General features: G+C 71.2%; 103 protein-coding genes, 1 tRNA gene, 1 pseudogene and 1 riboswitch. Of the genes and pseudogenes, 40 read left to right on the top strand and 65 right to left on the bottom strand.

Features of this window, described 5'->3' with window-relative positions:
* Nucleotides 1–60 precede the first annotated feature (60 nt).
* Both N4G70_RS22865 and N4G70_RS22860 read left to right on the top strand, forming a co-directional pair.
* Nucleotides 61–1,842, top strand: coding sequence for a S9 family peptidase (locus N4G70_RS22865; protein ID WP_399036552.1), 1,782 nt, complete (start codon nt 61–63; stop codon nt 1,840–1,842).
* Between the two features lie 398 nt (nt 1,843–2,240).
* Nucleotides 2,241–3,110, top strand: coding sequence for an SURF1 family protein (locus tag N4G70_RS22860; protein WP_261714557.1), 870 nt, complete (start codon nt 2,241–2,243; stop codon nt 3,108–3,110).
* Between the two features lie 37 nt (nt 3,111–3,147).
* Here the strand turns inward: N4G70_RS22860 and N4G70_RS22855 are convergent, their stop codons facing one another.
* From N4G70_RS22855 to N4G70_RS22825, 7 genes are all read right to left on the bottom strand, one after another.
* On the bottom strand, nt 3,148–4,374 hold the full coding sequence (locus N4G70_RS22855) for a hypothetical protein (protein ID WP_261714556.1): 1,227 nt from the start codon (nt 4,372–4,374) through the stop codon (nt 3,148–3,150).
* On the bottom strand, nt 4,371–4,997 hold the full coding sequence (locus tag N4G70_RS22850; protein ID WP_261714668.1) for a SigE family RNA polymerase sigma factor: 627 nt from the start codon (nt 4,995–4,997) through the stop codon (nt 4,371–4,373). The genes N4G70_RS22855 and N4G70_RS22850 overlap by 4 nt, the downstream gene beginning before the upstream one ends.
* A 313-nt stretch (nt 4,998–5,310) precedes the next feature.
* Nucleotides 5,311–6,369, bottom strand: coding sequence for an aspartate-semialdehyde dehydrogenase (locus N4G70_RS22845; RefSeq protein WP_261714555.1), 1,059 nt, complete (start codon nt 6,367–6,369; stop codon nt 5,311–5,313).
* Entirely contained in the window at nt 6,366–7,646 is a 1,281-nt protein-coding gene (locus N4G70_RS22840) for an aspartate kinase (RefSeq protein ID WP_261714554.1), read from the bottom strand. The genes N4G70_RS22845 and N4G70_RS22840 overlap by 4 nt, the downstream gene beginning before the upstream one ends.
* Before the next feature lie 220 nt (nt 7,647–7,866).
* Complete coding sequence (locus N4G70_RS22835) at nt 7,867–8,526, bottom strand: DUF5063 domain-containing protein (protein WP_261714553.1); 660 nt, start codon at nt 8,524–8,526, stop codon at nt 7,867–7,869.
* 47 nt (nt 8,527–8,573) lie between these two features.
* Nucleotides 8,574–9,173 (bottom strand): recombination mediator RecR, encoded by a 600-nt coding sequence (recR, locus tag N4G70_RS22830; protein ID WP_261714552.1) that lies wholly within the window; start codon nt 9,171–9,173, stop codon nt 8,574–8,576.
* 115 nt (nt 9,174–9,288) lie between these two features.
* Nucleotides 9,289–9,624 (bottom strand): YbaB/EbfC family nucleoid-associated protein, encoded by a 336-nt coding sequence (locus tag N4G70_RS22825; protein ID WP_261714551.1) that lies wholly within the window; start codon nt 9,622–9,624, stop codon nt 9,289–9,291.
* Between the two features lie 384 nt (nt 9,625–10,008).
* On the opposite strand from N4G70_RS22825, the gene N4G70_RS22820 reads away from it, so the two are divergent.
* On the top strand, nt 10,009–10,749 hold the full coding sequence (locus N4G70_RS22820) for an SLATT domain-containing protein (protein WP_261714550.1): 741 nt from the start codon (nt 10,009–10,011) through the stop codon (nt 10,747–10,749).
* A gap of 24 nt (nt 10,750–10,773) precedes the next feature.
* Here N4G70_RS22820 and N4G70_RS22815 read toward each other — a convergent pair whose 3' ends face one another.
* The 4 genes from N4G70_RS22815 to N4G70_RS22800 all read right to left on the bottom strand — a co-directional run bounded on the left by N4G70_RS22815 (nt 10,774) and on the right by N4G70_RS22800 (nt 16,203).
* Nucleotides 10,774–11,424 (bottom strand): hypothetical protein, encoded by a 651-nt coding sequence (locus N4G70_RS22815; protein WP_120722656.1) that lies wholly within the window; start codon nt 11,422–11,424, stop codon nt 10,774–10,776.
* A 201-nt stretch (nt 11,425–11,625) separates the two neighbouring features.
* Nucleotides 11,626–14,052: a dolichyl-phosphate beta-glucosyltransferase gene (locus tag N4G70_RS22810; protein ID WP_261714549.1), complete on the bottom strand. Its 2,427-nt coding sequence runs from the start codon at nt 14,050–14,052 to the stop codon at nt 11,626–11,628.
* A complete protein-coding gene (locus tag N4G70_RS22805; RefSeq protein ID WP_120722655.1) occupies nt 14,049–14,720 on the bottom strand; it encodes a GntR family transcriptional regulator in 672 nt (223 codons plus the stop codon). Before N4G70_RS22805 ends, N4G70_RS22810 begins: the two co-directional genes overlap by 4 nt.
* A 121-nt stretch (nt 14,721–14,841) precedes the next feature.
* On the bottom strand, nt 14,842–16,203 hold the full coding sequence (locus tag N4G70_RS22800; RefSeq protein WP_261714548.1) for an aspartate aminotransferase family protein: 1,362 nt from the start codon (nt 16,201–16,203) through the stop codon (nt 14,842–14,844).
* Between the two features lie 697 nt (nt 16,204–16,900).
* Between N4G70_RS22800 and N4G70_RS22795 the strand changes: the two genes are divergently transcribed.
* The gene (locus N4G70_RS22795; protein WP_261714667.1) at nt 16,901–18,496 is read left to right on the top strand and encodes a serine/threonine-protein kinase; all 1,596 of its coding nucleotides are present in this window, start codon (nt 16,901–16,903) and stop codon (nt 18,494–18,496) included.
* Between the two features lie 193 nt (nt 18,497–18,689).
* On the opposite strand, the gene N4G70_RS22790 is transcribed toward N4G70_RS22795, so the two are convergent.
* Nucleotides 18,690–18,875, bottom strand: a complete 186-nt coding sequence (locus N4G70_RS22790) for a DUF1059 domain-containing protein (RefSeq protein ID WP_261714547.1) — start codon at nt 18,873–18,875, stop codon at nt 18,690–18,692.
* Between the two features lie 167 nt (nt 18,876–19,042).
* Between N4G70_RS22790 and N4G70_RS22785 the strand changes: the two genes are divergently transcribed.
* Nucleotides 19,043–20,209: a serine hydrolase gene (locus tag N4G70_RS22785; protein ID WP_261714546.1), complete on the top strand. Its 1,167-nt coding sequence runs from the start codon at nt 19,043–19,045 to the stop codon at nt 20,207–20,209.
* 114 nt (nt 20,210–20,323) lie between these two features.
* Here N4G70_RS22785 and N4G70_RS22780 read toward each other — a convergent pair whose 3' ends face one another.
* From N4G70_RS22780 to N4G70_RS22765, 4 genes are all read right to left on the bottom strand, one after another.
* The gene (locus N4G70_RS22780) at nt 20,324–21,601 is read right to left on the bottom strand and encodes an LPXTG cell wall anchor domain-containing protein (RefSeq protein WP_261714545.1); all 1,278 of its coding nucleotides are present in this window, start codon (nt 21,599–21,601) and stop codon (nt 20,324–20,326) included.
* A 248-nt stretch (nt 21,602–21,849) separates the two neighbouring features.
* Nucleotides 21,850–22,248, bottom strand: coding sequence for a VOC family protein (locus N4G70_RS22775; RefSeq protein WP_261714544.1), 399 nt, complete (start codon nt 22,246–22,248; stop codon nt 21,850–21,852).
* Nucleotides 22,245–22,763 carry a cupin domain-containing protein gene (locus N4G70_RS22770; RefSeq protein ID WP_261714543.1) on the bottom strand — a complete coding sequence of 173 codons (519 nt, stop codon included), beginning with the start codon at nt 22,761–22,763 and terminating at the stop codon, nt 22,245–22,247. Before N4G70_RS22770 ends, N4G70_RS22775 begins: the two co-directional genes overlap by 4 nt.
* A gap of 73 nt (nt 22,764–22,836) precedes the next feature.
* Complete coding sequence (locus tag N4G70_RS22765; RefSeq protein ID WP_399036470.1) at nt 22,837–23,169, bottom strand: hypothetical protein; 333 nt, start codon at nt 23,167–23,169, stop codon at nt 22,837–22,839.
* Nucleotides 23,170–23,396: 227 nt separating this feature from the next.
* Here N4G70_RS22765 and N4G70_RS22760 point away from each other — a divergent pair, with 227 nt between their 5' ends.
* Together N4G70_RS22760 and N4G70_RS22755 are read left to right on the top strand one after the other, a co-directional pair.
* Nucleotides 23,397–24,233: a helix-turn-helix transcriptional regulator gene (locus N4G70_RS22760; RefSeq protein ID WP_261714666.1), complete on the top strand. Its 837-nt coding sequence runs from the start codon at nt 23,397–23,399 to the stop codon at nt 24,231–24,233.
* Entirely contained in the window at nt 24,230–24,538 is a 309-nt protein-coding gene (locus N4G70_RS22755; protein WP_261714541.1) for a DUF397 domain-containing protein, read from the top strand. The genes N4G70_RS22760 and N4G70_RS22755 overlap by 4 nt, the downstream gene beginning before the upstream one ends.
* On the opposite strand, the gene N4G70_RS22750 is transcribed toward N4G70_RS22755, so the two are convergent.
* On the bottom strand, nt 24,510–25,757 hold the full coding sequence (locus tag N4G70_RS22750; RefSeq protein ID WP_261714540.1) for an MFS transporter: 1,248 nt from the start codon (nt 25,755–25,757) through the stop codon (nt 24,510–24,512). The two genes, N4G70_RS22755 and N4G70_RS22750, sit on opposite strands and share 29 nt — an antisense overlap.
* Before the next feature lie 140 nt (nt 25,758–25,897).
* On the opposite strand from N4G70_RS22750, the gene N4G70_RS22745 reads away from it, so the two are divergent.
* Nucleotides 25,898–26,833, top strand: a complete 936-nt coding sequence (locus N4G70_RS22745) for a LysR family transcriptional regulator (RefSeq protein WP_261714539.1) — start codon at nt 25,898–25,900, stop codon at nt 26,831–26,833.
* Nucleotides 26,834–26,939: 106 nt separating this feature from the next.
* Here N4G70_RS22745 and N4G70_RS22740 read toward each other — a convergent pair whose 3' ends face one another.
* Nucleotides 26,940–28,223, bottom strand: a complete 1,284-nt coding sequence (locus tag N4G70_RS22740; protein ID WP_261714538.1) for an adenylosuccinate synthase — start codon at nt 28,221–28,223, stop codon at nt 26,940–26,942.
* Between the two features lie 176 nt (nt 28,224–28,399).
* Here N4G70_RS22740 and N4G70_RS22735 point away from each other — a divergent pair, with 176 nt between their 5' ends.
* Nucleotides 28,400–29,239 (top strand): diacylglycerol kinase, encoded by an 840-nt coding sequence (locus tag N4G70_RS22735; RefSeq protein ID WP_261714537.1) that lies wholly within the window; start codon nt 28,400–28,402, stop codon nt 29,237–29,239.
* Between the two features lie 480 nt (nt 29,240–29,719).
* Here the strand turns inward: N4G70_RS22735 and N4G70_RS22730 are convergent, their stop codons facing one another.
* The 4 genes from N4G70_RS22730 to N4G70_RS22715 all read right to left on the bottom strand — a co-directional run bounded on the left by N4G70_RS22730 (nt 29,720) and on the right by N4G70_RS22715 (nt 34,291).
* Complete coding sequence (locus N4G70_RS22730; RefSeq protein WP_261714536.1) at nt 29,720–30,946, bottom strand: cytochrome P450; 1,227 nt, start codon at nt 30,944–30,946, stop codon at nt 29,720–29,722.
* 602 nt (nt 30,947–31,548) lie between these two features.
* Entirely contained in the window at nt 31,549–32,214 is a 666-nt protein-coding gene (locus tag N4G70_RS22725) for a response regulator transcription factor (RefSeq protein ID WP_261714535.1), read from the bottom strand.
* Nucleotides 32,211–33,515, bottom strand: coding sequence for a sensor histidine kinase (locus N4G70_RS22720; protein ID WP_261714665.1), 1,305 nt, complete (start codon nt 33,513–33,515; stop codon nt 32,211–32,213). The genes N4G70_RS22725 and N4G70_RS22720 overlap by 4 nt, the downstream gene beginning before the upstream one ends.
* 215 nt (nt 33,516–33,730) lie before the next feature.
* Nucleotides 33,731–34,291 (bottom strand): FBP domain-containing protein, encoded by a 561-nt coding sequence (locus N4G70_RS22715; RefSeq protein ID WP_261714534.1) that lies wholly within the window; start codon nt 34,289–34,291, stop codon nt 33,731–33,733.
* Between the two features lie 162 nt (nt 34,292–34,453).
* Between N4G70_RS22715 and N4G70_RS22710 the strand changes: the two genes are divergently transcribed.
* Entirely contained in the window at nt 34,454–35,023 is a 570-nt protein-coding gene (locus N4G70_RS22710) for a TetR/AcrR family transcriptional regulator (RefSeq protein WP_261714533.1), read from the top strand.
* A gap of 219 nt (nt 35,024–35,242) precedes the next feature.
* On the opposite strand, the gene N4G70_RS22705 is transcribed toward N4G70_RS22710, so the two are convergent.
* From N4G70_RS22705 to N4G70_RS22645, 13 genes are all read right to left on the bottom strand, one after another.
* On the bottom strand, nt 35,243–36,133 hold the full coding sequence (locus N4G70_RS22705) for an alpha/beta hydrolase (protein ID WP_261714532.1): 891 nt from the start codon (nt 36,131–36,133) through the stop codon (nt 35,243–35,245).
* Nucleotides 36,134–36,352: 219 nt separating this feature from the next.
* Entirely contained in the window at nt 36,353–37,543 is a 1,191-nt protein-coding gene (gene kynU / locus N4G70_RS22700; RefSeq protein WP_261714531.1) for a kynureninase, read from the bottom strand.
* Entirely contained in the window at nt 37,536–38,396 is an 861-nt protein-coding gene (locus N4G70_RS22695; RefSeq protein WP_399036461.1) for a tryptophan 2,3-dioxygenase family protein, read from the bottom strand. Before N4G70_RS22695 ends, kynU begins: the two co-directional genes overlap by 8 nt.
* Nucleotides 38,397–38,498: 102 nt before the next feature.
* The gene (locus N4G70_RS22690; RefSeq protein ID WP_261714530.1) at nt 38,499–39,302 is read right to left on the bottom strand and encodes a DUF3152 domain-containing protein; all 804 of its coding nucleotides are present in this window, start codon (nt 39,300–39,302) and stop codon (nt 38,499–38,501) included.
* Nucleotides 39,303–39,690: 388 nt separating this feature from the next.
* Nucleotides 39,691–40,104, bottom strand: coding sequence for a DUF3151 domain-containing protein (locus N4G70_RS22685; protein WP_261714529.1), 414 nt, complete (start codon nt 40,102–40,104; stop codon nt 39,691–39,693).
* 496 nt (nt 40,105–40,600) lie between these two features.
* On the bottom strand, nt 40,601–42,058 hold the full coding sequence (locus tag N4G70_RS22680) for an MFS transporter (RefSeq protein WP_261714663.1): 1,458 nt from the start codon (nt 42,056–42,058) through the stop codon (nt 40,601–40,603).
* A 310-nt stretch (nt 42,059–42,368) separates the two neighbouring features.
* On the bottom strand, nt 42,369–43,517 hold the full coding sequence (locus N4G70_RS22675; RefSeq protein ID WP_261714528.1) for a MalY/PatB family protein: 1,149 nt from the start codon (nt 43,515–43,517) through the stop codon (nt 42,369–42,371).
* Between the two features lie 115 nt (nt 43,518–43,632).
* Entirely contained in the window at nt 43,633–44,655 is a 1,023-nt protein-coding gene (fbaA, locus tag N4G70_RS22670; RefSeq protein WP_261714527.1) for a class II fructose-bisphosphate aldolase, read from the bottom strand.
* A 286-nt stretch (nt 44,656–44,941) separates the two neighbouring features.
* Nucleotides 44,942–45,490: an orotate phosphoribosyltransferase gene (pyrE, locus tag N4G70_RS22665; RefSeq protein WP_261714526.1), complete on the bottom strand. Its 549-nt coding sequence runs from the start codon at nt 45,488–45,490 to the stop codon at nt 44,942–44,944.
* Nucleotides 45,491–45,517: 27 nt separating this feature from the next.
* Nucleotides 45,518–46,306 (bottom strand): aldose 1-epimerase, encoded by a 789-nt coding sequence (locus N4G70_RS22660; RefSeq protein WP_261714525.1) that lies wholly within the window; start codon nt 46,304–46,306, stop codon nt 45,518–45,520.
* An 81-nt stretch (nt 46,307–46,387) separates the two neighbouring features.
* Nucleotides 46,388–47,317 (bottom strand): SRPBCC domain-containing protein, encoded by a 930-nt coding sequence (locus N4G70_RS22655; RefSeq protein WP_261714524.1) that lies wholly within the window; start codon nt 47,315–47,317, stop codon nt 46,388–46,390.
* Nucleotides 47,318–47,416: 99 nt separating this feature from the next.
* On the bottom strand, nt 47,417–49,042 hold the full coding sequence (locus N4G70_RS22650; RefSeq protein WP_261714523.1) for a polyamine aminopropyltransferase: 1,626 nt from the start codon (nt 49,040–49,042) through the stop codon (nt 47,417–47,419).
* An 84-nt stretch (nt 49,043–49,126) separates the two neighbouring features.
* Nucleotides 49,127–49,651, bottom strand: a complete 525-nt coding sequence (locus N4G70_RS22645; protein WP_261714522.1) for a DUF2617 family protein — start codon at nt 49,649–49,651, stop codon at nt 49,127–49,129.
* A gap of 849 nt (nt 49,652–50,500) precedes the next feature.
* On the opposite strand from N4G70_RS22645, the gene N4G70_RS22640 reads away from it, so the two are divergent.
* Both N4G70_RS22640 and N4G70_RS22635 read left to right on the top strand, forming a co-directional pair.
* The gene (locus tag N4G70_RS22640; protein WP_261714521.1) at nt 50,501–51,715 is read left to right on the top strand and encodes a pyridoxal phosphate-dependent aminotransferase; all 1,215 of its coding nucleotides are present in this window, start codon (nt 50,501–50,503) and stop codon (nt 51,713–51,715) included.
* 243 nt (nt 51,716–51,958) lie between these two features.
* Nucleotides 51,959–53,068 (top strand): hypothetical protein, encoded by a 1,110-nt coding sequence (locus tag N4G70_RS22635; protein ID WP_261714520.1) that lies wholly within the window; start codon nt 51,959–51,961, stop codon nt 53,066–53,068.
* A 13-nt stretch (nt 53,069–53,081) separates the two neighbouring features.
* Here N4G70_RS22635 and N4G70_RS22630 read toward each other — a convergent pair whose 3' ends face one another.
* Both N4G70_RS22630 and clpB read right to left on the bottom strand, forming a co-directional pair.
* The gene (locus tag N4G70_RS22630; RefSeq protein ID WP_261714519.1) at nt 53,082–53,627 is read right to left on the bottom strand and encodes a YbjN domain-containing protein; all 546 of its coding nucleotides are present in this window, start codon (nt 53,625–53,627) and stop codon (nt 53,082–53,084) included.
* Nucleotides 53,628–53,748: 121 nt separating this feature from the next.
* Nucleotides 53,749–56,349, bottom strand: coding sequence for an ATP-dependent chaperone ClpB (clpB, locus tag N4G70_RS22625; protein ID WP_261714518.1), 2,601 nt, complete (start codon nt 56,347–56,349; stop codon nt 53,749–53,751).
* Nucleotides 56,350–56,478: 129 nt separating this feature from the next.
* Between clpB and N4G70_RS22620 the strand changes: the two genes are divergently transcribed.
* Complete coding sequence (locus N4G70_RS22620) at nt 56,479–56,892, top strand: pyridoxamine 5'-phosphate oxidase family protein (protein WP_261714517.1); 414 nt, start codon at nt 56,479–56,481, stop codon at nt 56,890–56,892.
* A 112-nt stretch (nt 56,893–57,004) separates the two neighbouring features.
* On the opposite strand, the gene N4G70_RS22615 is transcribed toward N4G70_RS22620, so the two are convergent.
* Nucleotides 57,005–57,337 carry a (2Fe-2S)-binding protein gene (locus tag N4G70_RS22615; RefSeq protein ID WP_120722622.1) on the bottom strand — a complete coding sequence of 111 codons (333 nt, stop codon included), beginning with the start codon at nt 57,335–57,337 and terminating at the stop codon, nt 57,005–57,007.
* 340 nt (nt 57,338–57,677) lie between these two features.
* On the opposite strand from N4G70_RS22615, the gene N4G70_RS22610 reads away from it, so the two are divergent.
* On the top strand, nt 57,678–58,655 hold the full coding sequence (locus tag N4G70_RS22610) for a helix-turn-helix transcriptional regulator (protein ID WP_261714516.1): 978 nt from the start codon (nt 57,678–57,680) through the stop codon (nt 58,653–58,655).
* A 263-nt stretch (nt 58,656–58,918) separates the two neighbouring features.
* Here N4G70_RS22610 and N4G70_RS22605 read toward each other — a convergent pair whose 3' ends face one another.
* The 8 genes from N4G70_RS22605 to N4G70_RS22570 all read right to left on the bottom strand — a co-directional run bounded on the left by N4G70_RS22605 (nt 58,919) and on the right by N4G70_RS22570 (nt 67,106).
* A complete protein-coding gene (locus N4G70_RS22605; RefSeq protein WP_261714515.1) occupies nt 58,919–59,893 on the bottom strand; it encodes a LuxR C-terminal-related transcriptional regulator in 975 nt (324 codons plus the stop codon).
* 157 nt (nt 59,894–60,050) lie between these two features.
* Nucleotides 60,051–60,518 carry a heat shock protein transcriptional repressor HspR gene (locus tag N4G70_RS22600; protein ID WP_261714514.1) on the bottom strand — a complete coding sequence of 156 codons (468 nt, stop codon included), beginning with the start codon at nt 60,516–60,518 and terminating at the stop codon, nt 60,051–60,053.
* Nucleotide 60,519: 1 nt separating this feature from the next.
* A complete protein-coding gene (gene dnaJ / locus N4G70_RS22595; protein WP_261714513.1) occupies nt 60,520–61,704 on the bottom strand; it encodes a molecular chaperone DnaJ in 1,185 nt (394 codons plus the stop codon).
* Nucleotides 61,705–61,749: 45 nt separating this feature from the next.
* Nucleotides 61,750–62,388: a nucleotide exchange factor GrpE gene (gene grpE, locus N4G70_RS22590; protein WP_261714512.1), complete on the bottom strand. Its 639-nt coding sequence runs from the start codon at nt 62,386–62,388 to the stop codon at nt 61,750–61,752.
* Nucleotides 62,388–64,238, bottom strand: a complete 1,851-nt coding sequence (dnaK, locus tag N4G70_RS22585) for a molecular chaperone DnaK (RefSeq protein WP_261714511.1) — start codon at nt 64,236–64,238, stop codon at nt 62,388–62,390. The genes grpE and dnaK overlap by 1 nt, the downstream gene beginning before the upstream one ends.
* Nucleotides 64,239–64,386: 148 nt before the next feature.
* Nucleotides 64,387–65,160: an FkbM family methyltransferase gene (locus tag N4G70_RS22580; RefSeq protein WP_261714510.1), complete on the bottom strand. Its 774-nt coding sequence runs from the start codon at nt 65,158–65,160 to the stop codon at nt 64,387–64,389.
* 38 nt (nt 65,161–65,198) lie between these two features.
* A complete protein-coding gene (locus tag N4G70_RS22575; protein ID WP_261714509.1) occupies nt 65,199–66,236 on the bottom strand; it encodes an MraY family glycosyltransferase in 1,038 nt (345 codons plus the stop codon).
* 12 nt (nt 66,237–66,248) lie between these two features.
* Nucleotides 66,249–67,106, bottom strand: coding sequence for an NAD(P)-dependent oxidoreductase (locus N4G70_RS22570; RefSeq protein ID WP_261714508.1), 858 nt, complete (start codon nt 67,104–67,106; stop codon nt 66,249–66,251).
* A 250-nt stretch (nt 67,107–67,356) separates the two neighbouring features.
* On the opposite strand from N4G70_RS22570, the gene N4G70_RS22565 reads away from it, so the two are divergent.
* Together N4G70_RS22565 and N4G70_RS22560 are read left to right on the top strand one after the other, a co-directional pair.
* Complete coding sequence (locus N4G70_RS22565; RefSeq protein WP_261714507.1) at nt 67,357–69,624, top strand: (Fe-S)-binding protein; 2,268 nt, start codon at nt 67,357–67,359, stop codon at nt 69,622–69,624.
* 632 nt (nt 69,625–70,256) lie between these two features.
* The gene (locus N4G70_RS22560; RefSeq protein WP_261714506.1) at nt 70,257–71,210 is read left to right on the top strand and encodes a Yip1 family protein; all 954 of its coding nucleotides are present in this window, start codon (nt 70,257–70,259) and stop codon (nt 71,208–71,210) included.
* Nucleotides 71,211–71,288: 78 nt separating this feature from the next.
* Here the strand turns inward: N4G70_RS22560 and N4G70_RS22555 are convergent, their stop codons facing one another.
* From N4G70_RS22555 to N4G70_RS22545, 3 genes are all read right to left on the bottom strand, one after another.
* The gene (locus N4G70_RS22555; RefSeq protein ID WP_174248590.1) at nt 71,289–71,795 is read right to left on the bottom strand and encodes a phosphoribosyltransferase; all 507 of its coding nucleotides are present in this window, start codon (nt 71,793–71,795) and stop codon (nt 71,289–71,291) included.
* A 2-nt stretch (nt 71,796–71,797) separates the two neighbouring features.
* Entirely contained in the window at nt 71,798–72,373 is a 576-nt protein-coding gene (dcd, locus tag N4G70_RS22550; RefSeq protein WP_120722610.1) for a dCTP deaminase, read from the bottom strand.
* A gap of 132 nt (nt 72,374–72,505) precedes the next feature.
* Entirely contained in the window at nt 72,506–72,691 is a 186-nt protein-coding gene (locus tag N4G70_RS22545; protein WP_261714676.1) for a hypothetical protein, read from the bottom strand.
* A gap of 230 nt (nt 72,692–72,921) precedes the next feature.
* Here N4G70_RS22545 and N4G70_RS22540 point away from each other — a divergent pair.
* Nucleotides 72,922–72,995, top strand: a tRNA-Gly gene (locus N4G70_RS22540).
* A gap of 306 nt (nt 72,996–73,301) precedes the next feature.
* Here the strand turns inward: N4G70_RS22540 and N4G70_RS22535 are convergent.
* The 3 genes from N4G70_RS22535 to N4G70_RS22525 form a co-directional block, all read right to left on the bottom strand.
* On the bottom strand, nt 73,302–74,528 hold the full coding sequence (locus N4G70_RS22535; protein WP_261714505.1) for a site-specific integrase: 1,227 nt from the start codon (nt 74,526–74,528) through the stop codon (nt 73,302–73,304).
* Nucleotides 74,528–74,740 carry a helix-turn-helix domain-containing protein gene (locus tag N4G70_RS22530; protein ID WP_261714504.1) on the bottom strand — a complete coding sequence of 71 codons (213 nt, stop codon included), beginning with the start codon at nt 74,738–74,740 and terminating at the stop codon, nt 74,528–74,530. Before N4G70_RS22530 ends, N4G70_RS22535 begins: the two co-directional genes overlap by 1 nt.
* 207 nt (nt 74,741–74,947) lie before the next feature.
* Entirely contained in the window at nt 74,948–75,199 is a 252-nt protein-coding gene (locus tag N4G70_RS22525; protein ID WP_261714503.1) for a helix-turn-helix domain-containing protein, read from the bottom strand.
* Between the two features lie 656 nt (nt 75,200–75,855).
* Between N4G70_RS22525 and N4G70_RS22520 the strand changes: the two genes are divergently transcribed.
* The 6 genes from N4G70_RS22520 to N4G70_RS22495 all read left to right on the top strand — a co-directional run bounded on the left by N4G70_RS22520 (nt 75,856) and on the right by N4G70_RS22495 (nt 81,378).
* Nucleotides 75,856–76,776 (top strand): hypothetical protein, encoded by a 921-nt coding sequence (locus N4G70_RS22520; protein ID WP_261714502.1) that lies wholly within the window; start codon nt 75,856–75,858, stop codon nt 76,774–76,776.
* A gap of 44 nt (nt 76,777–76,820) precedes the next feature.
* A complete protein-coding gene (locus tag N4G70_RS22515; RefSeq protein ID WP_261714662.1) occupies nt 76,821–77,489 on the top strand; it encodes an ATP-binding protein in 669 nt (222 codons plus the stop codon).
* Between the two features lie 110 nt (nt 77,490–77,599).
* Nucleotides 77,600–77,836, top strand: a complete 237-nt coding sequence (locus N4G70_RS22510) for a hypothetical protein (RefSeq protein WP_261714501.1) — start codon at nt 77,600–77,602, stop codon at nt 77,834–77,836.
* On the top strand, nt 77,833–78,750 hold the full coding sequence (locus N4G70_RS22505; protein WP_261714500.1) for a DUF2637 domain-containing protein: 918 nt from the start codon (nt 77,833–77,835) through the stop codon (nt 78,748–78,750). Before N4G70_RS22510 ends, N4G70_RS22505 begins: the two co-directional genes overlap by 4 nt.
* Before the next feature lie 493 nt (nt 78,751–79,243).
* Nucleotides 79,244–79,657 carry a mobilization protein gene (locus N4G70_RS22500; protein ID WP_261714499.1) on the top strand — a complete coding sequence of 138 codons (414 nt, stop codon included), beginning with the start codon at nt 79,244–79,246 and terminating at the stop codon, nt 79,655–79,657.
* Complete coding sequence (locus N4G70_RS22495) at nt 79,654–81,378, top strand: relaxase/mobilization nuclease domain-containing protein (protein WP_261714498.1); 1,725 nt, start codon at nt 79,654–79,656, stop codon at nt 81,376–81,378. Before N4G70_RS22500 ends, N4G70_RS22495 begins: the two co-directional genes overlap by 4 nt.
* A 118-nt stretch (nt 81,379–81,496) precedes the next feature.
* On the opposite strand, the gene N4G70_RS22490 is transcribed toward N4G70_RS22495, so the two are convergent.
* From N4G70_RS22490 to N4G70_RS22475, 4 genes are all read right to left on the bottom strand, one after another.
* On the bottom strand, nt 81,497–82,720 hold the full coding sequence (locus N4G70_RS22490; RefSeq protein WP_261714497.1) for a beta-ketoacyl synthase: 1,224 nt from the start codon (nt 82,718–82,720) through the stop codon (nt 81,497–81,499).
* Between the two features lie 433 nt (nt 82,721–83,153).
* Nucleotides 83,154–83,411 (bottom strand): acyl carrier protein, encoded by a 258-nt coding sequence (locus N4G70_RS22485; RefSeq protein WP_261714496.1) that lies wholly within the window; start codon nt 83,409–83,411, stop codon nt 83,154–83,156.
* A gap of 123 nt (nt 83,412–83,534) precedes the next feature.
* Nucleotides 83,535–83,828: an acyl carrier protein gene (locus N4G70_RS22480; RefSeq protein ID WP_261714495.1), complete on the bottom strand. Its 294-nt coding sequence runs from the start codon at nt 83,826–83,828 to the stop codon at nt 83,535–83,537.
* Nucleotides 83,825–85,534: a fatty acyl-AMP ligase gene (locus tag N4G70_RS22475; RefSeq protein ID WP_261714494.1), complete on the bottom strand. Its 1,710-nt coding sequence runs from the start codon at nt 85,532–85,534 to the stop codon at nt 83,825–83,827. Before N4G70_RS22475 ends, N4G70_RS22480 begins: the two co-directional genes overlap by 4 nt.
* A gap of 680 nt (nt 85,535–86,214) precedes the next feature.
* Here N4G70_RS22475 and N4G70_RS22470 point away from each other — a divergent pair.
* Together N4G70_RS22470 and N4G70_RS22465 are read left to right on the top strand one after the other, a co-directional pair.
* A complete protein-coding gene (locus tag N4G70_RS22470; RefSeq protein ID WP_261714493.1) occupies nt 86,215–87,333 on the top strand; it encodes a wax ester/triacylglycerol synthase family O-acyltransferase in 1,119 nt (372 codons plus the stop codon).
* Between the two features lie 65 nt (nt 87,334–87,398).
* Nucleotides 87,399–88,382, top strand: coding sequence for an SDR family oxidoreductase (locus N4G70_RS22465; RefSeq protein WP_261714492.1), 984 nt, complete (start codon nt 87,399–87,401; stop codon nt 88,380–88,382).
* Nucleotides 88,383–88,461: 79 nt separating this feature from the next.
* Here the strand turns inward: N4G70_RS22465 and N4G70_RS22460 are convergent, their stop codons facing one another.
* Complete coding sequence (locus N4G70_RS22460) at nt 88,462–89,736, bottom strand: NAD(P)/FAD-dependent oxidoreductase (protein ID WP_261714491.1); 1,275 nt, start codon at nt 89,734–89,736, stop codon at nt 88,462–88,464.
* A gap of 148 nt (nt 89,737–89,884) precedes the next feature.
* Here N4G70_RS22460 and N4G70_RS22455 point away from each other — a divergent pair, with 148 nt between their 5' ends.
* Both N4G70_RS22455 and N4G70_RS22450 read left to right on the top strand, forming a co-directional pair.
* The gene (locus N4G70_RS22455; protein ID WP_261714490.1) at nt 89,885–90,553 is read left to right on the top strand and encodes an HtaA domain-containing protein; all 669 of its coding nucleotides are present in this window, start codon (nt 89,885–89,887) and stop codon (nt 90,551–90,553) included.
* A gap of 119 nt (nt 90,554–90,672) precedes the next feature.
* A complete protein-coding gene (locus N4G70_RS22450; protein WP_261714489.1) occupies nt 90,673–91,170 on the top strand; it encodes a nitroreductase family deazaflavin-dependent oxidoreductase in 498 nt (165 codons plus the stop codon).
* Nucleotides 91,171–91,653: 483 nt separating this feature from the next.
* Here N4G70_RS22450 and N4G70_RS22445 read toward each other — a convergent pair whose 3' ends face one another.
* On the bottom strand, nt 91,654–92,028 hold the full coding sequence (locus tag N4G70_RS22445) for an SDR family oxidoreductase (protein WP_261714661.1): 375 nt from the start codon (nt 92,026–92,028) through the stop codon (nt 91,654–91,656).
* A 125-nt stretch (nt 92,029–92,153) separates the two neighbouring features.
* Between N4G70_RS22445 and N4G70_RS22440 the strand changes: the two genes are divergently transcribed.
* Entirely contained in the window at nt 92,154–93,011 is an 858-nt protein-coding gene (locus N4G70_RS22440; RefSeq protein ID WP_261714488.1) for a hypothetical protein, read from the top strand.
* Here N4G70_RS22440 and N4G70_RS22435 read toward each other — a convergent pair.
* From N4G70_RS22435 to N4G70_RS22420, 4 genes are all read right to left on the bottom strand, one after another.
* The gene (locus tag N4G70_RS22435; protein WP_261714487.1) at nt 92,999–93,769 is read right to left on the bottom strand and encodes an aldo/keto reductase; all 771 of its coding nucleotides are present in this window, start codon (nt 93,767–93,769) and stop codon (nt 92,999–93,001) included. The two genes, N4G70_RS22440 and N4G70_RS22435, sit on opposite strands and share 13 nt — an antisense overlap.
* Nucleotides 93,770–93,789: 20 nt before the next feature.
* Entirely contained in the window at nt 93,790–94,986 is a 1,197-nt protein-coding gene (locus N4G70_RS22430; RefSeq protein WP_261714486.1) for a cupin domain-containing protein, read from the bottom strand.
* Between the two features lie 82 nt (nt 94,987–95,068).
* A complete protein-coding gene (locus tag N4G70_RS22425; RefSeq protein ID WP_261714485.1) occupies nt 95,069–95,239 on the bottom strand; it encodes a hypothetical protein in 171 nt (56 codons plus the stop codon).
* 522 nt (nt 95,240–95,761) lie between these two features.
* The gene (locus N4G70_RS22420; protein WP_261714484.1) at nt 95,762–96,253 is read right to left on the bottom strand and encodes an ATP-binding protein; all 492 of its coding nucleotides are present in this window, start codon (nt 96,251–96,253) and stop codon (nt 95,762–95,764) included.
* A 253-nt stretch (nt 96,254–96,506) separates the two neighbouring features.
* Here N4G70_RS22420 and N4G70_RS22415 point away from each other — a divergent pair, with 253 nt between their 5' ends.
* The 4 genes and pseudogenes from N4G70_RS22415 to N4G70_RS22405 all read left to right on the top strand — a co-directional run bounded on the left by N4G70_RS22415 (nt 96,507) and on the right by N4G70_RS22405 (nt 100,700).
* Nucleotides 96,507–97,850, top strand: coding sequence for a M48 family metallopeptidase (locus tag N4G70_RS22415; protein ID WP_261714483.1), 1,344 nt, complete (start codon nt 96,507–96,509; stop codon nt 97,848–97,850).
* Between the two features lie 73 nt (nt 97,851–97,923).
* On the top strand, nt 97,924–99,147 hold the full coding sequence (locus N4G70_RS22410; protein ID WP_261714482.1) for a serine hydrolase: 1,224 nt from the start codon (nt 97,924–97,926) through the stop codon (nt 99,145–99,147).
* A 635-nt stretch (nt 99,148–99,782) separates the two neighbouring features.
* Nucleotides 99,783–100,049, top strand: a pseudogene (locus tag N4G70_RS37175) (endonuclease domain-containing protein); the annotation flags it as partial.
* A gap of 72 nt (nt 100,050–100,121) precedes the next feature.
* The gene (locus N4G70_RS22405) at nt 100,122–100,700 is read left to right on the top strand and encodes a hypothetical protein (RefSeq protein ID WP_261714481.1); all 579 of its coding nucleotides are present in this window, start codon (nt 100,122–100,124) and stop codon (nt 100,698–100,700) included.
* A gap of 568 nt (nt 100,701–101,268) precedes the next feature.
* On the opposite strand, the gene N4G70_RS22400 is transcribed toward N4G70_RS22405, so the two are convergent.
* Nucleotides 101,269–103,122 carry a toll/interleukin-1 receptor domain-containing protein gene (locus tag N4G70_RS22400; RefSeq protein ID WP_261714480.1) on the bottom strand — a complete coding sequence of 618 codons (1,854 nt, stop codon included), beginning with the start codon at nt 103,120–103,122 and terminating at the stop codon, nt 101,269–101,271.
* Between the two features lie 38 nt (nt 103,123–103,160).
* On the opposite strand from N4G70_RS22400, the gene N4G70_RS22395 reads away from it, so the two are divergent.
* Together N4G70_RS22395 and N4G70_RS22390 are read left to right on the top strand one after the other, a co-directional pair.
* Nucleotides 103,161–104,033: a hypothetical protein gene (locus tag N4G70_RS22395; protein ID WP_261714479.1), complete on the top strand. Its 873-nt coding sequence runs from the start codon at nt 103,161–103,163 to the stop codon at nt 104,031–104,033.
* Between the two features lie 125 nt (nt 104,034–104,158).
* Complete coding sequence (locus N4G70_RS22390; protein ID WP_261714478.1) at nt 104,159–104,575, top strand: molybdopterin-binding protein; 417 nt, start codon at nt 104,159–104,161, stop codon at nt 104,573–104,575.
* A 203-nt stretch (nt 104,576–104,778) separates the two neighbouring features.
* On the opposite strand, the gene N4G70_RS22385 is transcribed toward N4G70_RS22390, so the two are convergent.
* A complete protein-coding gene (locus N4G70_RS22385; RefSeq protein WP_261714477.1) occupies nt 104,779–105,348 on the bottom strand; it encodes a histidine phosphatase family protein in 570 nt (189 codons plus the stop codon).
* A gap of 131 nt (nt 105,349–105,479) precedes the next feature.
* Nucleotides 105,480–105,572: riboswitch (cobalamin riboswitch) on the top strand.
* A 61-nt stretch (nt 105,573–105,633) separates the two neighbouring features.
* On the opposite strand from N4G70_RS22385, the gene N4G70_RS22380 reads away from it, so the two are divergent.
* The 4 genes from N4G70_RS22380 (at nt 105,634) to N4G70_RS22365 (ending at nt 108,644) form a co-directional block, all read left to right on the top strand.
* On the top strand, nt 105,634–105,855 hold the full coding sequence (locus N4G70_RS22380) for a CbtB-domain containing protein (protein ID WP_261714476.1): 222 nt from the start codon (nt 105,634–105,636) through the stop codon (nt 105,853–105,855).
* Between the two features lie 16 nt (nt 105,856–105,871).
* Nucleotides 105,872–106,591 (top strand): CbtA family protein, encoded by a 720-nt coding sequence (locus N4G70_RS22375; protein ID WP_261714475.1) that lies wholly within the window; start codon nt 105,872–105,874, stop codon nt 106,589–106,591.
* A gap of 290 nt (nt 106,592–106,881) precedes the next feature.
* The gene (locus N4G70_RS22370) at nt 106,882–107,853 is read left to right on the top strand and encodes an ABC transporter ATP-binding protein (RefSeq protein WP_261714474.1); all 972 of its coding nucleotides are present in this window, start codon (nt 106,882–106,884) and stop codon (nt 107,851–107,853) included.
* Entirely contained in the window at nt 107,850–108,644 is a 795-nt protein-coding gene (locus N4G70_RS22365) for an ABC transporter permease (protein ID WP_261714473.1), read from the top strand. Before N4G70_RS22370 ends, N4G70_RS22365 begins: the two co-directional genes overlap by 4 nt.
* On the opposite strand, the gene N4G70_RS22360 is transcribed toward N4G70_RS22365, so the two are convergent.
* Nucleotides 108,622–111,783, bottom strand: a complete 3,162-nt coding sequence (locus N4G70_RS22360; protein ID WP_261714472.1) for a BTAD domain-containing putative transcriptional regulator — start codon at nt 111,781–111,783, stop codon at nt 108,622–108,624. The genes N4G70_RS22365 and N4G70_RS22360 overlap by 23 nt on opposite strands.
* Before the next feature lie 352 nt (nt 111,784–112,135).
* Here N4G70_RS22360 and N4G70_RS22355 point away from each other — a divergent pair, with 352 nt between their 5' ends.
* Both N4G70_RS22355 and N4G70_RS22350 read left to right on the top strand, forming a co-directional pair.
* Nucleotides 112,136–112,339 (top strand): cold-shock protein, encoded by a 204-nt coding sequence (locus tag N4G70_RS22355; protein ID WP_120722582.1) that lies wholly within the window; start codon nt 112,136–112,138, stop codon nt 112,337–112,339.
* A 358-nt stretch (nt 112,340–112,697) separates the two neighbouring features.
* On the top strand, nt 112,698–113,435 hold a 738-nt coding region (locus N4G70_RS22350), incomplete at its 3' end, for a DEAD/DEAH box helicase (protein ID WP_261714471.1).

The following is a 113,435-nucleotide window of genomic DNA, read 5'->3' as shown; positions in this document are numbered from 1 at the left end:
GGGCCGAGTTGTCCACAGGCTGAGGGGGAGGCGAACGGATCGTCGGCGGTTCGGCGCATGATGGGGGGCATGAACGAGATGCCGGATTGGGAGAAGCGGTTCAGGGCGCCGAGGGTGGGGCTGCCCGACTGGGCGGAGGACGCGCCGGACCGCTCGCTGTTCGTGTCGAACGCGACGGGCACGTACGAGCTGTACGCATGGGACCGGGCGACCGGCGAGCAGCGCCGGGCCACCGACCGCCCCAACGGCACCACGGACGGGGTGCTGACCCCCGACGGCGCGTGGATCTGGTGGTTCGACGACACCGACGGCGACGAGTTCGGCGTGTGGCGGCGCCAGCCGTTCACGGGCGGCGACGACGAGCCGGCCGTGCCCGGGCTCGCCCCGTCCTACCCGGCCGGCCTGGCGCTCGGCCGGGACGGCACGGCGGTGGTCGGCCGCTCCACCGACGAGGACGGCTCGACGATCCATGTCGTACGCCCCGGCGCGGACCCCGTGGAGATCTACCGCCACCGCGAGTCGGCGGGGGTGGGCGACCTCTCGCACGACGGAACGCTGATCGCGCTGGAGCACACCGAACACGGCGACGCGATGCACTCGGCGCTGCGCGTGGTGCGCCCGGACGGCTCGGCGGTCGCCGAACTCGACGACACCAAGGGCGGCACGGAGGAACTCGGCCTCGAAGTGCTCGGGTTCGCGCCGCTGGCGGGCGACACCCGGCTGCTCGTCGCCCACCAGCGGCGCGGCCGCTGGGAGCCGATGATCTGGGACGTGGCCTCCGGCGAGGAGAGCGACCTCGCGCTCGACCTGCCGGGCGACGTCTCCGCCGAGTGGTACCCGGACGGCTCGGGGCTGCTCGTCGTGCACAGCTTCGAGGCCCGCAGCGGCCTGTTCCGCTTCGACCTCGCGACGCGCTCCCTGATCGAGATCGAGACCCCGGCCGGTTCGGTGTCGGGGGCGACGGCCCGGCCCGACGGCACGGTGGAGTACCTGTGGTCGTCGGCGGCCAGCCCCTCCGAGGTGCGCTCCACCACCGGCGAGGTCGTGCTCGATCCCCCCGGCTTCAAGGCGCCCGGATCCGTGCCGGTGACGGACGCGTGGGTGGAGGGACCCGGCGGGCGCATCCACGCGCTGGTGCAGCGGCCCGCGGGTGAGGGCCCCTTCCCCACCCTCTTCGAGATCCACGGCGGCCCCACCTGGCACGACAGCGACGCGTTCGCCTCCGGGCCCGCGGCCTGGATCGACCACGGCTATGCGGTGGTACGGGTCAACTACCGCGGCTCCACCGGGTACGGGCGGGCGTGGACCGACGCGCTCAAGCACCGGGTCGGGCTCATCGAGCTGGAGGACATCGCGGCGGTCCGCGACTGGGCGGTCTCCTCGGGCCTGGCCGACCCCGAGCGCCTGGTCCTCGCGGGCGGCTCCTGGGGCGGCTATCTCACCCTGCTCGGCCTCGGCACCCAGCCCGACGCGTGGGCGCTGGGGCTCGCGGCGGTGCCGGTCGCGGACTACGTCACGGCGTACCACGACGAGATGGAGGCGCTGAAGGCGATGGACCGCACGTTGCTGGGCGGCACGCCGGAGGAGGTTCCCGACCGGTTCCGCGCCTCGTCGCCGCTGACGTACGTCGACGCGGTCAAGGCGCCGGTGTACATCTCGGCCGGGGTCAACGATCCGCGCTGCCCGATCCGGCAGGTGGAGAACTATGTGGACCGGCTGGTCGCGCGGGGGGCGGCGCACGAGGTGTACCGGTACGACGCGGGGCACGGCTCCCTCGTGGTCGAGGAGCGCATCAAGCAGGTACGGCTCGAACTCGACTTCGCCAGGCGGCACTTGGGGTAGGGGAGGGGTGTTTTCCCACCCGCCCGCCCGTGCAGCGGGTTGGTTGGTTCCGGCCCTCCTGGGGCTCCGCCCCAGACCCCGTTCGCGCCTGAACGGCGCTCGTCCTCAATCGCCGGACGGGCTGAGGTGTCCCGTACGGACCAGCACCGAGTAGTTAGGGGCGCGAGGAACTGCGCGAAAAGCGACCACGGCCCGCACACGACCGAGGGTTTCAGGGGCGCGAGGAACTGCGCGAAAAGCGACCACGGCCCGCAGGCGCGAGAGGGGTAAGGGGCGCGGGGAACTGCGCGAGACGGGGGCTCGGGCCCTGGGGGCCGAGGGGGCCGGGGGCTCGGCCCCCGGGGGGATGCGGGGACCCCCCAGCCCAGACCCCCGGTGGGATTCCGTACCGTGGGGGTGTGTACCGGTTCCTGCTCACACCCCGCTGGTGGGCAATCCACGCCTTCGTCCTGCTCGCCATCCCCGTCTGCGTCTTCATGGGCTCCTGGCAGCTCGGCCGCTTCGAGGACCGCGTGCAGTCCCACGACGCCGCAGCGAAGGCACCCGACCCCGCCACCCTCAAGGCCGAGCCCCTCGCCTCGCTGCTCCCCGTGGACCAGCGCACCTCCGGCCGCCCCGCCGTCGCGCACGGCCGGTACGCCGAGCAGTTCCTGGTGCCCGACCGCGAGGTCGACGGAACGTCGGGCAGCTATGTCCTGACCCTGCTGCGCACCGACGGCGGAAAGGCGCTGCCCGTCGTGCGGGGCTGGATCCCCCGGGGCGCCCACGCCCCGGCCGCGCCGAGTGGCGAGGTCGAGGTGACCGGCGTGCTCCAGGCGTCCGAGACCGCGGGCTCCGCCGGGGTGCACGCCCAGGGCGGACTCCCCCGGGGCCAGGTCGGCGTGATCAGCGCGGCCGCCCTCGTCAACCTCGTGCCGTACCCGGTGTACGACGCCTGGGTGACGCTGCCGAGGGCCGACACCGGCATGACCGCGGTGCCGGCCAGCGCCCCGCAGAACAGCGGGCTCGATCTGAAGGCGTTCCAGAACCTCGGCTACACCGGTGAGTGGTTCGTGTTCGCGGGGTTCGTGGTGTTCATGTGGTTCCGCCTGGTCCGGCGCGAGGCCGAGGCCCTGGAGGACGCCGAACTCGGCCTCGCCCCGGAAGCCTCCGAGACGCCGGAAGGGACCGCGATGCCGGAAGGGACCGCGATGCCGGAAGGGACCGCGATGCCGGAAGGCACCACGGCGCCGGAAGGCTCCGAGCCCGCGCCCATCGCGCAGAAATAGACGCCCCGGAATAGACGCCCCCGGCCGGGCCCGGCCCCTACGGCGTCGCCGAGGCCGTCGCCCCCGCGTCCAGGACGCCCGTCTTGTAGATCGTCCCGGCGCACGCGTTGGGGATCTTCGCCTCCGCCGATGGCGCGCCGGGCTCGGCGACGTGGGTCACCGCGATCGTGCCGTCCGCCGTGGCGGCGGGGGTGCCGCTGTTCGGGGCGAGTTGGGAGGTCTGGGTGGTGCCACCACCCGTCGTGGGGGCGACGATCCCGCTGCTGCTGGAGCCGCCGCTGGACGGTGTCGGGTCGGGCGACGGGGTCGCCTTGGGGCAGGTGTCGGACGGCACCCACGCGAAGCGCACCTCGTAGGCCGCGGCCGGCTGGAGGACCAGGGCCGTGGCGTCCTGCGAGGGGTCGGGGAGGCCGGGGGCCGGGTCGCCCGCCGCGTGCTCGACGACGGTGATCTTCGCCGGGTCGGCGGCGCCCTGCGCCCGCACGTTGAACTTGCCGACCCCGCCGATCGCGCACTGCTTGTCGGAGGCGTTGACGATGCGGAACGCGCCGTAGACCTTGCCGGTGGAGTCGGGCTTGCCGACCTTCGCCGACTTCACGCTCAGCTCGGCCGCCTCGCACACCGGGGAGTTCGCCTTCACGGGGCCGCTGCCCGCGCCGGTCGCGCCACCGGCGGTGCCGCCGCTCGCGCCCTTGGTGAGCGTCGGTCTGGGCTCCTTGGCGCCGGGCGTGCCGGGCGCGCTGCCCACGCTGGAGGGCCGGCCGCCCGCGTCCGCGCCCTCGACCGTGTCGGAGGCGGTGCCGGGCGTGCCGTGGGTCCGCTCGCCGTGTCCGGCGACGGCGGGCAGGTCGTCCGCGCTGTTCGCGGTGTTGGCGACGTGCAGGAACGCGGGCACGGCGGTGGCCACCAGGAGGGCGGCCGCGATCGAGCCGACGACGGCCTGCCGTTTGCGGGCCCGGCGCAGGGGCACCGCGGCCCGCAGGTGTTCGAGCGCCCCCTCCGAGGGCCTCAGCTCCTCGACCGTGCCGTGCAGCAGCCTGCGCAGGGCCTGTTCGTCGGCCGCGTCGGGGCTGCCCGGGGCGGGCGGAAAGCCGAAGGGAGGGGTGCCGGTGCTGTTCTTTTCCGGCGTCTTGTCCACGAATCCGTATCCAGTCAGGTCGTTCAGGTCGTTCCTGGGCCGCTGGTCCGACCCGCTCTTGCCGTGTTCCCCGCGCTCCCCGTACTCCCTGTGACGCCTTTCGCCGTTCCTGTCGGGCCCCTTCATGCCGTCGCCTCCATGGCGATGCGCAGGGCGGCTATGCCGCGCGAGCCGTACGCCTTGACCGAGCCCAGGGATATGCCGAGCGTCTCGGCGACCTGGGCCTCGGTCATGTCCGCGAAGTACCGCAGCACCAGCACCTCGCGCTGGCGGCGCTGGAGTCCGCGCATCGCCTTGATGAGGGCGTCGCGCTCCAGCTGGTCGTACGCGCCCTCCTCGGCGCTCGCCATGTCGGGCATCGGCTTGGAGAGCAGCTTGAGCCCGAGGATGCGGCGGCGCAGCGCGGAGCGGGAGAGGTTCACCACCGTCTGGCGGAGGTAGGCGAGGGTCTTCTCCGGCTCGCGCACCCGGCTGCGCGCCGAGTGGACCCGGATGAACGCCTCCTGCACGACGTCCTCGCAGGAGGCGGTGTCGTCGAGGAGCAGCGCCGCGAGGCCGAGCAGCGAGCGGTAGTGCGCGCGGTAGGTCTCGGTGAGGTGATCAACAGTGGTGCCGGCCGCCATGACCTCGTCAGCGCTCTCGCGCGAGGTCGCCTGCTCGGGTGGGCGGACCGTACGGGTGGCGGGCATGGGCGCGATCACCGGCATGCCACCGGGTGCGCCGGGGCGCCGACGCGGGCGGACCGCCATGCCACCGCGCACCGGTACCGCTCTGAACTCGAGTACCTCTGCCACGCCTGTTGGACACGTTCCTCCCCGTCAGGGTTGTACGCGTACGACACTGTTTTTGGCGGTGCACCACATGCCCTCATCCGTACCCGATCTTCCCCAATGCCCCGATTTTTACGGCACCTTGAGGGGCGACCGCATAGACGCTCCATGCCGGACCGCGGTTGCGGAGACACGGAAATGAATCGTGTAACAAGGCGTCGGCGCAGTACAAGTGGTACAGACCAGCGACTTGCTCACAGAGCGTTCACGGATCCTACAAACGGGGTAGGGGTCAGCGCCCATCGAATTCGCGGGCCGCCAACTCGGCGATGTGGGCCGCGTTCAGGGCCGTGCCCTTGCGGAGGTTGTCGCCGCAGACGAAAAGTTCCAGTACGCGTGGATCGTCCGGCGAACTGCGCACCCGCCCGACCCAGGTGGGGTCGGTGCCCACCACGTCCGCGGGGGTCGGGAACTCGCCGGCGGCCGGGTTGTCGAAGAGCACCACGCCCGGCGCGGTCGCCAGGATCTCGTGGGCCCGCGCCACCTCCACCTCGTTCTCGAAGCGGGCGTGCACGGAGGCCGAGTGCGTGGTCACCACGGGGACGCGCACACAGGTCGCGGACACCGGAAGCCGCGGCAGGCCGAGCACCTTGCGCAGCTCGTCGCGGATGCCGAGCTCCTGCGAGGACCAGCCGTCCTCGGCGAGTTCGCCGGTCCAGGGCACCACGTTCAGGGCCAGGGGCGCGGGGAAGGGGCCGGTCCCGTCGCCGACGGCCCGGCGCACATCGCCCGGGCTCGTGCCCAGCTGGGAGCCGGCCACCAGCGAGATCTGCCGGCGCAGCGCCTCGACTCCGGGCTGCCCCTCACCGCTCGCGGCCTGGTAGGTGGAGACGACCAGCTCGCTCAGGCAGAACTCGGCGTGCAGCGCGCCGACCGCCACGCTCATGGCGAGGGTGGTGGCGTGCGGGCTCGCGACGATGCCGCGCGGACGCATCCGTACCGCATGGGGATTGAGCTCGGGGACCACGAGCGGCACGTCGGGGTCCATCCGGAAGGCGGCCGAACTGTCCACCACCACCGCACCCTTGGCGGCCGCGACCGGCGCCCACTGGGCGGCGACGTCGGCGGGCACGAGGAAGACGACGACGTCGGCCCCTTCCAGGGCCTCCTCGCCGAGCGCGAGCACCTCGCACTCCTCGCCCCGCACGAGCAGCTTGCGTCCGGCCGAGCGCGCGGACGCGGCGAGGCGGACCTCGCCCCACACATCCGCGTGCTGGGACAGGATCTGGAGCATCACCGCACCGGCGCCCCCGGTCGCTCCGACGACCGTGAGCGCCGGTCTGCGGGTCATCGCCCGGTGCCCCCGTAGACGACGGCCTCGTCGCTGTCGGAGTCGAGGCCGAAGGCGGAGTGCACGGCGCGCACGGCGTTGTTGACGTCGTCGGCGCGGGTGACCACCGAGATGCGGATCTCGGAGGTCGAGATGAGCTCGATGTTGACACCCGCGTCGGAGAGCGCCTCGAAGAAGCCCGCCGTGACGCCCGGGTTGGTCTTCATGCCGGCGCCGACCAGGGAGATCTTGGCGATCTGGTCGTCGTAGCGCAGCGACTCGAAGCCGATGGCCGGCTTGGACCGCTCCAGGGCGTCGATGGCCTTGCGGCCCTCGGCCTTGGGCAGCGTGAACGAGATGTCGGTCAGGCCCGTGGACGCGGCGGAGACGTTCTGCACCACCATGTCGATGTTGATCTCGGCGTCCGCGATGGTACGGAAGATCGCCGCGGCCTCGCCCGGCTTGTCCGGCACTCCGACGACCGTGACCTTCGCCTCGGAGACGTCGTGGGCGACTCCGGAGATGATGGCGTGCTCCACCTGCTGACCCTCCGACTGGGAACGTGGTTCGTTGCTGACCCAGGTGCCCTGAAGTCCGCTGAAGGACGACCGCACGTGGATCGGGATGTTGTAACGGCGGGCGTACTCGACGCACCGGTGCAGGAGCACCTTGGAGCCGGACGCGGCCAGCTCCAGCATGTCCTCGAAGGAGATCCACTCGATCTTCTTCGCCTTCTTCACGACCCGGGGGTCCGCGGTGAAGACGCCGTCGACGTCGGTGTAGATCTCGCAGACCTCGGCGTCGAGGGCGGCCGCGAGGGCGACGGCCGTAGTGTCCGAACCACCGCGCCCCAGCGTGGTGATGTTCTTCCCCTCCTGGCTGACGCCCTGGAACCCGGCGACGATGGCGATGTTGCCCTCGTCGATCGAGGTCCGGATGCGGCCCGGGGTGACGTCGATGATCCGCGCCTTGTTGTGGACCGAGTCGGTGATGACACCGGCCTGGCTGCCCGTGAACGACTGGGCCTGGTGGCCCAGGCTTTTGATCGCCATGGCGAGCAGCGCCATGGAGATGCGCTCTCCGGCGGTCAGCAGCATGTCGAATTCCCGCCCGGCAGGCATGGGTGACACCTGCTCCGCGAGCTCGATCAACTCATCCGTCGTGTCGCCCATCGCGGAAACCACGACGACCACCTGGTGGCCGTTCTTCTTGGCTTCCACGATCCGCTTGGCGACGCGCTTGATGCCTTCGGCATCGGCAACGGAGGAGCCTCCGTACTTCTGCACGACAAGGCCCACGTGCGCTCCTAGCTCAGTTCTTGCTGGGTCGGCTCAGTTTAACGAGCGGGCCGGAATCGCCCCGGCCGTATCACCTCGTGAGATGTCCCGCTCACTGGATGATCACCGGGCGTCCTCCGGACCGCTCGCGAGGTCCGCCTGCCCGAGCCGCCCGGCCGTACGCGGTTTGTGGGCGGGGTCACAGGCCCGCCCAGAGCGGCGGGCCTCCTGGGGAACGGGGCTATTTGAGGTCGTGCAGACCCAGCGGGCCCGCCAGCTCCTCGGCCATCACGCGGCCCGCCTCCTCCTCCAGGGCGCCCTCCGCCAGGTCCTCGTCGGTGTCGAGGCCGTCGAGCTCCGGAAGCGGCTGGTCGAGACGGACGTGGGCGACGAGCGACTGGAGGGCGCGCAGCGCGGCGGAAGCCGTCGAGCCCCAGTTGGAGAAGTAGGAGAACTGCCACCACCACAGCGCCTCGGAGATGCGGCCGGCCCGGTAGTGGGCCAGGCCGTGGCGCAGGTCGGTGACGACGTCGGCGAGGTCGTCGGAGATCCGGCACGGCACCGGCGCCTTGCGCGGCTCGTACGGGTCGAAGACCTCGGAGTACACGTCGATCGGTTCGAGCAGCCGGGCGAAGCGCTCGCGCAGCTCGTCGACATCGGCCTCGGGACCGAGGTCCGGCTCGTAGGGCTCGTCGGGGACGATGTCCTCGTGCGCGCCGAGCCGCCCGCCGGCGAGCAGCAGCTGGGAGACCTCGAGGAGCAGGAACGGCACGGCGCTGTCGGGCTCGTCACCCTTGGCCACTTCCGTGACCGCGACGATGAAGGACTCGACCTGGTCGGCGATCTGGACCGCGAAGGAGTCCGGGTCCTGGGTGGTCGCGTGCAGCGTTGCGTCAGACATCGAGTCGACCTTCCTCGTAGCCCTGCCGGGCGTACTCCTGCTGGGCGTCATACATCGAGCAGCCGCCTTCCTTCGAAGGCGCGGCCCAGGGTGACCTCGTCGGCGTACTCCAGGTCGCCGCCCACCGGCAGGCCGCTGGCGAGGCGGGTGACCCGGAGCCCCATGGGCTTGATCATGCGGGCCAGGTAGGTCGCCGTGGCCTCGCCCTCCAGGTTCGGGTCGGTGGCCAGGATCAGCTCGGTGACCGTGCCGTCCGCGAGGCGCGCGAGCAGCTCGCGGATGCGCAGGTCGTCCGGGCCGACGCCCTCGATCGGGCTGATGGCCCCGCCGAGCACGTGGTAGCGGCCGCGGAACTCGCGGGTCCGCTCGATGGCCACCACGTCCTTGGGCTCCTCCACCACACAGATGACGGTGAGGTCGCGGCGCTGGTCGCGGCAGATGTTGCACCGCTCCTCCTGCGCCACGTTGCCGCACACCGCGCAGAAGCGGACCTTGTCCTTGACTTCGAGGAGCGCGTGCGCGAGGCGGCGCACGTCGGTCGGCTCGGCCTGGAGGATGTGGAAGGCGATCCGCTGCGCGCTCTTGGGACCGACGCCGGGCAGCCTGCCCAGTTCGTCGATGAGGTCCTGAACCACGCCTTCGTACAACGGATAAGCCTCTCGTGGGTTGCTCTGACGCCTACGGTAGTTGGTGCGCGTCCGCCTCAGTAGGGCGGGCGCACGTATACGTGCGCGAGGGCGGTCGCGGGCCGGGGGCCCGGCCCTAGAACGGCAGGCCGGGCATGCCGCCCAGGCCCTGCGCCAGCGGGCCGAGCTTCTGCTGCTGGAGCTGCTGGGCGTTCTCGTTGGCCGCCTGCACGGCCGCCACGATCAGGTCCGCGAGGGTCTCGGTGTCCTCCGGGTCGACCGCCTTGGGGTCGATGGCGAGGGCGCGCAGCTCCCCCGACCCGGTCACGGTCGCCTTGACCAGGCCGCCGCCGGCCTGGCCCTCGACCTCGGTCGCCGCGAGCTCCTCCTGGGCCACGGCGAGGTCCTGCTGCATCTTCTGGGCCTGCTGAAGAAGCTGCTGCATGTTGGGCTGGCCACCACCAGGGATCACGGTGCACTCCGGGTCTCGTCAGGACGGGTTCGCCACGGCGGCTCGGTTTCGCCGCCGCTGTCGGCACTCCGAGCCTACGTGGTCGAGGGGCCCCCTGCTCCGCAACTCTTTCGAGTGACGCGGTGCGTGTCCGTATACCTGATCACGGGCCACTTCCGGGCGCGGATGCCGGGTTCTCGCCCCCTGAGCCCTCCATTCGGCGGTAGGAATGGCGGTCGGCCGCCTCAGGACGCGTCCCTCCGCACCCGCTCAGCGCGGGCGCCGGCGGGCGGGAGGCCATTTACTACGTCCGTACGCGTCCACCGCGGCCGCGTACACGCCCCGTGCCCGTACGTCACTCGATGGCACAGAGGGGCACAGCAGAGTTGCGGAGGGAGCGGCCGGGTGAGCCAGCCGGACATGCAGCCCGAGGGGCCCCCGGGCCAGGCCCGGCGGGACGAGGGCGCGCAGACGGGCGATCTGACCGGGAGGCCGTTCCCGCTCGGCGACTGGGGCGAGCCCGCCGCGCGCCTCGACGAGCTGTACCGCTGGGTCGAGACGGGCGCACTGCGCACCGCCGAGTGGTACCTGGCCGACCGGCTGTGGAAGCGGCGCGGCGCGCGCGTGCTGCGCTGCGGCACGGCGAGCGGCGCGATCGCGGGGGCCGTGCTGCCGCTGCTCGATCTGACCGAGGCGCTGAAGGGGGCCGCGGGCTGGGGCTATCTGTCTCTGCTGCTGGCCGCCGCGTGCATGGCGTGCGACCGCTACTTCGGGCTCACGTCGGGCTGGATAAGGGACGTGGCCACCGCGCAGGCCGTGCAGCGCCGACTCCAGGGGCTCCAGTTCGACTGGGCCTCGGAGAGCGTGCGCGAGGTGCTCGGGCCGACCGACGGCACCGCCGGGGAGGCCGCCGAGCGCTGTCTTTCGGTGCTGCGCCGGTTCACCGAGGACGTCACGGACCTGGTCCGCTCGGAGACCGCGGACTGGATGGTGGAGTTCCGCTCGGGGCCGGCCCCGCTGGTGATGCAGACCCTCAGCGCGGCGGCCCCGCGCACGGACGCGGCCCCCGGCCCCGGCCGCTTCCCGCTGCCTCCGGCCACCCGGCCGAACATGCCGCGCCAGCGGCCGCCGGAGGGCCCGCGCTGAGCGGGAGCCCGCGGGCCGCGCCCCTCAGCTGAAGATGATCATCGAGCCCTGGGCGAGGCTGCGCGTGGCCGCCGCGTGCAGCCCCAGCCACACATGCCGCTCGCGCGCGAACGGGCTCTCGTCGTACGGGATGGGACCGGCCGGCTCCTCCAGCGAGGTGGGCCGGGCCGGCGGGGCGGGCGCCGTCGGCGGGTTGGCCGGATCTATACCGATCGCGGGCCCCACGAACTGCAACTCCCTCAGCAGTCCCTGCGCGGAACCGAGCGGCCCGCCGCCCGCGAGCAGTTCCTCGTTGGAGAGCGGCATCGCGAAGTCGACCGGGACATAGGCGCCCGCGTGGTCGTAGTGCCAGACCAGGTGGGACTGCTGGGCCGTCGACTCGAACATTTCGAGGAGCTGCTCGTAGTCGCCGCCGAGTTCGTCGACGGGCGTCACCGCGAGGCCGCACAACTGGAGGAGGTAGGCGCGGCGCAGGAAGTGCAGCGCGTCGTAGTCGAACCCGGCGACCGGGGCCACATCGCCGGAGAGGCCCGGCATGTACGCGAAGACCGGTACGGGCGGGAGCCCGGCGTCGCCGAGCGCCTTGTCGTACGAGGCGATCTCCTCCGCGAACGGGTTGTCGGGGCTGTGGCACAGCACGTCGACGAGGGGGACCAGCCACAGGTCACAGGCCAAGACGGGCTCGCTCTCAACTCGTTCGTGCGATGGTCGGGACAGCGTAATGCGCCGGGCACGCCGCGCGAAGAGCGCCCGTCAACTCCCGGTGCGCGGTGACCGATTCCGCCCGCGCCCCGGTCGGGAGGGTTTACCCACGAGGCCGTCCGTTACTCGGACCCGGCGGCGGACGGGACCGGCCCGCGCGCGGGGCGCGAGCGCTCAGCGCACGTCCGAGACGTCCCAGATCCAGACCCCGCCGACCTTGGTGCCCGCGCGGCCGCCAAGCAGCCGGGTCACCGTCTCGTACAGCTCGGGCGCCTGCGGCTGGGGGGTCAGGACCAGGATGCCCGCGTGCCAGTACGCGAGGTCCGCGCGGGCCTGGTTCTGCCAGTCCGTGCCGATGTCCGGGATCGGCTTGCCGGAGCGGACGTCACCGAACAGGTTCGACGTCCAGCGCGGGGAGGCCCCGTAGATGCCGATGCGGTCCGGTCCCCAGGGCCCGTTGAAGTAGCCGCCCGGCACCGGGAAGCCGAGGCCGGTCGAGGACTGCCAGTGCAGGGCCTCGGCCGAGCCGGGGTCGGGCAGCGGCACCGGGACCAGGGAATCGCCCGGCTTCAGGTACTTCTTCCACAGGCCCGAGGAGATGAACTCGGGCACCTCGGGGCGGGCGTGGGTCGGGAACGACGTCGGCACGATCGGGAGGAGGGCGAGGGCGATCGCGGTGAAGCCGGCCACCCGGTTCGCGCGCGTGCGGCTGAGCGCGAGGCGGCCCGCGGCCAGCGCGAGGAGCGCGCCGAGCACCGGTGCGCAGACGATCGCGACCCGGCCCTCGATCACCGACTCGAAGAGCGGCTTGTGGGCCAGCAGCTTCCAGGGGCCGGGGAACACCACGTCCGTGTACGGGATGCGGATCTTCTGCCCGAGCGAGAGGATCGCCGCCGCCACACCCGTGAACGCGAGCGCCTTGACCAGCGGCCGGCGCCACAGGCGTACGACGAGCGCGAAGGCGAGGGCCACCAGGGGCCAGCCGTAGAACGCGTTCTGCTCGGTGCGGTTGAGGGCGAGCTTGTCGGCGGTGGCGTCGTCGCCCAGGAGCGAGCGCCCGGCGAACTCGATGAGCGCGAGCGGCGAATTGCCCGCCTCGTCGCCGTGCAGCACGCTGTGATAGCTCTGCGCCCCCGCGAACTGCCGGTACAGCGGGTACGCGATCAGCACCCCGCAGACCCCGAGCGCGTACGCCAGCCCCGTGGCCAGCGGGCGGACAGCGGCCCGGGCGACCTCGCGCCGGGCCAGGGCGTACGACAGCGCGAACAGGGTCATGCCGAGCGCGGCCAGCAGCAGCACCTCCTCGCCGAGGAAGATCTGGTACGCCGTGAACAGGCCGAGGACCAGCCCGTTGCGTCGCACGTCACGGCCCTCGCACAGGCGCAGCGCGCGGTCGATGATCAGCGGGATCATGAACAGGACGCAGAAGTTCGGGTGCGCGTTGGCGTGCGAGATCACCGGCGGCGCGAACGCGGCGAGCGCCCCGCCGAGCCCGGCCGCCCACCGGTTGTCCGTCACCCGGCGGGCGAACAGCCAGTACCAGCAGTACGCGGTCGCCGCGAGCCCCAGGGTCAGGACGAGCGCCCAGGTGACCGTAGGACCGAAGGCCAGCGTCACCGGGGTCAGGGGCGCGGACAGGCCCAGCATCGGGGTGTTGCCCATCAGGTTCACGCCGTCGGGGAAGTTCTGGACGGTGGTGAACAGGGGGTCGCGCAGATGGCGGACGTTGTCCGCGGTGACCGCGAAGAACCACTCCCACTGGTTCTGGTCCTGCATCGAGTCGCTGAGGTAGCTCCGCTCGAGGTCCCCCCACAGGTTCTTGTAGAGCAGCACCGATGACAGCAGGTAGAGGGCGCCCAGCACCAGGTCGACGCGGCGCACCGCGCGCGCCTTGAGGCGGGCCAGCTCCCACAGCACCTTGCCGTAGTCGGCCGCGCCCACCTTCGAGCCCTCCTGGTGCGACCAGCGCACCGGCACCTCGGCGACCGGCCAGCCGGCGCGGCGGAAGAACTGGAGGATCTCCACGTCGATGCCCCAGCCGTCCAGGCGGGCGTCGGCGAACGCGGCGCGCGCCTTGTCGCCGTCGAACAGCTTGAAGCCGCACTGGGTGTCGTGGATGCCGGGTACGGCCACGGCCCGGATGAGCCGGTTGCCCATCCGGCCGAGCGTCTCGCGCAGCCGGCTCTGGTGGACGTCGATGCGGGCCTCGGGCAGGGCGCGCGAACCGATCGCGGCGGCCGTGTCGCCCTCGGTCATCGCCTTGACGAGATGGTCCAACTCCTCGATGGGGGTGGCGAGATCGGCGTCCGTGATCAGGACGCGCCGCCCGTAGGAGGCGAGCACCCCCAGGCGCAGCGCGTGCCCCTTGCCCCGGTTGGTGTCGCCGACCACCACGCTGACGCGCGGGTCGCGGGCGGCGGCCTCCCGCGCGACCCGTACGGTCTCGTCGCCCGAGCCGTCGTCGACGACGATCAGCTCCCAGACGCAGTTGTCGCCGAGGTGGGCGCGGATCGCGTCGAGGGTGGGCGCGAGGCGCTGCTCCTCGTTGTAGGCGGGGACGACGACGCTCAGTTCGACCTGGCCGGCCGGCTCGGTGCTCACCGGGGCAGCCGCTCCGCCCACACCAGGGATTCCTCGTTGTAGGCGCCGATCAGCACCCGCGCGGCCTCGAAGTCGCCGAGGGCGAGCGCCGAGACGACCTCGTCGTGCCCGGTCCACAGCCAGTCGCTGAGGTCGCTGTGGCCGCGCAGATGGGGCACCGCGAACACCCAGCTCTGCATGCGCAGCCGGTGCAGGAAGTCGGAGATGTAGGTGTTGCCGGCGAGGGCGCACAGCTCCCGCCAGAACCGCAGGTCGTAGCCGACCAGGATGTTCAGGTCACCGCCGCGGGCGGCCCGCGCGGCCTCCTCGCCGCGTCGGCGCACCGACACCAGGGCGGGGCCGTGGGCCTCGAAGTTCCCGGGGACCGCGGCCCGCCGGAATATCCCGTCGACCACCAGCGCCCGGGCCTCGACTATGCCCTTGTAGTCCTCGACGGTGAACACCCGCACCCGAAAGCCCCGGTGCTGGTCCGAATCGAGCAGCCCCTGCGCGCAGAGGTCGACGAGCGCCTCGCGCACGGGCGTGGCGGAGACGCCGTACTGCTCGGCTATCTGCTTGACCGTGAATTCCTCACCGGGCCGCATACGCCCCGCGAGCACCTCGTCACGCAGCGCGTCCGCGATCTGTTGTCGAAGGGTGTTGCGGGTGACCGCTCCGCTCGCGGGCATGACTCGCTCCCCTTCTCCGGCTCCGGCCACCCTATGGGGTGCCCGGAAACCGGACAAAGGAGAGCGGACTTTTTCCCTTCCGAGCAGGGACGATCCGTTCCGGACCGAACCGGATCGAACCTCACACGGTGTACTGGTCCGCGACCGTCAGCGCCTCGTCGAGCACGGCAAGACCTTCCTTGGCCTCCGCCTCGGTGATGTTGCAGGGCGGCACCACATGGGTGCGGTTCATGTTGATGAAGGGCCACAGCCCTTGCTTCTTGCAGGCGGCGCCGAACGCGGCCATCGGCGCGTTGTCGGCGCCACTGGCGTTGTACGGCACCAGCGGCTCGCGGGTCTCCTTGCTGCGGACCAGCTCCAGCGCCCAGAACACGCCCAGGCCGCGCACCTCGCCGACCGAGGGGTGCCGCGCGGCCAGCTCGCGCAGACCGGGCTCCAGGACGGTCTCCCCGATGTGCGCGGCCTGCTCGACCACGCGCTCCTCCTCCATCACGTTGATGGTGGCGACGGCGGCGGCGCAGGCCAGCGGGTGTCCGGAGTAGGTGAGCCCGCCGGGGAAGGGGCGGTGCTCGAAGGTCTCGGCGATCTTCTGGCTGATGGCGACGCCGCCGAGCGGTACGTAGCCGGAGTTGACGCCCTTGGCGAAGGTGATGAGATCCGGCACGACATCGAAGTGCTCACAGGCGAACCACTTGCCGGTCCGCCCGAACCCGGCCATCACCTCGTCCAGGACGAGGACGATCCCGTACCGGTCGCAGAGCGCGCGCACCCCGGGCAGATAGCCGGCCGGCGGCGTCATGATCCCGGCCGTGCCCGGCACGGACTCCAGGATGATCGCGGCGATGGTGGCCGGCCCCTCGAAGGCGATGGTCTCCTCGAGATGCTTCAGGGCCCGCTCGCACTCCTGCGCCTCGGTGGTGGCGTGGAAGGGGGAGCGGTACAGGAACGGCGCCCAGAACCGCGTCACCCCGGCCGACCCGCTGTCGGACGCCCAGCGCCGGGGGTCGCCGGTCAGGTTGATCGCGGTGTTCGTCCCGCCGTGGTACGAGCGGTAGGCACTCATCACCTTGTGGCGCCCGGTGTGCAGCCGGGCCATGCGGATCGCGTTCTCGACGGCCTCCGCGCCACCGTTGGTGAAGAAGATCTTGTCGAGGTCCCCCGGGGTGCGCTCGGCGATCAGCCGGGCCGCCTCCGAGCGCGCCTCCACGGCGAACGCGGGGGCGAAGGTCGTCATCGTCGCGGCCTGCTCCTGGATCGCGGCGACGACCTTCGGGTGCTGGTACCCGATGTTCGTGAACACGAGCCCACTGGTGAAGTCGAGGTAGCGGTTGCCCTCGTAGTCCCAGAAGTACGACCCCTCGGCGCCGGCCACGGCGAGCGGGTCGATCAGCCCCTGGGCGGACCAGGAGTGGAACACGTGCGCACGGTCGGCGGCCTTCACTGCCGCGGCGGCCTGGGGATCGGGGGTGCCTTGAGGGGTCATGCCCCCAGGGTAAGTAAGCCCAGGTCGCCCCCACCATGGCCATCCTGTCCAGGGAGCCCCCCACGCCTCGGCAAGGTGTCGCCTCCCCGCGCCCCACCCGCCTTCGCGCAGTTCCCCGCGCTCCTTGAACCCGCCTGTTGCCGCGGACCGTGCGGGGTTGCTCGCGCAGTTCCCCGCGCCCCTTGAACCCGCCTTTCGCCGCGGACCGCGCGTGGTTGCTCGCGCAGTTCCCCGCGCCCCTTAAACCCCCCTTTCGCTGCGGACCGCGCGTGGTTGCTCGCGCAGTTCCCCGCGCCCCTAAACCCGCCTTCTGCTGCGGACCATGCGTGCTCCTCGCGCAGTTCCCCGCGCCCCTAAACCCCCTGTCGTCCGCGGACCGTGCCCGCTACTCGCGCAGTTCCCCGCGCCCCTGGGGTGGCCGGGGTCCGGCGAGTCGGGAGGCGCACCCAGAAATCCGGCTCACCCCCAGCCCCCTAGGGGCGCGGGGAACTGCGCGACCAGCCCACCACGGCCGGCGGACGAGGACGGGTTTAAGGGGCGCGGGGAACTGCGCGACCGGCCCGCCACGGTCCGCGGAGGACAGGGGGGTTAGGGGCACGGGTGGGGCGGGGGGAAGACCCAGGAACCCCCGGCCAGGGGCCCCGCACTATCCTCACCCCGTTGAACGGGAACCCCGGGGAGGCCCGCCATGGAACGTATGCAGCACCTGGAGCCGAGCGACCCGGAACGGATAGGCGCCTACCGGCTGCTGGGCCGGCTGGGCGCGGGCGGCATGGGACAGGTCTACCTCGCCCGCTCGACCCGCGGCCGCACCGTCGCCGTCAAACTGGTCCGCCCCGCCCTCGCCGACCACGCCGAGTTCCGGGACCGGTTCCGCCAGGAGGTCCTCGCCGCACGCCGCGTCGGCGGCCTCTGGACGGCCCCGGTCCTGGACGCGGACACCGAGGCCCCCGTGCCCTGGGTCGCGACCGGCTACGTCGCGGGCCCCTCCCTCCAGTCCGTGGTGGCGGGCCCGCACGGCCCCCTCCCCGAACACTCCGTACGCGCCCTCGCCCGCGGCCTCGCCCACGCCCTCAAGGACATCCACGAGGCCGGGCTCGTCCACCGCGACCTCAAGCCCTCCAACGTCCTGATCACCATCGACGGCCCCCGCGTCATCGACTTCGGCATCGCCCGCGCCCTGGACACCGGCACGGACGCGGGCCTCACCCTGACGGGCGCGCTCGTCGGGTCACCGGGCTTCATGGCCCCCGAGCAGGTGCGCGGCGACCGGATCACCTCGGCCTGCGACGTGTTCTGCCTCGGCTCGGTCCTCACCTACGCGGCGAGCGGCAGGCTGCCGTTCGGGGAGGCGTCGGGCGGGGTGCACGCGCTGATGTTCCGCATCGCGCAGGAGGAGCCGGACCTCGACGGCGTACCGGAGTCCCTCCAGGAGCTGATCGGCGACTGCCTGCACAAGGACCCGGCGGCCCGGCCGACCCCGGAACGCATCCTGGAACGCGTCCCCGCCGCCGTCCCCGACCCCTGGCTGCCCCCGTCCCTGGTGGCCCAACTGGGCAGCCACGCGGCCCAGTTGCTCGACATAGAGGCGCCCGGCTCCGCCGACACCGCGATAGCCCCGCCGCCCCTCCCCCGCGACGCACCGCCGCCGCTCCCACAACCCGGCCACGCCGTACCGCCGCCTCCGTACGACCCGTACTACGCCCCCGACGCCCCCGACGCGGAACCCCCACCGAAGCGCAGCGCCACGTCCACGGCGGCGCTGATCGCGGTGGCCCTGGTGGTGGCGGTCGGCGCGGGCGGCTCGGTGTACGCGTACATGAGCGGCGGCATCCCGAGGACCGGCGGCGACACCGCCCACCCCTCCACCAGCCTCAACTCCCCTTCCCCGTCGGCCAGTTCGGACGACAAGGGCATATCGACGAGCCCCCGCCCCACCCCGGCGGACGGCGTGCCCCAGCAGTACGTGGGCAGTTGGTCGGGCGGGGTCCCGGGCAACTCCGGTGACAATCCCCGCCACTTGGTGATCCGGGCGGGCCGGGTCGGCGACACGGTCCTGACCCTCACGGCGGACGGCCCCGGCTACCACTGCCTCTTCCAGGCCCCCCTCGCCGCAACCCCCACCACACCCGACGCCCCCCTGCGCATCGGCCCCTCCACGGTCGGCCCCGGCTCGACCGGCGCCTGCAACCCCGGCAAACCCAGCACCCTCACCCTCCTCCCGGACGGCCGCCTGCACCGCGAGACCGCCGAGACGGGCGAGTTCGTCGACTACACGCGGGCGGCGGACTAGGCGGCTGTCGACGCGAGCCACCGACAAGGCCGGTCCTCCGACAAGGCCGGTCCTCGGACAAGGCCGGGCCTCCGCCGCGCCGGCACCGCCTCATGGACGAGCTTGGCCCTCCAGTGACCCTGACCTCGGCCACTGAAGGGCGGTCGCCCTCCAGTGACCCTGACCTCGGCCACTGAAGGGCGGTCGGAGATCTCTAGACGGTTGCCTCGTCCTTGAGCATGGTCCTCACTTGCTCGCGGAGTTCGGGGGAGTCCGTGTGGCCGTGCACCGATGCCGCGTGCTCGGCCGCCGCCCGTACGACTTCGTCCTCCTCGCCGGAAATCGTCAGGCTGCAATTCGATTCGCTCGGGTAGTCCCGACAGTCAGCGACCTTGCGCATGGGATGCCTCCTCGGGGCGAAATATCCCGTTTCCAGGATCTCACCGTTTCGCGCCTCCGGCGGTACTGGTCGGTGAGCGATGACTTCCCGCCGCCGAGGGGGTCTCCCCTTCGAGCGGGTCCCGAGGACCGGGGGGCCCTGCGTACCGGACGTCGAGAAGGTGGGCCATGAGCGGGTTGCGGAAGATCCTGGACGCGTACGTCGATGACGGCACGGTGCCGGGCGCGGTGGGCCTGGTGGCCCGGGGCGACGAGGTAGAGGTGGCCACGGCCGGCTCGCCCGAGCTCAATGGCGCCGCCCCCATGACCCGGGACGCGATCTTCCGTATCGCCTCGGTCAGCAAGCCCATCACCGCGGCGGCCGTCATGATGCTGGTCGACGACGGACGCATCGCCCTGGACGACCCGATCTCCGAGTGGCTGCCGGAACTGGCCTCGCCCATGGTGGTCCGCACGCCGTCCTCGCCCGTCGACGACGTCGTCCCCGCCGCCCGTGCGATCACGGTGGCCGATCTGCTCGACTTCCGCGCCGGATACGGCTTCCCGTCCGACTTCTCGCTGCCCGCCGTCCAGCCCCTCTTCAACGAGCTGCACCAGGCGCCCCCGCGACCCCAGGCGGTGCCGGAGCCGGACGAGTGGCTCGCCCGGCTCAGCCGCATCCCGCTGCTGCACCAGCCCGGCGAGGCCTGGCTGTACAACACCTGCTCCGACCTCCAGGGCATCCTGATCGCCCGGGCCTCGGGGCGCACGCTGCCCGAGTTCCTGGCCGAGCGCCTTTTCGAGCCCCTCGGCATGGTGGACACCGGATTCTCGGTCCCGGCCCGCGATCTCGACCGGTTCGCCAGTCTCTACGCGCCGCGTCCGCAGGGCGGCCTCGAACTCGTCGACGCCCCGGACGGGCACTGGAGCAGCCCGCCCGCCTTCCCCTCCGGCGCGGGCGGACTCGTCTCCACCGTCGACGACCTGTGCGCCTTCGCGCGCCTGCTGCTCGGCGAGGGGACGGCCGAGGGGCGCCGGCTGCTCTCGACCGAGGCGGTACGGCAGATGACCACCGACCACCTCACCCCGGCCCAGCGTTCCGCCGCCACGCTGTTCCTGGGCGGCCAGGGCTGGGGGTACGGCGGCTCGGTCGACATCGAGGGCGTCGAACCGTGGAACGTGAAGGGCCGCTACGGCTGGGTCGGCGGCACCGGCACCGCCGCCTATGTCGTGCCCTCCACCGGCGAGGTCACCCTCCTGCTGACCCAGGTGGAGATGACCGGCCCGACACCGCCCACCTTGATGAACGCCTTCTGGCGGTACGCCGCCGGCGCCGGCTTCCCCGAAGGGGCGTGACGCTGCTTCCGGAGAGCCGCCGGGCCCGCGGGGCGGGGGGCGGAGGTGAACGCACCCCGGGCCTGCCCCGCGACGAACGCGACGGGACAGGCCCGGGGTGCCGACGCCTGAACGTCAGGCGTTGTCGGCGGCCTTGCGGCGACGTACGAAGTACACGGCGCCGGCACCGATGACGACCGCGGCGCCGCCCGCGAGGGCGAACTGCGGCAGCGCGGACGAGGAACCGGTGTGGGCGAGCGAGCCGTTGGCGCCGCCCGTGCCCGTCGTGCCACCCGATCCGACGGGAGACGGGGACTTGCTGCCCTGCGGCTCCGGCTTGGAGGCCGGCTTGGCCGGCTTGGCCGGCTCGGTGGAGGGCTTGCTGCCGACCGGGGTGAGCCGGAACTCGTACATGGTGGAGTCCGGGACCCCACCGCACGACCCGTCGTTGTTCGTGTAGTCGGCGTTGACGAACACCACGCCCGTGCCCTCGGCGGGAGCGGAGGCGTCGACGGTCAGGCGCAGCTTGACGTCGGCGTGCGCGCCCGTCCGCAGCGCCTTGACGACGCCCGCGTGGTGCCGGCCGTCGAGGTCCTGCCAGCCCGAGCCGTTGGACCACTTCAGGTGCAGCAGCTTGTCGATGTCCTTCATGCCGCTCTTGTCGGTCCCGTGCGGGTAGGCGATCGGGAAGACGTTGTCGAGGGTCCGGCCCGTGGTGTTGCCCAGACGGAGCGTGAAGTCGACCGTGGAGCCGGCGGCGATCTTGGACGGCAGTCCGACCGCCACGGCACTCAACGCGTCCTGGGACACGCAGGACCCGCTTCCCTCCGCCTTCTTGGCGTCGGCGAGCGCCTTGTCGGCGGCCGTCTTCTTGGCGAGCGTCTCCTTGATGGCGAGCTGCGCCTTGTAGATCTTCTTCGAGATCTCGACCCTGACGTCGGACACGGCCTTGCTCGCCTCGGCCTGCTTGGCGTCGGCGGCGGTCTTCGCGTCGGCGGCGGTCTTGGCGACGCCCTCGGCCTCGGTGAGGGCCTTCTGCGCGGCGGCCTTGTCGTCGTCGCTCACGGCGGCGTCGAGCTTCGCCTTGGCGTCGGCGACAGCCGCATCGGCGGTGGCCTTCTTGGTCGCGGCCTCTTTCGCCGTCTTCGTCGCGGCCTGGAATGCCGCCTCAAGCGGGTAGGTCGGCGCGTCGGTGTCCTCCAGCGACCGCACGAGCGCCTTCTCGGCGACGACGGCGGCATCGTACGCCTTCTGCGCGTCCTTGGCGGCCTGCTCCAACTCGGCGATGGAGGGCTTGTTCTGGGTCTGGGCGGCCGGCTTGGTGTCGGCGAACGCCGGTGCAACGGAGAGCATGGCGGCCGGAGCGGTCACGGCGGCCACGACGGCGGTGGCGAGAATGCGGCGGATCTGCACGAGCAGCCCTCTTCTGGGTCCGAAAGAAAGTGAGGTGTCGCGGGCGGTAGGTCTCCACGCGGATGCGACAGTTCGCAGATCGTAAGCGCCAACGAGCCTCGGAAAAGGGCGATAAGCGGACCTGGCGACTCCTTCGCAAACGGTCGGCAAAGCGGAATCCGGGCAAATTCGGAAAGTTGCTCTCACCGGCTGTGAAATCCCTGTGAGTGATGTCACGCACGGCCGGAGGCCGGTTTTTGGGATTTCGGTCAGCCCCAGGTGCGGGAGCACAGGACCAGCCGGTAGCCGTCGGGGTCGGCGACGGTGACGCCGTACTCGTCCCAGTACGGGTTGTGCGCGGGGACGCGGGTCCCGCCGTGGGCGAGCAGGCGGTCGACGAGGGCCTCGTCGACCGGGGCGCCGAGGTAGACCACGAACAGGTCGTCCACCGTCGGCGTGGGCTCCAGCGGGTGTTCGGGGTCGTGGGTCAGCTCGAAGTGCCAGGAGCCGCCCGCCGGCCCCACCATCAGCAGGTCGTGCGCGCCCGGGACGCGCTCGGTGGTGCGCCACTGCACGTCCAGGCCGAGGCCGTCCACGTAGAAGCGTTCGGCGGCGGCCAGGTCCCGCGAGGGCCGGGCCACCCGGACATGGGTCTTCGCGTCGATCACGCCGAGGCCTCCAGGGCCGCGCGCCACGCGGGGCTGTCCACGTAGTGGTTGTCGAACCGTTCGGCCGACTCCGCGATCTCGCTCGGGTCCGCCTCGCCGCGCATGACCCGGCCGAGCAGCCGCAGGTAGTCGAAGCGGCCCATCCCCGGCGTGAACACGAACAGGACGTCCGCCTCGCTGCCCGGCGCGGCGGCGAACGCGTGCGGGGTGTGCGGCGGCACGGCCAGGAAGTCGCCCGCCCCCAGGACGGTCACCTCCTCGCCCACCAGCACCTGGAGCGACCCGCTGATCACGAAGAACAGCTCCGTCGCCTTGGTGTGGAAGTGCGCGGGCGCACCCACGGCCCCCTTCGCGAACGTGGAGCGATAGCTGGTGAACCCGTCGGCCGTACCGTCCGAGTCGGCGAACAGCGTCATCACGCTGCTCGGGTCCGCACACGTCTCGGCGTCGGCGTGACGGGTGAGTACCGGGGCGAACGGAGCGGCGGCGGGGGAGGGTGTTTCCTGAGTGGTCATGGCTCGACTTTATGATCATGAGCGCCCACCCCACCAGGCCATTTCTGCACCGGATCCTTGGGCCAATTCGCCCTCAACGAAGCTGCCACACCACCGAGTTCAGCAGCGGCGTGTGCACGAACCGGTCCGCCTCCGAGGGTGGGAACCGCCACGACAGCGGCCAGGTGCCTCCGCTCAGCGCGGGTACGGGTACATAACTCACCCTCCCCCGGCCCGAGTTGAACGGCCTCGCCACGGCGGGCCACGGCCGGTGCGAGGTGCTGCGCGGCGGCACCAGGAAGTACACCGGCCGACGCCCCAGCGCATCCGCGACGATCGGCCCCGGGTCGCCCCCGGTCAGCTCCTCCATCAGATCCGCCACGCACCGCCCCGCGTCCCCGTCGATCCGTACCGCGTCGAATTGCACGCCCGCTTTTCCCAACCGGATGCCGGAAAGCGGAATCCAGTCCAGGTTTACCTCGCCGATTTGCGTATCCACGGGGACAGTCTCGGCCCCTCCGGCTAGCGTTTGCCATGGCCTCGAAGGGACCGTCGGGCAGCCGTTGACCAGCCCCAACTCCCTTGGAGGGGAGTCGAATTCGGCGGGGTTGAGTCGAGACCGGTTGAGACCGGTTGAGTCGGAGCGTGATCGAAATGGCACGAGCGGAAAACAAGGTGACGGCGGGGCCGACCGCCCAGATGGTGGCCAACCTCGCCCGCAAATTGCGGGTAAGGAAGGGGTGGACGCAGGAGCAATTGGGGAGCGAGATTGGCTTCTCCGCTGCGGCGGTCAGCGCTATGGAGACGCTGGCTCAGCCCGCCAGCGACGAGATGCTGGTCCAGCTGGAGCGGGTGCTGGGTGATGGCATGGGCATCTTCGAGGACGCGCGCGCGTCGGTGCGCCTGGAGAAGTATCCGGAGCAATTCAAGGACTTCGCGCCCGTGGAGCAGCAGTCGCTGGTGATCCAGATGTACGAGATCCTCGTCGTGAACGGGCTGTTCCAGACGGAGGATTACGCACGCGCCCTCATCGGCGGCGGCTTTCCGCCTCTTCCCGAGCAGAGGGTCGAGGAACTGGTCCAAGCACGCATGGAAAGGCAAGCCCTCTTCGACCGACAGCCCGTCGCTTCGATCGAGCTGATCCTGGAGGAGGCGGTACTGCGGCGGGTCATCGGCAGCCGAGAGATCATGCGCGAACAGCTCCAACATCTCCTCGCCTGCTCACGCAGGCGCAACGTGACACTTGACGTGCTTCCCCTGGCATGCGGCGTGAACGGCGAGTACGCCGGAGACCGTGGAGGAATGACACTCGTGGAGACTCCGGAACACGACCACCTGGCCTTCCTGGAAGTCCAGGGCGAGGGCCTGTTGATCTCCGACCCTGCAAAGGTGAGTGCGTACGCCCGGCGCTATGCGAAGATCCGGGCACAGGCCCTGGGTCCACGGGAAACGATGGGCCTCATCGAGGAGTTGGCAGGAGAGCAGAGATGAGCAGCACCCTCCGGTGGTTCAAGTCCAGCTACAGCGACAGCGGGGGCGGCCAATGCATCGAGGTCGCGGTCGCCTGGCGCAAGTCCTCGTACAGCAGCGACAGCGGCGGCGAATGCATAGAGGTCGCCCTCCCCTGGCGTAAGTCGACGTACAGCAGCGACAGCGGCGGCGACTGCGTAGAAGTGGCCCCCTGCTGTGAAGCCGTCCACGTACGGGACTCGAAGATGACGGACGGCCCCTCGTTCGCCGTCGCGCCGCACGCCTGGTCGGTCTTCCTCAACTGGGGCCGTGCGACGGTCGGTTGAGCACAGGGTGTGGCGTCCGGCCGCGGCGGGGGAGCAGGAGCGGGGTGGTCAGGATGAGCAGGCCCGCGACCGTGAGCGCGGTGCGTGGGCCGGTGGCGTCGGCGAGCAGGCCGGCCAGTGCGGTGAGGACGGCGATGGACGCCTGCTGGCCGATCGACCACGCCGTCAGGGTGCGGGCCACGAGATGCTCCGGGGTGTGTTCGAGCCGGTAGGTGGCCAGCACCGGGGTGTACAGGCTCATGTTGATGATGATCGCCAGCTCGACGACCATGACGGTGACCAGGCCCACGACGCCGGGTCGTACGAAGACCAGGCCGATCAGCCAGACGGCGCGCAGAGTGCCGATGGTGCGGAAGACCCAGGCCCGGCCGAAGCGGGCGACGACCCGGCGGGCCAGTCGTGAGCCGATGAGTCCGCCGAGGCAGGGGGCGGCGAAGGCGAGGCCGTACTGCCAGGGCGGGAAGCCGAGTTGGCGGATCAGGAGCACGGCCAGCAGGGGTTCGGTGGCCATGATCAGACCGGAGACGAGCATGTTGTTGAGGTAGAGCGGCCGCAGAACGGGGTGGCCCAGGATGTGCCGCCAGCCGTCGAGCAGTGCGCGCGCCCGGAGCGGGCCCTTGCCGCTCGCCGCCGGTGCTTCCTCCCGGCCGCCGATCGCGGTGAGGCCCAGCGCGGAGAGCAGATAGCTGAGCGCGTCGGCCAGCACGGTGGCGACCGGTCCGAACAGGCCGATCGCCGCGCCGCCCAGCGGTGGCCCCACCGCGATGGAGGACCAGTTCGTGGACTCGAACCGCGCGTTGGCCACGAGCAGGTCGTCCGGCCGCACGACGGCCTTGAGGTAGGCGCCGCCGGCCGCGTTGAAGGCGATCTTGGCCGCGGCGACCACGGCCGAGACCACGAGGAGCTGGACGAAGCCGAGCCATCCGAAGGCGTAGGCGACGGGAATGGTCACCATGGCCGCGAACCGGGCCAGATCCATCATGATCATGACCGACCGCTTGCGCCGGACCTCCACCCACAGCGCGAGCGGCACCGCGATCAGCGCTCCCACCGCCGGGCCCACCGCGGACAGCGCGGACACCTGGGCGGGCCCGGCGTGCAGGGCCAGGACCGCCACCAGGGGCAACGCCCCGAACCCGAGGCCGGACCCGTACGCGCTGACCGCGTAGGACGCCCACAGCCAGCCGAACCCGCGGCCCAGCGGTCTGCTGCTCACCATGGTCGGCGCGCTCCCCTCGGCGTGGTGATCGAACAAGCGGAAGTTGACCAGGGAGAGCTAAGCGGGCGGGACAACAGCAGGTCAAACAACCGATCCGCCCCTCCCGTACAACCGGAGGTTGTTCCGTAGGGTGGGTCGGCATGGATCTCGAAGCAGTACGCACCTTCGTCGCCGTCGCGGAAGCGGGCGGGTTCCAGAAGGCCGCCGCCGACCTGTCGATCACCCAGCAGGCCGTCTCCAAGCGCATCGCCGTCCTTGAGCGCGGCCTCGGCGTGCGCCTGTACACCCGTGCTCCGCGCGGCGCCGAGCTCACCATCGACGGCCAGGCGTTCCTGCCCCACGCCCGCGAGCTGCTGCGCGTCGCCGACCGCGCGAGCGCTTCCGTGCGGCCCGGCCGCCGTCCGCTCCGCGTCGACGTGCTCGCCTCCCGCAGCGCCCAGTCGAACCTGATGCGCGGCTTCCACCGCGCGCACCCCGAGATCGACCTCGACGTGCTGACGCTGTTCGACATCGAGACCGCCGTAGCCGCCATCCGCTCCGGCACGATCGACGCGTCCTTCCGCGCCGTCGCCGCGCCCGGCCGGCCCCTCCCCGGGGACATCGCCTCGGTACGGGTCCTCGACGAGCCGCTCCAGCTCCTCACCGGGCCCGCCCACGCGCTGGCGGGCGCCCGGTCGGTGACCGTCGCGGAGCTCAGCGGGCACCGGATCTGGATGCCCGGCATCGCCCCCGGAACCGAGTGGGGCGCCTATTACGACGACCTCGTCGCCGAGTTCGGGCTCACCATCGAGGTGACCGGTCCCAACTTCGGCTCCGACGCGCTCCTCGACACCATCGCCGACACCCCGGCCCTGGCCACCTTCATGGGCGAACACACCCGCCTGATCTGGCCCGCCGACCACGGACTGCGCCGCATCCCGGTCACCGACCCGACGCCCGTCTACCCGCACTCGCTCCTCTGGCACCGCGACAACCCCCACCCCGCGCTGGCCACCCTCCGCGCCCACCTCGCCGCGACGACGGACGGCCATGACGCGGCCGGGACCTGGGCGCCGGGCTGGGCCACCTCGCGCTGAACGCTCCCGGTGACCATGCGGTCGCCACGCGCAGGGCCCCCGGCGACCACATGGTCACCGGGGGCCCACAGAAACGCCCACCTCGCACACGCCTACCGCAGGGCGCCTACAGGAAGGAGTTGATCTCGATCGTCTCGGTGCGGCCGGGGCCGACACCGATCGCGGAGATCGGTGCGCCCGACATCTCCTCCAGCGCCTTCACATACGCCTTCGCGTTCTTGGGCAGCTCGTCGAAGGTCTTGGCCTTGGTGATGTCCTCGGACCATCCCGGCAGCTTCTCGTAGATCGGCTTCGCGTGGTGGAAGTCGGTCTGGGAGTACGGGAGTTCCTCGACGCGCTTGCCGTCGATCTCGTACGCGACACACACCGGGATCTCCTCCCAGCCGGTCAGCACGTCCAGCTTGGTGAGGAAGAAGTCGGTGAGGCCGTTGACGCGGGTCGCGTAGCGGGCGATCGGCGCGTCGAACCAGCCGCAGCGGCGGTCGCGGCCGGTGGTGACACCGCGCTCGCCACCGATGCGGCGCAGCGCCTCGCCGTCCTCGTCGAAGAGCTCGGTCGGGAACGGGCCGGCGCCGACGCGGGTCGTGTACGCCTTGAGGATGCCGATGACGCGGCTGATCTTCGTCGGGCCGACTCCGGCACCCGTGCAGGCGCCACCCGCGGTCGGGTTGGAGGAGGTGACGAAGGGATACGTGCCGTGGTCGACGTCGAGCAGGGTGCCCTGGCCGCCCTCGAAGAGCACGACCTTGTCGTCGTCGAGCGCCTGGTTCAGGATCAGCGTGGTGTCGGCGACGAACGGCCGGAGCTTCTCCGCGTACTGGAGCATCTCCTCGACGATCTTGCCGGCCTCGATCGCGCGCCGGTTGTAGACCTTGGCGAGGAGCTGGTTCTTGCCCTCCAGGGCCGCCTCGACCTTCTGCTCCAGGATCGACTCGTCGTAGAGGTCCTGGACGCGGATGCCGACGCGGTTGATCTTGTCGGCGTAGGTCGGGCCGATGCCGCGCCCGGTGGTACCGATCTTGCGCTTGCCGAGGAAGCGCTCGGAAACCTTGTCGAGCGTGACGTTGTACGGCGTGATCAGGTGAGCGTTGCCACTGATCAGGAGCTTGGACGTGTCCACGCCGCGCTCGTTCAGCCCGCTCAGCTCGGAGAGCAGGACCGCCGGGTCGACGACGACTCCGTTACCGATCACCGGGGTGCACCCCGGCGAGAGGATCCCGGAAGGGAGAAGATGCAGCGCGTACTTCTGGTCGCCTACGACAACCGTGTGGCCGGCATTGTTGCCGCCCTGGTAACGCACCACATAGTCAACGGATCCACCGAGGAGGTCGGTGGCCTTTCCCTTGCCCTCGTCACCCCACTGAGCACCGAGCAGCACAAGTGCGGGCACAGGCGTACACCCCTTCCGGGCGGGGCATGTCCAAGGTCAGGGGCGTACGCGCTCCATACGTGGATGCGTACGCCATGGGCCTGAACCGTGGAACCGCTGCCCCGGAATAGACGAAGCCCCTGGCGCAATAGCGCAAGGGGCTCTTGCACAAAGATGCTACCCGAGGAAGGACCGAGGTGTCGGCTGCGCACCAGCTCGTCGTGCTCATCGACCCGGTCGCCCGCCGTATTGACGGCGAGTCCGTACGGATCGCGAAAGATGTGCTGTGTGCGGGAGCTCAGGCGAAGATCTGCTGGCCGCAGGGCCCGCAGGACTTTGCCAGGGCGCTGGCCCGCCGGGGTGGCCGGCGCACGGTGGTGGTCGGCGACGACCAGGCGCTGCTACGCACGGTGACACTGCTCCACAAGGAGCGTGAGCTCGACCGGGGGGCGCTGGCCATGGTGCCGGTGGGCCCGGCCGACTCCCTGGAGCTCGCCCGGGCACTCGGGGTGCCGATGGGCGCGGTGGCGGCGGCGCGGGCCGCCCTGGACGGTACGGGGCGGCGGCTCGACCTCCTGGTCGACGACTGCGACCAGGTGGTGCTCGGCGCGCTGCGGGTGCCCGCGCTCGGCCCCGTCCGGGTGCCGTCCGCCCCGCCGACGGTGTGGGGCGCGGCCCGCTCCCTCGTCCGCACCCTGGTGCGGGCCCCGGCCCCGGTCGTGGCGGCCATGGCGTACCGGCTGCGCGTGGAGGCGGACGGGGTCCTGCTCAGCGATCTCGACCTGCCGGTGGCCGGGGTGTCGGTGGCGTCGGGCGACGGGCTCGCGCAGGTGGTGGTGCACGGGCGGACGGGCGAGCGGGTGCGGGCGGCGGCGCGGGCCGTGACGATTTCCGGGCCGGTGGGGGGGTATCGGTATCGCGCGGATGCGGTGGTGGGGGGGCCTGTTCGTACGCGTACGTGGGTGGCGGTGGCAGGGGCCTGGCAACTGGTCCTGCCCACCCCCGGGGCTCCGCCCCCGCCCCCGTCCACGCCTTGAGGTCGCTCGCCCGCAACCGCCCTGGGGCTCCGCCCCAGACCCCTTATCGGGCCTGAAGGGCCCTCGTCCTCAAACGCCGGACGGGCTGAAATGCCTCGATGCGGGCCAGCACCGGTCCCGCCAGGGGCGCGGGGAACGGCGCGAGGAGCGGGCACGGTCCGCAGGCGCCCTGGGGCTCCGCCCCAGACCCCGTTCGCGCCTGAACGGCGCTCGTCCTCAATCGCCGGACGGGCTGAAGGTGCCCCAGCACCGAGTGGTTAAGGGGGCGCGGGGAACTGCGCGAGACGCGGGCACGGTCTGCGGACGGAGGCGGGTTTTGGGGGCGCGGGGAACTGCGCGAGGAGCGACCACGGTCCGCAGGATCGAGCGGGTTTCAGGGGCGCGGGGAACTGCGCGAGACGCGGGCACGGTCCGCGGGATTGAGCGGGGTTAGGGGCGCGGAACGGCGCGATCGGGCGCCCGCCCGTGTCCGGTGGTGGGTCAGCACTCCACTCGCAGTTCCTTCAGGCCCCGGATGACGAACCCCGGCCCCCACCCCGGCTCGGCGGCCAACCGAAGGGGAGGCGCCTTCTTCAGCAACTCGCCGAAGGCCGCGCGCAGTTCGAGGCGGGCCAAGGGCGCACCCAGGCAGTAGTGGATGCCCGCACCGAAGGAGACGTGCGGGTTGTCGGCGCGGGAAAGATCCAGCGCCTCGGGGTCGGCGAACCGGGCCGGGTCGTGGTTGGCGGACCCGAAGAGCAGCGCCACCTCACTCCCGCGCCTCAGCGTCCGCCCCGCGAACTCGATGTCTTCGAGCACCCAGCGTTCGAAGAGCTGAAGCGGGGTGTCGTACCGCATCAACTCCTCGATAGCGGTGGGCAACAGGGCCTCGGGCGCGGCCCGCAGCGCCGCGAGCTGCTCGGGGTTGCGCAGCAGCGCCCACCAGCCGTTGGCGGTGGTGTTGACGGTCGCCTCGTGGCCGGCGTTGAGGAGCAGGACGCAGGTCGAGATCATCTCCTGCTCGGTGAGCCGGCCCCCGCCTTCACTCTCGTCGTCGTACGCCGCGATGAGGGCGGAGATCAGATCCTCACCCGGGCTCTTTCGGCGTGCCGCGATCAACTCCCGCAGATACGCGCTGAATTCGCGCGAGGCGAGGACGGCACGGGCGGCGGTGTCCTCGTCGGGGTTCAGCTCGTACATGCCGCAGATCGCGGCCGACCAGGGGCGCAGGAGGGGGCGGTCCACTTCGGGGATGCCGAGCATTTCGGCGATGACCGCGACGGGGAGGGGTTCGGCGACCTCGGCGACGAGGTCGCCACCGCCGGCCGCGCGGAAGTCGTCCACGAGGCGTCCCGCGATCCGCCGCACGGTCGGAGCGAGCCGCTCCACCGTCCTCGGGGTGAACGCCTGCGAGACGAGGCGGCGGATGCGGGTGTGGTCCGGGGGCTCCAGGTCCAGCATGCCGTGGTCGTTGAGGGTGTGGAAGGGCTCGTGCGCGGGGGGCGGCGGGGTGCGGCCGAACTCCTCGTGGGTGAACCGGTGCTGATAACTCCGCCCCAGGCGGCGGTCCCTCAGCAGGGCGGAGACGTCGGCGTGGTGGGGGATCAGCCACTGGTTCGTGGGGGCGTGGTGGTGGGCTCGGCCGGTTGCTCTCAGTTCCGCGTACGCGGGGTAGGGGTTGGCGACGAAGTCGGGGTCGTGGGGGGCGAAGGGGGTGGTGGTGGTCATGGGTTGACCTCTGCGCAGTTCCTTGCGGCCCTAACCCCGCTCGGCCGTGCGCTTCCCGGAAACCCGCCTGCGCGCGCGGCCCGCAGGTGGCTGATCGCGCAGTTCCTCGCGCCCCCAAGAAACCCGTCTTCGGCTGCGGACCGTGCCCGCTTCTCGCGCAGTTCCCCGCGCCCCCAACCCCCCTTTGACCTGCGGACCGTGGTCGCTTCTCGCGCAGTTCCTCGCGCCCCCAGAAACCCTCGGTCGACCGCGGACCGTGCCCGCGTCTCGCGCAGTTCCCCGCGCCCCCTACCCCCCCTTCGTCCGCAGATCGTGGTCGCTTCTCGCGCAGTTCCCCGCGCCCCTAACTACTCGGTGCGGGCCAGCGCAGGCCACCTCAGCCCGTCCGGCGTTTGAGGACGAGCGCCGTTCAGGCGCGAACGGGGTCTGGGGCGGAGCCCCAGGGGGCCCGAACCATCCAACCCCGCCGCACGGGCGGGTGGGTGGGCGAGGTGCCTCGGGGTCTGGGGCGGAGCCCCAGGGGGCCCGGGGCCAGCCAACCCCGCTGCACGGGCGGGTGGGTGGGCAAAAGTGGCCGGGGGCTGGGGCGGAGCCCCAGGGGGTTAGGACGGGGTTACCAGGCGGGTTTCGTACGCGTAGACCGCCGCCTGCGTGCGATCCCGCAACCCCAGTTTCACCAGCACCCGACTCACATGCGTCTTGATCGTCGACTCTGCCACCACCAGCCGATCCGCGATCTCCTGGTTCGAGAGGCCCTGGGCGATCAGGACGAGGACCTCCGTCTCGCGGTCGGTCAACTCCTCGACCTGGCCGGTGGGCGAGGACCCGCCGCGCGCCACCGGCACGACCCGGGCGAACTCGTTGATCAGGCGCCGGGTCACCGAGGGGGCGAGCAGCGCCTCCCCGGAGGCCACCACCCGTACCCCGTCGGCGAGTTGACGGGCCGAGGCGTCCTTCAGGAGGAAGCCGGACGCGCCCGCCCGCAGCGCCTGGTAGACGTACTCGTCGAGGTCGAAGGTGGTCAGGACGAGCACCTTCGCGGAGTCGTCCGACGCCACGATCTCCCGCGTCGCCTCGATGCCGTTCATGCCGGGCATCCGGATGTCCATCAGGACCACGTCGGGCCGCAGCGCCCGCACCTGGGTGACCGCCTCGCGGCCGTCGACCGCCTCGCCGACGACCTCGATGTCGGGCTGCGCGCCGAGCAGTACGGAGAAGCCCTCGCGCACCATCATCTGGTCGTCGACGATCAGAACCCTGATGGTCATGCCCGCTCTTCCGTTCCCTTGGCCAGGTCCACCGTGGACTCCGGTTCGGCGGGGGCGACCGGGATGAAGACCGTCACCTCGTAGCCGCCCTCCGCCGTCCGCTCCGCGGTCATCGCGCCGCCGAGCATCGCCACCCGCTCCGCCATGCCCGTGATCCCGTGCCCGGAACCCTGCGAGGGGCCCGCCTCGGTGGTCGGGCGGCCGTTGATGACGCGCAGGCCGAGCCCGCCCAGGACGTATCCGATCTCCACCCGCGCCGCCGCCCCGGGCGCATGGCGCAGGGTGTTGCTGAGGGCCTCCTGGATGATCCGGTACGCCGAGAGTTCGACCCCCTGCGGGAGTTCCCGTACCGCACCGGTGACGACCTTCTCCACGGGCAGCCCGGCCTCGCGGACGTTCGCCAGGAGGCCGTCCAGGTCGGCGAGGGTGGGCTGGGGGGCGTCCGGCGCCTCGTAGTCCTCGGCGCGTACGACACCGAGGACCCGGCGCAGTTCGGTGAGCGCGGACACCGCGTTCTCGCGGATCGTCGCGAAGGCCTGGGCGAGCTCGGGCGGTGGGTTCTCCACGCGGTAGGGCGCGGCCTCGGCCTGGATGGCGACCACCGACATGTGGTGCGCGACCACGTCGTGCAGCTCGCGGGCGATGTTGGTGCGCTCCTCCAGGACGGTCCGCCGGTCGCGTTCCACCGCGGTCACCGACTTCTCCGCGCTGACCTGCCGCTCGGCGTCCTTGCGGATGTGGACGACCGAGATGACCAGCAGGACCATGCCGTAGAAGAACGCCATCTGCACGCCGGTACCGAACGAGTCCGAGCGGCCGCGGGCCACGCCCACCATCACGCCGAGGGCGAAGGTCACGCCCCACATGCCGAGCGCGACCCGGGGCCGGGTGCGCAGCGCCACCACGACCAGGACGGTCGAGTGCATGAAGACGGAGCCGGGCGTCCAGGGCGTCATGCTGCCGTGGTAGCCCATCAGGCCGGTGATCACGATCGCCGCGCAGGACAGCCAGAACGCGCCGATGGGGCGTACCAGCGTCACGACCACCGGCACCGCGACGAGCAGCCCGCTCAGCAGGAAGGCGATGCCCCCGCCGACTCCCCTCAGGCTGCCCGCGTAGCCGAACAGCATCGCGAGGAAGGCGAGGAAGCAGACGACCGCGTGCGGGGTCCAGGCCGCGGCCTCGCGTATCCGGCCGGGGAGGCGGCGGGTGATCACTCCGTCCGTCCGCATCGGCGGGAGCGGCCGGTAGGCGAAGGCGTCGTGGAGCAGGTCCCTGCGCAGCCCTCCGTACGCGTCCATCGCCAACCGGAACTCCGGGGTGCGTTCGGCGCCGCCGCCGCCCGCCGCTGTGCCGCTGCCGCTCCCCTGCCGGGGTCTGATCGTCTCGTTCACATCCACCACGGTAGGCGGCGGCATCGGGCGGGGCGTCCGGCGCGATGCGGATTCCCGGGGGTCCGCCTCAGGGACTACGCGGGGTGGATACGTCCCTCCTCCGCCCGGGCGGACGGTTCGGCTCAGGCAGTCGGTCCGGGGGTGACCGGTGCCTCGGCCGTTTCCGACGCACCTGCCTCCGGCTCCTCCGGCACCCCCGTCACCTTCGCGACGAACGCCGCGACGTTCAGGACCGTCCGCTCGATCTTCTCCTCCACCGTGAGCGTCTCGTGCAGTCGCGCTCCGATGCCCGCGTCCTTCTTGCCGCGTACGTAGAGCGAGCAGTCGAGGTCGGCGCAGATGTAGGCACCGACCGAGTTCCCCTGCTTGCCCGCCTTGCCCGCTTTCGGCGCGACCATGAGCGAGACGCCGCCGGAGTGCGTGGTCAGACACATCGAGCACATGCTGCGCCGCTGCCGGCCCCAGGTCGCGCTGGAGCAGCGCAGCGCGAGACCGCGGGGGCGGCCGTCCAGCTCTACGACGAGGTAGCCGCGGTCGGGGGCCTGGGGGTCGCGCCAGCCGAGGTAGTCCAGGTCGTCCCAGGGACGTTCGGCCAGGTCGCGCGGCACGGCCAGGCGCTTGGCCTCGCCCTTGGTGCAGTTCACGAAGGAGGCGCGGATGTCGTGTTCGGTCAGCGGCTTCATATGAACCACGGTATTTTGCCTAAAGGTATTAGGCAAACACATAATTGCTTCAGGCGTACTGGCCTGGTGGCACGCGGGTCGGGTGGGGTGGGTGGCCCGCGGATGCTTCCATGGGGGCGGCGGTCGTCGGGGCGCCCAAACAGAGGGACGGAAGGGGTAGGCATGGCACGGGTGGGACTGACCACCGACCGTCTGGTCCGGGCGGGCGCCGAGCTCGCCGACGAGGTCGGCTTCGAGCAGGTGACCGTCTCGGCGCTGGCCAGGCGGTTCGACGTCAAGGTCGCGAGCCTGTACTCGCACGTGAAGAACTCCCAGGACCTCAAGACCCGGCTCGCCCTGCTCGCCCTGGAGGAGCTCGCGGACCTGGCCTCCGACGCGGTGGCCGGCCGCTCCGGCAAGGACGCGCTCGCGGCGCTCGGGAACGTCTACCGCGACTACGCCCGTGCGCATCCCGGGCGTTATGCCGCCGCCCAGCTACGGCTCGATCCGGAGGCGGCGGCGGCGAGCGCGGGGCGGCGGCACTCCCAGATGACTCGGGCGATTCTGCGCGGCTATGACCTGCCGGAGGGGGAGCAGGCGCATGCGGTGCGGCTGTTGGGGAGTGTGTTCCATGGCTACATCAGCCTGGAGATGGGTGGGGGGTTCAGTCATAGTGCGCCTGATACGCAGGAGACGTGGGAGCGGACGTTGGAGGCGGTTGATGTTCTGCTCCGGGGGTGGCCTTCGGCGTGACCCCGGCGCGGGTGCGCTTTTGCGCAGTTCCCCGCGCCCCTGACTCCCTTTCGGCTGCGGGCCGTGGTCGCTTTTCGCGCAGTTCCCCGCGCCCCTAAACCCTCTTGACCCTGCGGGCCGTGGGGGCTTCTCGCGCAGTTCCCCGCGCCCCTAACCCCCTTTCGGCTGCGGGCCGTGGGCGCTTTTCGCGCAGTTCCCCGCGCCCCCAAAGGGAGCTGTTCAATAAGCCAGTTGGGCGATCTCTTCTGCTGCTACTGCGCAGGCGTCGGTTGAGGGGTCGATCAGGGGGAAGTGGCCCACGTCGTTCAGGAGGGTCAGGCCCACTGTTTCGCCTGCCTGGGCTGCCGCGGCCACGTAGGCCTCTGCCACGGATCGGGGGACCACGATGTCCTCGTGGCCCTGGACCACGGCCGTGGCGATGCCGGTGGGGAGGAGGGCGGAGGGGTCGGCGTGCGGGAGGCGGGAAAGCAAGTGCGCTTCTCCGCCCAGGAGTTGGGTGACCGCGCCGGAGCAGACCGACAGGGCCACCGCCGTGGTGAAGTCGGCGATCGGGGCCAGGGCCACGACACCGCGCAGGGGGGCGGGGGCCGGGGTGCGCCAGGGGGAGTCGTCCGGCAGGACATGGCGGGCCGCGGCCCACAGCGCGAGGTGGCCGCCCGCCGAGTGGCCGGTCAGTACCGTGCGGCGGGGGTCGGCTCCGGGTACGGCGTCCCGTACGAGCAGGGGCAGCGCGTCCAGGGCGGCCGCCACGTCGTCGAAGGTGTCCGGCCAGCGCCCGGCCACCGGCTCCCCTGTGGCGGGAGCCCCCGTGCCGTCGCCCTGCCGGGGCAGCAGACTTCCGCGCCGGTACTCGATGGTGGCCACGGCGAACCCGCGCCGGGCCAGGAAGTCGGCGAACGGGGTGATGTGCGCGCGGTCGTACGGGGCGCGCCAGGCGCCGCCGTGCAGCAGCGCGACCAGCGGGGCGCCCGCGCGGGCGCCCCGGGGGGCGTAGAAGTCGATCACCTGGTCGGGGTGGTCGCCATAGGCGGCGGTGGCGTCGGGGGCGACGGGGGGATGGGAGAAGGCGGAGGCCTCTTCGGCCGCGTCACGCTCTGCGGGATCCGTCATTCCCCAACCTTTCGCCAGGCCAAGCCGGTTGATCACCCGGGTGCCCCGGACGCTACCAGGGCACCCGGGGCTCCCTCATGGGCCGACGGGGCTCAACCCGACAACACGGCCGGCCCGCGCCCGAGGAGCCGGGGCTCAGCCCAGCAACACGGCCGGCCCGCGCCCGAGGAGCCAGGGCTCAGCCGAGCAACACCGTGAGCCCCCGCGAGAAGCCGGGGCTCAGCCCAGCAGCGCGGCGAGTTCCCCCGCCGCGCGTTCCGCGTCGGCGAAGCCCACGTACAGGGGGGTGAAGCCGAAGCGGAGGACGTCGGGGCGGCGGTGGTCGCCCACCACGCCCCGTTCGGTGAGGGCGCGCATCACCTCGTCCGCCTTCTCGCAGCGCAGCGACACCTGGCTGCCGCGTTCCGCGTGCGCGGCCGGTGTCACCGACGACACGCGCCCGGCCGGAACGTACGCCTCGACGCACTCCAGGAAGAAGTCCGTCAGGGCGAGGGACTTGGCCCGCACCGCCTCGATGGACACGCCGTCCCACACGTCGAGGGCGGACTCCAGGGCCAGCATGGACAGGATGTCGGGGGTGCCGACCCGGCCGCGTACCGCGCCGTCGCCCGGCGCGTACGCCGAGCGCATCCCGAAGGGGTCCTCGTGCGAGTTCCAGCCGGGCAGCGGGGTGTCGAAGCGGGCCTGGTGGTCGCCGCGTACGTACAGGTACGCCGGTGAACCCGGGCCGCCGTTCAGGTACTTGTAGGTGCAGCCCACCGCGAAGTCGACGCCGTGCGTGCCGAGGCCGACGGGCAGCGCGCCCGCGCTGTGGCACAGGTCCCAGACGGCGAGGGCACCGGCCTCCTGGATCGCCGCCGTCATGGCGGGCAGGTCGTTGAGGCGGCCCGAGCGGTAGTCCACGTGGTTGACCAGGACCGCCGCCGTGCGCGGGCCGAGCGCGGCCGGGATGTCGGCGGGGGCAAGGGCTCGCAGCCGACGGCCCGTCATGCGTGCCGCGGAGTCGGCGACGTAGCCGTCGGTGGGGAACGTCGAGGCGTCCACCAGGATCTCGTCCCGGTCCTCGTCGGCCAGGCGCACCGCGCCCACCAGCGCCTTGAAGACGTTCACACTGGTGGAGTCGCCGACCACGACGGTGCCCCGGTCCGCGCCGATGAGCGGGGCGATGCGGTCGCCGATGCGTTCCGGCGCGGTCCACCAGCCGCTCTCCTCCCAGGAGCGGATGCGCAACTCGCCCCACTCACGGGCGATGACGTCCTGCATCCGGGCCGGGACGTGCCGGGGCAGCGCGCCCAGCGAGTTCCCGTCGAGGTAGACCACACCGTCGTCGAGCGCGAACAGGGCGCGGTGCGGGGCGAGTTCGTCTGCGGCGTCCAGCGCCGCGGCCTTTCCGGCCAGCGCCTCAGACATGGCTGCGCGCCGTCCACAGCTCGGGGAAGACGTTCTTGGCGGCCCGCTTCTCCAGCCACGCCACCCCGGCCGAGCCGCCGGTGCCGGCCTTGGCGCCCATGGCGCGCCGGGTCGCCACCAGGTGGTCGTTGCGCCAGCGCCACACGAGCTCGCCGACATCGGTCAACGCCTCGCCCAGGCGCACCAGTTCACCGTTCTGGTCGCCCGCGTACAGCTCGGCCCAGACCGCCTCGACCTCGGGGCTCGGCTCGTACTTGCGGGTCAGGTCGCGCTGGAGGACGGAGGCCGGGACGGCGTAACCGCGGCGGGCGAGGAGCGCGAGCACCTCGTCGTACAGGCTGGGCTCGGCGAGCGCCTTCTCCAGCTCGGCGTGCACGCGCGGGGCGCCGCGGTGCGGCACCAGCATGGAGGCCGACTTGTCACCGAGCAGGAACTCCATCCGCCGGTACATCGCCGACTGGAACCCGGAGCCCTCGCCGAGCGCGGACCGGTAGGAGTTGAACTGGGCGGGGGTGAGCTGCGCCAGCGGCGTCCACGAGGCGTTGAGCGCCTCCAGCTCGCGCACCGAACGCTTCAGGGCGTCGACCGCGACCGGCACCCGGTCCTCGCGCAGCGCGCGCGACGCGGTCTCCCACTCGTGCACGATGACGGTGAACCACAACTCCATGACCTGGGTGGTGACCAGGAAGACCATCTCGCCCGGGTCGTCCGAGCGCAGATGCTGGAGGTGGGTGAGCACGTCCGCCTGGACGTAGTCCTCGTACGGTGTGGTGCCCGCGAAGTCCAGGTTCGGGGTCTCCGGCTCTCCGCCGCGCTCGGGCGGCGTGACCGGTTCGGACATCTTTGATGACATCGCTGTCTCCTCGATGTGTCCGGGTAGCGGTCCGCCCCTTCCTTGGTCGGCATCGGAGCCCCGGTCCCCACCGGCATCATAAGCACGCTTCCGCCCGCTTCGTCAGGGCGCCGGGGGCCCCGTGACGAAGGTCCCTTGCGCGGTGTAGGGCCAGGCGTTGGACTTGCAGCCGTCGAGGCCCTTGATCTGCTGCATCATCACCGGGGCGGCCCTGCCCGGGCCCGGGCAGCCCATGTGCTGGTGGTAGCCGATCAGGTGGCCGATCTCGTGGTTGATGATGAGATGGCGGTACTCGGCGGGCGGCCCGTCGTACTGCGGGGAACCCTTCACCCAGCGCTTGAGGTTGACCACGACACCGCCCGCGACCTCGCAGTTCAGCTCGCCGCCGGTGTCGCCGACGGAGGCGCACAGCTTGTCGGTGGTCCTGGGGGTGGCGATCTTGATGGTGACGTCGGCGCCGTCCGCGACCAACTGGAAACGGCCCTTTCCGTGCGCGGCCCAGCTGCGCCCGTCGGACAGGATCGCCTGGACGTCGACGGCGGCCTGCGCGGCGGAGACGCCCGCGCCGTCCTCGACCTGCACCTGGTAGCGGCGCAGCGGGCCACCGGTGCCGACGGTCTTTCCGGAGGCGCGGGCGGCGGTGAAGGTGCCGGGTCCGGAGGGCGGTACGGGCGCTTCCTTCTGCCCGTCCGACCCGTCCGACCCGTCCGAACCGCTCGGGTCGGCCTGTCGGCCGGGGTCGCCCGAGGCCTTGGCGGGCGTCGGGTCGACGGGTCGCGGGGACTGCTCCTCCATGGGGCTCGCCACGGTGTTGCCGGGCTCCACGGCGGCCCTGTGCCCCCCGCCGGGCCACTGGGCGACCGCGACCCCGCCGATCAGGGCGACCCCGAGGACCGCTCCGACCATGAGCGGGACGCGTATGCGTGTGCGTGTGGGGGTGCCGGGAGCGGTACGGGGCCGGTCGGTTGCGCGGGGTCGGCCTGCGGCGCGGGTGCCGTGCGCGGTACGGGTGCCTGTCCCTTCCGCGGTGCGGGTCCCTTTCGCGGTGCGGGTCCCTTTCCCGATGCCGGTCCGGCCGGTTCTCTTGGTGGTGCTGCGGGCGCCTCGCTTGCCCAAGACGGAGTTCTCCCCTGGTCCCCGGCTGGAGTTGGGGGGAGAGGAGTGGGGCCTCCGCGCCAGCCTGTCGATGCCGGCCGGTACGCGCGGGCGTGGTGCTCGCGGCGGACCGGGCCGTCCGTGTCAGCCATACAGATGTCACGGACGGCCCGGGCGTTCCCTCTCGACCGGGAGTGGATCAGCCCAGGGTCTCGGCGGCGAGCTCGGAGGAATCCCGCAGGAAGGTCGTGCAGCGCTCGTACTCGGCGTCCTCGCCGATCGCCTGCGCGGCGCGCGCGAGGGCGTGCAGGGCGCGCAGGAAGCCGCGGTTGGGCTCGTGCTCCCACGGCACCGGGCCGTGTCCCTTCCATCCGGCGCGGCGCAGCGAGTCGAGGCCGCGGTGGTATCCGGTACGGGCGTAGGCGTACGACTCGACGGTGCGGCCACCGTCGAACGCGTCGTCGGCGAGCTGGGCCCAGGCGAGGGAGGAGGTGGGGTACTTCGCGGCGACGTCGGCGGGGGCGGTGCCCTGGGCGAGCAGCTCACGCGGCTCCGGGTCGTCGGGCAGCAGGGTCGGGGCGGGGCCGCCGAGCAGGTTCTCGTGAATGGACATGCGGCCAGTTTCCCCCACCCCGCCCCTCCCCGAGACCCTCCGGGGGCTTCCGTCCCCCCGCACCCGGCAGGGTTGGTCGGTTCCGCCCCTCCTGGGGCTCCGCCCCAGACCCCGTATCGCGCCTAAAGGGCGCTCGTCCTCAATCGCCGGACGGGCTGGGGTGGCCTGTGCTGGCCCGCACCGAGTAGTTAGGGGCGCGGGGAACTGCGCGAGAAGCGGGCACGGTCCGCAGATGAAAGGGGGTTTTGGGGGCGCGAGGAACTGCGCGACCAGCCACCCACGGCCCGCAGAGTCGAGAGGGTTGAGGGGCGCGGGGAACTGCGCGATCGGCCACGCACGGCCCGCGGACGAAAGCGGGTTCAGGGGCGCGGGGAACTGCGCGAGAAGCGAGCACGGTCCGCAGGCCGAAGGGGGTTCGGGGACGCAGGCAACCCCGCCAGTGGTCCACGCGGTCCGGGGACCGAAAGGGGGCCCGGGGCGGAGCCCCGGGGAAGAGTCAGGGCGCGGGGTCGCCGTGGTCGGGCTCCAGGGCCGGCCCGGACACCCCGCACTGCATCCGGCACTCCGGCACCACCCCCACCCCCACCCCCCTCCGCACGGTCAGGAACGCCACCAACGACGCCAGCACCAACGCCCCCGCACACATCGGCATGGCCCGCCGGAACGTCGCCCCGAACTCCGCCGCCGACCGGTACGCCTCCGGGCCCATCCCCGCGGCCAGCGGCAGCGCGGCCACCGCGAGCAGGCCCGCGGCGCGCGCGGCGGCGTTGTTGATGCCGCTGGCGAGCCCGGCCCGGCCCTCGTCGACCGAGGCCAGCACCGTCGCGGTGAGCGGCGCCACCAGGGTGACCATGCCGAGGCCGAGTACGACGAGCGCGGGCAGCACATCGGTCACGTACGAGGCGTGCTGCCCGACGCGCAGCATCAGGAGCATCCCGGCCGCGCACAGCAGCGGCCCGGCGGTGAGCGGGAGGCGCGGCCCGATCCGCCGGCCCAGTTCGCCCGCCCGCGCCGAGAGCAGCAGCATCAGCGCCGTCGTCGGCAGCAGCGCCGCGCCCGCGCCGAGCGCCGAGTACCCGGCGACGACCTGGAGCTGGAGAGCGGCGAGGAAGAAGAACCCGCCGAAGGCGGCGTACACGCACACCGTCACGCAGTTGACCGCGGTGAAGATCCGGGAGCGGAAGATGGCGGGCGGCAGCATCGGGTCGGCGAGGCGCCGCTCGCGCCGTACGAAGGCCGCGCCCAGCCCGAGACCGGCGACCCCGGCCCCCACGACCAGACCCGATGGCCCCTGCCCCGGCGCCTCGATCAGGGCGTACGTCACCAGGGCGAGGGCCAGTGCGCCGAGGGCCGCGCCCCCCGCGTCGAAGCGGCCGGTGTGGACGCGCGGATCCCGGGTCTCCGGTACGTGGCGCAGGGCGACGGTCACGCAGACCGCCGCGAGCGGCACGTTGATCAGGAACACCCAGCGCCAGCCGGGGCCGTCCACCAGCCAGCCCCCGAGGAACGGGCCCACGGCCGCGCCGACCCCGCCGAGCCCGGACCACACGCCCACCGCCCGGGCCCGGTCGTCCGGGTGGAAGCCCGACTGGATGATGGCGAGGGAGCCGGGGGTGAGCAGGGCGCCCCCGATGCCCTGGAGGGCGCGGGCGGCGATGAGCACGCCGGCGGTGGGGGCGAGGCCGCACAGCAGCGACCCGGCGGCGAACCACACCACCCCGATCACGAACACCTTCCGCCGTCCGTACCGGTCGCCCAGGGCGCCGCCCAGCAGGATGAGGCCGGCCAGGGTGAGCATGTAGGCGTTGACGGTCCATTGCAGGACGGCCATGTCGGCGTCGAGGTCGGTGCCGATGTGGGGCAGGGCGACGTTGACGACGGTCGAGTCGAGGAGGGCCATGCCCGAGCCGAGAACGGTGGTGAGCAGCACCCGGCGGGCGGGGCGGGTGCCCATGCGTACGTTGTCCGCCACAGCCCACCTGTCCCCCACCCTCCCCTCCCCTCAAACCCCCTGGGGCTCCGCCCCAGACCCCGTATCGCGCCTCAAGGGCGCTCGTCCTCAATCGCCGGACAGGCTGAGGTGCGTCGATGCTGGCCCGCACCGAGCAGTTGAGGGGCGCGGGGAACTGCGCGAGAAGCGGGCACGGTCCGCGGTCGACCGGGGGTTTTAGGGGGCGCGGGGAACTGCGCGACCAGCCACCCACGGCCCGCAGCCGAACCGCATCCCCCGGAGGGTCTCGGGAAGGGGCGGGGTGGGGAGAACCTCAGGCCCGCCGAGCCAGCGCCCGCGTCAACGCCGAAACCCCCGCCTCCACCTTCCCCCGCGCACACCCCACGTTCAGCCGAACGAACCCCGGCGCCCCGTACACCCCACCCGGCATGATGGCCACCCCCTCCCCCTCCACCAGCTCCCGCTGCAACGCCGCCTCCTCCACCCCCAGCGCCCGCAGATCGATCCACGCGAGGTACCCGGCCTGCGGAGGGGCCCAACTCAGCTCGGGGAACGCCGAGTTGAGGGTCGAGGCGACCAGCTCCAGGTTCCCCGCCACATACGCCCGCACCGCGTCCAGCCACTCCGCCCCCTCCCGGTACGCCGCGATGTGCGCGGTCAGCGAGAGGACCGCGGGGGAGCCGAGGCCCTCGCCCGTCTGCATGCGGCGCACGAACTCGGCGTGGTCCGCCGCGTCACCGATGATGCCGAAGGAGCCGGTCAGCGCCGGGAAGTTGAACGACTTGGTGCCGGAGGTGAGCAGCGCCCAGCGGCCCTGTCCGAAGTGCGTCCAGGGCAGATGGCGGTGGCCGTCGTGGACGAAGTCCGCGTGGATCTCGTCGCTGATCACCGTGGCCGCGTGCCGCGCCGCGAGCGAGGCGAAGGAGGTCAGCTCCGCCTCCGTCCACACCCGCCCCGTCGGGTTGTGCGGCGAGCACAGGAGCAGCACCCGGGCGCGCGGACCGGCCAGCGCCGCCTCCAGGGCCGCCGGGTCGTCAAGCGGGACTTCGCGCAGCTCACGGCCGAGCCCGGTGACCGTCTTGCGGAAGCCGTCGTACACCGGGGTGTGGACGACGACCGCGTCACCCGGTTCGGTCCACATGCGCAGCAGCTGCGAGAGCTGGCTGAGGACGGACGGGGCGTACACCAGCCGCGTGGTGTCCAGCTCCGTGTCGTGCCGGTCGCGGTACCAGTCGCGTACCGCCGAACGGAACTCGTCGTTCTGCCAGTCGGTGTAGCCGAACACGCCGTGCGCGACGCGTTCCTGGAGCGCCGCGAGCACCGGTGGCGCGCAGCGGAAGTCCATGTCGGAGATGGTGAACGGCAGCAGCCCCTCCGCCCCGAACCGCTCGGCCGCCCCGTCCCACTGGACGCTCCAGGTGCCGCGCCGGTCAACGGGTGTGTCGAAGTCGTACGTGGTCATGGGGCCTCCCCTGGAAACGGCACGGGCCCGGCACCCCCGCGAGGGGATGCCGGGCCCGAACGACCATAGGCGGAGGTTCGCCGCCGTTGAACGAACATCGGCGAACGAGAAGCGCCTACTTCAGCTTCGTACCGGTCGAGCGCAGGTTCGCGCACGCCTCGGTCACGCGCTTGGCCATGCCGGCCTCGGCGAGCTTGCCCCAGGTGCGCGGGTCGTAGGTCGACTTCTTGCCGACCTCGCCGTCGACCTTCAGGACGCCGTCGTAGTTGCGGAACATGTGGTCCGCGACCGGCCGGGTGAAGGCGTACTGGGTGTCGGTGTCGAGGTTCATCTTCACGACGCCGTTCTCCAGGGCCGTCGCGATCTCCTCGGCCGAGGAGCCCGAGCCGCCGTGGAAGACGAAGTCGAACGGCGAGGGCTTGCCGTACTTCTCGGCGACGCCCGCCTGAAGGTCCTTGAGCAGCTCGGGGCGGAGCACGACGTTGCCCGGCTTGTAGACGCCGTGGACGTTGCCGAAGGACGCGGCGAGCAGGTAGCGGCCCTTCTCGCCCAGGCCCAGGGCCTCGGCGGTGCGCAGCGCGTCGTCGACGGTCGTGTACAGCTCATCGTTGATCTCGTGGCTGACGCCGTCCTCCTCGCCACCGGTCGGGGTGATCTCGACCTCAAGGATGATCTTCGCAGCGGCGGCCTTGGCGAGCAGCTCCTGGCCGATGGCCAGGTTGTCCGCGAGGGTCTCGGCGGAGCCGTCCCACATGTGGGACTGGAACAGCGGGTTCAGACCCTTGGCCACGCGCTCGGCGGAGACCTCCAGGAGCGGGCGGACGTAGCCGTCCAGCTTGTCCTTGGGGCAGTGGTCGGTGTGCAGCGCGACCGTGATGTCGTACTTGGCGGCGACGACGTGCGCGAACTCGGCCAGGGCGACCGCGCCCGTGACCATGTCCTTGTTGTACTGGCCACCCAGGAACTCCGCACCACCGGTGGAGATCTGGATGATGCCGTCGCTCTCGGCCTCCGCGAAGCCGCGCAGCGCAGCGTGCAGGGTCTGGGTCGAGGTCACATTGATGGCCGGGTAGGCGAACTTGCCTGCCTTCGCCCGGTCGAGCATCTCGTTGTAGACCTCGGGGGTTGCGATGGGCATCTGTCCGCTCCTTGTGATGTGCGGGGTGTGCGATATGTGCTGGCCCTGACCTGGGGGCGACGTCATCGTCGCGGCCTATCTTTCCAGACTCTGACAGCGGCTCCACCCGGTGGACGCACCGAGGGCGGGCTGTTTCACGTGAAACAGCCCGCCCTCGGAAAAACGCGCAGGTCAGGAGGGAGGACGCCGTGGGCCCGGGACCTAGGTCATGAGTTCCGCTCCCCGGATCGGCCCCGTGTACGCCCGGGACGCGCCCGGACGCACACCCTCGACGGCCCGGACGCGCCTACGCCAGGCCCAGCTCGTCCGAGGAGAAGGCGAAGACGTAGGGCACGCCCGCGCCCTCGGTGATCTTCTCGGCGGCGCCGGTCGCGCGGTCCACGATGGTCGCGACGGCGACGACCTCGGCGCCGGCCGCGCGGACCGCCTCGACGGCGGTCAGCGGCGAGCCGCCGGTGGTGGAGGTGTCCTCGACGACCAGGACCCGGCGGCCCTTGATGTCCGGACCCTCGACCTGGCGCTGCATGCCGTGCGCCTTGGCGGCCTTGCGGACCACGAAGGCGTCCAGGGTGCGGCCGCGGGCGGCGGCGGCGTGCAGCATCGCGCCGGCCACCGGGTCGGCGCCCATGGTCAGGCCGCCGACCGCGTCGAAGTCGAAGTCGGCCGTGACGTCGAGCATCACCTGGCCGACCAGCGGCGCGGCGGCGCCGTCAAGGGTGACCCGGCGCAGGTCGACGTAGTAGTCGGCCTCGATTCCCGAGGAGAGAGTCACCTTGCCGTGCACCACGGCCTTGTCCTTGATCTGCTGGAGCAGGTCAGCACGTACATCAGTCATGCCCGCCAGCTTAAAGGCGCCGCCGGCTCAGAGGCGCCGCCAGCTCCAGGTCGTCGCCAGCTCCAGCGGTTCGATCGGGGTGACCAGGCGGGGCAGCGTGTTGAGGCCGTTGGGCGGGCCGGACTGCGGCTCCACACAGACCGCCTCGGCCTGCTCGTCGTAGATGACGACCCACTCGCCGGGGCTGGTCACCTTCAGTTCGAGGCGGCCGGGCCAGGTGAGGGTGACATCGACGCCGTCGGGCATCCCGAAGCAGTCGTCCCAGGGCCCCGGCAGCGGCTCGATCCGCCGTCCGGTGGGCAGGTGGTCGTCGCCGCGCTCCTCCTGCCACGCGGCGTCGAAGGCGAGCCCGACCCGGCTGCCCTCGATCTCCCGCACGAACCAGGGGTGCCACCCGACCTGCGCCGGGAAGGAGTTGTCGTACGTCTCCACGCCCATCCGCACGGTCAGCGCGTCCGGGGTCAGCTCGAAGATCTGGGTGACCCGGCCGGTGTACGGCCAGGGGTCGGTCAGCTCGTAGGTGAACACGGCCTCGGTGTCCGAGACCCGCGCGGTGTGCCACGCGTGGTCGCGGCCGGTGCCGTGGATGGCGTGCGGCGGTGAGTTGAGGGGGAGCTGGTACTTCACCCCGCCGTCGCGGAACTGGCCGTTCTCGACGCGGCCGCACCACGGCACCATCGGGAAGCAGCCGTACTTGTCGCCCTGGCGCAGCACCTCGGTGCCGTCGATCACCAGGCTGCTGATCCGGCAGCCGTTGCCCGCGTCGACGGTCAATTCAGCGGCGCCGACGCCCAATTTGATCTGGTCACTGCTCACGCCGTCGACCCTAGCCGGTGGCCCGCCGGTGTGGGGCGGGCGCTCGCGCGTGGGGCGCGAAGTGCGCGGCGCCGGACGGACTCAGCGCCGGCGCCGAAGGGCCCGCCCGACGACGACCGCGGAGGCGAGCGCGAGGGCCGCGGCCGGCGCGGCCCAGCGCAGCGTGGCACCGGCGTTGCTGCCCGAGGGCGCGGGCACGGGGGCGTAACGGCCGCGCGGCGGGGCGTGGTCGACCTCCTCGGCGCTGCGGCCGATCATGGTGCGGCGGGCGTGCGCGGCCTCGGCGGGCGCGCCGACCTCGATGGCGAATTCGTCGTCGGCGAGCGGGTCGAGGGAGGGCGGCGGCACCTCGGCGTCGAAGACCGACGCGAGGTTCTCCTCCCCCAGGATGGCGCCGAGTTCGTCGGCCGGGACCGGGCCGGATCCGGGCACCGCGTCGAGGTCCGGGGTGGCGTCGCCGGGGCCCGGGGACCGGCGCGCCGGGGCGTCCGGGTCCAGGTCGGTGTTGAGGTCCGTGTCGGCCGCCTCCGCGGGGGCCAGGGGCTCGTCGGCCGCGGCCGCCAGGTCCGCCGACCCCGGTTGCTCCGTACGGGCCGGGTCGGCGAGCTGGGCCGCGAACCGGTCGAGGAGGCGCCGGGCCGAGGCGGTGGCGGCCTCGTGCGGCACCTCGGTGGCGCGGCCCTCCGCGAGCGCCGTGCCCGCGAAGGCCAGGGTGGTGCCGCCGGGGGCCGCCGCCAGCCGTACGGTCAGGGTGAGCTTGGCGGCGCCCGCGCCGCGGACCTCGACGCCCTCGCCCTCCAGGGCGAACACGTCACCGTCCCGCTCGGTGACGCGCAGGGCGCCCCGGTAGGTGATGGTGTGGCCGCCGAGGCGGACCTTCAGACGGCCCGCGATGGGCGGCTCGCCCGCATCCTGCTGGAACCCCGGCACACAGCGCGCGACCCGGCCGGGATCGCGCAGCGTCTGCCGCAGGGACTGCGTCTCAACCGGAACGAACGCCTCATGCTCCATGGTCCTGAGCCTACTCAGCACCGGCCGTCGCGTCTGCGCCAACGCGGCCCCGATCGCGCCCCGCGCACGACCCCGCCGCCCCTGGGCCGCACCTGCGCCTCAGTCCGCGTAGCGGGGGTGCACCAGCGTCGAGGGCGGGTATCCGGCCGCCTCCCGGGGCGGGGTCAGCGCCAGACTCCCGGGCGGCAGCCGCACCCCCGCACCGGCCTCGGCACCGGCGCCGGGCCGGGTGCCGGCGCCGGGCCGGGCCGGGGTGGCTCCCGCGGCGAACGAGTGCGGGGCGGGGCGGGCCGCCAGGACGAAGCCCCAGTCGTGCGGGGACTTCGCCGAGCCGAGGGCCCGGTCGGGGCCCGCGGTGAATCCGGCGCTGCGCCCGGTGGCCCGGTAGGCGAAGGTGGTGAGCCCGGCCGCCCGCACCGTGGAGGCGACCGTCCAGAACGTGCGCGGCCGGCCCGCCACCGGCCCCGCGTGCACCACGAGCCGGCCGCCGGGCGCCAGGACCCGGGAGGCGAGCCCGTAGAACTCCTGCGAGTACAGCTTGGTGCTGGCGGTGATGCCGGGGTCGGGCAGGTCGGACACGACGACGTCGTACGGTCCCGACAGGCGGCCCTCGCCGCGCAGCCAGCCGAAGGCGTCCCCGGTCACCGGGCGCAGCCTCGGGTCGCGCAGGGCGTGGGCGTTGAGGTCCGCCAACCGCACGTCGTCGCGGGCCAGTTGGAGCAGGCCCGGGTCGCGTTCGACGAGGGTCACCGAGCGCACGTCCCGGTGGCGCAGCACTTCGCGGGCGGCCAGGCCGTCGCCGCCGCCCAGGATCAGGACGCGGCCGTGCGGGCCCGCGTCGAGCGCGGGGCCCACCAGGGCCGCGTGGTAGCGGGACTCGTCGAGGCCGTTGATGCGCAGCCGTCCGTCGAGGAACAGGTCGAGCGGGGCGCCGCCCTTTCCGGTGAGGACGATCTCCTGGACGCTGGTCTGGACGGCGACCCGCACCTGGCCGCCGTACACGGCGCGCCGCGCGGCCTGTTCGAAGTCGTCGACCATGGCGGTGGTCAGGGCGAGCACCAGCAGGACCAGCGCGTTGGCGCCGAGCAGGGCCCAGCGGGCACGCGGGGACAGGTCGCGCCCGAAGAGCAGCAGCACGAGCGCGCCGCCCGCGACCGCGTTCACCGAGCCGGTGAGCAAGGCGCTGGTGAGCTGGCCGAGTTGGGGCAACAGCAGGAACGGGAAGGCGAGGCCGCCGACGAGGGCGCCCACGTAGTCCGCGGCGAACAGGTCGGCCACCGTGCCGCTCGCGTCGCCCGCGGCGCGCCGCGAGACCCGCTGGATGAGGGTCATCAGGAGGGGAATCTCGGCCCCGATGAGCATGCCGATCGCGAGGGAGAAGGCGACCAGCGCGTAGCGCGAGCCGCCGGACCAGGCGAACGTCGCGTACAGCACGATCGCCGAGCAGCCGCCCACCAGGGCGAGGGCGGCCTCGATGAGGCCGAAGCCGACGGCGGCCCGGCAGCGCAGCCGCTTGGCGAGCAGCGAGCCGACGCCCATGGCGAAGACCATCACCGAGAGGACCACGGAGGCCTGGGTGACGGAGTCACCGATCAAGTACGAGGCGAGGGCGACCAGTTCGAGCTCGTACACGAGCCCGCAGGCGGCGCAGATGAACACGACGGCCAGGACGAGGAACCGGCCCGACCGCGCACTACTCACGGGAGCGGGGAGCGGTTCGATCATGATGCGAACGCTACGTGACCCTCCGTTCGCATCCTGTCACCCACACGGGTGCAACTGGAGCCAACCGGCGGCGAATCGAGCGCCTCAGAGGCCGGCGGGCGCGGCCACCCGGACGCCGACCCGGGTCCGGGTCACCACGAGCTGGCCCTCCTGCGGGTAGGCGTGCCAGGTGCGCCACCACACCTGCCCCTCGCCGCGCTGCGCGAGCATCGCCGTGAACGCGTGCGGCGATCCCGGAAACGTTCCGGCGAGTCCGTTGGGGTGGTCGGCGACGAGGGCCAGGAGCTCCTGGGCGCGGCCCGCGAACGAGCCGTGCGAGAGCGTCTCGACACGCGCGGCGAACTCGTAGTCCCAGTCCCCGAGACGTTTCGCCACGCCGAGCGGCAGTGGCGTACTGCTGCCGGGCATACAGGCGACGGTCTCCGAGCAGGTGCCGCGCTCCTCGTCGAGGAGCACCTGGTGCGAGGCGCCGAGGAGCCTCAACTGGAGCTTGGCGCCGGAGAGTTCGAGGTCGAGGACGGCCAGGGCGGGCAGCGGCTCGCGGCCCAGCGCCCAGGCGAGGTCGGCGGCACGCGTGTCGGTATAGGCGGTCTGGAGGGTCGTGAGCATGGGTGGGCTCCGCAAAACACACATGTGGCGGGTGGGTGACCGAGGTCTCCTCGGAAACGCGGGACGGGGGGCCGCTCTCTGATCGCCCGATGTCCGAGGTGCGTGGTTTCTCATCTGCGAGGGAATCATGAAGTGCGCGGCGCTCACAGCTTTTTTACCCAACTTGATGGGGTTTCCATCCCCTCGGGGGCCACTCGGTTCAAACGTTCAACTACAGGCGTGAAAGAAGGCGCCCGGCCGGGCGTGACCGACCGGGCGCACAACGGGCGCGGTCACCGGCGGAATCGGCTGCCCCGTGTCAGCCGCGACCGCCCGTGAACCGCCGCCCGTCGCTCCGGACGACCCGCCGCCCGGTCCGTGCGGGGGCCGTCGGGTCTTGTCCGGGGGTGTTGGGCCATATGGGTCCCTCAGCTCGAACCGCAGCCTCCGCCGCCCCCGCACGAGGATCCGCCGCCGCAGGAGGAGTGGCTTCCGCCCCCGCAGGAGTGCCCGCCGCCGCAGGAGTGCCCGCCCCCGTGGCCGTGGTGGCCGCCGCTTCCGCTTCCGCAGGACGAGCTCGTGCCGTCCGAGCCCCCGGCCCACCAGCTCGACGCCCCCGCGGACGAGGCCGCGGCCCTCCTCCGGCGCGACGACGCCGGACCCCGGCGCAGCCCCGCCCGCCGCCGCCGCGCCGCCGAACCGACCGCGACACCCAGCACGACCAGTGCCAGGATCCCCATCCCGATCGCGATGCCCATCCCCCACCGTCCTTCCGTGGTGCGGGTCCCCCGTCGGCCCGCGTGGAAGGGGGATGCCCTCGGCCACCCGGCGCCAAAGCACACTTGAGCAACTCCAGAGGTTGCCCGCAGGATGGCCGTCATGACCTCCAGCGCGCGCCCTCTCCTCAACCGCCGCCTCGCCGACTTCGGGACGACGATCTTCGCCGAGATGTCCGCTCTCGCCCAGCGGACCGGGTCCATCAACCTCGGCCAGGGCTTCCCCGACACCGACGGGCCCGAGGCGGTACGGGAGGCCGCGGTCCGCGCGCTGCGCGAGGGCCACGGCAACCAGTACCCGCCCGGCCCCGGCGTCCCCGAACTGCGCACCGCGATCGCCGAGCACCAGCAGCGCCGCTACGGCCTGGCCTACGACCCGGACCGGGAGGTCCTGGTCACCGCGGGCGCCACCGAGGCGATCGCCGCGTCCCTGCTGGCCCTGCTGGAGCCGGGCGACGAGGTCATCGCCCTTGAGCCGTACTACGACTCGTACGCCGCGTGCATCGCGATGGCGGGTGGCACCCGCGTGCCCGTCACCCTGCGCCCCGCCGCGGCACCCGGCGGCGATGCCGGGCAGCGCCACTTCGCGCTGGATCTGGACGAGTTGCGCGCGGCCGTCACCCCCCGCACCCGCCTGATCCTCCTCAACACCCCGCACAACCCGACCGGCACGGTGCTGACCCGCGCCGAGCTGGCCGCGGTCGCCGAGCTCGCCTGTGAGCGCGATCTGCTGGTGGTCACCGACGAGGTGTACGAGCACCTCGTCTTCGACGGTGCCGAGCACATCCCGCTCGCCTCCTTCCCCGGCATGCGCGAGCGCACGGTCACCATCGGCTCGGCGGGCAAGACGTTCTCCTTCACGGGCTGGAAGGTCGGCTGGATCACCGCCTCCCCCGAGCTGGTGGCCGCGGTCCGCTCGGCCAAGCAGTTCCTGACGTATGTGGCGTCGGGGCCCTTCCAGTACGCGGTGGCCGAGGCGCTGCGCCTGCCGGACAGCTACTTCGACGGGTTCCGCGCGGACCACCGGGCCAAGCGCGACCTGCTGAGCGCGGGGCTCGCGGCGGCGGGGTTCGGGGTGTTCCGGCCGGCCGGCACCTACTTCGTCACCACCGACATCCGGCCGCTGGGCGTGAGCGACGGCTTCGCGTTCTGCCGCGCCCTGCCCGAGCGCTGCGGCGTCGTGGCCATCCCGAACGCGGTCTTCTACGACCACCGCGACCAGGGCGCGCCCTTCGTCCGGTTCGCCTTCTGCAAGCGGACGGCGGTCCTCGAAGAGGCCGTCACCCGGCTCAAGTCACTGGCCGGGTAGGGGCGCTCCGCGGGGCGTGCCGCCCCTGGCGCGGTCCGTCGCCGAGGGCGGCGCGACACGCGTGGGCACCGCCGGGCGGGGGGACTTCCACCCGGTCGGGGGCGCTGCGGTCGCGCTGTCCGGGATCCGTGCCGATGGTCGGTCTGACCGACCACGCGCGCCCGGAGGTGCCTTCTGTCCGCCGAGATCACCGCTCACACCCGCGGCCGACGGGCCGGCGGCCTCACCAGCACCCCGCCCTGGGTGGCCGCCCTGCGCCGGGCGGCCCCCGCGCTCGGCCTGTTCGTCGCGGTGCGGCTGACCGGGCTGCTGGTGTTCGCGGCCGCGGCCTGGCACCGGGGGCTCTCGCCGCGGGCCCGGCTCGCCACCGCCTGGGACGCCGACTGGTACACCCGCATCGCCGCCCACGGCTACGGCCGCACCCTGTTCTGGCCGGACGGCGCGGTCCAGAGCGATCTGGCGTTCTTCCCGCTCTACCCGGGCCTGATCCGCGCCGTGACCGCCGTCCTGCCGGTGACGGGCGGCACCGCGGGGCTGCTGCTGTCCTGGACGGCGACAGGCGCGGCGGCCTGGGGGATCCATCTGATCGGGGAGCGCCTGTACGGCCGCCGGGTCGCCACCCTCATGGTCCTGCTGTGGGGGCTGCTGCCGCACGCCGTGGTCCTGTCGATGGCGTACACCGAGCCGGTCATGACGGCGCTGGCGGCCTGGTCGCTGTGGGCGGTCCTGGAGCGCCGCTGGCTGTGCGCGGGCTCGCTCGCGCTGCTCGCCGGGCTCGCGCGGCCCAACGCGGTGGCGGTGGCGGCCGCGGTGCTCGTGGCGGCGGGCCACGAGCTGTGGCGCGGCGAGCGGCGCTCCTGGCGGCCGTGGGCGGGCGGGCTGCTCGCGCCGGCCGGCTGGTGCGGCTATGTGCTGTGGGTCGGGGTGCGCGAGGGCGACCTGTTCGGCGGCTACTTCTCGGTGCAGGCGGGCTGGACCTCCCGCTTCGACTTCGGCGCGGGCACCCTGCGCTTCCTGAAGCGGCTCGCGACCACCCCGTACGACCTGGGCTTCTCCATGGCGGCGGTGCTGACCGGGGTGATGGTGGTGCTGTTCGTGCTGTTCGTCCTGGAGCGGCCCGCGCTGCCGCTGCTCGTGTACACCGGGGTGCTGGTGGTGATCGCGGTCGGCGGGGCCGGCTTCTTCGAGTCCAAGCCCCGGTTCCTGCTGCCCGCGTTTCCCCTGCTGGTTCCGGTGGCGCTGGCACTGACGAAAGCCCGGCCCCGGGCGGCGGTCACGGTCACCGTCGCCCTGGCCGGGCTCTCGTTCTGTTACGGGGCCTATCTGCTGACGCTGGCCACCATGGCGCTGTGAGAGGCGGGGTGCCTCACTCGGAGTCCGGCTCGCCGGACCCCTCGCCCTGCTCGCCGTCGACGTCCTTCTCCAGGCCGAGCTGCTCGATCAGCCACTTGTCGAACTCGATGGAGGCGCGCACCCAGCTCACCACGGAGGACACGAAGTGCTCCAGGGCGACGCCCGTGCCGATCAGCATCTGCGCCTCGCCGATGAGGCGGACCGTGCCGTCGTCGTGCGTGTGCGTGTAGACCTTGGGCCACAGGGTGCGGCGGTTCCAGTCGTCGATCGACTCCAGGATCTGGACCTTGTCGTCGATGCTGTGCGGCCGGTCGTAGAACGTCCGCACCGAGAAGACCTGCTGGTCCTCCTCGCCGCGGAACATGAAGTACGTACGGAAATCCTCCCAGGGCGCGGCGAGGTCGCCCTCGTCGTCCACGACGTACTTGAGCTCCATCTGGTCCAGGAGCTGCTTCACCAGATCCTGGTCGGGAACGATGGGCCCGGACGGCTGGCCGCCGCCGGACTGCGGGCCCTGCTGAGCCCCGAAATTCGGAATCGAGGACGGGTCGATGCTCATCGTGAATCTTCCTTCGTACGGTTCCGGTCATCCTCCCCCATGGCGGGGCAGGGGTGGCAACCCCCGCCCCCGGGTATCCGCTGCGGGCTGACCGAATCGGGTCCGGGTGGCGGGATCGACGCTATTGCGCGGCCCCCACGATCAGCCCGTCCTCGAACCGGTCCACCCGGACCGTGTCGCCGTCGGTGACCTCGCCCGCCAGGATCTCCTTGGCGAGCCGGTCCCCGATGGCGGTCTGGATCAGGCGGCGCAGCGGGCGCGCACCGTACGCGGGGTCGTTGCCCTCCTCGGCGAGCCAGGCCAGCGCCTCGGGGGTGACCTCCAGGGTGAGGCGGCGGTCGGCGAGGCGCTTGGCGAGCCGGCCGATCTGGAGCTCGGCGATGTGGGACAGCTCGTCCTTGGTGAGGGCGGAGAAGACCACGAGGTCGTCGAGGCGGTTGAGGAACTCCGGCTTGAAGGAGGCCCGCACCACGTCCAGGACCTGCCGCTTCTTCTCCTCCTCGCTGGTCGAGGGCTCGACCAGGTACTGGCTGCCGAGGTTGGAGGTCAGCACCAGGATGGTGTTGCGGAAGTCGACGGTGCGGCCCTGCCCGTCGGTCAGGCGCCCGTCGTCGAGGACCTGGAGCAGGACGTCGAAGACCTCGGGGTGCGCCTTCTCGACCTCGTCGAGCAGCACCACCGAGTACGGGCGGCGGCGGACGGCCTCGGTGAGCTGGCCGCCCTCCTCGTAACCGACGTAGCCGGGGGGCGCGCCGACCAGCCGGGCCACGCTGTGCTTCTCGCCGTACTCCGACATGTCGATGCGGACCATGGCCCGCTCGTCGTCGAACAGGAAGTCGGCGAGCGCCTTGGCGAGTTCGGTCTTGCCGACGCCGGTGGGGCCGAGGAAGAGGAACGAGCCGGTGGGCCGGTCGGGGTCGGCGATGCCGGCCCGGGTGCGGCGCACCGCGTCGGAGACCGCCCGCACGGCCTCGGACTGGCCGATCAGGCGCTTGCCGAGCTCGTCCTCCATGCGCAGCAGCTTCTGCGTCTCGCCCTCCAGGAGGCGGCCCGCGGGGATGCCGGTCCAGGCGCCCACCACATCGGCGATGTCGTCGGGGCCGACCTCCTCCTTGACCATGGTGTCCTTGGCGTCCTTGGACTTCTCCTGCTCGGCCTCCTCCTCGGCGGCCTCCTCCAACTCCCGCTCCAGGCCCGGGATTTCGCCGTACAGAAGCTTGGAGGCGGTGTCGAAGTCGCCGTCGCGCTGGGCGCGTTCGGCCTGGCCGCGCAGTTCGTCGAGCTTCTCCTTCAGCTCACCGACCCGGTTGAGGCCCTGCTTCTCCTTCTCCCAGCGGGCGGTGAGGCCGCGCAGCTCCTCCTCCTTGTCGGCGAGGTCCTTGCGGAGCTTGTCCAGGCGCTGGATCGAGCCGGCGTCCGTCTCGTTCTTCAGCGCCAGCTCCTCCATGCGCAACCGGTCGACGGAACGCTGGAGTTCGTCGATCTCGACCGGCGAGGAGTCGATCTCCATACGGAGCCGGGAGGCGGCCTCGTCGACGAGGTCGATGGCCTTGTCCGGCAGGAAGCGCGAGGTGATGTACCGGTCGGAGAGGGTGGCGGCGGCCACCAGGGCGCCGTCCGCGATCTGCACCTTGTGGTGGGCCTCGTAGCGCCCCTTGAGGCCGCGCAGGATGGCGATGGTGTCCTCGACGGACGGCTCGGCGACCAGCACCTGCTGGAAGCGGCGCTCCAGGGCCGGGTCCTTCTCGATGCGCTCGCGGTACTCGTCGAGGGTGGTGGCGCCGACCATGCGCAGCTCGCCGCGGGCCAGCATGGGCTTGAGCATGTTGCCCGCGTCCATCGCCGAGTCACCGCCGGCGCCCGCGCCGACGACGGTGTGGAGCTCGTCGATGAACGTGATGATCTGGCCGTCGCTCTCCTTGATCTCGGAGAGGACCGTCTTGAGGCGCTCCTCGAACTCGCCGCGGTACTTGGCGCCGGCGACCATGGCCCCCAGGTCGAGCGAGACGAGGCGCTTGTTCTTCAGCGACTCCGGTACGTCGCCCTTCACGATGCGCTGGGCGAGGCCCTCGACGACGGCGGTCTTGCCGACGCCGGGCTCGCCGATGAGCACCGGGTTGTTCTTGGTGCGGCGCGACAGGACCTGGACGACCCGGCGGATCTCCTGGTCCCGGCCGATGACCGGGTCGAGCTTGCCCTCGCGGGCGGCGGCCGTGAAGTCCGTACCGAACTTCTCCAGCGCCTTGTACTGACCCTCCGGGTCCGGTGTGGTCACCCGGCGCCCTCCCCTGCTCGTCTCGAACGCGTCCAGGAGCTTCCTGGCGGTGGCCCCCTGCCCGGAGAGGATCTCACCGGCCTGCCCGCCCTTGGCGGCCAGGGCGATCAGGAGGTGCTCGGTGGACAGGTACTCATCACCCAGCTCCTTGGCGCGCTGCGCGGCGTCGGCGATGACGGCGAGCAGTTCGCGGTTGGGCTGGGGCGGGGCGACGGTGGAGCCGGTCACGCTGGGCAGCGCGGCCAGGATCCGCTCGGCGCCGGAGCGCACGGCGGCCTGGTCGGCCTCCACCGCGGCCAGCAGATCGACGACGTTCTCGTTGTCCTGGCCCTCCAGGAGGGCGAGCAGCAGATGCGCGGGGGTCAGATCCGGGTGGCCCCCGGCGACGGCCCGGCTGCTCGCGGCGTTGATCGCGTCCCGGCTCTTGTTGGTCAGCTCGGCATCCACGTGCGTTCGCTCCTCCTCGTCGTACGTCTGGGCGTGGCGGCAGTACCTATGACTCTTCCAACGTACACAAAGTTGAGCCCATTCCGCTCAAGGCAGGGAAAAGGAAAAGCTGCCGCTAGGTTTCTGGCCATGGCCAAAGACGTACACGCGCCCGACAGCGCCTATCTCAGCTTCTGGCGCGAGCGCCACATCTGCACCTTGACGACGCAGCGGCCGGACGGCTCGCCGCATGTGGTGCCGGTGGGGGCGACGTACGACCCCGAGGCGGGGCTCGCCCGGATCATCACCAACCGGTTCAGCCGCAAGGTCGCCCACGTCCTGGCGGCGGTCGAGGCCGATCCGGAAGGGGCGCGGGTGGCGCTCTGCCAACTGGAGGGCAGGCGCTGGGCGACGCTGGAGGGCCGCGCGTTCGTGCGCACGGAGCCCGAGCTGATCGCGGACGCGGAGAAGCGGTACGAGGAGCGCTATCAGCGGGCCCCGCGGGAGAACCCGGACCGGGTGCTGATCGAGGTCAGGCTGACCCGGGCGATGGGCAACGTCTGACGGGCCGGCCGAAACGGTCCGGGCAGCACAGCGGCGCCACCGTGTTCAGGTCCACGATGGCGCCGCTGTGTGGGGGAAGCGCCTGCGCGATGTACAACGACGGGGGATCGCGTCAGGCACTGCGGGGGGTGGCGGTGGATGAATCGGGTTGAGCCTCCGACTCGAAAAGCTGGTGGTCACGTTGGTCGAGATTGACGAAGACCATGCCGTACCGGACAACGCAGCGGATGGGCTGCGGTGCCCCGCGCGGTCGGCGCAGGCACCGGTAGGCGCGGACGTCCTCGTCGTCCTCACGGGCGATCAGGATGGGCTCACCGAGCAGGGTGACCATCAACGAATCGCCACGGTGCGGAACCGCGGTGGCGAGGTCGATGAAATGCCACCCCGAACGGTAGGCCGTGGCCATTTCGCGGCGGAAGGTGCGGTCATCGGGCGGGAAGCTCATGCGACAGCACCCGCAGGAGCCGACTCCCAGGTGAGGTCCGCGCCTATCGCCACGGTCCTGGGCCCGATCTCCCAGGTGAGGTCCTGGGTGGTCGCGCCTTGTGAGTTCGCGGGGTGGGTGTCCCAAGTGAGGTCCCCAGGCGCCGAGAGAGCGCAGAGAGCAGCCGCCACAACGGCTGTCGTGCTTAGTGCTCGAACCATCCTGCTCATGGCCGATCTCCACCTCTTTTGATCATTACCTCCCCCCGCGGATACGACGATGGCTCACTCCGGCCACTTGCACCAGCGCAGCCAGGCATCATGTTCCTGTAATTCAAAAGGATGAGGGGGGTGCAACTAGGTTGAAACAGGGGCATATAGGACACGATCACGGCCCGGTTGATCTGTGTGAGGCGGGGGCGGCTCTGTACGCCCTTGCCCTGCGTACGGGCGGGATTACCCGCTCAGAAGCCGATCCCGCCCCATGTCTGGTCGATCTCACCCTGCTGCGCCCCGATCCCGACGACGCCCAGTTGCTGCGCCCGGTTCCGCCCACGGTGGTGCTCAACCTGCTGACCCAGCCGCTGGAACGCGAGATCCAGGAACGCAGAAAGCTCTCGGTCGCCCTCGCCGACACCTTCGAGCCATTCATGTCGATCGCCACCCCCGCCACCACCGGCACGCACGCGATCACGGTCCTCGAAGGCCTGGAGCTCATCAACGCGACACTCGACGGCGTCATCAACGAGTGCACCGAGGAACTGCTCATCATCCAGCCCGGAAGCGGGCGCCGGCCCGAGAGCTTCGAGGCCGGGCTCCGCCGCATCGAGCCGCTGATCGCCCGCGGCGTCCGGATGCGCACCCTCTACCAGCACACCGCCCGCCACCACTCGGCCACCATCGGCTACGTGGAACGGATCGCTCCGTACGGTCTGGAGGTGCGGACCCTGGAGGAGATCATCGACCGGCTCATCATCATGGACCGCAAGATCGCCTTCATCCCCGCGCGCAGCGACCGCCAAGTCGCCCTGGAGCTGCGCCACGAGGGACTCGTGCAGTACCTGGTGGGCGTCTTCGACCAGTTCTGGCAGCACGCCGTTCCCTGGGACGACGAGGTGCCCTACCGCCAGGAGACGTCCGGCATCACCGGCGTCCAGCGCTCCATCGCCAAGCTCCTGGTGGAGGGGCATGTCGACGAGGCCATCGCCCGACGGCTCGGGATGAACGTCCGCACCTGCCGCGCCCACATCGCCAAGCTCGCGGCCGCCCTCGGCAGCGGCAGCCGGGCCCAACTCGGCTTCCTCATCGCCCAGTCCGGCATCCTGGACCAGGACGCCTGAACCCGTCACCGCGGGTACGGGCGCGGACAGGAACACCCGGTTCCACCGGTGGAAGGACCGTCGTGGACACCGCGCACGGGCGAAGCCGCGGCCGCGGCATCCACCTCGCCGCCTCCCGGCCCCGCTTCCCGTCGAGTCGAGCTGTTCATCCTGCTCACCACGATGCATCGGGAGCCGCCCGGCCACCACCATCATGTTGCTGCACTGCATCAACCGGAGGCGCACCAAAGGCCGACATGTCCGGCACGACGAGTGACCGCGGGTCACCGGGGGTGGGCGTCGAGCCCCGACTGGGCGATGCGGACGCCGAGTTGGGTACGGCTGCCGCTGCCGAGCGCCGCGGCGAGCCGGCTGATGTGGTGGCGGCAGGTGCGCACGCTGATGCCGAGCCGCTGCGCGATCACCGCGTCTTGGTGGCCCTCGGCGAGCAGCGCCGCGATGACCCGCTCGCGATGGGTGATGCCCTCGATGTCGGTGGCCACCGGCATCGTCTCGGCCAGCGGCACCGCGAGCCGCCACAGCCGCTCGAAGACGGTGGCGAGGAAGCCGACGAGCGCCGGATGGCGCAGCTCCAGGGCGCTGGTGTCGTCCGCGGCGGCCGGGATGATCGCCACCGTGCGGTCGAAGAGCAGCAGGCGGTCGGTGACCTCGTCCAGGGTGCGCACCTCCACCGCCCTGCCCTCCAACTCCCGCAGATAGTCACCGAGACCGGGGCCGTAGCGGGCGACATGGGTGTAGAGGGTGCGGATGCGCACCCCGCGGTCCAGCATGTCCAGGGCCCGGGGCAGCGCCTGGGACAGGACGCGCTCGGGCCGGATGCCGCGGGGCTGGATGGTGAGCGACTCGGTGGTACAACCGGCTATCGCGTCGTCGATGGCCGCGTTGATGCGGGGGATGCCGTCCAGGACCCGGATGGCCTCGCCGCCCGACACCACCGGCGCGCCGAGCGCCGCGAACCGTTCGAACGCCGCCACCACCGCGCCCGTACGGGCCTGGCTCGCCGCGATGTCCTGGTGGATGCCGCGCAGCAGCCGCGCCATCACCGCCTGCGGGGAGGTCGGCAGGAGCCAGTCGGGGGCGGCCGGATCGGGGTGGAGCAGCCCCAGATCGATCAGACAGCTCGCCTCGCCGGCCGCCTCGCGGGGGATCCGCCCGGCCCGCAGGGCGTCCGCGTACGCCCGCTCCGCGGGCCCGCACAGCCGATCCGCGCCGTGCGGATGCGGCACCTGCTCAGACATGCTCTCCCCCGCCTCCCTGGCGCCTCCCCGCGACCGAGCCCGATGACCTTATCCCCGTACGACGCCGGTTCACCGCGATCACCACGCGCGAGAGGCCCGCGCCCCGCGACGGGACGACGGACCTCTCGGCTGCGTACGGCGACCGGCGCCAACCGGCCTATTCCTGGGGCCTCTTGGGCCGCCAGACGACCAGCGCACCGGCCTGCTGGACGTCCTGGTACGGGACCAGGTCGCGCCGGTAGGAGGCGTGCACCTGGGCCTCGCGCTGCTGCATGGCGATGGCCGCGCCCTCGACCGCGGAGGACAGCTCGGCCACTCTCGCCTGGAGGGCGGCGACCTGGTTCTCCAGCTCGATGATGCGCTTGATGCCCGCCAGGTTGATGCCCTCGTCCTGCGACAACTGCTGGACCGCTCGCAGCAGTTCGATGTCGCGGGCCGAGTAGCGCCGGCCGCGCCCGGCCGTGCGGTCGGGAGAGACCAGGCCGAGGCGGTCGTACTGGCGCAGGGTCTGCGGGTGCAGACCCGAGAGCTGGGCCGCGACCGAGATGACGTACACCGGCGTCTCGTCGGTCAACTCATAGGCCCTGTTGCCGAATGGAGGCTGTCGACGCTGGCGCGGGTCCATCTCATGCTCCCTTCGCGGCCTGGAACAGTTCTGCCCGCGGGTCCTGGCCCGCGGTCGCCTCGCGGTAGGTCTCCAAGGCCTCGCGGGCCTTGTCGTCCAGCTCCTTGGGCACGGTCACCTCGACCGTGACCAGCAGGTCGCCCCGGGTGCCGTCCTTGCGGACCGCTCCCTTGCCGCGGGCCCGCATCGTGCGGCCGTTGGGGGTGCCCGCAGGCAGTTTCAGGGTGACCGGCGGCCCGCCGAGCGTGGGCACCTTGACCTCGGCGCCCAGGGCGGCCTCGGTGAAGGTGACCGGCACCGTGACGGTGAGGTTGTCGTCCTTGCGGCCGAACACCGGGTGGGTGTCGACGTGCACGACGACGTACAAGTCGCCCGCGTGGCCGCCCCGTTCACCCGGCGCGCCCTTGCCGCGCAGCCGGATGCGCTGGTTGTTGCTGACCCCGGCCGGGATGCGCACCTGCATGGTGCGCGAGGAACGGGCCCGCCCGCTGCCCTTGCAGACGTCGCAGGGGTTCTCGGCGATCAGGCCGCGGCCCTTGCAGTCCACGCACGGGTCGGTCAGCGAGAAGCCGCCGCCCGAGCCCCGCGAGACCTGACCGGTGCCGACGCAGGTCGGGCACACCCGGGGGGTGCCGTTCTTGTCGCCGGTACCCGAACAGGCCTTGCAGGGCGCCTGGCTGGAGAGCCGGATCGGGACCGTGGCCCCGTCGACCGCCTCGGTGAAGCTCAGCGTCACCTCGGACTCCAGGTCCTGCCCCCGGCGCGGCTGGGTGCGCGTACCGGCACCCGCGCCGCCCCGGTTGAACAGGCCGCCGAACACGTCGCCGAGCCCGCCGCCGAAGCCGCCGGCACCGGCGCCGCCCCCGCCGGGCTGCTGCCCGCCGAAGAGGTCACCGAGGTCGAAGTTGAAGCTGCCGCCCGCGCCGGGACCGGCCCGGAAGCCCCCGTTGCCGAACAGGGCGCGCGCCTCGTCGTACTCCTTGCGCTTCTTGGGGTCACCGAGGATGTCGTTGGCCTCGGAGATCTCCTTGAAGCGCTCCTCCGCCTTGGTGTCGCCCTTGTTGGCGTCGGGGTGGTTCTCGCGCGCGAGCTTGCGGTACGCCTTCTTGATCTCGGCGTCGGTGGCGTCCTTGGGGACGCCGAGAACCTTGTAGTAGTCCTTCTCGACGAAGTCCTTCGTGTTCATCGACGTCCCTCCTTCCGAACGATCACGTCATTCATGACCGCCGCGTCAGCCCTTGTCGGGGCCACCGCTCTCCTCGTCGTCCGACTTCTCCTCCTTGGCGGCCGCACCCGGCTGGGGCTCGGCCACCGCGACCCGCGCGGGGCGGATCGTACGCTCACCGATCCGGTATCCCGGTTGCAGGATCGCCACACAGGTCGTCTCGGTGACGTCCGGCGCGTAGCTGTGCATCAGGGCCTCGTGGACCGTCGGGTCGAAGGGCTCGCCCTCCTTGCCGAACTGCTGGAGGCCCATCTTCGCGGCGACCGTCTCCAGGGATTCGGCCACCGACTTGAAGCCGCCGGTCAGCTCCCCGTGTTCCCGGGCCCGGCCGATGTCGTCGAGCGTGGGCAGCAGCTCGGTCAGGAGGCCGGCGACGGCGATCTCCTTGACCGTGACGCGGTCCCGCTCCACGCGGCGGCGGTAGTTCTGGTACTCGGCCTGGAGGCGCTGGAGGTCCGCGGTGCGCTCGGTGAGCGCCGTCTGGGCCTGGTCCAGCTGGGCCTGAAGGGCGATGTCCTTGGCTGCGTCCCCGGCCGGGGCCGCCTTGTCCTCCTCGGAGGATTCGGCGGCCTTCGGCTCGGCGTCTTCCTGAGCGCCGGAGGGGACGTCGGGCTTCTCCTCGAAGCCCGGGGTCTCCTCCGTCATCAGGCGGCGCCACCCTTCGGCTTCTCGTCGTCGACGATCTCGGCGTCGACCACGTCGTCGTCACCGGCGGGGTGGGCCTGCTCGGTGCCCTCGGCACCGGCGGCGCCCTGCGCGGCCTGGGCGTCGGCGTACATGGCCTGGCCCAGCTTCTGCGAGACGGCGGCGACCTTCTCGGTGGCGGTGCGGATCTCGGCCGTGTCCTCGCCCTTGAGCTTCTCCTTCAGCTCGGCGACGGCGGCCTCGACCTCGGTCTTGACCTCGCCCGGGACCTTCTCCTCGTTGTCCTTGAGGAACTTCTCGGTCTGGTAGACGAGCTGCTCGCCCTGGTTGCGGGACTCGGCGGCCTCGCGGCGGCGGTGGTCCTCCTCCGCGTACTGCTCGGCCTCCTCGCGCATGCGGTTGACCTCGTCCTTCGGCAGCGAGGAGCCGCCGGTGACGGTCATCTTCTGCTCCTTGCCCGTGCCGAGGTCCTTCGCGGTCACGTGCATGATGCCGTTGGCGTCGATGTCGAAGGCGACCTCGATCTGCGGGACACCGCGCGGGGCCGGCGGCAGACCGGTCAGCTCGAACATCCCGAGCTTCTTGTTGTACGCCGCGATCTCGCGCTCGCCCTGGTAGACCTGGATCTGCACGGACGGCTGGTTGTCCTCGGCCGTCGTGAAGATCTCGGAGCGCTTGGTCGGGATCGTGGTGTTGCGCTCGATGAGCTTGGTCATGATCCCTCCCTTGGTCTCGATGCCGAGGGACAGCGGGGTGACGTCGAGGAGCAGGACGTCCTTGACCTCGCCCTTGAGGACACCGGCCTGGAGGGCGGCGCCGATGGCGACGACCTCGTCCGGGTTGACGCCCTTGTTGGCCTCGTTGCCGCCGGTCAGCTCCTTGACGAGCTCGGCGACGGCCGGCATGCGGGTGGAGCCACCGACGAGAACGACGTGGTCGATCTCGGACAGGTTGATGCCCGCGTCCTTGATGACGTTGTGGAACGGCGTCTTGCAGCGCTCCAGGAGGTCGCTGGTGAGCTGCTGGAACTGGGCGCGCGTGAGCTTCTCGTCCAGGTGCAGCGGGCCCTCGGCGGACGCCGTGATGTAGGGCAGGTTGATCGAGGTCTCGGTGGACGAGGACAGCTCGATCTTGGCCTTCTCGGCGGCCTCACGGAGGCGCTGGAGGGCCATCTTGTCCTTGGACAGGTCCACGCCGTGACCGGACTGGAACTGCTTCACCAGGTAGTCGACGACGCGCTGGTCCCAGTCGTCACCACCGAGGTGGTTGTCACCGTTGGTGGCCTTCACCTCGACGACGCCGTCGCCGATCTCCAGAAGGGACACGTCGAAGGTGCCGCCACCGAGGTCGAAGACGAGGATCGTCTGGTCGTCCTTGTCGAGGCCGTAGGCGAGGGCCGCGGCCGTCGGCTCGTTGACGATGCGCAGGACGTTGAGGCCCGCGATCTCACCGGCCTCCTTGGTGGCCTGGCGCTCGGAGTCGTTGAAGTACGCTGGCACGGTGATGACCGCGTCGGTGACCTTCTCGCCGAGGTAGGCCTCCGCGTCGCGCTTCAGCTTCTGCAGGATGAAGGCGCTCATCTGCTGCGGGTTGAAGCTCTTGCCGTCGAGCTCGATCTTCCAGTCGGTGCCCATGTGGCGCTTGACCGACCGGATGGTCCTGTCGACGTTGGTGACCGCCTGGCGCTTGGCGACCTCGCCGACCAGCACCTCGCCGTTCTTCGCGAAGGCGACGACGGACGGCGTGGTCCTGGCGCCCTCTGCGTTGGTGATGACGGTGGGCTCGCCGCCTTCAAGAACGCTGACGACGGAGTTAGTCGTGCCCAGGTCGATGCCGACCGCACGTGCCATTTCGGTTCCTCCAGATGACTACTTGAGTGGATCTGGCTCAAGGATGCATGACGTCCCGCATCGCGTCAACAGAGCTGAGTCCAGGCGACTCAAGTTTTATCCTGCGCTTATCTGCAATGGAATGCGTTCGCGCAGCTCAGAGGCGCTCTCACACCACCGCGGCCACCTGCGCGGGTACCTGCTCGCCCGCTGCCGGACCGTCCTCGCGCAGCAGCACCAGGCCGCACCGGAGCATCCGGCCGTCGCGCGGATCGGTGAGGCCCGGCTCCAGGGACATCAGCGTCAGGCCGAGCCCGTCGCGGGTCTGCGCGAGCAGCTCGTCGAAGAGCTTGCCGCCCTCGAACAACGGCACCAGCGGCGCCCCGATCGCCACCCCGCAGATCTCGTCCGCGAACTGCCCTGCCCCGTCCAGGACTTGGGCCTCGTACCCCTGCACGTCGAGCTTGACGAAGACCCGCTCGCCGGGCGCGGTGACCTGCTCCCACACCTCGTCCAGGCGGCGCACCTCCACGATGACGTCGCCGGTGTACGCGGTGCGGGGGGCCGCCGCGCGGTGGCGGGGCAGCATCGGCAGCAGGGAGCTGGCGGGGCCGCAGTCGCCGGAGATGTTGAGGGTGGCCCTGCCGCTGTGATCGCCGAGCGCGTACGGCAGCACGCTCCAGGTGTCGTCGAGGGCGGCACGGTGGCGCAGTTCGGCGCGGGGCTCGCGCAGCGGCTCGAAGGAGACGATGCGGCCCCGGTAGCCGGCCTCGCGCAGCTCGGCGGCGAAGTCGCCCCGGTGCGCGCCGACGTCGAGGACCAGGTCGATCTCGTACCGGCCCAGCAGCCGCACCAGTTCGCGGCCGCCCGGGCGGTGGCGTACGACGTCGATGCCGAGGCGGCGCACCATGCGGCGCAGGTGGCGTCGAAGGGTCTCCCACATGTGCGTACAGCTCCCTGCTGTCAGCGCTGTCAACGAGTTCATCCGCGGCCCCCCGCGAGGTCGACGGAGGCCGTGGCGCTCCTGTGGGCGCGGGCCCGCGGGGCGCGGCGGCGCGAGGCGGGCCCGTACACCGGGACCCGCAGCAGCACCACCACCGCGACGGGCACCGCGAGGGCGAGCGGCAGCGCCGCGACGGGGGCGATGCGCCCGTCGTGGATCTGGAGCCCGACGATCGTGGCGGCCAGCGACGCGACGCCGAGCACCACGGCCGAGCCCTGGGTGGTCAGACCCAGCTTCCGCAGCCGGTGCGCGATGTGGTCGCCCCCGCCGCGCAGCAGCGGGCGGCCCGCGCGGCCCCGGGAGACCAGGACCAGCACGGTGTCGGTCAGGACGACGAGGGTCAGCGCGAACAGTTCGGCGGTGGTCTGCTCCCCGGGCGCCCGGGTGTGCACGGTCACCGCGGACGCGGCGAGCAGGAAGCCGGTGAACAGGGAGCCGCAGTCGCCGAGGTGGATGCGCGCCGGATGCCAGTTGTGCAGCAGGAAGCCGGTGAGGGCCGCGGCCAGCACGCTCAGGAGCAGCCCGTGGCCCGGGCGTCCCTCGGCAATCGCGCACACCGCGAGGCCGAGCGCGGTGACGGCGGCGACCGCGCCCATCGCGCCGTCGGAGTTGTCCAGGAGCTGGAAGGCGTTGGTGACGAACACGATCCACAGCACCGCGAGCGCGCCCGCGCCCGGCGAGAGTCCGGCCAGCGCGACCACCACGGTGGCGGCGGCGGCCTGCGCCACCAGGCGGACCCGCATGCCCAGCGGGCGCAGATCGCCGACCAGGCCGAGCAGCGCGACCGCCCCGGCCGCGGCGAGCAGCGGGGCCACCCCGGTGCCGAGCGCGGCGACACCGAGCAGCGGCCCCGCGCAGGCCACGCCCAGGGTGGCGACGGCGACGGCGATGCCGCCCAGGTGCGGGACGGCGTCGCCGCCCCCGCGGCCGGACCTCAGCATCAGGGCGCGGATGACGGCCGCGAGCACGGCGGTCAGGACGAGGGCGGCCGTCGCGGCCGCGAGCCCGTGCAGCATGTCGGCGCCCCCTCAGCCGAGGTGCCGGCCGGCCGGCGAGGCGGCGGGCGCTCGAAGGCCGGGCAGGACGACGGGGGCCTCGCCGCGCGCCCGCGCGATGGCCGCGTCGAGGATGGCGTCGAGCCCGCACCGCGGCCGCCAGCCGGTCAGTTCGCGCAGCGGCGTCGCGTCGAGGGGGCGGGGCGCGCCCTGGGCGAACGCGCGGTGCGGGACGCGGTCGACGACGTACGGGAAGTGGCGTACCGGGGAGGCGCTGCCGCTGCGGGCCACCGTGCGCTCGGCCAGGGCCAGGACGGCGATCTCCTGGTCGCCCACGATGTCGAACTCGCCGCCGGGCGCGCCCGGGTGGGCCAGCAGGGCGAGCAGCGCTTCGATGGCGTCGGCGACGTCGAGGAAGCGGTGGGAGCGCTCGCCGTCGCCGTGCACGGCGAGCGGTTCGCCCGCGACCGCGCGGCGCACGAGGCGGGTCAGCACGGTGGCGTGCACGGGCGACTGGCGCGGCCCGACGGTGTCGCCGTGGCGCACGACGACGGCGCCCGCGGCCGCCTCGCCGCAGGCGTCGGCGGCGGCGATCAGCAGCCTCCTGCCGTGGCGCAGGGCGGCCGCGCCGACGGTGCCGGTGACGGGGGCCAGATGGACCACGGTGTCGCAGCGCGCGGTGAGTTCGTCGACCACGCGCTCGTCCAGGACCGAGCCGCGCACGAAGCGCAGCCGGGGGTCGGACCAGGCGGCGGCGAGGTTGGCCCGGGCGCCGGTGGACAGGTCGTCGAGCACGATCACGGTGTGGCCCTGGCCGAGCAGCGCATCGGCCAGGTGCGAGCCGATGAATCCGGCACCACCGGTGACGAGGTACGTGGCGGGAGCTGGCATGGGGACGCCCATTCGGTTCGATCGTCGTGGACGACAACAAGTTAGTTTGTTATGTCCCCATATGTGGTGAATAACACGATGGATATCCCGTCGCCCCTCAGGGCACGCTGAGCGACACAGATCACCGCCTGCGCGGCTACAGTGCGGCGTCAGAAGTGGGTACGCTCAGGTGGACTGGATAAGTTACTGCTTAGTAATCCGTTCGAGCCCGTCCCCCGTACCCCACCTCGCAGGCCCGAGGAGCCCCCTCATGCAACTCGCCGCGATCATCGTGTCGCTGGTCCTAATCGCGGTCGGCGTAGCGCTGTTCGGCCGTGCCATCGTGCAGATCTACCGCTTCGTGCGGCTCGGCCAGAACGTCCCGGCCGGTACGCGCACGGACGATCCCGCGCAGCGCACGATCACCGTGGCCAAGGAGTTCCTCGGCCACACCCGCATGAACAAGTGGGGCATCGTCGGCGTCGCGCACTGGTTCGTGGCCGTGGGCTTCTTCTCGCTGCTCCTGACGATCGTCAACGCCATCGGCCAGCTCTTCCAGGCCGACTGGATCCTGCCGGTCATCGGTGACTGGGCGCCGTACAACGTCTTCGTCGAGTTCCTCGGCACGATGACCGCGCTCGGCATCCTGACGCTCATCGTCATCCGGCAGCTCAACCGGCCGGGGCGCCCGGGCCGCAAGTCCCGCTTCGCGGGCTCGAACACGGGCCAGGCGTACTTCGTCGAGGCCGTCATCCTCATCGTCGGCATCTGCATCTTCACGCTGCACGCCCTCGAAGGCGCCCAGCACCACGTCGACAGCTACGAGGCCTCGTTCTTCGTCTCGTACCCGGTCGTCTCCTGGTTCCGCGGCATGGACCTGTCCACGCTCCAGAACCTGACCTACTTCTTCGCCGGCCTGAAGATCGCGACGTCCTTCATCTGGATGATCACCGTCGCCCTCAAGACCGACATGGGCGTGGCCTGGCACCGCTTCCTGGCCTTCCCGAACATCTTCTTCAAGCGCGAGTCGCAGGGCGGCGTCGCGCTCGGCGCGCTCCAGCCGATGGCGTCCAACGGCGAGCTCGTCGACTTCGAGGACCCGGGCGAGGACGACGTCTACGGCGTCTCGCAGATCGAGCACTTCTCCTGGAAGGGCATCCTCGACTTCTCCACCTGCACCGAGTGCGGGCGCTGCCAGTCGCAGTGCCCCGCCTGGAACACGGGCAAGCCGCTCTCCCCCAAGCTCCTGATCATGTCCCTGCGCGACCACGCGCACGCCAAGGCCCCGTACCTCCTCGCGGGCGGCGGCAAGGACATGGAGGGCAACGAGAAGGCGACCGAGGAGCAGCTCAAGGACGTGCCCGCGGCCGCCCTTGCGGAGGCCGAGCGCCCCCTGATCGGCACCCTCGAAGAGAACGGCGTAATCGACCCCGACGTCCTGTGGTCCTGCACCACGTGCGGCGCCTGCGTCGAGCAGTGCCCGGTCGACATCGAGCACATCGACCACATCGTCGACATGCGCCGCTACCAGGTGATGATCGAGTCCGCGTTCCCGTCCGAGGCGGGCACGATGCTCAAGAACCTGGAGAAGAAGGGCAACCCCTGGGGGCTCGCCAAGAAGCAGCGCGTGGAGTGGACCAAGGAGGTCGACTTCGAGGTCCCGATCGTCGGCAAGGACATCGAGGACCTCACCGAGGTCGACTACCTGTACTGGGTCGGCTGCGCGGGCGCGCTCGAGGACCGGGCGAAGAAGACCACCAAGGCCTTCGCGGAACTGCTGCACATGGCGGGCGTCAAGTTCGCGATCATGGGCGGCGACGAGAAGTGCACCGGTGACTCGGCCCGCCGCCTCGGCAACGAGCCGCTGTTCCAGCAGCTCGGCCAGGAGAACGTCGCGATGCTGAACATGGCGTACGGCGAGGACGACGAAGACGAGTCGACGAAGAAGCCGAAGTCGTCGAAGAAGATCGTCGCGACCTGCCCGCACTGCTTCAACACGATCGCGAACGAATACCCGCAGCTGGGCGGCGAGTTCGAGGTCATCCACCACACGCAGCTGCTCCAGCACCTCATCGATGAGGGCAAGCTGGTCCCGGTCACCCCGGTCGACGGTCTGATCACCTACCACGACCCGTGCTACCTGGGCCGTCACAACAAGGTCTACACGCCTCCGCGCGAGATCATGTCGGCCGTCCCGGGCCTGCGCCAGCAGGAGATGCACCGCCACAAGGAGCGCGGCTTCTGCTGCGGCGCCGGTGGTGCGCGCATGTGGATGGAGGAGCGGATCGGCAAGCGCATCAACAACGAGCGCGTCGACGAGGCCCTCTCCCTCAACCCGGACATCGTCTCGACGGCCTGCCCGTTCTGCCTCGTCATGCTGACGGACTCCGTCAACGGCAAGAAGAACGACGGCAAGGCCAAGGAGAACCTCCAGGTCGTGGACGTGGCCCAGCTCCTCCTCGACTCGGTGAAGACCCCGGCCGACCCGGCCGGCACCGCCGAGGCGGAGGACGCGCCTGAGCCGGAGCCGGTGAAGTAACACCGGTGCGTACGCACCTGTCGTACGCACACCGAAGCGGCCGGTTCTGCCCGAGGGCGGAGCCGGCCGCTTCGCGTCGCGGCGACGGCGGGTCAGCGCTGGTGGTCGCGGCGGCGCAGCATCGCGAAGCCGAGGCCGGCGGCGCCCGCGGCGGCGATACCGCCCCCGGCGGCCAGCATCGGGGTCCGGTCGGACGACCCGTCGGACACGCCCTCGGCGCCCGCCCTGACCCCGCCCCTGGGCACGACCCCGGTCGCGGTCCGGTCCGCCTTCGCGTCGCGCGCCTGCTCCTTCTTCTCGTGCGGCTGCGGCTGAGGGCGCTGGTCCTGATCAGCTTGGCGACGCGGCCGTCGGGCAGGGTGACCTTCACGGAGGACCGGCCGGTCTGAGGACGGTCGTCCTTAACGCTACGAGTGCGATGTTTGCGTCATACGTAGGCAATGTAACGGCTACCTCCAGCTTCGGGGTCAGCCGTGTAAATCGGCCCGGATTCAACCACATCGCCCCACCCTCCGTACGTACCGCGCCCGGGCCCGCGGCCGCCCCCTAGGGGATGTCACAGCTCAGCCGCAAAGGCGCCCGGTTCCGGCCGCCCCCGGTTGGCACCCCGGCGGAACAGGTACGTTCGATTCGTGGCTGGATTCAGGATGGGACGCGGCGGCCGGGACAACAACCGCCCCCCGCGGCAACCGCAACAGCAAGGGCAGCAGCAGGCACCGGCACAGCAGTGGCCGGGCGATCGGCAGCAGCCGCAGTACGGGCATGGGCAGGGGCAGGGACAGCAGCGACCGCCGGGCTACGGGCAGGGACAGCCGCCGCAGTACGGGGACGGCGGGCCGCAGTACCGGCAGCCCTACCCGCAGCCGGACGAGCCGGAGTACTTCGGCGACCCGTACTACCAGGGGCAGGGCGGCCCGCAGGGCTACGCGCCCGCCGGGGACCCGTACGCGAACAACCCGGGCCACACCCAGGCGTTCAGCGTCGGCGAGGACCCGTACGGCGACGGCGCGACCTACCGCGCGGGCGCGGCGCCGGCCCCGAGCGGCCCGCGGCTGCCCTGGAAGGAGCTCGTGTCCGGCATCGTGATGCGGCCGGGCCCGACGTTCTGGCAGATGCGGGACTACCCGGTGTGGGGCCCGGCGCTGATCATCACGTTCCTCTACGGAATGCTGGCGATCTTCGGCTTCGACAAGGCCCGCGAGGACGTCATCAGCACCACGCTGGCGACGGCGGTCCCGGTGGTCCTCGTCACCGGCCTCGTCTTCGTGCTCGGCGGTCTGATCCTGGGCGCGGTGACGCACACGATGGCCCGCCAGCTCGGCGGCGACGGAGCCTGGCAGCCGACGGTGGGCCTCTCCATGCTGATCATGGCCCTGACGGACGCCCCGCGTCTGCTCCTGGCCCTGTTCCTGGGCGGCGACAACGGCCTGGTCCAGGTGCTCGGCTGGGCGACCTGGCTGGCGGCCGGGGCGCTGTTCACGTCGATGGTGAGCAAGTCGCACGACCTGCCCTGGCCGAAGGCGCTCGGCGCCTCCGCGATCCAGCTGGTCGCGCTGCTCTCGCTGATCAAGCTGGGCACGATCTAGGCGTACGCGGCGGACGAACGACGAAACCCCGCCGGGTTCCGCCCGGCGGGGCCTTCGTGGTGCTGCGGGGGCTGCCGGTCAGGCGTCCAGGACCTGGCCCTCACGCCGTACGACGGGCGGCTCGACGGACCAGGGGAAGTTGATCCAGTCGTCGGTGCGCTTCCACACGTACTCGCACTTCACGAGGGAGTGGGACTTCTCGTAGATGACCGCGCTGCGGACCTCGGCGACGTGGGCGACGCAGAAGTCGTACACCAGCTTCAGCGTCTTGCCTGTGTCGGCGACGTCGTCGGTGATCAGCACCTTCTTGCCGGAGAAGTCGATCGCGTTGGGCACGGGGGCGAGCATGACCGGCATTTCGAGCGTGGTGCCGACGCCGGTGTAGAACTCCACGTTCACGAGGTGGATGTTCTTGCAGTCGAGGGCGTAGGCGAGACCGCCCGCGACGAAGACGCCGCCGCGCGCGATGGAGACCACGATGTCGGGCTCGTAGCCGTCGTCGGCGATGGTCTGCGCGAGCTCGCGGATGGCCCCGCCGAACTTCTCGTACGTGAGGTTCTCGCGCACGTCGTTCTGGTCGTTCATGCTCACACCTGGGTCCGATGGAAATTGAGGAAGGACCGTGAGGCGGTGGGTCCGCGCTGGCCCTGGTAGCGCGAGCCGTACCGCTGGGAGCCGTAGGGCTCCTCGGCGGACGACGTCAGCCGGAACAGACAGAGCTGCCCGATCTTCATCCCCGGCCACAGCTTGATCGGCAGCGTCGCGACGTTGGAGAGTTCGAGGGTCACGTGGCCCGAGAAACCGGGGTCGATGAACCCGGCCGTGGAGTGAGTGACGAGCCCGAGGCGCCCGAGCGAACTCTTGCCCTCCAGGCGGCTGGCGAGGTCGTCGGGGAGCGTGATGACCTCGTACGTCGAGGCGAGCACGAACTCCCCGGGGTGCAGGATGAACGCCTCGTCCCCCTCCGGCTCGACGAGCCGGGTGAGGTCCGCCTGCTCGACGGCGGGGTCGATGTGCGGGTAGCGGTGGTTCTCGAACACCCGGAAGAAGCGGTCGAGGCGCACGTCGATGCTCGACGGCTGCACCATGGATTCGTCGTAGGGATCGATGCGTACCCGCCCGGCATCGATCTCGGCCCGGATGTCCTTGTCTGAGAGAAGCACGCCCCGAGGATACGCAAGGCGCGCGGCCCCGCCCCAATCGGACGCCGTTGCGCGAGGGTACTGGCCGGGCTGTACGTGCCCGGCCGGCACCGACCTGACCGGCGCCGCCACGACGGGGCGGCGCTCCCCCCTCTACCGCTGATCGCCCAGTACCGGCACGGCATGACGCAACCGCGCGCAACGCGGACACCGGATCAGCCGGCCCGGGCCGATCCGGCCGGTGCCGAGCTGCTGCATCGGAAACGAATCCGTGGCGAAGACATGCCCTTCGGCGCAGCGGACGACGGTGCGCTCCAACGAGTCCATCAAGTCGCTCAAGTCCCTTCCCCAACAAGCGTGGACGGAGAAACCACCACATTAGGGGATGAACAGGACGCCGGCACACGCGGCACTCCGACCCCGCACGCGCCCTTAACGGTACGCCCCAACTCCCCGCGCCCGCACGGGGATCGGCGTCGGCGACAACACGGCGGCCCTCGGTGAACCCACCGAGGGCCGGGCATGAGGTAGAGTGAGCAACGACCGCTTCCCCGTGGGGAAATGATCACGCGAGTGTAGTTTAATGGTAGAACATAAGCTTCCCAAGCTTAGAGCGCGGGTTCGATTCCCGTCACTCGCTCCACAACGAAGGCCCTGGTCAGTGACTGGGGCCTTGTTTGTTGTCTAGACCAATTCAGGCGCGCGTGCCATTCGCGTGCCATAAGGGACCGATTACCGCACCGAATTGAGCGCCACAAGCCCCGCCGAGCCAGCACTTCGCCAGATCGTCTCGAATATTGAGACGCTCTTCGTGTGGCCTGCACCACTTGCCGGACAGGGCGCCATATGTGTGCAGCTGTGAAGTGGCCCTGGGATCAGCGCAGTCGGTGGACACGTGGTGGACATGCCGCAGCGCCGGACCGATGGTGCGGGTCCGGCGCTGCGAGGGTCACGCCTGCTGAGTGGTGGGGGCGTCCAGAGCGCCGGTCTCGCAGGCGCGTGGGATGAACGGATGGACGGTCGCCCCCTCGTCCGCCGCATGCTCGGCCGCCTCCGCTTCCGCACGCTGGCGACGCACGTCGACGTCGATGGCTCCGGCCAGCTTGTGCTGGTGCTTGCGCGTGGAGTGCTGGTAGATCAACTGGGCCCGCTCCGAGGAGTGGCCGGCGCGGACCATCAGGTCCTTCATCTTCGCGCCTGTGTCGGCGGCGATGGTGTTGCCGGTATGCCGCAGATCGTAGAAGCGGAAGCCGTCGGGCAGGCCGACCTGGTCGCGAGCCTTGCGCCACTTGCGCCCGAAGGTCGTCCCCCGCAGCCGGGCCCCTCGCTCGCCCACGAACACCAACCCCTCGGGGCCGGCCTCGGCGAACCAGTCGAGGTGACGCCGAACGTCAAGGTGCATGAAGCCGGGCAGGACGATCTCCCGTTTTCCCGCGCGGGACTTGGGGTCGCCGATCACGCGGCGGCCGACGTTCAGTTCAGGGGCAGCCCTCCTTACATAGAGAGCACTGCCGTCCGGAGCGACGTCCTTGCGCCGCAGCTCGGCCAGCTCCTCCGGCCGCATCGAGGCGAAGGCCCCGAGCAGCACCATCAGCCGCCAGCGGATCCCGATCGCCTCGGCGACGGCGAAGACTTGCTCGACCGCAGCGACCGGGCGCTCGTCCGCCTCTTCCTTGCCCGCCCCACGGATCTTGCAGGGATTGCGGCGGATCAGGTCGTCGTCCACAGCCGTCTCCATGATGGCCTTCAGCAGCCGGTACGCCTTGGCCACCTGCGTCTTACCGGTGGCCTCCAGGCGCTCGGCCCGCCAAGTGCGGACCTTGGCGGGGCTGATGACGTTCACGTACTGCTGCCCGAACGTCGGGGCGAGGTGGAGCCGCAGCAGGCGGCGGTACAGCTCCTCCGTCGTCGGAGCGATGCCACGCTCGTCGATCCAGCGCTTGGCGTACTCGGCGAACAGCACCTCGCCTGCGGTCGGGTCGAGCCAGTCACCGCGCGATTGATCGGCCTGCATCTGCGCGAGGAAGACCTCGGCGTCCTTCTTCGTCTCGAACCTCTCCGGCGCAGGCCGCAGGATCCCGTCCGTGCCGGGATAGCGGGCCTGGTAGCGGCCGGAGGGCAGCTTGCGTATCGCACCGAAGCTGCGGCGCGGCGCCTTCTGGCGCGGGCGGGCCATCAGGCCGCCATCCCAAAGCGCGAACGCCGGGTACGGACCGGCTCGACCGTCCGCTCCTCTATATACGCGGCCAGGACGCTGTCAGCGATACGGACGTGCTTGCCGACCTTCACGTACCGGATGCGGCGTTCGGATACGAGGCGGCGAATGAAGCGTTCGCCGACGCCGAGGCGCTCGGCGGCCTCGGGGACGCTGAGGAGACGGTCAGCCATGCAGGATCACCTCTTTCGCGACGAAGAGGTGCGGGTGGTGCAGAAGGGCAGGGGGCATTGCGGTTCGGCGCAAGGAGGTTCCTTGTCTGGCACGGCGGTGCGATTCCGCGGATGTGCCGGCGGTGATGGTCGTTCAGACGCGGGCAGGTGAAGCCGCTGCGGACTCACGGGCGTTGGCGCGCCCAGCGTGGGTCGGCGGCCAGATCGCTACGGGGTCTCATAGAGGAGGTCGAGCGGGCAGACCTCAAGTGCGGCGGCGATGGCGACGAGGTCGTCGACGTCGCAGCGGCGTCGTCGGCGTTCGATGCGGGAAAGCATGGTGACGGTCATTGGGCGACCGAACACGGTCACGCGGGCGGCCAGCTGACGCTGGGCGAGACCGCGGGCGGTACGGGCGCGCTCGATGGCACGGGCGGTCCGCTCTCCGGCGGGACCCACTGGGGTGGGGCGTCTAGGCATAGGTCAATTTGTAGCTTGGAAAACGCTTTTTTGGAAATACCGTTTTCGCTGCTATGTTGCGCCGCTTTGTTGTCAGGATCCATGCATCCCCAGGTCGCGCAGAGCGCAACATAGCCGACGATCCCCGGTTAGCCGAATAACGACCCGTCAGATCATCCCGGCTGGTGGTGCCGCTCGTGGGCCAGATGCTCCTTCCCTACTCAGGGCCCCTGCCTCGCCACCAGATACCGGGACGCGCCCGGGTGACGAAGTGCCGCGAGTTGTCCGTTTCGTTCCATCAATTTCCCGGAACTATTTCGTCAACCGGCGATCCCGGGCTAACGTTTTAATTCCCGGTGCAGGACGTGTTCGCCGACAGCTGTTCGCTTTCCCGGCGCAATGCTGGACTTGTTCCGGGTGGGTGTGGCTGTATTGGCCATGTCCCCGGGGCCCTCGGGTCCCGAAGGGCAAGAAAAAACCCCGGCGCGCCAACGCCGGGGCCAACGAGTCCCCTACCGAATCACCCGCGTCTGAACGACTGAGCGGTGGCGATCGCACGCCACCGTGGGAGGAACCTCTATGCCCCACAGTAGGGCCTTCACGGCGCTACACGCACCCCCGTCCACCAGCACCACCGCCGCATCCCCGGTCTTCTCCGCGAAGGCGGGGCGATAGGCATGGCGCGGATCCGCACCATCAAGCCCGAGGCGTTCATCTCGGAGTCGCTCGCCCAAGTGTCCGTCACCGCCGAGCGGACCTTCTTCGGTCTGCTCACCCAGGCCGACGACCACGGCCGCTTCCGCGACCAGGGCGCCGTCATCGCCGGCGCCCTGTGGTCCCTGCGCCCCGAGCACGGCCCGCTGGGTGTCGAGGACGACCTCAACCAACTCCACACCGCCGGGTTGATCTGCCGGTACGAGGGCGAGGACGGCAAGCGGTACCTGCACATCGTCACCTGGGCCAAGCACCAGAAGATCAACCGGCCCAGCGGCAGCCGCTGCCCGACCTGCCCACGCCACGAGGGCGGACGGCCCGCGCAGCCCTCCGGGAGCCGTCATGGAGAACTCACGGCGGCTTCCGTGAACCCTCACGGAACCCTCGCCGAGGACGCGCGCACTCTACCGGAACCCTCCGAGAGAAACGGCGAATCCGCAGGTCAGGAGCGCTTCTGTGAGGCATCACGGACGACTCAGGGAGGGCTCACGGAGGAGTCAGTGAACCCTCACCGTCCGGATCTAGGACCTAGGATCCTGGATCTAGGATCACCTCCGGTGGGGGACGCGAGCGCCCCCGCACCCAAGACCCTCTCGACCAAGGCCCTCATCGCCGAGTATGCCGCCGCCTGCGCGAACCGCCCACCCGGCAGCTTCCTCGGCCACCTCGGCAAACAGACCGCTGCGTTGCTCGCCGAAGGCATCGACGCGGCATACGTACGCGCCGGACTGGAGCGGCTGCGGGCCAAGGGCCTGCACCCGAGCGTGCTGCCGAGCCTCGTCAACGAGGCCATGAACCCTCCCGCTGGTGACGGCTCGTCCACAGGGCACCGGCCGTGGACCAACCCCGTCGACATACAGGCGGCATACGGGGGTGATCTGTGACCACGAAGACCGCTGCCCGCGAGCCGCGGCAGCTCGGCGGCGCCATGGCCAGGCTGGAGGCGATCCTGGCCGCCCGCGATATCGACCCCACCACCGTGGTCGACGCGGCACCGTCGCCGGAGCCGGTGACCGCGCTGGAGCTGGCCGCCGCCCGCATCCCGCGCCGCTACCGCGACGCCCTGGCCGATCACGCCCAAGTGTCGGCCTGGGTCAAGGAGATCGCAGCCGCAGGACGCCCAGGGCCGGGCGGGGCGCCGGGCATCGCCTACGGACCGTCGCTGCTGATCGCGGGTCCGACCGGCACCGGCAAGACCTACCAGGCGTACGGCGCCATCCGCTCGCTGCTCGGCGCCGGGGTCCGGCTGCGCTGGGAGGCCATCACTACCGCCGAACTACACGCCACCCTGCGCCCCCGCCAGGGCCACGACGGCGAACGCCGCTTCCAGGAACTGGCCCGCAGCCCCCTGCTACTCCTCGACGACCTCGGCGCCGCCAAGGCATCGGAGTGGACCGAGGAGCTGACCTACCGGCTCATCGACCACCGGTACGTCCACGAGCTGCCCACCCTCATCACCACCAACCTCCCCATCGCCGACCTGCGCACCGCCGTCGGCGACCGCGTCGCCTCCCGCCTCGCCGAGATGACCCACCGCGTCATCCTCGACGGCCCCGACCGCAGGCGCGGCACTGGCACCGGCCCTCACGGCTATTAACAGGCCCCTGCGCCCCGATACCCCACGCCACCCGAACCACCCTCCTGCCACGCCCGGCCGCCCCTCACTCTGCCCGGCGCACGCAGATCACCACGGAGATCCCCACCCGCATGCCCTCACCCACCGCGCTACCTCCTGCCCGCCTCATAGGCATGGACCGCACCGGCAACATCCCACTCGCAGCACGCGGCTTCGCCCTGTTCCACGGCAGCACCACCGCGGCCCCCTTCGCCATCGGCCCACTCGCCTCCCCCAGGGCCGACACCAGCTGGTGCCCCGGCACGCTCCTGGACCCCCGGCTCGTACGGATCGCGAACGCGTTCGTCACGGCGGAAGGTGGGAAGTGACGACCAAGCCCGCCGCCGAGCGGACCGTGCTCATCGTGGCCGGGGCCGTCATCGCCGTCCTCACCGCTGGAGCGTTCGCGCTCTCGTACGCTCACCTGGCCGATGTCGCCGGCCAGCACGGGCTGGGAAGCTCACCGGTCCGCCGCTGGGCCTGGCCCGCCACCCTGGACGCCTTCATTGTCGCGGGCGAACTGCTCATGCTCCGAGCGGGCCTGCGCCACGTCACCGACCGGTGGGCCATCGCCGCGACCGTGATCGGATCGGTCGGCTCCATCTCGCTGAACGTGGCCGGGGTCAGCGGCGCGAACAACACCGACACGGTCCCGTTCCTCGACTACGTGGTCGCCGCCGTTCCCCCGCTCGCCGCGATGCTGGCCTTCGCCGTGCTGATGCAGCAGATCCACCAGCTCGTCGAGCATCCCGCCGAACACCCGGATCCGGTCTCCGGCCAGGAGCAGGAAGCGCCGGTCATCCCCTCCTCCAGCCCCGTCGGTGTACCGGCCGCCGTATGCGGAACGCCGCGGGCGTCGGCTTCCGATACCGGTCCGCGTTCCCATGACCAGACGCACCCGGCACGCGAGCACGAACCGGAAGAGGCCCGCTCCCTGGCCGCTTACCGGAACGCGGATCCGGTCAGCACGGTTCCGGAACGGAACGCACCGGTGAAGCCGGAACGGAAACGGACCGGGAAGGGTAAGGGCGGCCCACCAGGGCGCGAGCCCGACCTGACCGATGCCGAGCTGCAGGCCATCGCCCACGACCTCACCAACGCCACCGGCGTGCCCTCCGTCACAGACATGCGCGCAGAGCTCAAGAGGCGCAACCACAAGGCCGCCACCGAGCGGATCACGAAGGCCCTCAAGGCCCTCAAGGCTGGCAGCGGTGCCGGACAGCCTCTGCAGAACACCCCCTAGCGGTACGGGGCTAGGGGGTGTCTGACGGATCAGGGTCGGTCAGGGCGGGGCGTCTGGTGCGGTGCATCGCAAGGCGCCAGAACGTCTTGATAGCGGAGCTATCGGGGCGTTTCGGCAACGCCGCGAGGTGCCGTGCCAGACGCCCCGCCCCCGGCCATGATCCGTCAGACACCCCCTAACCGTCTAAGCCCCCCACCGGAATGCCCGAGGGCGCGTACCGGAATCACCGCCGGTACGCGCCCCCCGCATCCACGCCCACCGTCCTCTCCCCACCCACACGGAGAACCGATCCATGCACGACCAGCACCACGAACCCCCCACGTTTCAGGAGCAGATGACCACCACCCCCGTCACAGCGGGAGCAAGTTGGAGGTTCGGACACTCCCCCGCAGGGGGAGCGCCCGAACCCGGCTCCGCCCCGGGGGTGGCGGGGCCTGACCAGCGCCAGGGGGCGCCGGACGGGAAGGCTGCGACCGGGGGCGGATCGCAGCCGGTGGCCAAGCCGAAGGCCAAGAAGCGCAGGCCCCGCAAGCGCGGCAAGGGACAAGGCACTGCCTACAGCGTCCGCCTCCACACCCACGAGCACGCTCTCATCGACGCCGCAGCAGAAGACAACGAGCTCAGTCTCGCCGGGTTCCTCGCCAAGGCCGGACTGGCCGCCGCCCACAACCGCTTCCGGGCAGCCGCTGCCGTCTCCGACGACCGTGACGTCCTCAGTGCGCTGTTCATCCTCAAGCGCCGGTTCGGCTGGGCCGGCAGCAACCTGAACCAGCTCGCCAAGACCTACAACTCCGGCGGGCAGGGCCCGAACCTCGACGAGGCCATCGCCGACGTACTGCTCACCCGCGATGCCATCCAGGAACTCATCGACGGCATGCTCAACCGCCATAAGGACCAATCCGTTTGATCCCCCGCATCCACCAGCAGGGCAGCCGAACCATCGGCCTGCTCCACTACCTGTACGGCACGGGCACCCACGAGGAGCATTCCGACCCGCATCTGGTCGCGTCTTTCGACAACATGGCGCCCGACCCCGGCCGCGATCCGCAAGCAACGAAGAAGGCGCTCGCGCAGGTCCTCGACGAGCCGTTGCACCTCCTCGACGCCGACCAGCGCCCGGACAAGCACGTCTGGCACTGCTCGGTACGCGCGGCTCCGGACGACCCGGTCCTCACCGACGAAGAGTGGGGCGAGATCGCCCGTCGCATGGTGGCCTCAACCGGCATCGACCCCGGTGACGGGGCGGCGTGCCGGTGGGCCGCGGTCCGGCACGCCGATGACCACATCCACATCATCGCCACCCTCGTCCGCGAGGACGGCCGCCGCCCCGACCACCATCGCTCCGGACAACGCGCCCAGGCTGAAGCCCGCCTGATCGAGGCCGACTACGGTCTCCGCCGCGTTCAGCCTGGCGACGGCACCGCCGCGACGAGGCCGACCAGCGCCGAGCGGCACAAGGCCGAGCGCCAGGACCGCGAGTGCACCGCCCGCGAGGAACTGCGCGAAGAGGTACGCCGCGCCGTGGCCGGCGCCACCTCCACACAGGAGTTCCTCGACCGGCTCAAGAACGCCGGTCTCCTCGTCCACACCCGCACCCTGCCCTCCGGCGACCTACAGGGCTACAAGGTCGCCCTGCCCGACGACCGCAACAAGGACAAGGAGCCCATCTACTACGCCGGGTCGACCCTCGCACCGGACCTGTCCCTGCCCCGTATCCAGGAACGCTTCGCCACCGGCTCCACCCAGCCGGAGACCATCGGCAACGAGCGGCCGGAGCTCCCCTCGCGTTCGGCCCCTGCCGCGGCACGACGGACCACCACTCACGCGGCCTGGGCTGCGCTGCTCGTCCTGGACCGCAGCGGCGACGACGGCATGGCATCTGCCCAGATCGCCGCGACCGGCGAAGTCCTCGACGCCCTCGCCAAGACCTCCGCCTTCCACACTCGACATGAACTGCGCGAAGCGGCCTGGGCGTTCGAGCGCGCCTCACGCTCCCACACACGGGCAGAGTTCCGTCACGCGCAGGACCTGCGCCGGGCGGCTCGCGACCTGGTACGCAGCGGGCCCGCGCTCGGCCGGGGCGAGGACGGGGCCGGCACCGCGATGGCCTTGGACATGCTGGTCTTCCTCGCCGTCGCCACCGCCCACTGGCACGCCCAGCGACACCACGCCCAGCAGGCCGACGCCGCCCGCCGGGCGGCCGAGCACCTGCGGGCCGCCTACCAGCAAGCCGCCGGCGAACCACTCACGGTGCTGCGTGAACGCGGTCGGCGCATCCCGCCGTCGCTGCGCCGCCACCACGCCACGACCGTGCGTGCTGCCCTGCCCGAGCTCGCCGACACCGTGCTGGCCGAGCCGGGCTGGGATGCTCTGGCCGCCACCCTCGCCGACGCCGAACGTGCCGGTCACAACCCGCACGCACTGCTCTCCGAGGCCGCAACTCAGCGGGAACTGGACACTGCCGACTCCATCAGCGAAGTCCTCCTGTGGCGCTTGCGCCGCGCCGCGGACCTCCCCGCCTACGACGCCCCGCCAGCACGAACCCACCGGGCCCAAGCCGCCCACGGTCAGCCGGGTGCCACACGGCAGATACCAACCCCATCGATGCCCCGTACACCACGCCGCTGATCACAGCGGTCCGATAGCGGACGGCATCTGGCTGGTGCCTCCTACCACCCCATGGCCGGGGTCGTCAGTCGCTGTCGCCCGCTCCGGAAGCCCGGGGATCCTCGGAGAAGTGGCCACGTCAGGGCGCGCGGAATGCCAGGACGACGTTATGGCCGCCGAATCCGAACGAGTTGCTGAGCGCAACGTCGACGCGATGTTCGGCGGCGGCCTTGCTGACGAGGTTGAGCTCGCAGCCGAGGTCGGGGTTTTCGAGGTTGGCCGTCGGCGGGATGAGTGATTTCTGAATGCTCAGGATGGTCAGGGCGGCTTCGACCGCTCCTGTGGCGCCCAGTGAGTGGCCGAGGACGCCCTTGGTGGAGGTGACGAACGGTCCGTGGGGCAGGACCGTGCTGATCGTGTCGGCTTCGACGGTGTCGTTGAGGAGGGTTGAGGTGCCGTGGGCGTTGACGTAATCGATATCGCGCGGGGTGAGGCCGGCGTCGGCCAGGGCCAGGCGCATGGCCTGCTTGGCGCCGCGGCCTTCGGGGTGGGGGGCGGTGGGGTGGTACGCGTCGGTGGTGGAGCCGCACCCGGCGAGCAGTGCTCTGGGGCGGTGGCCACGGGCGGTGGCGTCCTCGGCGCGTTCCAGAACGAGGACCGCCGCGGCTTCGCCCAGGACGAAGCCGTCCCGGCCCCGGTCGAAGGGACGGGAGGCGACGGCGGGATCGTCGCAGCGAGTGGAGAGTGCGCCGAGTTGCGCCAGGCCGGCGACGATCAGAGGTGTGTTGCAGGATTCTGTGCCGCCGGCGAGGACGATGTCGCATTCGCCGGTGGTGAGCATGTCGCGGGCGAGGGCCAGGGCGGTGGCGCCCGAGGCGCAGGCGGTCGCTGTCATCAGGCTCGGGCCGTGGGCCTGGCAGGCGAGGGCGACTTCGCCCGCCACGGCGCTGGGCCCGATCATGGTGATCATCAGCGGTGAAACCTGGCGGGGTCCGCGCTCGCGCATCTGGTCGGCCTGGCTCTCCCAGGTCTGGGAGGCGCCCAGTGCCAGGCCGGTAACGACACCGACGCGTGTGCTGTCCCAGGTGCTGGGGCTGAGCGCCGCATCGTGCAGTGCTTCCTTTGCGGCAGCGATGACGAGTTGGGTGGAGCGGTCCAGGCGACGGGCGGTACGGCGCCCGACTGACGCGTCGGCGTCGAAGGAGGGGATGGAGCAGCAGAAGTCGACGGTCAGACCCGTGAGCCGGCCGTCGGTGGCGGCGGTCGGCGTGCCGTCGCAGACACCCCTCCAGGTGGCTTCCACACCGATACCGGCCGGGGTGAGCATGCCGATGCCGGTGACAGCGATCTCTGGTCGCTTCATCGGGCGCCCCCAGGCACTCGGAGATGCGATCCGGCGTCGGAGGCGGGCTGGATGAAGCCGGTCATGGGTAGTTCCTTCGCTAGGGGATGGGCGGAGGGCGGCCTCCTGGGTGTCTAGGGGGTGTCTGACGGATCAGGGTCGGTCAGGGCGGGGCGTCTGGTGCGGTGCATCGCAAGGCGCCGGAACGTCTTGATAGCGGAGCTATCGGGGCGTTTCGGCAACGCCGCGAGGTGCCGTGCCAGACGCCCCGCCCCCGGCCATGATCCGTCAGACACCCCCTAGCCCCCGGAGGCCCTGCGCGCGGTCGGCGGAGCGGGCTTGCGGCAGCACCGCTCGACATCGGGCCATCCATACGTGCCTGTGGATGGGGCTGGTGCGGGCGACGATGGACAGGCGCGTGCGGCCAACTCACGGGCGGGGGGGGCGGTGGTTCCTATACGGCCTGCTGCACTGCGGCGTGCGAGAGCCGCTCCGCAGCTTGCCCCAGCGTCATGTCCAGCACGTCGACCGTGTTCAGGACACCGGCTTCGTCGGACACGTTGACCATCAGTTCGGCCAGCGACAGCGAGTCCATCTCCAAGTCACGGAAGGTGGTCTGCGGTGTGGCCTGTTCGATGTCGAAGCCGAGGTCGTCGAGGGTCCTGAGGAGGGTGTCGTACATGGCGTTCTCCATTCGGTTCGTGGTGCTCATCGGGGCGGTACGGTGCCGCGGGAGTGCTGCGCCTTCCGGGGTCGCATGAGGCAAACGCCCGCTGGCCCGGCCGCGATCACGTCGCTCGCTACTCGGCGAGCCGGCTTGTTTCCGGCGGCTTGCTCATACCGCGCTCTCCCACTCGGAAGAGCCCTGGGCAGGGTTTGCGGCAGCCAGATCGCGGAGGTGGGCGCAGAGGAGATCCACACTGGGGTGGCGCCTCATCTCCGACACGGGAAGGAGCAGTCCGTACCGCTGCTCCAGCTCGGAGGCGATCATCGTTTCTTCCATCGAGGTGACGCCGAGGGCATCCAGAGGTCCTTCGGTATCGATCTCCTGGGTGGGGACCTCCAGGAGAGTGGCCAGACGGCTGGTCAGCCACTGGGTGACCTCGGGAAGGTCGATGGCCCCGCTCATTCCGTCGTACCCGCGGCAGACACGGATCGGGCGGCGTGCTCGGCGAGATAGCGGTCGCGGCAGTCGGCGCGCCGGAGTTTGCCGCTGGTGGTTCGCGGCAGGCTGCCCCGCTTGACCGCGACAACGTCGTGGGGGCGGACCCCGTGGCGGGCGGCGACGGCCGTCTGGACGCGGCGGCGCAGTGAGATGCCGTCGGCGCTCCCCGGGCCGGCGACGAGTTCCACCATGACCACGAGCCGATCGCCCTCGTGGTCGTCGCCGGGAACGGCGAAGGCGGCCACGGCTCCGGGCACAGCCTCGCCGAGCTCCTGCCGGACGGTGTCCTCGATGTCGCCGGCGGCGTGATTGGTGCCGTGCGCGATGATGATGTCCTTGATCCTGCCCAGGACGAAGACGTCACCGTCGTGCAGGAACCCCAGATCGCCGGTGCGGAACCACCCGTCATGAATGCGGTCGCCAGCCTTGAGGACGCACCCGAACACCTCGGCCGAGCGGTGCGGCTGGCGCCAGTAGCCGGCAGCCACATTGGGCCCGCGCAACCACAGCTCCCCGGCGAAGCCCGGTGCCTGCTCTACGCCGGTCTCCGGGTCCGCCACGCGTACGTCCTGCGCGACCGGTCTGCCGCAGCCGACCACGGTGGTCACTCGCTGCGCCGTCCCGCTCTCGTGGACGACGCGGATACGGCCCGTCGTCAACGCGTCCGCGTCGAGGTCGAGTTCGGTCCACCGCCGGCCGACTCTGTTGCAGGCGACCAGGACCGTGGCCTCTGCCAGACCGTAGCTCGGCTTGATCGTGTCCGGGGCCAGGCCGCACCGTGCGAAGGCATCGGTGAAGCGCCGCAACGTGCCCACGCGTACGGGTTCCGCTCCGTTGGTCAGGACCCGGACACAGGTCAGGTCCAGACCGAGGGACGCGGGATCGGGCACCTTGCGGACGCACAGGTCGTAGGCGAAGTTCGGGCCGCCACTGAAGTGGGCGCGGTGTGCGTCGAGCAGGCGTAGCCAGCGCACCGGCCGCTGGATGAATGCCAGCGGCGACATGAGCGCGACATGCGCTCCGACGGCCATGGGCGCGAGCACCCCGATGGAGAGCCCCATGTCGTGGAACATCGGCAGCCAGCTCACGATGGGCGTGCCGGCGGAGAGGCCGCAGCCTTCGGTGACCTGCCCGGTGCTCGCCATGAGATTGGCGTGCGTGATGACGGCGCCGCTGGGGGTGCCCGTGGAACCCGAGGTGTACTGCAAGTAGGCCGACTCTCCAGGCCCCGCCCGCCGTCCGGACCAGTCACGGGCAAGCCGTGGATCGCTCTCCTCCACCAGCCACACCGGAACCCGCCCGCCGGTGAGCGACCGGCAATCGGGGCCCTGGGGCCCGCTGGCGAGCAGGCATACCGGGTCCGCGTCGGCCAGCACTGCCTCCAACTGGGCTCTGCGGCGGGGGTCTTCCGGCGGGAACAGCGGCACCGCGATCATTCCGGCGTAGAGACAGGACAAGAACGCCAGGCCGTAGGAGACCCCCGGGGGACACATCACGGCGACACGACTGCCCAGGGGGAAACGGGATTCGAGAGCGGACGCGATCGCTCGCACCCGAAGGTCCACCTCCGCGAAGGTGAGCGTCTCCCAGGCGCCTTCCGCGTCCTGGCCATAGCTGACGTAGCTCAGCGCGCGGGCGTCACCCCGGGCCGCCGCGTGGCGGCTCACCACAGCCGGCAGCGGCTCCCAGGGCTCTTCTTCCCTCGTCCCGTGGGCGCCATCACCGAGTGGCGTCGTCGCGTGAGGCGGCAGGGCGCCGGACGGGGAGCGGTCGGGCATACCGAGGGCTGCCTTTCTGCGGAGTTGAATGGACGCGGGACGGCAAGGACAGACGGCCAAGGTGCAGGCACCGGCGATCTGGTCGTGAAGGCACACAAATGCTGACCGCACCCCTGTGTCCCGGCGTAACCCAGCCGGTGCGGACTGCGCCATCCGGGTGGTTCCTGCCACCGAAGGTGTGAGAGCGACAGGAGGGAGCTGACGGTTCATGCCGGGGCAGCCGCATTAGCGCGCAGCACGGACGAAGCGTGCGAAGGCCCCTGCCCGCTCTCCTGGGCGCCGGCCCGTCCGGGCAGTAACCAAACTGCCCCGGGCCACGTTCCACCGATGGCAGCCCGCGGGCCTCTCATAGCTGGACGGCGCCGGTGCCAGCAATCCCTAGCGGATCCATCCCACGGAGCGGAGAGCCGGTGAAGATCCCCAGTGGCAGCGAACGCGACGTCCCCGGCGCTCCGGTCGCCTGCACGCGAGGCTCGGCCATCCCCTCCGCATCGGACCCCTCCGGCCGGCCCGTTCGAAGTACCCCACTTGACCACAGAACAAGTCAGTTCAGCCCCGCGCAGGACCGCATCATGCTGGAATGGGCCCGGCAACGCCCCCATGACGGATACGTAGTGGGCGCCACGCTACGGCTACGCGGCTCCCTCCCCTCCCCGCATCGGCTACGGGCTCTGATCTCAACACGCCTGCCAGGACTGCCGGTTCTGGCCGAATATCTGGACGGCCTGCCTTGGCAGGAGGCTTGGCGCGGTTTCGAGTCTTTCGACGCCGCCGCTCACGTGCACGTCCTGACCGGCACGGCCGACCCACGCCGTGGCGCGGAGATCGCCACCAACCAGCCAATCAAAGACGACCAGCCACGATGGGGGCTGTGGCTCCTCGACTCCGAGCGGGACGGCGAGTACCTCCTGTCCTACCGCGTCCATCACGCGGCCCAGGACGGAGCGGCCGTCGCTCACACCATCAGAAAGCTCCTCGACACCCGCGCGCCCGCGCCCCCCGCCTTCGTGCAGCCGCGCGAACATGCGCCGCGTCCTTGGGCCACCGCCCCGTCCGCCCGCGAGGACAGGCTGCTGGCCACGGCGGATGTACCGGTGGACACCATGCGTGCCGTCGTCCAAGCCTCGGGCGCCTCCCTCAACGACATCTACCTCGCCGCCCTGGCGGGAGCCCTGCGGGCGTGGCTGCCGCCGACCGAGCGGGCACAACCCGTCCCCGTCCGCGTCCCGTTCACCGTCCGTCTACGTCACGAACGCCAGGACAGGGGCAACCGGATGGGCCACCTGCGGCTCACGCTGCCGGTGGATGAGAAGAGCGCCCTGCGGCGCCTGGCGTGTGTGACGGAACAGACCCGATCCTGGCCCCGGGACCAGATCCGCCGCATCCTGGACCGGGCGCCCCATCCCCTGCTGTGGCAGCATATCGAGCCCTCCCTTTCGCCCGGTGACGCCCTGGCCAGCGCGACGATGCTGGGACTCCCCACCAGCCTGGCCTTCGACGGGTCACCGGTGATCGGCGGCATCGCCCTGCCCCCGCTCGCCGCCGGCCACGTCTTCTCCGCCGTCCTGTTCCTCTACGGCACCCGCGCCACCGTCTCCTTCACCGCCCGCAAGGAGCGACAGGACGTACGCGCCCTGCCTTCCCTGTGGGAGCACGCGCTGGGCGAGCTCGCCGGAGCCGTCCGCCCCTGAAGGACGAACCGGAACGCCCCTGCACACGCTCGCTCTTCGCCATCCGGAAGCACCCTGGAGATCCTGTGACGTCCCCCCGCCCCACCGTTGTCCTGACCGGCTCGACCGGGGTGATCGGGACAAGTCTTCTTCCGGCACTCACCTCTCGCTACGACGTCACCGCGCTCGTCCACCGCCGCAGACCCCCTGGCGCCACCGTCTGCCTGCGAGCCGACCTCACCCAGGAGGGCCTGGGCCTGGACCACCGCCAGTACCACGATCTGGTCGCGGCCGTCGACGTCATCGTCCACTGCGCGGCCCTGACCGCCTTCGCCCCGTCCGATCTGACGGCGTTCGACGACATCAACGCCGAAGGCACCCGGCGGATTATGCAACTCGCCTCGGACGCGCAAGTACCGGTGGTGCTGCTCTCCTCCGCCGCGGTCGCCGTCGAGGTTACCGGTGACGACCTTGCCGCCCGCTCGATGCGCGCCTACAGCCGCTCCAAGCGCCGTGCCGAGGATCTCGCCGCCCAGAGCCGTCAGCCGGTGGCGATCGTCCGTCCCGCCCTGCTGTTCGCCGGCCGTCACGCCACGGGGGCACCGCGCCATCAGTTCCCCCACGCCCTGTTCGAGCTGCTACTGCGCGGCCGACGGGGAGGTCTGCCCATCAATCCGGACCACTGGTGCGACATCCTGCCCATGGAAATGCTCGTCGCCTACGTGAGCGCCCTGGTCGACGCCCAGTTGCACGGGGATGCCACCGCACCCGGCATCCATTGGGTGACGGCCGGGCCCGCGCGGCTGACGGCGGCCGACGTCGCGCAAGCCTGCACCGACCTGTTGAGGGAAGCGGGCCGGCCCGTCCCCACTCCGCTGCTGTCCCCGCCCGCCGCCCGTCACCGTCGCACCCACGGCATGGGCCGCATGGCGCAACTGGGCTTCCAGCCGCCCACCCAACCGCCCCTGCCCTGCGACTTGCGTCGCCTGCTCCCTGCTCAACTCACCAGGACCGCGGCGCTGGAGGCCCTCACACACAACGTCCGGCGCTGTGCCCCGTGGGATGCGTGACCGGATCCACCACCGTGAGGAACTGACGGCACATGTATAGGACGGCAAGAGAATGCGTCGCCCTCTCCGCGACCGGGCTCTACGGAGCTTCATGCACCACCTGACGGGACACCGCCAGCGGCCGGCCCCGATGCCTGAGCACCACGAGCAGCGCCTTGGCCACCGCGCCGGGGCTCATCAGTTGCACAGGCCCGATCAACCGCGCCGCGAAACGGTGCAAATGCCGGGCGACATCCGCATCCCGAGCCGCCGCAGCGAACATCAGCCGCTCGAACAGGTTGAAACGGCGCCGCTTCGCATAGTCCGCAATCATGAACTGGTGCGCCCACAGCCCCCGCCGATGCCGGCGGCGGTACGCCCTGAGAGCCCGCTCCAGGTCCGCATCCCCCGTCACGGCCGGGCCCACCGTCTGCGCCAACCACTGGGCGGACTGGAGTGCCCAGCCGCACCCGACGCCCCACACCGGGTCGCTGGTCGTCGCCGCGTCGCCGATCAGCGCGAGCCCCCGCCCCGTCGGCCGGCGCGAGTACAAGGGGTAATGGGTCGTACCGGTGATCTTCGTGACCCGCTCCGCTGCGTCGATGGGGAGGTCACCGGGCAGTTCCCGCAGGAAGGCCATGAAGCTGTTCTCCAGATCGGCCCGGAACGCCGGGAGCTTCTTGCTGTCCGGGCTGACACCCATGACCGTCACCCCGTCGTCCGTGGGCAGCGCGTACGCCACGTCCGGTTCGAGGAACCAGGTCTGGCTCAGACCGTCCGGGGTGGGCAGATTGCGGAAATGGGCGAAGTAACTGAACCGCGCATTGGCATGAACGCGGGTCGGCACTCCGGCGCATCGGGCGACCTCGGAGTTGTTTCCGTCAGCACCCACCACCAGGAGGGCCCGCATCTCCCGCTCCCCGTGAGCGGTCCGCGCCCGCACCCCCACCGTGCGGCCGCCCTCGCTGAGCAACCCGATCACTGTGTGGCCGAGCAGAACGTCGACACCGGGCGTGGCGGCCGCGTGGTCCCGCAGCAGTCTGTCCAGGACGCTTCGCCGGATGTTGTAGGCGTAGGGAACAGACTCGCCCCTCTGCCCCGTCCTGGGTTCGGCCCATCCCCAGCGGGTGTACCAGCGCCCGTACGCACGTACCGCCCCGGCTGCCTCCAGAGCCGCGGTCAACCCGAGTTCCTCAAGGACCGGGCGGGCGGAGGGCTGGAGGTAGTGCGTACACAGCACCTTGTACGAGCCCGGGTCCCTGCGCCGCTCCAGCAAGGCGACCCGAGCGCCCTGCCGGGCCAGCAGCACCGCTGCCGCGCACCCCGCGATACTCGCTCCGCTGATCACCACGTCGTATCCCGCTTCGTCGCGCATACGTCGATCCCTCTCTGCCGTAGACCCCTACTAACGGCTCCGGAGCCCGCCCGGTATGGCGCAGCCTGGAAACCGGTTCCACGAGGAGGCAGGTGACGGAGCGGCTCCAGCGGAGGGCTTGGAGGGGTGCCGTACCGTACGAGTGATCATGGCCTGCGCGGCGTTGCGCCTCGGCCGGCCACTCGTTACCGGCGGCGTGAAGATCTTCCATTCCAAGAAGCGTGTCGCCGCACTCGCGCTCACCGCCGCAGCCCTGGTCAGCATCACGGCCGTCCAAGCCGGCGCTTTCGCGCCCAGCCTTCCCGTCCGGGGCAAAGGCACCGTCTGCCTGACCACCGAGGCGGCTCGGGCTCTGACCACGCAGGGCTTGACGTTCGGGGCCGTCGCCCCCGCGACCGGCGACGGCAACTGTGTCACGTTCCCCGGATCCGGCTCCCTGTCTCCGAACCTCACCGGCGGAGAGATCCCCCTCAAGGGAGGCATGCGCTTCGCCGGCCGCGGGCACCGACTCGACTTGACCAACGTCCAGATTCACATCCGCCTCGGCGAGGGCTACACCAGCGCCGACGCCGCCGCGGACGGCGGGCCGGCGGCCAAGAACATCGAACTGTTCCGCTACCCGGTGTCCTTGAACCGAGTGACATTCACGCCCACCACCGTCGACACCAAGGGCATCCCGCTGAGCCTCACGGCCGCGGGCGGTGCAGCCTTCACGAAAGCATTCGCTGCCACGCCCGTAGCCGTCGGAAAGGCGCTTTTCACCTTCGACGGGCACGCAGAGATCACCAACCCGTTCAGCGGCCTGCCGAAGCCGTAACCAGCCCTCCCCCCACTGGACCGCCGCCATCCGTACCCCCGGCTGGCGGCGCCCCTGCCTCTCGCTCACATACCGCTGGGCACGAGGCACCCGCCCACCAGCAAAGGAAACCCACCCTCGTGAACGGACGCCTGGGAATGTCGCTGGTGCACAAGGTGATGGCGCTGGAGAGCCCGAACAGGGTCCTGCCACCCCTGATGCCCTCCATCGACCGTTCGTTCCACCGCATCACCCGGGGCAGGAGCCTCTTCTTCACACTCCCTGATCCCAAGAGCGGTCTCATCCTGACGACCACGGGCGCGCAAAGCGGGCAGCCCCGACGCACCCCTCTGCTGTGCATCACTGAGGAACCGGACCGGTGGCTGGTGATCGGGAGTAACTTCGGCAAGCCAAGCCACCCGGGATGGACCGCCAATCTGCGGCAGCAACCCCACGCGATGATCAACTGGCGAGGCCGCGACATCCCCGTTCTCGCGACTCACCTGTCGCAGCACGAGAGGGACGCCCGATGGCCCGCGATCGTCGCCTTCTGGCCGCCGTACGAAGCATGCCGGAGGCGCACCGACCGGGAGATCCGCGTCTTTCGACTCACCCGTCGCCAGATCACAGGCCAATGACCTCCCACCCCCTGGCTCAGGGCACCCTGACGGATCGTGTGCAGCACCCGGGACGACCATCTCGCGAGGGGCACGGGCGGCAGTCTTCCGGTAGGGCCATTCGGTGCAAACCCGGGCCATATGGCCCCTTACAGCCGGACCCACACAGCCTTAGAACGGAGTCAGGCAATGTTTCTCGCTGCTGGGCCGTGATCACTTCCAGCCCCGGAGGCCCACGGCCGGGGAACGACGGGAAGCCTTCCTAGCCCTCAACGGGGCGTGTGGCCGCCACCGCGGAATTGTGGCGGCCACACCACTGCCCGGCAGGGCTGATCGGCCACCCGTGTCCGGGCAGGATGCAAGCTCGGGCTGCCCCGCAAGAGCTCATCCGCAAGCCGACTCCCTCGGGTGTGGTTTCCGAGGACGGCGCGGTGGCTTTGCACGCAAGAGATCGGGAATCTTTTGTTCATGGCTTCAGGAGTCACCGTAAAGCCCTGGGCTTGATCAATGGCGATGAGTTCGGGAGTGTCTGACGGCCGTACGAAGGGGTTGGCGGGAGGTGAGGTTCACGTCGAGGGAGTAGTGCCAGGCGGCTTCGTCAGTGTCCTGCCAGGAGACGCCGGGGTAAGAGCCGACGTTGTTGACGAGGATGTCGATGGGGCCGATCTCGGCGCTGACGAGGTCGGCCATGGTCTGCACAGCGGTGGGGTCGGTCAGGTCGGCTTTCACCGCGATGCCGGGGCTTCCGTCGCGCCCGAAGGCGGTGAGGACGGCATGTGCGTCGGGGTCCTGGCCGAAGTGATTGGCGGCGACGATGGCTCCGGCGGCGGCGAGTGCACGTCCGATCTCGGCGCCGATGCCTGTGGCGCCGCCGGTGATGAGGGCATTGCGGGCCTGGGGGGGGCGGGGATCCAGTCATGTCGGGGACGTTCGTGTGTGTCCCCGGCGAACTAGAAGAGGTTGGGACGGATTGAATGGAGCGGGCCCGCTGCTACGGTCGCCCCATGACGCTTTCGGTTCCCGCCGGTCATTCTGTCGATCTGCGAGTTCAGCCAGTCGACGAGGTTCTTGATCGTGTCGAGCGGTCGCTTCAGACGCGCTTCGACCGGAACACCGTGGTGCGCAAGCGCCGTTCCGTGGGGGCCCGGACGGACCGCGATACCTGGGTGCGGATCGAGCGCCGTCTGCTGAGCAAGATCAGCGATCAGGGCTGGAACGGTACCGAGTGCGCTGCACGTTTGATGGGCGTCGCCCAAACCGTATGGCAGGGAAGCGTGGTGTGGCGGGACGCGGACGAGCCCGCCATGTGGCGTGCCGACGAAACAGGGCTCCTGCCGGGAGATCCCATCGGTACCGCCGTGCTGAGCGAGGATCCCAAGCTCTCGGACGAATGGTGGCGCGCGTTCAACACGTCGCTGGACGCTCTCGCCGCGCAAAGCACGAGTCGCGTCGCCTCGCCGGACACCGAGTTCATCACTCAGGGCCTCGTCACCAAGACCATCCACGGCGTGTTCTCCAGCCCCATCGACGCCACCGTTGAACGGTGGGTGCCCGCCCATGCGGATCTGAACTGGGCCAACATGAGTGCGCCGGCGTTTTGTCTCTTCGACTGGGAGGACTGGGGGAACGCACCGCGCGGGTTGGATTCCGCATCTCTGTGGGCGAGTTCACTTGCCGTCCCGGATCTGGCCGACCGCGTGTGGCGGGAGCGGCACGCTGACTTCGCAAGCCGGGACGGCAAGCTGATGACGCTCTTCGTGTGCGCGAAGCTCCTCGGCCCGGACGCCCACCCGCAGGATCCGCGACTGGAGCCGGCTCGGCGAATGGCGGAACAGATCGTCGGGGACCTTCAGATGGACTGAGTGCGCAGGCGGTCGCGGAGCAGCGTGCGGTACTCGGTCACTGTCTGTTCGTCGGGGGTGCCGGCCAGGGCGCCGACGAGTTCCCCGAGGTGCGCGGGTTCGTCAGTGCCGACGGCTACGGCACTGACGTTCGGAAGTTGGTAGGCGGCTCGGAAGGCCGCCTGCGCGCGGGAGTAGCGACGGCCGTCGTGGAGGAAGACGCGGGGGTCGACCCGAGCCCATACCGGTGCCCTGGTGCTGCCGCCGAAGGGACTCATTCCCCACATCGCGCCCGCTCCCAGGTTCCACGCTTCCATCAGAGCTTCGGCCGCATCGAGTGTTCCTGCGCCCACCAGCAGTCCGGCGCGCACCATGAGCGTCGAAGGCGTCGGCACAGAAGCGTCGACCAGGGGCGGCAGCGCCGTAGGATCCCAGGTCGCGACGCCCCATGCGCCACACAGTCCCCGCGATCTCGCACTGTCGAGGGCTGCGCACGCGTCGGCCAGGGCTGCGCGGGACCGGGCGGTGCTCGGCGTGAGCGAGTGTTCCGGGTTGTGCAGGAACACCAGGTCCGGCTCTCGCCCGAGGTCGCGGGCCGCCTCCTCCACCGCGGTGTGTAGCCGTATGGGGTCGAGGGAGTGCTCGGCCCCGCTGCTGCCTGGGAAGTAGCCAACCTTGGTGGAGAGGTGGAACTTCGGTAACAGATCGCCGGCGGTCCGTGCCAGAACCTCGTGCGACCGGAAGCCGAGATAGTTGGTGCTGGTGTCGAGCGCGGTCACGCCGAGGTCCAAGGCGCCTGTCAGGAGACGGCGTTCATGACGAGACCGGTGTAGCCCGAGGACAACTCGGGGGTCAGGGTCGCGCACAGTTCCTCCTTCACCAGGATCTCGGCTACTTCCGACACCTCGGCCCCGACGAGAGCCGCCGCGTGCTCCAAGCGAACGGGACGTCCGCTGAGCAACAGCCGGAGCGCGGGTACGGCCTTGGCCGCGAGGGTGAGCCGCTTGCCCGACGCCACGACGGTGACGGTCTCCCCGCTCTCCTGAAGCCGCGGCGGGAAGTGGGTGGTGCACACCACGGCGTCGAGCGGGGCCAGGATGTCGAGGTACGGGACGTGTCGGGGAAGCGTCGTCGCCTGCTCGTACGCGGCCAGGTAGTCGGCCGGCGAGCGCTCGCTGACCAGACGGGCGGCGGCTTCGGCCAGAGCTTCGCCGCCGGTCTGGTCCCGACGGTCCAGGTCGTGGCGGAAGATCTCCTGCTCGCGGCACCAGTCACCCAGCCACGCCAGCCAGCTCGCTCCGGTGCGCTTGGTGATGCCGAACGTCACGTGGAGGCTCTTTCCCGAGCCGCTGCCCGTGCGGGTCGCCTGGTGCCAGTGGCCCCGGGGGATGTGCATGACGTCGCCGGTCCTCATCAGGCCGGACCAGACGACCTCGTCGGTCGGGGTGCTGTTGGGATCGGCGTCCCGGTACATCGGCACCGGGCGGGAAGTGCCCCGTACCTCCCACTCCTTCTCGCCCGCGAGCTGGATGATCACCACGTCGTGGTCGTCCCAGTGCAGAGGGAAGCCCGCCGCTTCGTTCGTCGTCAGGTACGCGTTGACCTGAACCCGCTCGTGCGACCACCACTGCAACGCCCGGCAGGCGACTTCCATCGTCGGGTCGAAGACGTTGGCCTGGTCGAGGATGAGCGTCGCGCCTTCGTCCAGCAGCCGACCCAGACTGCGCATGTTGACCATGGGGATGCTCTGGCCACGAGGACTGACGCTGTCGGTGTAGTAGACGGCGGGGTGGACTTCGTCGCCCTTCTGGAAGCACCGGAACTGCGGGCGGCTGAGGCTCCTGCGCATCGCGATGTCGAGCAGGCGGTTGGGGGTGAGGATGCGGGAGACGAGGGCAGGGTCGCCCACGTTGCCGCGCGCTAAGCCCTTGCCGATCTCTTCTGGGCCGCTCCACCCCAACGCCCTCTCGATGCCGCTGATCAGTTGGTGTTCCATCACTGCCTCCTGCAATGCGGTTACGTGAACGTGGGCACGGCGGGGGCGACACGACGGTCCCTGCCGCCCCCGCCGCTTGGTGCTACTCGGTGTCGGTCAGGTTTCCGTCACCGCCCGGCCACGGCGAGTCGCCGGAGCTTCCCTGGTTGTCGGACCGCAGGCTGTCGTACCGGTCGTGGACGGCGGCCAGTTCCTCCACCGCCACCAGGAGGCCACTGGGGGCCGGCGGCGTTGTCGTCGTACTCTGTGCCACCTCGTGCTCCTTCCTCTTCGGTTCTCCCGCCGGGGTCCCGGGCGGGAAGTCTGTTGAGGCCGCGTGCTGGCTTCGCCTTCACTTGGCGCGATGGCAGAAGCGCTCAGAGCGAGCCGCCCCCACGGCCGCGGGGGAATGAAGACGCGGGGGCGGCGTTCAGAGGAGCGGTGTGGATGCCCGCGGAGTGCGCAGAGCGGTGCGGTTTCGGTCCCGCGTCCTCGGGGAGAGGGACGTCCTGGCGCATGTTGGCTTGCAGGACCCGTTGATCCAGCTCGTACAGGCAGGCGCGACAGGAGTAGAGAGCCGCATGCATGCCGCTGGAGAGGACGGGGCCGATCCACGTCACCTCGACGTCATGACGCCCGCACCACAACCAGCATTCACCGCGTGGCTCCCAGTCGTGGCGGTCCCAGAGCGCCTGCGCTGCGGGCCGGCCTGTGGCCGGGTCGATATCTCTTCGGGTCGAACGGAAGACGACCTCGGGGTCGGGCAATGGTGTCGGGCGTAGGGAGTGCCGTCTCATCAGGCGATCGCCAGAGTGAGTGACTCAGGCGCGGCGTGGTTGGGAGTGTTCGGTCGAGCCGCGAAGAACTGACGTAGAACCGAGGCTCGAACGGCAGGTGCCGCCTTCGGAAGCTCGATCTCGGCCCACACCTGCTTTCCGCCGGTGACGGGTTCCCAGCCCGACCGCGCTGCGAGGAAACCGACCAGGATCAGACCCCGTCCACCCTCCTCCTCTGCATCTGGACATTGCGCCCTTGGCGCTCGGGGGTTGCCGTCCTGTACTTCGATCACGAGGTTGCCCGGCCGATGGCGCAACGTGACGATGACGGGCCCGTCCCCGTGGAGCACGGCATTGGTAACCAGCTCGGAAGCGATGAGACTGATCTCGTCCGCCGTCTCATCAGCCAGAGGGACGCCCCAAGCGCGCACCTTGTTAACGACCTTGCAGCGCAAGGGAGATACCTCTTCCCTCGTCCCCGCGAGGGCGAAACGAGTTACGAGCGTAGGCATGGCGGAAGCCTCCGAAAACTGGTGAGCGGCTCCATCCCCGATAGGGGACACAGAGATGGAGCCGCCGATCTGAGGTGGCCATCCAGTAGCGGACGCTCGATGCGCTGCCCCCTGGACGGCTGATCTCAGTCAACGACCCGGGTGGGCAAGCCCGGAACGTTTCTAGGGGGTTCCTCCTGGGGACGCCCTTCCACGCACGTGCAGGGAAAGCAGCCCCCGAGCGACGCCGCGACGGGATGACGGGAGTGATGACGTGCCTGGTGATCCGTTAGCGATCCACCCGCTCACCTACATCCGGCAGTTGCACGGCTGGGGCAAGGCCGAATTCGCTCGAATCATGCAGGCCCATGGGAAAACGCTCGGAATCCCACTCGCGACCAACCGCACCACCGTGTGGAAGTGGGAGCAGGGCCAGGAGCCGGACGCTGACGCTCGATACGTGCTCGCCAGCCTGTTGGAAGTGCCCACTGAACAGGCGCAAGCTACGCCCTGGCCGCACTGGCTACCCGTATGGGAAGTGACCGGGCTCGACACGCCCTGGAACGAGGCCGGAACTGTTGAGGCCCTGACAGACCTGGTAGGGAGCGGACGCCTGGACCGCCGAGGCTTCCTCACGATCACCGGCGCCGCCCTCACAGGGCTCGCGGCGAGCTGGGCCGAGGCGCCCGCGGCTTTCGCCTCGGCGTTCAGCGGGGATCGCGTCACTGACACGATGGTCTCGACGATCGAGCAGCGAATCAGCACCCTCCGCACGCTCGACGACCATCTAGGCGGAGCCCGACTCCTGGAGCAGGCCCGCGGTGACCTCGCTCTGATCACCGGTCTTCTCAACGCAGCCCGGTACACGGAAGCAATCCGGCTTCGCCTCTACGCTCTGGCCGCCCGCGTGTCACACCTGACCGGCTGGATGGCCTACGACGCGGGGCTGCGCTCCGCAGGCCAGCAGTACTACGTCGGAGCGCTGCGCAGCGCTCGTACGGCAGGGGACGACGCCTTCGGCGCCTTCGTCCTGGCTGAGATGGGGGTGCATGTCTCGGAGGCCGGCCGCACTGCCGAGCGAGTCGCCCTCATCTCCACCGCCATCGACAACGCTCCGCGAACGCTGTCGCCGTACACCCAGTCCTTCCTCTACCTGCACAAGGCCGAAGCGCTGTCCCGCGATGGTGACCACCAAAGGGCCGGCACTGCGCTTCACCGTGCAACGTCCCACTGGGAGCGCCACACAGAAGGCGAAGACCCCGACTGGCTCGACTGGTTCGGCGAGGCCCAGCTCAAGTCGACCGAAGGAAAGGTCTTACTTCGGGCGGGGCAAGTGGCGCGCGCGACAAGTGCGTTGGAGACTTCGGTGAACAGGGCCGCGCCACGTGACATGGCCGTCCGAACTGCCCGCCTGGCCGAAGCCCGACTCGCCGGAAACGACCTGGACGGAGCGCTCGACGCGGCGAACCGGGGCGCCGCACTCCTCGAAGACGAGGTCAGCTCCATGCGGGCGCTGGGACGCCTGAAGGAGTTCTCCGCACGGCTCGAACCGAACACATCCGTTCCAGCCGTCCGAGAGTTTCGTGAGCGCTTGAAGGCACTGCCGGTCGCCTCCTGATGCCGGTCCGCTCGGGCGCCTACCCTCAGCCCATCCCTGTGAGCAGGTGGCGCAGGGTGCCACGATGGACAGCATGACGATGATCGACGGTGAGGTCGCGGCTGGGTTCGAGCCGGTGCGCGAGGCGTTCGCGGAGAACTTCGCCCAGCACGGAGACATCGGTGCGGCGGTGTGCGTGTACTGGCACGGCCGCCCGGTGGTCGACCTGTGGGGCGGTATCGCCGACCCCGACACCGGTCGACCGTGGACGCGCGACACCCTGCAACTCGTCTACTCGGCGACCAAGGGAGCGACCGCCACCGCCGTGCATCTCCTCGTCCAGCGGGGGGAGCTGGACTTGGACGCGCCGGTGGTCACGTACTGGCCGGAGTTCGCCGCGAACGGCAAGGCGGACATCCCGGTGCGCTGGCTGCTGTCGCACCAGGCCGGCCTGGTCACGCTGGACCGGCCGGTGCCGCTGGCTGACGCTCTGCGCTGGCACCCGATGGCACAGGCCCTCGCAGCGCAACGTCCCGTGTGGACCCCGGGCACCGCGCACGGGTATCACGGCCGGACCTGGGGCTGGCTGGTCGGCGAGGTGATCCGCAGGGTCTCCGGTCGCTCGCCAGGGCGCTTCTTCGCAGAGGAGATCGCCTACCCGCTGGGCCTCGACTTCTTCATCGGGCTGCCGGCGGACAAACGCGACTGGGTCAGCCGTATGGTGCACAGCAAGCCGGATACGGACCTCACCACCGTGCCCCCGGAGTTGGTCCCCGAGGAACTACGGGAGCAAGTCGCCGCCTGGAGCGACCCGAACTCGCTCAGCAACAGGGCCTACATGGTCACCGACCCTGCGGGGATCGACTTCAACTCGCCCGAGGTCCAGGCTGCGGAACTCCCGGCCTCCAACGGCATCGGGACCGCGCATGGGCTGGCCCGTATGTACGCAGCGTTGATCGGCGAGGTGGACGGCGTGCGGCTACTCGCCCCGGAAACCGTGACGCTGGCGACCAAAGAACAGGCGGCCGGGACGGACCAGGTACTGGTGGCACCGAGCAGGTTCAGCTCCGGATTCCAGCTACCCACCGCGGACAATCCCATGACCGGGCCCAGCGCCTTCGGCCATAACGGTCGAGGCGGCTCCCTTGCTTTCGCCGACCCAGAGTCCGGCATCGCCTTCGGCTACGTCATGAATCACATCGTCAGCGGCCTGGACGATCTGCGTGCGGCGTCACTGATCGATGCGGTGCGCAAGGCATTGCCGACGTGTTCGGCCATCAACGGACCCGCCAGGACATCCGCAGGTCGTCATAAGTAACCCGAGCGACGCGCACGGCGGCTCACCTTCCGGGCTGGAGGACAGGGATGGATCACTGCAAGGCCGTGGGCCGTGGCTGGAGTTGTTCGCGCACCGCCTTTTGTAAAGGGCTCTGTGCTGCCCACTACCAGCAGAGGGAGCGCGGGAAGGTGTTGCGTCCGGTACGAGAGAGAGTGAACTCGTACCGGCGAAAGGTCTGCGAGTTTGAGGGTTGCGGCAAGGAGACGAAAGCCCTGGGGCTCTGCCCAGGGCACTACCGCCAGCAGCAGCTCGGCAAGGCACTCACCCCGCTGCGGGTGATTGAGCGGAAGTCGTGCCGGGCCGACTTCTGCATACGGACCAAGTCCGCGAAGGGGTTACTGCGCCGCGCACTACAAGCAGGTGGCGAAGGGAAACGATCCGACGCGCATCCGGGCCCGGCGGACTGCTCTGGAATTGGCGCGAATCCGCGCGATCGGAGTCGGTCAGTGCTACGAGTGTGAGGAGATCGTCGCCGTCGAGAAGTTCCGTACGTCTGGGGGGACCGCGCTCAGCGGTGTATGCAATGACTGCCAGAACATCCGGACCCGGCTGGCCCGGTTCAAGATGACCAAGCATGACTACGACGAACTGCTCGCCTTCCAGGGGAAAAGTGCGCAGTCTGCACCTCCGGTGAGCCTCTCGGAAAGTATGATGAGTGGCACATCGACCACGACCACGCGTGTTGTCCCCGCGGCACTACCTGTGGCGAGTGTGTTCGGGGGATCCTCTGCAGCGAGTGCAACGTCCGGGGCGTCACCTGGTACGAGTCGCTGCCCGTGCAGCTCCAGACCTTCGCCCTGTTGAACGGCTACCTGAACGATCCGCCGGCCCGACGATTGAAAAGGAAGAGTCGCCCGCCGGCCATCGGCACCGGCCGGTGAGTAATCCGTCGGTACAGCCGCATGCGGCCCTTCCTTCCGACCGACGGGCGTCCGCGTACCCCAGGGGGCACGGTGCTTTCATTCACGCTTGACACCAACTGTCTCATCGCGGTCGAAGAGGAACGCCCCGAGGCTGAAGCTGTCCGTGAGCTCGTGGCACAGCAGCGCGCCGGCAGGGCAACGGTGCGGCTGGTCGCCACCATGGCCGCCGAGAATCAGCGAGACGGCACTGTTCTGGACAACTTCTCCCACTTCCAGCGGCGTCTCAACGGACTCGGTCTTGGAGAGTTGGAGATCCTCGCGCCCGTGGCGGTATGTGACCTCACCTACCTCGACTGGTGCGTGCTCGCGCATGACGAAGCCGAAGCGGAGGCCATCAGGCTGCATGAGGTGCTGTTCCCTACCTCATCCTTCAACTACCTAGACGCGGTCCCCGATAATCTGAGCGAGGGGGCGCGACAACTCGCCGAGCGCAAGTGGCGCAACCAGCAACTCGACGTCCTGGTCCTGCACACCCACATCATGGCGAGGGCGGACGTCTTCGTTACAAACGACAGGAACTTCCTGAAGCAGAGCAAGCGGCCACGCTTGGCGGAACTAGGTGCCAGGCTAATCCTCACCCCTGCCGACGCCGCAACCGAGTTGAGCTGATTCCTATCCTCGCCCTGCGACTTTAGGCGCGGAGCGACCCCTGGCCATCCAGGCCAATAGATTCGTTGGTCCCCCATGCGTGACCGATGCGCGAGCGTCGGCCGCGCACCGCGCAGGCCCCATCGCCGAGCAGATCGCACCTGCGAACCTCCACATCGAAGACGGTTCGCCCCCGGCGCCGAAGGCGCAGGGAAAGCCCGTGTCACCGTCTCCGCAGACCATGAGCACCCCGCGTGCCACTACATGCCATTCGGGTCGGTAAACAGCGGGCACCAGGGGTGCCAAGATGACCGCTCCGACGGCCGCCATGGACCACGTTTCCGCAGATCAGGACGGCATTCGCAGCTCAAGGACCACGCGATTCCCAAGCTTAGAGCGCGGGTTCGATTCCCGTCACTCGCTCCACAACGAAGGCCCTGGTCGGTGACCGGGGCCTTGTTTGTTGTCCAGGGTTTGTTGTCCAGACCCTCTCGGCCCGCGTGCCATGGGTACCGCAACCGCCTCGGAACCCGCCCGCCCGACCTTCGCCGGGCGTCGGCGAGCAGGGACGCGGCTCACCTCCGCCCCCTCAGACCCCCGTCGAGATCCCGAACTCCGCCCCCGAGATGTCCGCCAAGGACGCCGCCACCGTGCGGAGGGGGTCCTGCAGGGTGGTGAGGTCCCGGCGGAAGGCGTTCGCGTGGGGCCAGGCGTGTTCGTGGTCCAGGGGGCTGACGTGGGCCGGGCGGTGGGCTTCCCAGGCGGTGAGCAGGGGGTGCCAGCGTGTGGTGAAGGGGCGGAGGACCTCGTTGAGGAGGTGGTCCGCCACCGACTGGACGCTGGGGGCCGTGCCCGGCTCCAGGCCGATGCTGTAGCGCCGCAGCGTGTCGCGGGTGAACGGGAACAGGCTGTTCAGGGAGGTGAGCGCCTCGCGCAGGCTGCCGCTGTCCGCGGGGAGCCGCTGTACGCCGATGCGGCTCACCAGCTCGACCTGGAGATCGAAGGCGGCCATCCGCTCCGCCTCGCTGTCCCTCATCGGCATGCTGCCCCTCCGTACGCCGGGTACCGGAAGTCCGGGACGATCCAGCGTAATCCCCGTCGCACCCAGGGTGGAGAGGACCGTACGGCGCAGCGTCTCCGCGCGGGCCGCGTCGCCCTCGTGGTGGAGCCAGGCGTGCGCCGTGACGGGGTGCAGGCGGTGCGGGACGGGTGGGAGCAGGCCACGGGCGGTCAGCTCGGCGAGGCCGGCGCCCGCGCGCCGCACGGCGACGGCGCGCGGCAGCCGGTCGGCCGCGGCGAGGACGGCGGCCACGGTCTCGGCGTCGACCGGCAGCGGGGACAGCGCGAGCGCGCACCGCAGTACGTCCTGGGCCTCCGGGGGCGCGGTCAGGGCGTCGCGCACGTGATCCGCGGTGAGTTCGTCACCGGCGAGTACGTCGAGCAGCGAACGGCCGGGCCCGTACAGCCGGCTCGCCAGGGCCGCGGGGGCCTGCCCGGCGGCGACCGCGCGGCCGAGCAGCCCGAGCGCCCCGGGGTGCCCATCGGCGGCGTCCACGATCTCGGGCGCCCCCGCGAGGGCGGCCGCCACGGGCTCGGGGAGCGGTTCCAGGTCGAGGTGCTCGCCGTGGCCCCCGTAGGCGCGGCTGCGCGTGATGAGCAGGGTGCGGACCTGCGGATGCGTGGCGGTGAGTTCCCGGACGGCGCGCGGTGACAGGCCGTGGGGCACGTCGTCCACGACGTACAGGCACGGCCCTTCGGGCGCGCGCGGCGGGCGCGGCGCGACGGCGCGTACCCAGTGCACACCACCGGGGAAGGCGGCCTGGAACCGCACCGCGTACTCCCGCGCGAGCCGGGACTTGCCGATCCCCGGCATGCCGCGCAGCTGCACCGGCCCGGCCGACGTACGACCGGTGACGAGAGGGGCCTCCTGGACGTGCAGGGCACTGTGCAGACGCCACAGTTCGGGCAAACGTCCCGTGAACTCGCCTACTGCAGGCGGCAGTTCACCGTGGACCCGCGCGGGCGGCGCGTCCAGACGCATGGGCCCGGGCACCCGCCGCAGATGGGCCAGTACGTCCTGGACGAGGGTCTCCGGTTCGCCGTGCCGGGTGTCGCGCAGCTCCACCGGGTGGATGTGCGCGGTGTCCGCCTCGGGGTTGACCACCAGGACACGGCGGCGCGGATCGCCCTCGCCGAGCCCCGCGAGGAACGCGGCGGTCAACTCCCACTGGCAGGCGGGGCGTTCGGCGTAGCCGGCGGAGTAGTAGGCCAGCAGGACGCGCGAACCGGCGAGCGCGCCGCGAATGGTGTCGCTGATGCCGGCGAACCCCGCGACGGCGGACTCGTCCGTGAACACCTTCAGGCCGACGGCGATGAGCTCCTCGTGGAGCCGACGGACGTGGTCCGCGTCTTGGCGGCTGTAGCTGAGGAAGACGTCCCACACGGTGCCATACCCTACTGTGGGAAACCGGGGAGGCGATCATGACGCAGTCCGGAGAGACGCCGCGCCGGGGGCGCACGGGGCCCTCGCAGATCACGGCGAAACTGACGATCCCGTTCGTCGGCGAGGTCGCGGGCGTGTGGCAGCCCGCGGACGCCGAGCGCACCGCCGCCTGGGAGCTGTACTTCCAGCTCGCCAGCCGGATCGCGGTCGTTCCGCTGGAGCGGGACGAGGGTGTGCTGCGCGAGGCACTCACCTCGCTGTACTCCCTCTACGACGTCACCCGGGGCATCCTGCACAAACACGGCCCGGCCGTCGCGCCGCCGGTGCCGGAAGGCCGGCTCACCTTCGGCGTGTTGGCGATGGTGACCCTGAACCGTGTCCTGCGCCCGGTCCTGACGGTGTGGCATCCACGGCTGGCGGCGTACGAGGCCGTACGGCCCGCGGGCACGGATCCCGTGAGTTACGAGCGTGCCTGGCCCGAGGCGGACGAGTTGCGGCGCCAGCTGGACGTCACGCGTCAGGCCCTGCGCTCCCTGGCACGGACGCTGCAACAGGTGGCCGAGGTGGGCGACCTGATCGATCTCCCGGTGCCCAGGCCCCCGTTGCCGCCCCCTGCTCGCGCCCCGCTCCCCCCGGCCACGCGTGCGCCCCTGCCACCCTCCACACCGCCGGACCGCCGGGATCGCCGGGGCGGCGAACCCTCCACCGGGGGCACCCCCCCCCCGCTGACCAGGGGTAGTGCCGCGTCGCGCAGGGGCGCGGGCCGGAGTCGGTGCGGGGATGCGCGTCTTGACGCGCGACGGGTCGGCGCGGGGCGGTGGCTTCCCACCGCTCGTCGGACCCGGTGCCGGGTCGAGGCGAACGCGGCCCAGGACGAGCGGGCCACGGCGCGCGAGTGGATCACCCTCTGATCCGGTGGGCGCCCCGATTGCCGCGGCGACACGATGCGGGGCGCGCCCGCCGTACGGCCATCGGCGGGAAGCATGGTGCGGGCCGAGCCCGCCCCAGGGGCTCCATCCACGTGAGGCGTTTCTTCATGAGCCTGAGCATCCGCAACCAGCTCGCCGGCACCGTCACCTCGATCACCCCCGGCGCGGTCATGGCGACCGTCAAGGTCCGCCTCGACGGCGGGCAGGACATCACCGCCGCGATCACCCTGGAGGCCGTCGAGGAGCTCGGCCTGCGGGAGGGGGCGGCGGTCAGGACGCTGATCAAGTCGACCGAGGTCGCCCTGGCCACTGGCCCGGTCCGGGGCGTGTCCATCCGCAACCAGCTCGCCGGGACCGTCGCCGAGGTGTCCACCGGCGGCGCGATGGCCTCGGTCAAGGTGGACGTCGAGGGCGGCGAACTGACGGCCGCGATCACCAAGGACGCGGTCACGGACCTGTCGCTCACGACCGGCACGTCCGTCGTCGCACTGATCAAGTCGACGGAGATCTCCCTCTCCGTCTGAGCCCTTCCTCCGAGGGATCCGTAGCGCGGGGATCCGTAGCGCAGGGGTCCGAAGCGCAGGGATCCGAAGGCAGGGACCCATAGCGCAGGGGTCCGAAGCGCAGGGACCCGAAGGCAGGGACCCATAGCGCAGGGGTCCGAAGCGCAGGGACCCGAAGGCAGGGACCCGAAGCGCAGGGTGCACCCCGCCCGTCCGCCCCTCCGCTACGGGCCCAGCGGTCGGCCCATACGGAGGTTCCAGCGGCCGGAGCGGCCGCTCAGCTCCGTCGCCGTCAGCGGGGGCACGTCGATGCGCCAGAACGCCGACTCCGGCGCGTCCAGGGCCCGCAGCACCACAGCCCGTACGATCTCGGGCTCCACGACCGCGAGCGTGCGCCCGCCGGTCGCCGTCGCCTGCGCCAGCCAGGCGGCCGCCCTGACGCACAACTCCCGTACCGGTTCGCCGCCGTGCGGTGCGGCCGCCGGGTCGGCGAGCCAGGCGCCGACCGACTCCGACTCGGCCGCGCTCACCTCGGCCAGGGTCCGGCCACGCCAGCGGCCGACGTCCAGGGCGCCCAGCTCGGCGACGTCGTGGGCGTCCACGCCGAGCGCCGCCGCGGTCTCGCGGCAGCGTGCCGTCGGGGACGCGAGGTACCGGTCGGCGGCGGGCAGCCCCGGCGCCGCCGCGCGGGCCGCGGCGAGCCCGGCGGCCTCCAGCGGGGCGCCGTCGTCGAAGCGCGCCTCCCGCAGCGACCGGCTGAAGGCGGGCGCGACCATCACCAGGCGAAACGTCATGACACTCCCTCAATTAATGCTCGGATCAAGGGAGTTGACGGTCGTCACCGCGCGCCCCCGCCCCCTGCGTGCGCCCTTGGCCGGATCCGTACTTCGCGCTACCTTCTCGACGTCGATGACGACGGCAGGACGGAAGCCGGTGGGAATCCGGCACGGTCGCGCCACTGTATGCCGAGCACCATCCGCCTTCCCCCGGGGAGCGGGGAACGCCGGACAAGTCAGACCCGTAGCCGTCGTCGTGTGCACCACCACAATGGGACGCGAGTTCCCCCAGGAGGTCCTGCCATGGCGCAGTCCGTCGCCCAGCCGACCAGCACGCCCACCGCCGTACCCGCACAGCTGCCGATCGGCGCGATCGCCCCCTGGGCGGTCTTCTTCGGCATCCTGATGCTGGTCCTGCTCTACTTCGTCGGCGCCGAGCAGGGCGCCACCTCGCTCCTGTCCGGCTCCACCGTGCACGAGTGGCTGCACGACGGCCGCCACCTCCTCGGTTTCCCCTGCCACTGACCGGCGGCCGGCCGCCATGAACTCCGCGACCGTACGCGGTCTGCTGGTGCGCGGCATGCTCGCCGGCCTGGCCGCCGGGCTGCTCGCGCTCGCCGTCGCGTACTTCCTGGGCGAACCGCGGGTGGACGCGGCCATCGCCTTCGAGGACGCCCACAGCCATGAGCACGGCGCGGAAGTCGTCAGCCGCACCGTGCAGTCCACGGCGGGCCTGGGCACCGGGGTGCTCGTCTACGGGGTGGCCTTCGGCGGCATCGCGGCGCTCGCCTTCTGCTGCGCGCTCGGCCGGATCGGCCGCTTCGGCCCCCGGTCGACCGCCCTGCTCCTGTCGTCCGCCGCGCTGATCGCCGTCTACCTGGTGCCGTTCCTGAAGTACCCGGCCAACCCGCCGTCCATCGGCGACCCGGACACCATCGGCAGACGCACCCTGCTGTACTTCCTGATGATGGCGCTGGGCGTGCTGCTCGCCGTCGCCGCCGTACTGCTCGGCCGGCGGCTCGCGCCCCGCCTGGGCAACTGGCACGCCACGGTGCTGGCCGGGCTCGTCTTCGTCCTGGCCGTCGGGGCCGCGTACGCCTTCCTGCCGGCCGTCAACGAGGTCCCCCGGGACTTCTCGGCGACCCTGCTCTGGCAGTTCCGCCTCGCGGCCCTCGCCATCCAGCTGACCCTGTGGACCGTCTTCGGCCTGCTCTTCGGCCACCTCGCCCAACGCTCCCTCACCCCCACCGCAACCCCCTAGGGGCGCCGCCCCCTCGGCCAGGGCCCACCGCAACCCCCCCAGGGGCCGCCACACCCCGGCCAAGGCCCACCGCAACCCCCCAGGGGCGCGGGGAACTGCGCGAGAAAGCGCGCACGGCCCGCAGACGAAAACGGGTCTCCCAGGAGGGCGGGGAACCCCGCAAGAAGCGCGCACGCCCCGCAGACGAAAACGGGCTACCCAGGGGCGCGAGGAACCGCGCAAGAGGCGGCCCCGCCCACTGAAACCCCGCTGAAACCGCGGTGAATGCGCCCACCCCCACACTCCACGGCATGAAGACACCGACGAACCACCTCGCGATCGAAGCCACCGGGCTTCGCAAGTCCTTCGGGGACAAGACGGTCCTGGACGGCATCGACCTGCACGTCCCCGCCGGCAGCATCTTCGCGCTGCTCGGCCCGAACGGCGCCGGGAAGACCACCGCCGTGCAGATCCTCTCCACCCTGATCTCCGCCGACGCCGGCGAGCTGCGGGTCGGCGGTCACGACCTCGCCACCGACGCCCAGGCGGTACGGGCCGCGATCGGGGTCACCGGACAGTTCTCCGCCGTCGACGGGCTGATCACCGGCGAGGAGAACATGCTGCTCATGGCCGACCTGCACCACCTGCCGCGCCGCGAGGGCCGCCGGGTCGCCGCCGAACTCCTGGAACGCTTCGACCTGACCGACGCCGCGAAGAAGCCCGCCTCCACCTACTCCGGCGGCATGAAGCGGCGCCTGGACATCGCCATGACGCTGGTCGGCAATCCCCGGATCATCTTCCTCGACGAGCCGACCACCGGCCTCGACCCGCGCAGCCGGCACACCATGTGGAACATCATCCGGGGCCTGGTGGCGGGCGGCGTGACCGTCCTGCTCACCACCCAGTACCTCGACGAGGCCGACCAACTCGCCGACCGCATCGCGGTGTTGAACGGCGGCAAGCTCGTCGCCCAGGGCACCGCGAGCGAGCTCAAGCGGCTCGTGCCCGGCGGCCACGTCCGGCTCCGCTTCGACGAGCCGCGGGCGTACGAGAGCGCGGCCGTCACCCTGCGCGAGGCGACCCGCGACGACGAGTCGCTGTCGCTCCAGATCCCGAGCGGCGGAAGCCAGCGCGAACTGCGCGCCATCCTCGACTGGCTGGACACCGCCTCCATCGAGGCCGACGAGCTGACCGTGCACACCCCGGACCTCGACGACGTGTTCTTCGCCCTCACCAGCAACCCCGCCCCCGCCGCCACCGCCCTGAAGGAGAACGTCCGATGAGCTCGCTGTCCCTCGCCGTCCGCGACACCTCGACCATGCTGCGCCGCAACCTGCTGCACGCCCGGCGCTACCCCTCGCTCACCCTGAACCTGCTGCTCACGCCGGTCATGCTGCTGCTGCTCTTCGTCTACATCTTCGGCGACACCATGAGCATGGGCATCGCCGGCGGCGGCCCGGACCGGGCCAGGTACATCGCCTACATCGTGCCCGGACTGCTGCTCATGACCGTCGGCAGTACGGTCGTCGGCACCGCGATCTCCGTCTCCAACGACATGACCGAGGGCATCATCGCCCGCTTCCGCACCATGGCGATCCACCGCGGCTCGGTGATCGTCGGCCATGTCATCGGCAGCGTCCTCCAGTCGATCCTCAGCGTGGTCGTCGTCGGCGCGATCGGCGTGGCCATCGGCTTCCGCTCCACCGACGCCACCGTCCTGGAGTGGTTCGCGGCCTTCGGCCTGCTGGTGCTCTTCGCCCTCTCGCTCACCTGGATCGCCGTCGGCATGGGCCTCGTCAGCCCCAATGTCGAGGCCGCCAGCAACAACGCGATGCCGCTGGTGCTGCTGCCGCTGCTGTCCAGCGCGTTCGTGCCGCTGCACTCGATGCCGGGCTGGTTCCAGCCGATCGCCCAGTACCAGCCGTTCACACCGGCCATCGAGACTCTGCGCGGGCTGCTGCTCGGCACCGAGATCGGCAACAACGCCTGGCTCGCCATCGCCTGGGCCGTGGGCCTGACCGTGCTCGGCTACTTCTGGTCGAAGGCCCGGTTCAACCGCGACCCCCAGCGCTGATGCCGCGCAGCACCCGCACGGCGGCCACCGCCAGCTCGTCGCGCCCCAGGGCGGCGTACTCCGACACCGCGTCGGCGTACGCCGCCCCGTCGGCGTCCTCGGCGAACGCGCGGGCCCGGGCGGCGGACATCGTCGGGAAGTCCCGGTGCACCCGCATCCGCTCGGCGATCGCAAGCAGCCGGACACCCGAGGACCGCCCGCCCGCCAGTTCGGCCATCCCGACGGCCAGCAGCACCGTGCCGGACACCGGGAGCTCGGCGGGGCTGTGCTCCTCGCCCGCCGGGGTCAGCAACTCCAGTGCCACCTCGCGCAGTTCGGCCGCGAGCTCCGCCACCGGCTCCAGGCGGCCGTGCCGGGCGTGGGCCGCGACGGCGGCCGCCTGGATCTGCCGGGACCAGGTCGCCATGAACGGGTCGTCGGGATACAGCGCGTCGGCCTCGCGCAGTTGCGCCACCGCCTGCCGCCACAGGCCGAGCCCCACTTCGGTCAGCCCCCGCAGCAGCGCGATCTCGGCGCGCGAGCCGAGCTCCGGACTGAAGACCCGGGACGACTCCGGTGGCTGCTCAAGTCCCGCCAACTCCAGCCAACGGTCGGCCTCTTCGAGCTCCCCGCGCTGAAGGCAGGCAAGGACCAGCGCCCAGCGCACCCCCGCCGAGTCGTACCAGCCGGCCGCGTCCGACCAGTCGCCGGTCCGCTCCAGGACGTCGAGAGCGGCCAGCAGATGCCGGTACGCCTCCTCGCCCCGCTCGGTCTGGAGGCACAGCTCGCTGACGCGACCATGGGCGAGCATCTCGGTGGCCGGGTTGCCCAGCGAGGTCAGCGCGCCCAGGCTGCGGCGCGCCGATTCCAGGGCGCGGTCCACATCGCGCTCGAACTCCCACACATAGCTGGCGAAGCACTCGGCGACACCCGCGAGCAGCCCGTTCTCGGCGTCGCACAGCTCCCGCAGCCTGGTGTAGTGCGGCGGCCGCACCTCGGGCAGGACGCGCAGCACCGTGTCCAGGGCGCGCAGCAGGGTGTCCGGCTCGGCGGCCGGCAGTCGGCGCAGGGTCACCAACTGGCGTACGGCGTGCGGTCCGTAGCCCATGAGCAGGCTCAGCGTGCACACCACGGCCGCGCTGCGGGCGGTCTCGATGTCGTCGGGGCCCGGGTGGAAGTGCGAGAGCGGCCCCGCGGTGTCGGCGGCCAGGCCCGAGAGGCGGCTGTAGTTGGAGTCGGTGGCCCACAGCGAGGCGAGCACCGCGGTCAGACCCGCGAGGGTGGGCCCGTCGTCGCGGGCCAGCGCGTACCGCAGCGCGAGCACCAGGTTGTCCTGCTCCCTGCGGGCCAGCTCCCACGACCGGAGCGAATCGGCGCTGAACAGCGCGTCGTGGTGGGCCCGGCCGAAGTCCCGCGCCCAGGCGAGGAACCGTACGGTGACGGCGTCCTCCTCGGCGGCCTCCGCGCGGCGGGCGGCGCTGAACTCCCGCACCGTCTCCAGCATGTGGAAGCGCACCCCGGAGTTGGTGTCGGCCGCCTTGATCAGCGACTGGTCGGCGAGCTGCTCCAGGAGGAACAGGGCGTCCTCACCTTCGAGCACATGCTCGGCCGCTTCCTCGGTGAACCCGCCGGGGAACACCGAAAGGACCCGCAGCGCCGCCCGCGCCTCGGGTTCGAGCAGGTTCCAGCTCCACTCCACGACCGCCCGCAGCGTGCGGTGGCGCTCGGGTACGTCCCGTCCGCCGCCGCGCAGCAGCGCGAAGCGGTCCCGCAGCCGCCGGGCGATCTCGGGCACCGACAACACCCGCACCCGTGCCGCAGCCAGCTCGACCGCGAGCGGCAGCCCGTCGAGCTGGCGGCACAGCTCAAGAACCGCCTGCTCGGGCAGCTCCGCGTCCGGCCGCGCGGCCCGCGCCCGCTGCCGGAACAGTTCCACGGTGGATACGAGGCCGAGCTCGCCCAGCGCGTACACCGACTCGGAGGTCAGCCCGAGCGGCGCCCGGCTGGTGGCGAGCACCCGCAGCTCCTTGGAGCCCGCCACCAGCGCCCGCACCAGTTCGGCCGCGCCCCGGATGACGTGTTCGCAGTTGTCGAGCACCAGCAGCGCGGGGCCCGGGCCGAGCGCGCCGACGATGCCCGCGACGATCCCGGCGGGTCCTGGCAGGCCCCGCGCCGCGCTGGAGCCGAGCACCGAGGCGACCTCGGTGGCCACGTCGTCGTCGGAGGTGACACCGGCCAGCGGCACGAAGTGCACCACCCGCTGCTCGGCGGCGCGGCCCACCGCGTGGGCGAGCCGGGTCTTGCCGAGCCCGCCGGGGCCGACGACGGTGACGACCCGCGCCGTGTGCAGCAGCCCGGCGATGGCCGCGAGGTCGTCGTCCCGGCCGAGCAACGGATTCGGCTCGTGCAGCACGCCGTGCCGCACCAGCGGGGCCTCGCCGCGCAGCAACTCCTGGTGCAGGGCGGTCAGTTCGGAGCCCGGGTCGGCGCCGAGCTCCTCGCGCAGGGCGCGCCGGTAGAGGCCGTAGCGGGTGAGGGCGGCGGCGGGGCCGGCCGTGGCGGCCTCGCAGCGCAGCAGCTCCGCCAACACCTCTTCGTCGCGCGGCAGTTCACGCGCCAGCTGGGCCAGCGGCCGCACCGCGTCGGCCTTGCGGCCCAGGCGCGCGAGCGCGAGCGCGCGGGTGCGGGCCAGCGAACGGTGGGCGCCGGCCCGCGCCCGGCGCAGCGCGGCGACCGGGTCGCGCAGATCCTCGCCGTCACCATCCCCTACGACGCCGTCCCACAGGGCGAGCCCGGCCTCCGCCTCGGCCAGCGCCTCGCCGTGCTCGCCGGCCCGGGCATGCGCCTCGCCGGCCGCCGCGCGCAGCAACAGCGCGGAGCTGTCGACCTGGTCCTCGGCGAGGGCGATGCGGTAGCCGGACGGGGTGCTGGCGATCACCTCGGGGCCGAGCTGCGAGCGCACCCGCGACACCAGCACCTGCACGGCCTTGCCGGGGCGTTCGGGCAGCTCGTCGTCCCACAGCCCCTCCACGAGCCGCCCGGCGCTGCATCCGGCCCGCAGGTCCTCGGCGAGCAGCGCGAGGAGTCCGCGCAGCCGGGGCGCGGTCACCTCCTGGCCGCGATAGGCGACGCGCGTAAGCAAGGTCAACTCGGTGGTCACCCGTGCAGAGTAGTCAGCGCACGCCCCCCTGCACCCCCCGCGTCGGCCTCCGACCTCGCGATCCGACCCCCTCTGACCTCGCAACCCGTCCCCGGACACCGCTCCCGGGCCGCCCCGCGCCCCCCTTTTCATGCCCAGAATATCTGTCACCGCCGCCGGAGAAATCGCGATGACGCCCCCGTAAGAAATTCTCCCGCGACTGGCGGAGACGGAATTATTGACCGTGCTCCGGCGATTGCGCCGTGCTACTGTCGTTATCAGTTGCAGTTGTGGTTCCCATCGGGGCAATCATCACAGTGACGTGGAGTTCGCACGGTGCGGGCTCCCGGGCAATGCCCCGAAGGAGATCAATATGTCTGCTGGTACCGTGAAGTGGTTCAACGCTGAAAAGGGCTTCGGCTTCATCGAGCAGGACGGTGGCGGTCCGGACGTGTTCGCCCACTACTCGAACATCGCCGCCCAGGGCTTCCGTGAGCTTCAGGAAGGCCAGAAGGTCAACTTCGACATCGCGCAGGGCCAGAAGGGCCCGACCGCCGAGAACATCGTTCCGGCCTGACGCTGTCACGCACTTCGCAGCTGGGGCCCGCACCTTGGGGTGCGGGCCCCAGCTGGTCTCGTTTTCGGGCGCTTCGCGCCCGGTCCGCCGTGAGCACTCCACCGGCGGCGACACACCCTCGCACCATCCCGGATTCCAGACGTGCCCCGCCGGTCGGGCCGGCACGCACCACAGGGCACGGGCCGCACACGGCGGCCGCCCGGGATTTTTCTCTCAGCATCTCATTCCGGCGACGCTCCCCGAATTCTGAATTCGGCACGATGCGTTTTCGCATCCGTCCGGCTCGTTCTTGCGATTCCCCGCAGTACATGTTCTTCCGGGAATTCCTTGATACGCGCCGCATCAAGGAAGGTTCCGCATGAACCGCACTCGTACGAACGACCGTTTTTCCCGCACCCGCACCGGGGGCTCGTCCTCCGGCGGCTCCGGCGCCCCCCGTGGCGGCAGCCGCTTCGGTGGCTCCGGCTCCTCGGGCCGCTCGGGTGGCTACGGCCGCCGGTCGTCCGCCCCGCAGGGCGAGTTCGCGCTGCCAGTGACGACCACCCCCGCGCTGCCCGCCGTCGAGACGTTCGCCGAACTGGCCCTTGCTCCCGGCCTGTTGGCCGAGCTCGGCCAGCAGGGCCTGAGCGTCCCCTTCCCGATCCAGGGCGCCACGCTGCCGAACTCGCTGGCGGGCCGCGACGTTCTGGGCCGTGGCCGTACCGGCTCCGGCAAGACCCTCGCCTTCGGCCTGGCGATGCTGACCCGCACCGCGGGCCGGCGCGCCGAGCCCCGTCAGCCCCTCGCCCTGGTCCTGGTGCCGACGCGTGAGCTGGCGCAGCAGGTCACCGATGCGCTGACTCCGTACGCCCGTGCGCTGCGGCTGCGGATGGCGACCGTGGTCGGTGGCATGTCGATCGGGCGGCAGGCCGGTGCACTGCGCTCCGGAGCCGAGGTCGTGGTGGCGACCCCGGGCCGGCTCAAGGACCTGATCGAGCGTCGTGACTGCCGTCTGGACCAGGTGGAGATCACCGTTCTGGACGAGGCCGACCAGATGGCCGACATGGGCTTCATGCCGCAGGTCACCGAGCTTCTGGACCAGGTACGCCCCGGAGGC

The organism is Streptomyces sp. ASQP_92, assembly GCF_025399895.1.
In the GTDB taxonomy this organism is placed as follows: Bacteria; Actinomycetota; Actinomycetes; order Streptomycetales; family Streptomycetaceae; genus Streptomyces.
This window is presented reverse-complemented; position numbering and strand designations above follow the sequence as displayed.

Coding starts and splice junctions, on each gene's coding strand:
- N4G70_RS22525 (WP_261714503.1), bottom strand. CDS start 75,199: ATGCCTAGACGCCCCACCCCAGTGGGTCCCGCCGGAGAGCGGACCGCC.
- N4G70_RS22565 (WP_261714507.1), top strand. CDS start 67,357: ATGCAACTCGCCGCGATCATCGTGTCGCTGGTCCTAATCGCGGTCGGC.
- N4G70_RS22620 (WP_261714517.1), top strand. CDS start 56,479: ATGGCCAAAGACGTACACGCGCCCGACAGCGCCTATCTCAGCTTCTGG.
- N4G70_RS22730 (WP_261714536.1), bottom strand. CDS start 30,946: ATGACCACCACCACCCCCTTCGCCCCCCACGACCCCGACTTCGTCGCC.
- N4G70_RS22520 (WP_261714502.1), top strand. CDS start 75,856: ATGGCGCGGATCCGCACCATCAAGCCCGAGGCGTTCATCTCGGAGTCG.
- N4G70_RS22690 (WP_261714530.1), bottom strand. CDS start 39,302: ATGGTCGGAGCGGTCCTCGGGGTCGCCCTGATCGGCGGGGTCGCGGTC.
- N4G70_RS22355 (WP_120722582.1), top strand. CDS start 112,136: ATGTCTGCTGGTACCGTGAAGTGGTTCAACGCTGAAAAGGGCTTCGGC.
- dnaK (WP_261714511.1), bottom strand. CDS start 64,238: ATGGCACGTGCGGTCGGCATCGACCTGGGCACGACTAACTCCGTCGTC.
- N4G70_RS22835 (WP_261714553.1), bottom strand. CDS start 8,526: ATGTCTGACGCAACGCTGCACGCGACCACCCAGGACCCGGACTCCTTC.
- N4G70_RS22650 (WP_261714523.1), bottom strand. CDS start 49,042: ATGATCGAACCGCTCCCCGCTCCCGTGAGTAGTGCGCGGTCGGGCCGG.
- N4G70_RS22370 (WP_261714474.1), top strand. CDS start 106,882: ATGAAGACACCGACGAACCACCTCGCGATCGAAGCCACCGGGCTTCGC.
- N4G70_RS22555 (WP_174248590.1), bottom strand. CDS start 71,795: ATGAACGACCAGAACGACGTGCGCGAGAACCTCACGTACGAGAAGTTC.
- N4G70_RS22790 (WP_261714547.1), bottom strand. CDS start 18,875: ATGCGCAAGGTCGCTGACTGTCGGGACTACCCGAGCGAATCGAATTGC.
- N4G70_RS22530 (WP_261714504.1), bottom strand. CDS start 74,740: ATGGCTGACCGTCTCCTCAGCGTCCCCGAGGCCGCCGAGCGCCTCGGC.
- N4G70_RS22865 (WP_399036552.1), top strand. CDS start 61: ATGGGGGGCATGAACGAGATGCCGGATTGGGAGAAGCGGTTCAGGGCG.
- N4G70_RS22600 (WP_261714514.1), bottom strand. CDS start 60,518: ATGGACCCGCGCCAGCGTCGACAGCCTCCATTCGGCAACAGGGCCTAT.
- N4G70_RS22455 (WP_261714490.1), top strand. CDS start 89,885: ATGGCCTGCGCGGCGTTGCGCCTCGGCCGGCCACTCGTTACCGGCGGC.
- N4G70_RS22785 (WP_261714546.1), top strand. CDS start 19,043: ATGAGCGGGTTGCGGAAGATCCTGGACGCGTACGTCGATGACGGCACG.
- N4G70_RS22485 (WP_261714496.1), bottom strand. CDS start 83,411: ATGAGCACCACGAACCGAATGGAGAACGCCATGTACGACACCCTCCTC.
- N4G70_RS22715 (WP_261714534.1), bottom strand. CDS start 34,291: ATGAAGCCGCTGACCGAACACGACATCCGCGCCTCCTTCGTGAACTGC.
- N4G70_RS22460 (WP_261714491.1), bottom strand. CDS start 89,736: ATGCGCGACGAAGCGGGATACGACGTGGTGATCAGCGGAGCGAGTATC.
- N4G70_RS22770 (WP_261714543.1), bottom strand. CDS start 22,763: ATGACCACTCAGGAAACACCCTCCCCCGCCGCCGCTCCGTTCGCCCCG.
- N4G70_RS22605 (WP_261714515.1), bottom strand. CDS start 59,893: ATGTCTGAGCAGGTGCCGCATCCGCACGGCGCGGATCGGCTGTGCGGG.
- N4G70_RS22695 (WP_399036461.1), bottom strand. CDS start 38,396: ATGTCATCAAAGATGTCCGAACCGGTCACGCCGCCCGAGCGCGGCGGA.
- N4G70_RS22395 (WP_261714479.1), top strand. CDS start 103,161: ATGACGCAGTCCGGAGAGACGCCGCGCCGGGGGCGCACGGGGCCCTCG.
- N4G70_RS22800 (WP_261714548.1), bottom strand. CDS start 16,203: ATGACCCCTCAAGGCACCCCCGATCCCCAGGCCGCCGCGGCAGTGAAG.
- N4G70_RS22430 (WP_261714486.1), bottom strand. CDS start 94,986: ATGGAACACCAACTGATCAGCGGCATCGAGAGGGCGTTGGGGTGGAGC.
- N4G70_RS22685 (WP_261714529.1), bottom strand. CDS start 40,104: ATGTCCATTCACGAGAACCTGCTCGGCGGCCCCGCCCCGACCCTGCTG.
- N4G70_RS22470 (WP_261714493.1), top strand. CDS start 86,215: ATGCTGGAATGGGCCCGGCAACGCCCCCATGACGGATACGTAGTGGGC.
- N4G70_RS22745 (WP_261714539.1), top strand. CDS start 25,898: ATGGATCTCGAAGCAGTACGCACCTTCGTCGCCGTCGCGGAAGCGGGC.
- N4G70_RS22575 (WP_261714509.1), bottom strand. CDS start 66,236: ATGCTGCACGGGCTCGCGGCCGCGACGGCCGCCCTCGTCCTGACCGCC.
- grpE (WP_261714512.1), bottom strand. CDS start 62,388: ATGACGGAGGAGACCCCGGGCTTCGAGGAGAAGCCCGACGTCCCCTCC.
- N4G70_RS22750 (WP_261714540.1), bottom strand. CDS start 25,757: ATGGTGAGCAGCAGACCGCTGGGCCGCGGGTTCGGCTGGCTGTGGGCG.
- N4G70_RS22675 (WP_261714528.1), bottom strand. CDS start 43,517: ATGACCACGTACGACTTCGACACACCCGTTGACCGGCGCGGCACCTGG.
- N4G70_RS22390 (WP_261714478.1), top strand. CDS start 104,159: ATGAGCCTGAGCATCCGCAACCAGCTCGCCGGCACCGTCACCTCGATC.
- N4G70_RS22410 (WP_261714482.1), top strand. CDS start 97,924: ATGACGATGATCGACGGTGAGGTCGCGGCTGGGTTCGAGCCGGTGCGC.
- N4G70_RS22850 (WP_261714668.1), bottom strand. CDS start 4,997: ATGGCGGTCCGCCCGCGTCGGCGCCCCGGCGCACCCGGTGGCATGCCG.
- N4G70_RS22855 (WP_261714556.1), bottom strand. CDS start 4,374: ATGAAGGGGCCCGACAGGAACGGCGAAAGGCGTCACAGGGAGTACGGG.
- N4G70_RS22420 (WP_261714484.1), bottom strand. CDS start 96,253: ATGCCTACGCTCGTAACTCGTTTCGCCCTCGCGGGGACGAGGGAAGAG.
- N4G70_RS22385 (WP_261714477.1), bottom strand. CDS start 105,348: ATGACGTTTCGCCTGGTGATGGTCGCGCCCGCCTTCAGCCGGTCGCTG.
- fbaA (WP_261714527.1), bottom strand. CDS start 44,655: ATGCCCATCGCAACCCCCGAGGTCTACAACGAGATGCTCGACCGGGCG.
- N4G70_RS22490 (WP_261714497.1), bottom strand. CDS start 82,720: ATGAAGCGACCAGAGATCGCTGTCACCGGCATCGGCATGCTCACCCCG.
- N4G70_RS22535 (WP_261714505.1), bottom strand. CDS start 74,528: ATGGCCCGCCCGCGCCAGAAGGCGCCGCGCCGCAGCTTCGGTGCGATA.
- N4G70_RS22755 (WP_261714541.1), top strand. CDS start 24,230: ATGAGCAGCACCCTCCGGTGGTTCAAGTCCAGCTACAGCGACAGCGGG.
- N4G70_RS22705 (WP_261714532.1), bottom strand. CDS start 36,133: ATGACGGATCCCGCAGAGCGTGACGCGGCCGAAGAGGCCTCCGCCTTC.
- N4G70_RS22570 (WP_261714508.1), bottom strand. CDS start 67,106: ATGCCAGCTCCCGCCACGTACCTCGTCACCGGTGGTGCCGGATTCATC.
- N4G70_RS22725 (WP_261714535.1), bottom strand. CDS start 32,214: ATGACCATCAGGGTTCTGATCGTCGACGACCAGATGATGGTGCGCGAG.
- kynU (WP_261714531.1), bottom strand. CDS start 37,543: ATGTCTGAGGCGCTGGCCGGAAAGGCCGCGGCGCTGGACGCCGCAGAC.
- N4G70_RS22640 (WP_261714521.1), top strand. CDS start 50,501: ATGGCCGTCATGACCTCCAGCGCGCGCCCTCTCCTCAACCGCCGCCTC.
- N4G70_RS22720 (WP_261714665.1), bottom strand. CDS start 33,515: ATGGACGCGTACGGAGGGCTGCGCAGGGACCTGCTCCACGACGCCTTC.
- N4G70_RS22515 (WP_261714662.1), top strand. CDS start 76,821: ATGGCCAGGCTGGAGGCGATCCTGGCCGCCCGCGATATCGACCCCACC.
- N4G70_RS22645 (WP_261714522.1), bottom strand. CDS start 49,651: ATGCTCACGACCCTCCAGACCGCCTATACCGACACGCGTGCCGCCGAC.
- N4G70_RS22655 (WP_261714524.1), bottom strand. CDS start 47,317: ATGGAGCATGAGGCGTTCGTTCCGGTTGAGACGCAGTCCCTGCGGCAG.
- N4G70_RS22440 (WP_261714488.1), top strand. CDS start 92,154: ATGACGCTTTCGGTTCCCGCCGGTCATTCTGTCGATCTGCGAGTTCAG.
- N4G70_RS22845 (WP_261714555.1), bottom strand. CDS start 6,369: ATGACCCGCAGACCGGCGCTCACGGTCGTCGGAGCGACCGGGGGCGCC.
- N4G70_RS22580 (WP_261714510.1), bottom strand. CDS start 65,160: ATGTGGGAGACCCTTCGACGCCACCTGCGCCGCATGGTGCGCCGCCTC.
- N4G70_RS22630 (WP_261714519.1), bottom strand. CDS start 53,627: ATGAGCATCGACCCGTCCTCGATTCCGAATTTCGGGGCTCAGCAGGGC.
- N4G70_RS22680 (WP_261714663.1), bottom strand. CDS start 42,058: ATGGGCACCCGCCCCGCCCGCCGGGTGCTGCTCACCACCGTTCTCGGC.
- N4G70_RS22510 (WP_261714501.1), top strand. CDS start 77,600: ATGCCCTCACCCACCGCGCTACCTCCTGCCCGCCTCATAGGCATGGAC.
- N4G70_RS22710 (WP_261714533.1), top strand. CDS start 34,454: ATGGCACGGGTGGGACTGACCACCGACCGTCTGGTCCGGGCGGGCGCC.
- N4G70_RS22480 (WP_261714495.1), bottom strand. CDS start 83,828: ATGAGCGGGGCCATCGACCTTCCCGAGGTCACCCAGTGGCTGACCAGC.
- pyrE (WP_261714526.1), bottom strand. CDS start 45,490: ATGACTGATGTACGTGCTGACCTGCTCCAGCAGATCAAGGACAAGGCC.
- dnaJ (WP_261714513.1), bottom strand. CDS start 61,704: ATGAACACGAAGGACTTCGTCGAGAAGGACTACTACAAGGTTCTCGGC.
- N4G70_RS22380 (WP_261714476.1), top strand. CDS start 105,634: ATGGCGCAGTCCGTCGCCCAGCCGACCAGCACGCCCACCGCCGTACCC.
- N4G70_RS22795 (WP_261714667.1), top strand. CDS start 16,901: ATGCAGCACCTGGAGCCGAGCGACCCGGAACGGATAGGCGCCTACCGG.
- N4G70_RS22615 (WP_120722622.1), bottom strand. CDS start 57,337: ATGAGCTTCCCGCCCGATGACCGCACCTTCCGCCGCGAAATGGCCACG.
- N4G70_RS22760 (WP_261714666.1), top strand. CDS start 23,397: ATGGCACGAGCGGAAAACAAGGTGACGGCGGGGCCGACCGCCCAGATG.
- N4G70_RS22365 (WP_261714473.1), top strand. CDS start 107,850: ATGAGCTCGCTGTCCCTCGCCGTCCGCGACACCTCGACCATGCTGCGC.
- N4G70_RS22375 (WP_261714475.1), top strand. CDS start 105,872: ATGAACTCCGCGACCGTACGCGGTCTGCTGGTGCGCGGCATGCTCGCC.
- N4G70_RS22805 (WP_120722655.1), bottom strand. CDS start 14,720: ATGCCCGCGAGCGGAGCGGTCACCCGCAACACCCTTCGACAACAGATC.